Genomic DNA, 115,343 nt, shown 5'->3' with positions numbered 1-115,343 from the left:
TGCTCCACAGAGTGTCCACGCGCATCGTGACCATGCCGATCCAGTCTCAGGGGATCATCACCCGGGACAACGTGAGCGTGGATGTTTCGGCGGTGGCGTATTTCCGGGTCGTTGAACCGGTCAAATCCGTGATCGCCATTGAGAACATCGGTGCGGCCATCAATCAGATTGCCCAAACCACGCTGCGCAAGGTGGTTGGCCAGCATTCATTGGATGACATCTTGTCCGAAACCGATCAGATCAATTTGGACATCAAGATCATCCTCGATCGCGCAACCGTCGAGTGGGGAGTCGAAGTAGTGCTGGTCGAACTCAAGGACATCCAACTGCCCGAGAGCATGAAGCGCGCGATGGCCCGGCAGGCAGAGGCGGAACGGGAGAAGAGGTCCAAGATCATCAACGCCGAAGGCGAGGCAAGGGCCGCGGCCGCGTTGGGTGAGGCCTCGGACGTCATGATGGCACACCCGCTGGCCCTGCAACTGCGCAACCTGCAGACCTTGGTGGAACTTGGCGTCGACAAGAACTCAACGGTGGTGTTCCCCGCACCACTCATGAGCACGATCAACGAGTTGACCGAGTTCCTGGAGCGTGAGGGGCACGCGGCGGAGCGGTATCCGACACAGCCTCCGCTACCGGGGCCCAGCCACGACGGAGCCGGGCCGAAGTTGGTGTTGTCCTAGGCAGAGGCCGTCCACCACCAGGGCAAGTACCGGTGAGTCGACTCAGTCGATGACCCGGAACCCGATATCCGGCAGGCTGTTCACCGAATTACCCCGAGCGAATTCCGCCCACTGGGTTCGCAGCAGCCGCCCGCGTTCCTGCATGTCGTTGAGGCTCAGCCCCAGCGCACTGGGCGCGCCCTCCCACGCGCTTGACGGAAAGAGCAACGGCAGTTCGGCAATGTGGGCCGCATTCAACGGATGCTCCTCGTTGCCGTACGACAACACGTAGCCCGTCACTTTGCCCCCGGCTGCCGCGTGCCTCGAGGCGAAGGCCTTCGCTCCGGTTCCGTAGATCCGCTTGGTCAGCGGCTTGACCACCAACTGCTCCAGGGCGGGGTCACGCTTCGGTTTCTCGAGCCGCTTGAGGAGCATCGGGACGGCGGCTGCAAACAGGGCGACCTCGCGGGTCGTGTATCCCACGAGCACGTCCACCTGTGGAGCCACCTCGCGCCAGGCCGCATCCAGAACTTTCTCGGCAGGCAGTGGCGCGTGGCCGTACTGCACGCCGAAGGGCATCTGCCCCTTCAGACCGAAGCGCGACGCCGCTTTCTCGACCGTCGACTGCGCGGCCGTCACGTCTTCCCAATGCGCGTCGGGCGCCAGACCACTCGCGGTGCGGGACATCACCTTGTTCATTTTGCTGCGGCTCTTCATGAGACCGAACGGTGCGCTCTGCACGATCGCACGGCGGAACAGGCCCCGGGTGCCCTCGGCGATCATGAGATGGGCGGCGGCGTCGCCCCCGGCGGATTGACCGAAAATCGTGACATTGGCCGTGTCGCCGCCGAAGGCCGCAATATTGCAATGCACCCAGCGCAGCGCCTCGATCTGATCGAGCAGACCCAGGTTGGCGGGGCTGGTTCGACCGTCACCCAGGTACCCGAACAGGCCCAGGCGGTAGGTCACGTTGACGACCACCACGTTCTGCTCAGCCACCAGCGTGCTCGGGTCGTAGAACGGTGCGTCACCTGCGCCGGACACGTACGATCCCCCGTGGATCCACACCATCACGGGTAGGTTCGCGTCGGGTTCGGTGCCCGCAGGAACGGTGATCGAGAGCCGCATGCAGTCCTCGTCCACGGGAAGCTTGCCGATGCTGCTGCCCACCGCGTCGTCCAGCAGCGGCACGGGTGCCTGAGGGCAGGCCGGGGACCACGACGTCGCCTGGATCGGTTCGGTCGCATCGCCCACCGGGGTGGGGGCCTCCAGCCTGTCCGCGCGCGCATAGCGGATGCCGGTAGCGCGATCCACGGGGCCGTCGTGCCAGCCGGCCACGGTTCCCACGGGGGCGTGCCAGATCGGCTGGTTGTGCATTGCGGCCTCAGTCATCGTCCACCTGTCGTTCGAGCAGTCGGCTCATTCCCACGTTGCGCGGTGAACGGTCCTTGAATCCGTGTCGTTCGTAGAGGCTGCGCCCGGGTGGGTCCGCCATGAGACTGACGAACGCGTCCGGGGGAGCATCCTGGCGAATTCGGTCCAGCAACCACGTGAGGATCGTGTCCCCGAGCCCTTGGCGTTGATGTTCCGGAAGTACGGCCATGTCAATGATGTGGAAGTACCAGCCGCCGTCCCCGATCACACGACCCATGGCCACCGTCTCCCCGGTGGGCGCGTGAATCACGTGCACGGCGGCCCACGCGCCGTCGATACCGGCGAGGGCTTGCTGATGCGTTTTAGGGCTCATGCCCGTGGCCTCACGCAAGTACAGGTACGCAGAAACGCTGGGCGGACCCACTCTCAACAAATAACCGGTCGGCAAACTCACCATGGTCACCATTGTGAACCGCTCACCTGGAGAATTGCACACCCACGACGCCGCCGCGGTGACCTTGGGCACCCAAGGTCACCGCGGCGGCGTCGTGCCTGGTTGGATCAGCGTTCAGGGGTGAGCGTGCGCTGGTACACAGCCTTGCCGTTGGCGTTGATCAGCTTGACGGTGAATTCGCTGCCGTCCTCGGGGATGGCCACGTGACCGAAGTACTGGTGGTCACCGTTGCGCGGAGAAGCCATGGGCGGGCCGGCCTGTTCGAAGTCCACGCGGGGCCCGAAGGTACGATCCAATGTGTTGGGGCCGAAGGCGCCGGCGTTGATGGGTCCGGCCACGAACTCCCAGAACGGCTTGAAGTCCTTGAACGCGGCGCGCTCGGGGGAGTAGTGGTGGGCGGCGCAATAGTGGACGTCGCCGGTCAGGAACACGACGTTCTTGATGTCGTAATCCTTGATGGCCTTCAGGATCCGCGCCAACTGCAGCTCGCGACCCAGCGGCGCACCGTGATCGGCGTTGGAGATGGACTCCTGGTCCTTACCGTCCGGCACAACCAGTCCCAGGGGCAAGTCGTTGCCGATCACTTTCCACGTGGCCCGGGAACGGCGCAGTCCGCGGATGAGCCAGTGGGTCTGTTCTTCGCCCAGGATGTCGGTCTCGTGCCGCTCCTTGCCCGGCGTGTTCTCGCTCTTGAAGGTGCGCATGTCCAGGGCGAACACGTCCAAGTGGTCACCGCGCTCGACCTTGCGGTAGATGCGGGCCGGCTCGAAACCGGTGCCTCGGGACAGCGCCCGTGAATCAGCGATGGGCATGTATTCCTGCCAGGCCTGACGGCCGCGAGCGGCCAGGGTGTCGACGTCGCGCACTTGCGTGTAGCGCTCATCCTCGAGGATCTCGCCCGGCCACCAATTGTTGGTGGTCTCGTGATCGTCCCACTGAGCGATCACGGGAACCTCCGCGTACATGGCCCGCAGATTCTTGTCCATCATGTTGTAACGGTGGCGCCCGCGGAACTCGTTGAGCGTCTCGGCCACCTTGGACACCTCCTCCGTGACCACATTGCGCCACAGGGGTTCGTTCGGAACTTCCAGGGTCTTTTCGATGGGATTATCCGCGTAGACGGTGTCTCCGGAGTGCAAGAAGAAGTCCGGCTTGGTGGCGTGCATGGCCGCGTAGCCCCGCATCCCGCCGATGTCCTCGTTGATGCCGTAGCCCTGGCCCGCGGTGTCTGCGGTCCACACGAAGGACTGTGCTGCGGAAGTCTTCGGCCCGAAACGCTTGCCCGGAGCGGTGGTGAAAGTGCCGATGGCACGCTCGCCCATCCGACCCCGATCGTCCTCGAACGCGTACGTGACCTTGAACCGGGTCCCGGAGGGCAGCTTGCCCGCGAAAATCTTGGCCGTGTGATCTGACGTGGGGTTCGCCCAGCCGGAGGTTAGGCGAAGACCGCGGGCAAAGCGCCCGCGCAACGGAGCGCCGTCGGCGGAAATTGCCTGAAGCGTGGCGTGCAGGCGACCCGGACCCGAGGAACGCGCCCACAGCACTGCCGAATTGGAGGAGACGTCACCGGAGGCAACGCCGCTGGGAAGAGTCAGGCGCTTGCTGATCAGCCCCGGTACGGGGCGCTCGCCGCGATGGGCGATCGCGGTGCCGGGGAGGGCAATGAGTGCCGCGCCGGCAAGGCTGCCGGAGACGAGTTGACGACGATTGATGGGCGCATTGTTGGTAGGCATGGGTTCATAGTGCGGGCCCCGAATGACATCCAACTTGCGGGTATCTGAACAATAATCGCGCTGGTCACACGCATATTTCCATGATCACGCTTTAGGGGACATGTGATGTTGACTTTCCCCGGGAACGGGCGTAATCCGAGAACTACACAACTACGTCGTGAAGCGGCCGAACGAGCTGGGCATTCGTGCGAGTGACCTGCGGGTTTTTATCTGATCTGAGATCGCCGGGCCGGGGCCCCGTCGAGACACTTTTCGCCGCTGAGTAGTTGGGCCTGTGGGTCGTCAACGCAGTGGGCTTTCACCGTTTTTCCGTGGGAGACACCTGAGGCTCTGGCTCGTTCTGCATGATCAAGCATGATCGGAACCTGCAATGAGTTCTACAGCTAAAACCAAAGTACTGAGTGTGGCCGCCACCCTCGCGCTCGCGAGTTCAGCGGTGGTCTTGACGGGGGCACCCGCCCAAGCGGCGTCGCAACCCTATTTCACCTACGCCAATGGATGGCGTGTTCAGCAGCATCCGCGTTTGCTGGCGGATGTCAACGGCGATGGTCGGGATGACATCGTCGGTTTCGGCGACCAAGGTACCTACGTGGCTCTCGGCCGCGTGAACAGGACCTTTGCACCGCCTCAGTTGAGATTGCGTGATTTCGGATATGACCAAGGTTGGCGTGAGGGCGAGCACCCTCGTCAGCTGGCCGATGTCAATGACGACGGCAGGGCGGACGTGGTCGGTTTCGGTATTGCCGGAACCACTGTTGCCTATGGCCGAACGGACGGCGGTTTCACCGCGCCCACTCTTGCACTGCGTGATTACGGAACCAGCCAAGGCTGGCTCAAGAGTGAGCACGTGAGGGAATTGGGCGACGTCAACAATGACGGCCGGGCGGACATCGTCGGCTTCGGATATTCCAAAACCTACGTGTCGTACGCGCGAGTCGGCGGTGGCTTCACCGCTCCCACGGTTGCAGTGAACGACCTGACAGCGGCCCAGGGATGGAAGATCGGCGAACACCTTCGGGAGCTGGCGGACGTCAACGGTGACAATCGTGATGACATCGTGGCATTCGGTGCCAAGGGAGTCACGGTTGCCTACGCGCGCTCGACCGGAGGATTCACGGCACCAACCGTGAGGGTCGGCGACTTCGGAACCAACCAAGGGTGGAGCGAGCAACACACTCCGCGTGTCACGGGTGACCTCAACGGCGACCTGATCGAAGACCTCGTGGGATTCGGAAATGCGGGTACCTACGTGTCCTACGGCCGATTCGGTGGTGGCTTCAGCGCACCCACACTGAAGGTGGCCGACTTCGGCAGTTACGACGGCTGGAAGATCGGACACCATGTTCGCACGTTGGCCGATGCCAACGGTGACGGGACCGCAGACATCGTGGGGTTCGGATATTCGGGTACCTACGTGGCCCTGACCCAGCGTGACGGGTCCGTGAGCGCAGCCAGCTTGTGGCTCCGAGAGTTCGGCAATAACGACGGGTGGACCGTGGACCTGTATCCGCGTGTCTTGGCCGACGTGAACGGTGACAATCGAGCCGACGTGGTGGGGTTCGGTTACCGCATATCGTGGTTGCAACGCCCGTTCACGTAAGCTTGGTTGCATGGTCGAACTGGTAGCGCTGAGGAAGACGAACGAGGTGGCCGCGTACGTCCGCGCCTCCATGGACCGCAAGGGCGACCGCTGGACGGTCGATACGCAGCTGAGGAAGATCAGGGCGCTGGCCGAGGCCAAGGACTGGAACGTCGTCGAGGTCTACGAGGACAACGCGGTGTCGGCGACGAAGAAGCGCCGCGCTGGCACCCGGTGGGCCGAGATGCTGGACGACGCCCGCGCGGGCCGGTTCTCGATGGTGGTCGCCGTGGACATGGACCGGCTCCTGCGCAGCACGAAGGACCTGAACACGCTGATCGACCTCGGTCTGCGCGTCGTCACCGTGGACGGCGAGATCGATCTCTCGACGGCGGACGGCGAGTTCCGGGCGACGATGCTCGCCGCTCTCGCCCGGTTCGAGGCGCGTCGCAAGGCCGAGCGACAGATCAGGTCGAACGAGCGCCGACGTGCCGAGGGCATCCCCACGTCCGCCTGGAAGGCGTTCGGATGGTCGAGGGAGGGTGAGCTGATCGAGGAAGAGGCCGACGCGGTTCGGCGGGCCTTCGACGCGTTCCTCGGCGAGCCGTCGCTGTCGATCCGGCGCATCCGCGAGGACCTGAACAGCGCTGGTCACCTCACCGCCCGCGGCTCGGAATTCTCCGTCGATGCCGTGCGCTACCTGCTCGCGAACCCGCTTTACTGTGGCTACATCAAGCACTACGCATCCGGCGAGCTGTACCCGGTGCAGGGCGAGGCGTTCCCGCCCATCGTCAGCGAGCAGACGTGGCGGACCGCGGTGGCGAAGCTGGAGGACAACGTGCGGAGGTCGGCCAGTCAGGGCAACCAGCCGAAATACCTCCTGTCGACGATCGGGCTGTGCGGGAAGTGCGGTGCGACGCTCGTCTCGGGGACGAACAGCCGCAAGCAGCCGACGTATCGCTGCGGCGAGCAGTTCCACCTCACCCGCCAACGCGAGCCCGTCGATGCGATGGTCACCGAGGCAGTGCTCACCCGCCTGTCGTCGGTGGACGTGCACGACCTCGTGATGCCGCAGGAGGACGACGGGCCGGACCGCGAGGAGCTGCTGACCGAGCGGAACGCCCTGGTCGAGCGCGTAAAGGAGCTGAGCCCGCTGCTGCGCGACATCCATCAGCCGGTCCTGGAGATCACCGCGGCGATCAACGACGTGAAGGTCCGCATCGACGAGATCGACGCGGAGCTGCTCGACCGCTCGGTATCCGTGGCGGCGAAGCTGCTGGCAGACGTGGAGGAGGCGGTCGGCACCGCGGAGCGTCGCGAGGTTGTCGAGTCGAAGTGGAAGGCGTTGGACATAGACCGCCGCCGGATGCTCGTGGACGAGCTGGTGACTGTGACCATCGAGCCCATCGCGCCCGGTCACGTGAAGTTCGACCCCGACCTCATTCGCATAGAGCCGCGTCGCGACTGACTCATGAGTCAACTCGTCATTGCAATGGTGAGTCGACTCGTGGGAGAGTGGTTGCAGACAAGAAGATCCCACCGGGGCCGCGACTTAGAAGCGCGGGGTTCTGCTCCCGGATGAGTAGCCGGTCAAACAGCCCAACTACCGTGGCGGGGAACCGGAAGATACTCATATCTGAGGACTTCCGATGTCTGTCGTTATCGACGTTCCCCGCGCATCCGCGCTTGACTGCCCTGCTCTCGATCAGGACTCGTCTCCCGTTCCGCATGCTGATGGGCTCGATCCCGTCATCGCCGCCGCCCGCGCCGCCGGTCGCCGAGCCGGTGAGCGCCTGGCACTCACTCCGCTGACGCCGCGACAGCGCGCCGCCGTCGCCGCCGTGATGGGCGGTGGTCGCTGATGAGCGCGAACTCCGCCGCCTTCGATCACCTGACCAGCTTCCGCTGGCGACAGGGCGACCCGTCCCTCGCCGATGGCGAGGCCCAGCTCTACGACCTCGGCGTGCTCCGCTCCGTGCTGGAGGAGGCCGTCGAGATCGCCGTCGCCGACGCCCGCGCCGACGGGGTGACCTGGGCCAGGATCGGCGACGCCCTCGGCGTCACGCATCAGGCTGTCATCAAGCGCTACGGCCGGGGCGGTGGTCGCTGATGCACGCCGACGCACGCAACCTCAGCACCGCACCCGCCGACCTGACCCCGCCCGGAGGGCCTGGCCTGGCACCCGCCGAAGGCGGGCTGCCCATCGCCGTGATGACGGTCCGCAGCCGTGCTTCGCACTCCAAGAGTTTCGGGGGCCTCATTCGTTCCTACGGGCGCGGCAAGGGCTTGTCGATTGCCGCGCCATGCAACAACATGCCTGGTCAGCTGCCGGTTTCGCCTTCGCTCCACCGCGTGACCCCGCAGGATCATTTGGGGGTCAATAGGGGGTCATTTAAGGCGCCGCACGCTCCTTCCGACGTCCTGGGCGGTGGTCGCCGTGGCTAAGCAGGAGAACAACCCGACGAGCATCGGGCTCACGCAGTACCTCGATCCGTCGTACTGGACCTGGGCCGCCGAGGACGCGAACGGGGCCGCGCTGCTCCAGCAGGGAGCCGGGGCGATCCTCGCCTACGTGGTGCAGCGGCTCGAGGCGATCGGCTGTGAGGTCGTCGAGGCCTACGGCATCGTGCACGACAAGGACGAGCGCGAGGTCTGGAGCGACACCGAGAAGACCCTCGTGGTCGAGCCGAAGCCGGATCACCTGCACGCGGTGATCAAGTTCGCCAGCCGCGCGAAGAGCGCGCCTCTGGATCGGCTCGCGTTTGGCATCGGCGTCGAACCGCAGTACGTCGAGAAGCCCGGTCGCGGGCGGTACGCCTTCGACAACATGCTCTCGTACCTGACGCACGTGAAGTACGCGGACAAGCACCAGTACGCGCCTTCGGAGGTCGCCACGGTGCGCGGGCCGGACTACCTCGGCATCGACGCCCAGCGCCGGGAGACGTGGCTCAAGGGTCGCGCCCACGTGAAGAAGAAGGTCGTCGCCGAGAACTTCGAGGACATGCGGGAGCGGGTGCTGCAGGGCGAGATCACGCGCGATCAGATCATGCTTACCGATGAACTGTTCGACATCTACTCGCGGCATCAGCGGGAGATCGACGATGCCCTGTCCGCCTACGGTCAACGCCGTGCGTACCGGGCGGCGGCGAAGCTCCGCGCCGGTGAGTTCTCGACGCACGTGGTATTCGTGCACGGGGATGCCGGTATCGGCAAGACCCGGTTCGCCACGGACTTCATCACCGAGGCGATCAACGCGGCGAACGCCCACGGCGAGCGGTGGCAGGTCTACCGGGCCGCCACGGGGAACCCCCTCGATGACTGGCGCGGGGAGGAAGTGCTGCTGCTCGACGATCTGCGCGCCTCGGCGATGGACGCGAACGACTGGCTGCTGCTGCTCGATCCGTACAACGCCTCCCCGGCGAAGGCCCGCTATAAGAACAAGGGCGAGGTGGCCCCGCGTCTCATCGTCATCACGGCGACGATCGAGCCCGTCGAGTTCTTCTACTACGCCCGTCAGAAGGGCAACGTGGACGAGGCGCTGGACCAGTTCATCCGTCGCCTCGCATCGGTGGTGAAGGTCTTCCGCGCCGATGACATCAATCGCTATCTCGTGCAGCACATCGGAAAGATCGAGCCTTATTACCGGGGTATCACGCAGAAGCTTCCTGCCGGGCCTCGCTTCGGCTATCGCGGCGCGACGTCGACCGAGTGGCACGAGCTGAGCTACGGGCCGCAGTCGAGGAGTGAACACGACTCGGATGGTGCGGTCGTCGAGCTGCTGAGTGGGCTCGCGATGCGCAGTCCGGACGTGCCTCTGGCGCTGATCGGAGGTGCGGCATGAGCACCGAACTGGACGCGCTCTTCCAGGGGGTCGAGGGGGCCGGAGGCCCCTCGCAAGCAGGGATGGAGGACACGAGCGTCAGCGATGTGTCCGACAGGCCTACTGCTTGCCATCCTGCCGTACCCCCGGAGCAGCAGACCGACTCGCAGGTGAACACCGGTCGGGCTGATGTGGAGGGGGTACGGCAGGATCACGGCGGTGCGAAGCGTCGTCGTGGCAGCGGCGGGAGGCTCGACACTCGTTTCGACGACGCCACGCTCGCGGCGCTTCGCACTCGTGCGAAGCGGCTCGGGCTGGCTCCGAGCACGTGGGTGCGGACCGTCGTCCGGGATGCCCTCCACGCCTCTCGGAGCGAGGAGCTCGACGCCGCCATGGCTGCGCAGCTGCTCGGGATCGAGTCGCGGGTGCAGGCGTCCGCGGATGCTCGCGAACTGGCCGCTCAGGTGCGCCCGCTGGCGATCAACGTGAACGACCTGGACCGCCGAGCGAGAGCCGGTGACCCGGTGGCGCTGTCAGCGGAGGTGCCCGAGCTGATCGAGCTGCTGCGCGAGGTCCGCGCGCTGCTCGGTGATCGGACGGCCTCATGAGCACGACGCACTACAGCCCGAGCACGAGCGCCGGAGCCACGGAGCGCTACGTCCGAGGCGTGGAGGACGAACGCGGGGTCGCGATCACGTGCGATGTGCCGGGAGGCTCCGGCGCGTTCTCGGCCCGCGCTCGTGCGCTCACGCAGAACACGAAGCGCGACGTCGAGGCGCTGCACTATCGCCAGTCGTTCAGCGACGAGGAGTTCGACCCGAACAGCCCTGAGGACGTGCAGCGGGTGAACGATCTGGGCTACCTGCTGGCGAAGAGGATGCACCCGGACTCGGACTGCCTCGTGGTCAGCCACGTGGATGGGCGCGGGTGCAAGCCGCACAATCACATCTTGGTCGTCAATCACAACAACCGCACCGGAAAGGCGCTCTCGGACTACCGCACGTTCCACGACCGCAAAGCCGGAAACCAGCGGGGCGTCCAGTCGGCCAACGACGAACTGATGCGCGATCACGGTCTCTCGGTCGTGAAGCGGCTGGAGCACGTGCCGAAGGATTGGGAGCTGCGCCGCGAGGACTTCGCCGAAGGCGGCCTCGACCGCGAGATGGGCGACCGGATGAGCGTCGCCCTGGCGGATCCCCGCGCGGTGGACAAGGCCGGTCTCGAAGCGGTGATCGCGGAGCAGAACCAGCAGCTCGACGACGCCGGGGAACGTGTGCCGAGGATGCGGCTGCACAGCCCCGTCAGCAAGAAGGGCAAGCGCGCCGGGCAAGAGACCTGGACGCTCTACATCGAGGACCGCCGCGGCGAGTCCGGGCGTGCCGAGCGCCGCAAACGCACGAGCGCACTCTCGGCGGACTTCACCCCGGAGGGCGCGCAGGCGTTCTTCGACTACCACCAGCAGCAGAAGGAGCAGGAACATGAGCGCAGCGCTCGACAGGCTGAAGCAGCAGAACGGGCCCGTGCAGTCGCCGCAGCCGCTCGGCAGTCCGGAGACGATGGAGCTGTTGACCTCGATCCTCGCCGCCGTCGAGGCGCAGAATACGAGGATTGCCACGCTGACCGAGCAGCAGAAGAAGCTCGCGGGGTTCGTGAAGGTCATGGACGAGGAGACGACGAGGCGGCTGGAGCGGATCACGACCCCGGCGTCGACCTCCTCGCCCTCCAGCGACGTGTCCGCGAGGATCGCGAGTATCGAGAGCAGGCAGAACGAGATCGCGAGCACGCTCGGCGAGTTCGCGCAGAGTCTCAACGGCGAGAGCTTGAACGCCGCGTCGCGAACCTTGGTCGCGGAGGCGCAGAAGAATCGCGCGGCTACGGCCTCGGCGATTGAGGGTCTGAAGGTGCAGGCCACAACGAACCAGAAGCTTGTGAGCCAGGTCGGCGGCGCGGTGCAGCGGATCGAGAAGCGTACTGAGGAGCGGGTCGAGAAGGCCGTCGAGCAGGTCGCCGGGGAGGCCTCGGCCACGATGACCGCGAACCTCGACGCCTCGAACGAGCGCGCCGAGCGGATGATGGCGGCGACGGCGAAGCTCGAAGCGCGTCAGCTCTGGTCGGCCGCCGCTGCGATGTGCCTCGCCCTGCTGCCGGTGGTCGTGGTCGTCGCCGGGCTCTGGATGGGCATCGCCGGTCTCATCACGGGCGCTCAGTGGGCGCTCGACGTGGACGGGCGCATCTGGCTCGGCATCGGGCGCTGGCTCGTGGTCTCCGTGGGTCTCGCCGGGGCCGGCTACGGGCTCTTCGCGTCCGTCCGCTCGGCCGCCGGTCTCGTGGAGACGTGGAAGGGTCGCGGGGTGCCGAAGTGGCCGAGGTGGCGATGATGGCTGGATCCGCTCGAGCTACCGGTTCCGATCAGCGGTCGAAGGATTTTCGCAGCAGCCGGTCCTGCGGCCTCGGTGCCGCCGCCCTAACCTGACGAGCATCCCCGCCGTGACGGCCATCACGACGGCGATCCCGGCACCGATGATCCAGGGGTTACCGAGGAGCCCACCGACGCCCGCGAGTGCTCCGCCCGCCGCGATGAGCGGCAGGCCGCAACAGAGCAGCAACGGAAGCGCGCAGCATGCCAGCAAGAGCAGTCCGGTCCCTGCAGCGACGACGGGACCGGCGCGCCGTTCGTCGCGGTCCTGATCGGCGCTCGTCGTCTGCACCTCTTCAGGATGAGATCTCCCCGATTGCCTGCGCTGCCGGTCATGCGCAGCACGACAGCAGCGACGGGTCGGTGGTGAAGGCCTTCGCGGCGATCCGGATGCCCTCGGCCATCGTCAGGTAGGGAGCCCAGGCGTCGGCGATCTCGGCGACGGTCTTGCCGAGCACGTGGACACCGGCGGCGGCGAGCTCTCCGGCGTCCTTGGCGACGGCGGTCAGGCCGAGGATCTCGTTCGTGTCGGCGTTCACGACGATCTTGATGAACCCGCGGGTGTCGCGGTTGACCAGCGCGCGGGGCACGTGGTGCAGCGGCAGGACGCGGCAATCGCAGCGGATCCCCGCAGCAAGCACTTCCTTCTCGGTCATCCCGACCGCTCCGATCGCGGGCCCGGTGAACGTCACCCGCGGCAGGCGGGAATAGTCGACGGCACGATCGGCGTCGGCGAACGCGTTCTCGGCGACGAGGGTGCCGTGGTGGGCGGCGACGTAGACGAACTCGGGGTGCCCGGTCACGTCGCCCGCGGCCCAGATCCGCGGGTTCGAGGACCGCAGCCGGTCGGAGACGACCACCTCGCCGGAGTCCCCGGTCTTCACCCCGACCGCATCGAGGTTCAGGCCATCGGTGACGGGACGGCGTCCGAGGGCGACGAGCACCTGCTCGGCGCGGAACTCCTGCGAGTCGCCGGACACGTCGGCGGTCACGACGGCCTCGCCTCCCGTGCCGCGGGAGACCCGGGTGGGCACCACGCGGCGGACGACGCGGATGCCTTCGTCGGCGAACGCCTCCTGAAGCGCCTTGGACACCTCCGGCTCCTCCTTCGAGGCGAGCCGGGACCGCACCAGCAGCGTGACCTGCGAGCCGAGGCGAGCGAACAGCTGCGCCTGCTCCAGGGCGACGTAGCCGCCGCCGAGCACCAGCAACGACTCAGGAACCTCAGCGAGTTCCATTGCCGTGGTCGAGGTCAGGTACCCGGTCTCCTCCAGGCCGTCGATCGGCGGAGCCCACGGGCGAGAACCAGTCGCGACCAGGAAGTGGTCGGCCTCGATGGTCTCGACCGTCCCGTCGCCGGCGATGATCTCCAGTACCGGGGCGTCTGGGCCGCCGGCGAACGATGCATCGCCGCGGCGGACCTGCCAGCCGTAGGAGTCGGCGACGTCGGCGTACTTCTCGCCGCGCAGCGACTCGACCAGCGCCTGCTTCCCGGCGATCAGCGCAGGCATGTCCACTGTCTCAGCCGTCGCCGCGATCCCCGGGAACCGGCCTGAAGCGTCGGCGGCGACGTGACGGGTGTCGGCAGCGGCGATGAGGGCCTTCGACGGCACGCAGCCGGTGTTCACGCAGGTGCCGCCGAGCGTCCCGCGCTCGATCATCACCACCGACTTGCCGAGCGTGGTCGCACGGATGGCGGCGGCGAATGCTCCGCCTCCGGATCCGATGATGGCGAGGTCGTACTTGGTAGGCATCGCTGCTCCTGTCAGTCCTTGGCTTTCTGCTCTGTCTCAGCCATACTGGACCTTCCAGTGCAGGGGAAGGTCAAGCCTGCTCCTGCCGAACGATCGGAGGCCGCGATGCGCATCGGAGAACTCGCCGAACGCGCGGGCACCACGGCGAAGACGCTCCGCTTCTACGAGGGGCAGGGGCTGCTTCCGCCGGCCGAGCGCACGCAGTCCGGCTATCGCGACTACGCACCCGAGACGGTCGCCCGGATCGACTTCGTCCACCGCGGCCAGGCCGCGGGCCTCACCCTCGCCCAGATCCGCCAGATCCTCGACATCCGCGACGGCGGCCATGCGCCCTGCGAGCACGTGCGCGACCTGCTTGACGTGCGCCTCGCTGAGATCGAGCAGCAGATCGCGCAGCTCTCCGTGCTGCGCGACACTATCGCGGACCTCAGACAGGACGCCGCGCACCCGGACCCTGAAACGTGCAGCACCGATCAAGTGTGTAGGTACTTGTAGACGACGGTAGCCAATGACTCCAACGCTACAACCCCGATATGCGCTACGAAAATCCGCTGTACTTCGCGGAAGAGGCCGCTCAGCTGGACCTCATTGCGGACGGCCGCGTTGCACTGGGCGTGAGCCGGGGATCCCCCGAACCGGCGCTGCGCGGGTGGGAGTCGTTCGGCTACACCGGCTCGGAGGACCCCCGCGGCGCGGACACTGCCCGTGAGCACTTCGAGAAGTTCATGCGCGCCATCAAGGGTGAACCCATGACCTACGCGGATCCCGCTCAGTACGGCGCCGGAGCCAAGCTGGCCATAGAACCGCAGTCGCCCGGTCTGGCCGAGCGCATCTGGTGGGGTGCAGGATCGGCCAAGACCGCCGAGTGGGCGGGGGAGCAGGGCGTGAACCTCATGAGTTCCACGCTGCTCACCGAGGCCAACGAGGGTTCCTTCGCGGAGCAGCAGGCCGAACAGTTGCGCCGCTATCGCGAAGCCTTCCGCGCTGCTGATCACACTCGCACGCCGCGCACCTCCGTCAGCCGCAGCGTGTTCCCGATCGTGGGTCCCGAGGACGAGATCTTCTCTTACATGGGTGCCCGGGAATCGCGTGACCAGGTGGGAGTGATCGACGGGTTTACCTCCGTCTTTGGGCGCACCTATGCGGGTTCGCCGGACACCTTGGTGGAGCAGCTGAAGCAGGATCAGGCCGTGATGGAGTCCGACACCCTGACGCTCACGATTCCCAGCCAGCTGGGCCCCGAGCTGAACCTGCGGATCCTGGAGAACTTCGCTAAGTACGTCGCCCCCGAGCTCGGTTGGCAGCCGAATACTGAAGGCCCCGTGACGGGGTACGAGATTTCCTAAGCCGAGCTGGCGGCGTCGTCCCGTGGTCGGCATCGACGACGTCGCCAAGCTCACCTCCCCGGGGCCGCCCACCGCGCGTGGGCGGCCCCGGATTCACTTAAACTGGTGGGTATGTCCCTGCCGAAAATTGTGCTGTTCTATGTCTTCACCCCGCTGGCCGATCCTGATGCCATCAAGCTGTGGCAACAGAACCTCGCCGAACGCAGCAACGTGAAGGGGCGCATCATCGTCTCCGAGCAGGGGATCAACGCGACCGTGGGCGGGGACATCCATGACGTCAAGCGCTACGTGAAGGGCCTCAAGGAGTACGCACCGTTCAAGGACGCGGACATCAAATGGTCTGACGGGGTGGGGGACGACTTTCCACGGTTGAGCGTCAAGGTGCGGCCGGAATTGGTGACCTTCCACGCTCCCGATCCGATCACCGTGACTGAGGATGGCGTGCAGGGTGGCGGCACCCATCTGAAGCCGCACCAGTTGCACGAACTCATGGACCAGCACGGTGACGAGGTCGTGTTTTTCGACGGCCGCAACGCCTTGGAAGCCCAGATCGGCAAGTTCAGGGACGCGCTGGTCCCGGAGACGGATACCACCCGTGATTTCATCGACGAGATCGAATCGGGCAAGTACGACTCTTTCAAGGACAAGCCCGTGGTCACCTACTGCACCGGCGGGATCCGCTGCGAAGTGCTCAGCGTGCTCATGAAGAACCGCGGTTTCCAGGACGTCTACCAATTGGACGGCGGGATTGTGCGTTACGGCGAGGCCTACGGGAACAAGGGCCTGTGGGACGGTTCGCTCTACGTGTTCGACAAGCGGATGCACATGGAATTCGAGCCCGGCGCGCAGTCCCTGGGCACGTGCGCCGAATGCGGTGAGCCCACGCCCCGCTATGTCAACTGCGCCGAACAGACGTGCCGTCAGTTGTTCCTGTGCTGCGAGTCCTGCACCGAATCGGGGGCGCGCGATCACTGCCCGGACTGCGTGCCGGTCGCGGCCTAACACGTATCGGTTCTCACGAGGATCCGTGCGTTCGGGAGCTTTGCCCCCGGGCGCCTCCAGCCTTCGGAGACTCCCCGCACGGAGCCTCGTACCCTGGAGGGCATGGCTCAGCCCACGACCCTCATGACCTTCGGCCACGGCACCGCGGACCGCGACGAGTTGGCCCGCTTGCTGCAGGGCGCGCACATCGAACGAATCGTGGACGTGCGCCGGTTCCCGGGCAGTCGCCGCAACGACGCCGCCGCGCGCGGGCAGATTGAAGAGCTCGCCCACGAGCTGGGTATCGAATATGTGTGGGATGAACGCCTGGGCGGTCGCCGCTCGCTCTCCAAAGCCGAGGACCAGCAATCACCGGACCAATGGTGGCGCGTCAAGGCCTTCCGCGCCTATGCCGCGTGAACCCGCAGCGAGGAATTCCGAGCCGGGATGGCCGACCTTCTGGGAGGGCTGGACGATAAACGTACGGCCGTGATGTGTTCGGAGTCCGTGTGGTGGCGTTGTCACAGGCGCATCATCTCGGATGTGGCCACCGCGAAGCACAGCGTGCGCGTGGTACATCTGATGCACAACGGAAAATTCACGGTGCACGAACCCAGCGAGGGATTGCGCCTGGACGAGCACGGAAACCCGGTGTGGGATGGAGCCAAAGCATGAGTCAGGACCAAGCGACCGTGGACGAGCCGAAGGTGACGGACGCCTCGATTACCCTGCTTCGCACTGGCGAGGTGAAGTCTCACAACTGGGGGTCATCGCGCGCGCTCAGGACGGCCGCAGTCAAGACGCCGCACGCTGGCCCGGTTCACTTGACCGCCACGGGTTTCGTGGGGGATGAGCAGGGGAACCTAAAACATCACGGTGGAACCGAGAAGGCCGTGTGTTGCTACCCGGCCGAGCATTACGACGCGTGGCGGGCTGAAGGGCTCGAGCTGCCCGATGGCGCGTTCTTCGAGAACCTCACCATCCGCGGCGCCACCGAGGACAAGGTGTTCCTGGGCGACGTGTACCGGGTGGGCAGTGCGGTCGTTCAAGTCACCCAACCGCGCCAACCCTGCGGCACGATCTCCAAGAAATGGTCCAACCCGGACCTACCCAAGCTCATGATGAGCACCAACCGCTGCGGTTACTACCTGCGCGTGCTCGAAGTAGGCGATGTCCAGGTCGGGGACCGCTTTGAGTTCGTGTCCCGGCTGCCGGACGCGGTGTCCTCGGCGTTCGTAAGCCGCATCATGAACGTGGAGCGCGGAGACCTGGCGGCCATGCGCGAGCTGCTCGAGGCCCCCGAATTTCCGGATCGCTGGCGCAAGCAGCTGCGACGTCGTTTGGGCGAAAGCGTCTGAGTAACCGCGAGCCTCGCGCTTGGTGCTGACCGGACCTCAGACCGGTACTACTTGGCCATCCACTCAGCAGCCCGGTCCTGTTCGGATCAGATCAGCTCCAGCGGTCCGGTCTTGTTCAGATCGGATCAGATCAGCTCCAGCGGTCCCGGCTGATCCGGAGCGGGGAAAGCCACATCGATGGCGCGGAGGTCCTCCGTGCTCAGTTGCAGCTCGAGCGCACGGGCATTGTCCTCCACATGCTCCACCGTGGACGCCTTGGGAATCGCGATTGTGTTGCCGTCCCGGATGGCCCACGCCAGAAGCAGCTGCGCGACGGTCGAATCGTGCTTCTCGGCAATGTCTTGAAGCGAAGAATCGCCGAGCAGCTCACCCTGTCCCACCGGGGAGTACGCCATGGCTACGATCTCCCGCTGCTTCATGGCGGGGAACAGGTCGAGTTCCGGACCCCGGCTCGAGGGATTGTAGAGCACCTGGTTGACCAGCGGGTTCTCCGGGTAGCTCTCCAACTCCGCCAGATCAACGTTGGACACGCCCCAGTCGCCGATCAACCCGCGGTCCACGAGCCGTTCGAAGGCCATGAGCGTTTCCTCCACCGGATATGAGCCCGGCCAGTGCAGCAAATACAGGTCGATGTGGTCGAGTCCCAGGTGTCGTAGGCTGCGCTCGCAGGCCTCCTCGGTTCCCTTGGCCGATGCATTGGACGGCAGCACCTTGTCCACCAGGTACACGTCATCGCGGATCGGCGCGATTGCCTCACCCACGAGTTTTTCGGAGCGCCCGCTGCCGTACATCTCCGCCGTGTCGATCAGCGTGAGGCCCAGCTCCACACCCCGGCGTAGCGTGCTGATTTCGGCCTCGCGGGTAGCGGTAGAGTCGCCAATGTTCCACGCTCCCTGTCCGATCGCGGTCAGTTGAGTGCCGTCGGACAGTTCTACGATGCGATTCACGATTTCTCCTGAGCCAGGGGACGGGGTGGACACCACGCTAGGGTCTCGGGTGAACCTCCGCAATCACTGTTCGGTTCAACACGCGAAGAGGACTCAGTCATGGCAACCCCCGAATCGGACACACCGCTCCTGCCGCACCCCCTCACGGGCCAGTCGTTCCCGTCGCCCGTTCCTCCGGGCGCGGGCTGGCCCGAGGACCCCGCCTCGCCGGACACACCCGTCGGGCACGACGCCGCTGCGGTGCGGGCGCTCGCGGACGGCACGAGCGGCGTCGGCGAACTCAACGCTCTGTGCAGCGTGTGCCGGGCGTGCGAGCGGTTGGTCGAGTGGCGGGAGAGCGTGGCCGAGCACAAGCGTGCTTCGTTCGCGGGTGAGCCGTACTGGGGCCGACCGGTGCCGTCCTATGGGGACCCGAACGCAAGGCTGGTCATCGTGGGCCTGGCGCCCGCGGCCAACGGTGGAAACCGGACCGGGCGCATGTTCACGGGCGACCGTGCGGGCGATTGGCTCTATGCGGCGCTGTATCGGGCCGGTTTTGCGGCTCACGAAACGGTGACCACCGCGGGAGATGGACAACGTCTGCGTGGCGTTCGCATGATCGCACCCGTCCGCTGCGCTCCACCGGCCAATAAACCGCTACCCGCGGAGAAAGCGGCGTGCAGCGGATGGTTCGACCGCGAATTTACCCTCTTGCCCGATGTTGAGGGGATCATGGCGCTGGGTGGCATTGCATGGCAGACCACGTTGGCCGCTGCCGTGCGGATGGGCTGGGAGGTGCCCAAACCGCGACCCAAGTTCGGCCACGGGGCCGTCGCTGAGCTGCTGCGACCGGACGGTCAGCCCGTTCGGCTCGTCGGTTGCTATCACGTGAGCCAGCAGAACACGTTCACCGGGCGGCTGACCGAGCCCATGCTCGATCAAGCCCTCGCACTCGCGGCGGGGGAGACGTACGGATCAGGGTTGTCCGACAACGCTGCGGAGTCCGATGAGCCGGACCATCCGTAACGCTGGTGGTGGTCGGCCAGGGTCGACCGGGGTGCCCGGTGCTGACGGTAAACTCCGAGGAATGAGTGTGTGCCCCTGCGGCGGAATTCCCGCCGGTGCGTCCTATGAACAGTGCTGCGAACCGGCACTGAGCAATCAGCGCTGGCCCGAGACGGCCGAGGCTTTGATGCGCTCGCGGTACACGGCCTTCGCGCTGGGCAACCAGGACCACCTGTTCCGGACCTGGCACCCGTCGACCCGCCCGTCGGAGGTCTCCGCGGATCCGAGCACGGAGTGGTTGGGCCTGACCATCCACGAGACGGAGGCGGGGCAAGCGAAGGATGAGAGCGGCGTCGTCGAATTCACGGCGCGCTATATCGCGGCGGGACGAGGGGACAGCCAGCACGAGGTGTCCCTGTTCCGCAAGCGTGCCGGCCGGTGGATGTACGTGGCGGCCATGACCGACGAAGAGCCGTGACCTCGAGGGTCCCGACTGCCGGACCGGGGATCAGCGCATTTTGTACAGCTTGATGCCCAGGGCGTGATCCACACCGGCGGACTGACCGGCTTCCGAGGTCATGCCCGTGATCATCTCCTGGGGATCCGGGTGGCTGCCCAGCGCCGAGGGGTAATGCTTGTGGCAGCGCAGTGATTCCACCGCGGCGTTGATATTGGCCTCGGAAAGCTCGATCGCGTAATCGGGCTCCACGCCGCTGACGATCAGACGGGTGACGCCCCAGGGTTCCAGGTTTTCTTCGTCCATGAGCTCACGGAAGACCCACGGATCGTCCGCGTCACGGATGGCGTCCAGCGTAGCTAGCCCGGCCACCCTGTGGTCCGCCTGATTGAGGCCCCACGCGGCCATCACGTCCCAATTGATGGTGACCACGGTATCCGGCTTGATCTTCCGGATCTCCCGGGCAATGCGTTTGCGGATGTCCAATCCGGATTCGAGCATGCCGTCCGGTAGATCCAGGATCGTGAGGTTTTCGACACCCACGGCTGCACAGGCGTCCCGCTGTTCCTGAGCTCTCAAAGGGCCGACATCGCTCGGATCCTGGTCTCGGATACCCGCCTCACCCGCGGTCAGCAACAGATAGGAGACGCTCGCTCCGCGCTCCACCCAGCGGGCCGCTGCGGCGGAACCGCCGTACTCCATGTCATCCGGGTGCGCGACCACGCACAGCACGTTCTGGACCTGGGAATCGTCGAAAATCGGAAGATCAGCCATGCTCTCAGCCTAGGCACGTGGACGCTCCGCGGCCAGGGATTCAGCCCCTGACGTTTACTATTCTGCGGCGTAGGGTGAAGTCATGGACGTTCAGATTGTCAAAGGTGACATCACCAAGGTTCAAGCAGACGCCATCGTCAACGCCGCCAACTCATCGCTACTCGGTGGCGGAGGAGTGGACGGTGCCATCCACCGAGCGGCCGGCAAGCAGCTGTTGGAAGAGTGCAAACGGTTGCGCGAAACCACTCTCAAGGACGGCCTCCCGTCGGGCCAGGCCGTGGCCACGGAGGGCTATAACCTTCCTGCGAAGTGGGTCATCCACACCGTAGGACCCGTCTTCGCCAAGAAAACCGACCGGAGCGACACCCTGGCCTCGTGCTACCGGGAGTCATTGCGCGTGGCGGACGAGATTGGTGCGAAGTCCGTGGCGTTCCCCGCCATCTCGGCCGGGATCTACGGGTGGCCGATGGACAACGCCACGGAGATCGCCGTGCGAACGGTGCAAGAAGCGGACACGTCGGTGGAAACCGTCATCTTCGTGCCCTTCTCCAACGACGCCGAAGAAATGTTCCACGAAGCGCTCGGCCGCTGAGCAGACGGACCGGGGCCAAGCGTGAGGGGAGGATTGTGCAGAAAATCGCCACGATTTCTGCACAATCCTCCCCTCAGACTGCGTGCCTGCGGTTTCCTCACATCAGGCCGCTCACGTAGGGCCGGAAGCTTAGATCAGTCCCAGTTCCTTGACCGCAGTACGTTCCGACTCGAGCTCGGCCACGGACGCGTCGATGCGCGAGCGAGAGAACGCCGAAACATCCAGGTCTTCCACGATCGACCAGTCACCGTTGGACGTGGTCACCGGGAATGAGCTGACGAGCCCCTCCGGAACGCCATAGGAACCATCCGACACGACCGCCATCGACGTCCAATCACCCTCGGGGGTGCCGCGGAACAGATCGCGGGCGTGGTCCACCGTGGCCCCGGCGGCAGAGGCTGCGGATGAGGTGCCGCGCGCCGCCAGGATTTCCGCACCGCGCTTGGCAACCCGTGGAATGTACTCTTCCTCGACCCACGAGTGATCCACCAGATCCAGTGCGGGCTTGCCGGCCACCGTGGTGTGGCTCAGGTCCGGGTACTGCGTGGCGGAGTGGTTGCCCCAAATGGTCATGCGCTTGATGTCGGTCACGGGCGCCCCGGTCTGCTTGGACAACAGGGACTTAGCTCGGTTGTGGTCCAGCCGGGTGAGCGCACTGAAGCGGTCGGCGGGGATGTCCGGGGCGTTCTGCTGAGCAATCAAGGCGTTGGTGTTGGCGGGGTTTCCCGTGATCACCACCCGGATGTCGTCTGCGGCCACTTTGTTCAACGCAGCCCCCTGAGCGGTGAAGATGGCACCGTTGGCCTCCAGCAGGTCGCCGCGCTCCATTCCCTTGGTGCGCGGACGGGCACCCACGAGCAACGCGAGGTTGGCGCCGTCGAAGACCTTCTCGGGATCGTCACCGGTCTGCACATCGGCCAGCAAGGGGAACGCGCAGTCCATGAGCTCCATGACCACGCCGTCCAGGGCACCCAGTGCCTGGGGAATCTCCAGCAACTGCAATCGAACGGGCTGATCCGGTCCGAACAGGTCACCTTGAGAGATTCGGAACAACAAGCTGTAGCAGATCTGACCTGCGGCTCCGGTGACGGCAACGTTGACGGGTGCTGGACTCATGGATCCTCCTGAGGCGCGGGGTGACGCCGGTTTCGCGGGTGTTCAGTGACCTATGACACTAGCAGCGGGAAGTTCAGCGCACGGCTAAAGATGGCGACAGATGCTGACATGACGCGTGGCGCACAGCACAATGAAGACATGGCAACTACCGCATTTCAGGGAAACACCGTCCACACCTCCGGCGAACTGCCCGACGTGGGCACCACCGCACCCACCTTTGACCTGGTGGGTTCCGATCTCAGCCCCGTGACTTCCCAGGATTTCTCTGGCAAGCGCGTGGTCCTCAACATCTTCCCGTCGTTGGACACCGGCGTGTGCGCCCAGTCCGTGCGTGAGTTCAACAAGCGCGCGGCAGCACTCGACAACACCGCAGTGGTGTGCGTGTCCAAGGACCTTCCATTCGCTCACGATCGCTTCTGCAGCGCCGAGGGCATTGAGAACGTCACCACCGGTTCCGCATTCCGTTCCAGCTTCGGCGAGGACTACGGCCTGGTTCAGACCGACGGCCCGCTCGAAGGCCTGCTGGCTCGCGCCGTCGTGGTTCTCAACGAAAACGGTGAGGTGGTCTACACCCAGCTCGTTGACGAAATCACCGATGAGCCCGATTACGACGCCGCTGAGGACGTCTTGTCCTAAGCAGCCACCTCTAAGGGGCGGGGCCTTTCGGTCCCGCCCTTTTTTCGTGCCCGGTTCCTCGACGTGGTGAACCACGGCGAGAATGACGCCGCCGCACCGCCCCCGAAGAGGCGACGCGGCGGCGTCGTCGATCTGGAAATGCGCTACGCGATCAGGCGCTGAGCGAATCCACGATCTTGTTGAGCGTGGCCGAGGGGCGCATCACGTTGGAGGCCTTCTCGTCGCTGGGCCAGTAGTAGCCGCCGATGTCGGCCGGGGAACCCTGAACCTCGAGCAGCTCCTTCACGATGGTGTCCTCGTTGGAGCGCAGCTCCGAGGCGACCTTCTCGAAAGCCTTGGCCAACTCGGCGTCCTCGGTCTGCTTGGCCAGTTCCTCGGCCCAGAAGAGCGCGAGGTAGAAGTGCGAGCCGCGGTTGTCGAGCTCGCCGGCCTTACGGGACGGGGACTTGTTCTCGTTGAGGAACGTGCCCGTGGCGCGGTCCAGCGTGTCCGCCAGGACCTGAGCCTTGGGGTTGTCGTAACGAGTGGCCAAGTGCTCGAAGGATGCGGCCAGGGCCAGGAACTCACCCAGAGAATCCCAGCGCAAGTGGTTTTCCTCCACGAGCTGCTGCACGTGCTTGGGAGCGGAACCACCGGCACCGGTCTCGAACAGGCCACCGCCGTTCATCAACGGAACGATGGACAGCATCTTGGCGGAGGTGCCCAGTTCCAGGATCGGGAACAGATCGGTGAGGTAGTCACGCAGCACGTTGCCGGTCACGGAGATGGTGTCCTCGCCGCGTCGGATGCGCTCGATCGTGAACGTGGTGGCGTCCACGGGGGAGAGGATGCGGATGTCCAGACCGTCGGTGTCCTCGTCGGCCAGGTACTGGTTGACCTTTTCGATGAGGTTGCGGTCGTGGGCGCGGGACTCGTCCAACCAGAACACGGCCGGCATGCCGGACTCGCGCGAACGGCGAACGGCCAACTGGACCCAGTCCTTGATGGGAGCATCCTTGGCCTGGCACGCGCGCCAGATGTCACCGGGCTGAACCTCGTGGGACATCAGGACCTTGCCGGCCTGGTTGACGACCTGCACGGTGCCGGCCTTCTCGATCTCGAAGGTCTTGTCGTGCGAGCCGTACTCCTCGGCCTTCTGCGCCATGAGGCCCACGTTGGGAACGGTGCCCATGGTGGTGGGGTCGTAGGCGCCGTTGGCGCGGCAGTCCTCGATCACGGCCTGGTACACACCGGCGTAGGAGGAGTCCGGCAGCACTGCCAGGGTGTCCTCCTGCTGGCCTTCACGGCCCCACATCTTGCCGGAGGTGCGGATCATGGCGGGCATGGAAGCGTCCACGATCACGTCAGAAGGCACGTGCAGGTTGGTGATGCCCTTGTCCGAGTTCACGTACGCCAGCTCGGGGCCGTTGTTGATGCCCTCTTCGATGGCGGCCTTGATCTTGTCGCCGTCAGCCACGTTGGCCAGACCGGACAGGATGCCGCCCAGGCCGTCGTTGGGGGACAGCCCGGCCTGAGCCAGCTGATCGCCGTACTGGGCGAAGACCTCGGGGAAGAACGCCTTGACCACGTGGCCGAAGATGATGGGGTCAGAGACCTTCATCATGGTGGCCTTGAGGTGGGTCGAGAACAGCACGTCCTCTTCCTTGGCGCGGGCCACCTGGGCCTTGAGGAACTCGTCCAGAGCAGCGGCGCTCATGAAGGTGGAGTCGACCACTTCACCCTTGAGCACGGGCACGGATTCCTTGAGCACCTCGGTGCCCTGATCGGTGACCAGCTGAATCTTGAGGGTGTCATCGGCGGGCATGACCACGGACTGCTCGTTGGCGCGGAAGTCGTTCTGACCCATAGTCGCCACGTTGGTCTTGGAATCAGCGGACCATTCGCCCATGGAATGGGGGTGCTTCTTGGCGTAGTTCTTCACGGCCTTGGGAGCACGGCGGTCCGAGTTGCCCTCGCGCAGCACGGGGTTCACTGCGGAGCCCTTGACCTTGTCGTAGCGGGCGCGGGTGTCCTTGTCCTCATCCGTCACGGCCTCTTCCGGGTAATCCGGAATGTCGTAGCCGGCGGCCTGGAGCTCGGCGATGGCTGCCTTGAGCTGCGGGATGGACGCGGAAATGTTGGGAAGCTTCACGATGTTGGCTTCCGGGGTCTTGGCCAGCTCGCCCAGTTCGGTGAGGGCATCGGCCACGCGCTGCTCTTCGGTCAGGCGATCCGGGAACTGAGCGGCAATGCGGCCGGCCAGGGAAATGTCCCGGGTCTCCACCTCAACACCAGCGGTGGACGCGAAGGCCTCGACCACGGGCTTGAAGGAATAGGTGGCGAGCAGGGGCGCCTCATCCGTCTTGGTGTAGATGATCTTGGGCATGGGGCAATGACTCCTTGGTTTGACGGTCACTGGACTGCCCACCAGCCTACCCCGTGGTGGGGGCCACACCCGTTGAGTTTCATTCGTGGACCAGCACCGGATTGGAGCCGAATATCAGGCTTCCGGGTGCTCCAGATCCTCCTGTGCCTCCACGGCCAGAGCCAGTCCGGCACCGGAGTACAGGTTGATCACCGTGTTCACGCCCAGCTTCTCCAACTCGGCGACCTGATCCTCGTACTGTGCCACCGCGGCTACGCGGCCGGAGAAATCGGATTTGTGGAGTTCGTGCAGCGCGGACAGGTTGGCATCGTGGAACGGCATGGCGAGCACCGCGACTTTCACGTGGCCCGTTGCGGAGATCCGGTCCCACACGTCCGCGTCCGTGGCGTCCGCATTTTCGACATCGTAGCCACGCTCCCACAGGTGGTGCGCCCTCACGGGGTCGATCTCGAGCCCGACGACCTTGTGCGAGGTCGTTACCGTGAACTCGTCATAGGTGGCGGTACCCACCCGCCCCATGCCCAGGACCAGGACGTCCGCGCGAGTCAGATCCAGGGGACGGTCCTCGGGGTGCAGCTGATCCTCGGGTGCTTCCGGGACAGAGCGAAGCAGGGCGGTGGTGATCAGGCTGCCGCGACGGTTGAGCACCGTGGACACCACGAAGCTCAGGGCCACCGCACACGCGAGCATGACCAGCCAGTCGTCGTCGAGCTGCCCGGAGGCCACCGCCGTGGCGCCCACGATGAGAGCGAACTCGGAATAATTGGCCAGGGCGAGCGCCCCGCGGACTGCCGTGCGCCGTCGTAGCCCGCACAACGTGAGCACGGCGGCCATGATGGCGGACTGCAAGGGGATCAACAGGCACAGGATGACGGCCATGATGACCATTTCCAGGCTGGGCAACCCGTAGAAGCCGATGCTCACGAAGAACCCCACGAGCAACAGGTCTTTGACCGTGAGAATCGACTTGGCCAGGTCCCGGGCCAGGGGATGGGAGGCCAAGAGCACGCCCACCAGGAGAGCACCGAGATCACCCTTGAGTCCCGTGACGGTGAAGGCCCACCATCCCGGAACGAGCGCCATGACCACGCCGAACAAGGCCAGCAACTCGCCGTGACCCAACCGGGACCACAGCTTTCGTGCGAGCCGGGTCACGGGCCATAACAGTGCAAGCACCAGCAGTGCCCAAGGAGAGGGGAGGTGGCCGCTGGAAATGGTCAGATACAGCACCGCCGCGATGTCTTGAAGCACCAGGATGCCCACGGCGACTCGCCCATACAGCGAGTTCGACTCGCCGCGCTCGTCCAGGATCTTGACCACCAGAACGGTCGAGGAGAACGACAGTGCAAAGGCCACCAGCAGCACGGTGCCGAGAGTTTCGCCAGCCAGTTCCAGGCCCGCGAGCATCATGAGCCACAGGACCCCCGCGCTGGCCAGGGCACTGATGACCATGTGAATGCCACCGGCGGCCCACACCTCTTTACCCAAAAGAGTCCGGACGTCGAGTTTCAGCCCGATCCCGAACAAGAGCAGCGTGACACCGAGTTCGGACAGCAGCTCCAGTTCGTCCAGGCGCTCGACGCCCAGCCCGTTGAGCAGAAACCCTGCGGCCAAGAACCCGAGCAGGGGTGGCAGCCGAATCAGATGTGCGAACGCCCCCAGCCCCATGACCACCACCAGATAGACGGCCACGGTGGTCATGGCTCAGTCGACCTTGGTCAAGGGGCGGGCCGGGGGCGTCATGTCCGGTTACCGGCTGAGGGTGTCCTGGATTCGCGCGCGTTCCTTCTCGAGTTTGCGCACGCGGTGGCCCAGCGTGAACATGCGCACCGATCCCACGAGCGCCATGACCAGCGCACCCGCCACGGCGGAGAGCAGCATGGCCACACCGAGCGGCAAGCTGAACTGCCACGCCATGTATTCGAATCGTGTGGACACGTTGTTCTGGATGATGAAGATCAAAAGCAGGATCAGGATGATCACGCCCAGGATCAGCGCGGCCCACACGATGCCGGACACGCCGCGCTTCTTGGGCCCGTCCAGAGTGGGATCGGTCGCGCGCGCGGTGCGATTGTCGTGTTGGTCGCCGCGGGTCGTTTCCACCGACGACGACGCCGCGCGGTCGCGTTCCGCGCTGCGGTCTCCTGCGTTTTGTGGGCTCGAGTCGAAGGGTTCACCGGTCTCCGACGGATCACGCCGAGGCTGTACGGGGTCCTGCGGGTGCTGAGTCATGTCGATTCCTCCCGGTAGCAGTACTTGTTGTGACCAGCGTAGTCACAGGATGAGTCAAGAGAGACAGGAGCCGTGGTCAGAACGGATTTCGTCTCAATCAAGCCCCTCGTGTTTCGAGATTGTGACTAATGAGTAACGAATGAGGCGGATTTGTCGGACACGGACAACTAGTAGGCGTGTTCATGGTGAACGACCGGTAACCTAGATCTCACTTGTGAGGTGAAACACACTTCACGCTCAACTCATCCAATTCGCGGGTGGAAGCACACCGTGGTGCCCCACCGATCGTGACACCACACCAGGAGAGATACCGTCATGGGAAATTACACCTTTAAAGGCAAGGCAGCTGTCTCAGTCGCTGCCATTGCCGCACTGGCACTGTCAGGCTGCGCCAACGTTGGCGGCGGCGGAGAAGAAAACGGCGGGGGTGAAGGAGAAGGTCAAGAAGGCGGCGTGGTCACCGTTGCCGAGACCAACGCATTCACTGCAGTCAACAACGCCACGGCGGCGACCAACCTGGACATCAACGGCAAGATTGCGAACGCTACGCGCGAAGGCTTCATCTATGTGAACCCCGCGCAGGAAATTGTGCCCAATGAGGGCTTTGGCAGCTACGAGAAGACTTCCGACGATCCCTTGACCGTCGAGTACACACTGAACGATCCGGAGTGGTCCGACGGCAACGCCATCGACAAGGCCGACATCATCCTCTGGTGGTCGATCCTGTCCGGCTACCACAACGATGAGGACGCCGAGGCCGAAACGGGTACCAAGTACTTCAATATCGCAGGTTCCACGGACATCATGGGCAAAACCGACAAGCCCGAGTTCTCCGAGGACGGCAAGTCCTTCACCATTACCTACGAGGAACCTCAGTCCGACTGGGAAATCGCCTTTGACAACGATTACCTGCAGCCGGCCCACGTGGTTGCTGAGCAGGCGGGCATGACCGAGGACGAACTCCTCAAGACCCTGGAGGACTCGCCCGAAGGTAATCCTGAGGATCCGCAGGAACGTCCCGAACTCGAAGAGATCGGCAAGACCTGGGCCGAGGCCTTCCAGTTCTCGGACAAGCCGGAGGACGAGAGCCTGTTGGTCTCCAACGGCCCGTACAAGATCAACGACATCGTCGAGAACAACTCCGTGACCCTGGTCAAGAACGATAGCTACACCGGTGACAACGCTGGCAAGCTCGATGAAATCACGGTGCGCACCATTGGTGACGCAACCGCTCAGATCCAGGCGCTGCGCAACGGCGAAGTCGACATCATGGCCCCGGGCAACGTCAACAAGGACACCATCGATCAGGTGAACGAGTTGGACAACGTGGAAGTCATCCAGGGCGGCCAGCTTGCCTACGACCACCTGGACCTGAACTTCGGCGCGGACACCTTTGAGGATCAAGCAGTCCGAGAGGCATTCCTGAAGACCGTTCCGCGTCAGCAGATCGTCGATCAGCTCATCAAGCCGGTCAACGACGAGGCCTCCGTGCTGAACTCCCAGATGTGGGTCACCAGCCAGAAAGAGTACGGGAAGACCACCGAGGAGAACCAGGCAGAAGACCTCTACGGTGACGTCGATATCGACGGCGCCAAGGAACTGCTCGATGGCAAGACCCCGACCGTGCGAATTCTCTACAACAACGAGAACCCGCTGCGCGTGGATACTTTCCAGCTGATCAAGGAATCCGCAGAGCAGGCCGGCTTCAAGGTTGAGGACTTGGGTGACCCCAACTGGTCGGAGAAGCTCGCGGACGGTGACTACGATGCATCGCTGTTCGGCTGGGTCTCCCCGGGTGTGGGCACCGAAATGTTGTCCCAGATCTTCAAGACCGGCGGTGGCGGTAACTACACCAAGTACTCCAACCCCGAGGTGGACAAGCTCACCGACGAGGCTCGTTCCAACCTGGACAAGGACGCTCGAGATGAGCAGATTGTCCAGATCGACAAGCACACCTTCGAGGACGGCTACGGTCTGCCGCTGTTCCAGTCCCCGGGCTTCTTCGGAGTGTCCGACCAGATCGACGGTGTGACCGAATACCAGCCCAACCAGGACGGCGTGTTCTGGAACGTGTGGGAGTGGTCGCGTAAGTAAGGCGCACGAGCTCACTTGAAGGAGCTAACCGTCTAGCGTGCATGGCGTGTTGCGAGTCCGTGGGAAGTTGACGCGGTCTCGCAACACGCTGTCACCCTTACACCCTCACAAGGCAGCGACATGATTTCTTACATTCTTCGACGGCTCGTCACGGCCGTTTTCATTCTGCTGGGTGCCTCATTCATCGTTTACATGATGACGGCGGCATCGGGCGACCCGCTCTGGGATTTGTACGGACACCCCAACGCGGCCCAATTGATTCCTGCGCGAACCGAAGCCTTGAATCTCGATCAGCCACCCATTCTTCGCTACTTCACGTGGCTGGGTGGCGCACTGGGATGCCTCGCACCATTTACGGACACTTGCACTTTGGGCTTGAGCCGTGAGGGTATGGAAGTGACCCAGATGCTGGCCTTCGCCATGGGCCAGACCATCATGCTGGTGACCGCAGGAACCATCCTGGCCATCGTCATCGGTATCACGCTGGGCATCGTTTCAGCCCTTCGCCAGTACTCCGGACTGGACTACGGCATCACGTTCTTCACGTTCTTGTGCTTCTCACTGCCGAGCTTCTGGTTGGCGGTGCTACTCAAAGAAATTGTGGCGATTTCCTTCAACGACTTCTTACAAGACCCGGTCATGTCCCTAGCCAGCATCCTGGCTATCGGCGTGGTGGCCGGGTTGATCTGGTACCTCGTGTCCTTCGGGAAGCTGAAGACTCGCATCCTCATGGGGGTGCTGGGATTCCTGGTGACCTCGGGCATCGTGTACTTCGTGTTGGCGACCAACTGGTTGACGGCGCCGTTCCTGGGCATTCCCTTGATCGGTCTCACCGGTGTTCTCGTGGCCGTGATCACGACCATCCTTATTTCGGGGCTGCGTAATAAGCGCGCTCTCTATGCGGGTCTAGCAACCGTACTGGTGGGGCTCGCCCTTTATTTCCCGGTCCAGAGCTTCTTCCGAGGTGCAGGCCTGCTGACCGTGATCATCCTGTGCCTGGTCATGATCGCCATCGGTGCGGCCATCGGATTCTTTGCCGGTGGTTACGATCGAGGTCAGGGCATGCGCGTGGCCGGTATCACCGGGTTCTTCGTGGCGCTGCTCATCATCCTTGACCGCTTCATGCAGTCCTGGCCGAACTACTTGGACTCCGGCCACATCCGAGGGCGTCCGATCGCCACGGCCAGCGCTGCAACACCAGGTCTGACCGGTGATTTCTGGATCATGGGCATCGACCGGTTCACCCACCTGTTGCTGCCGACCATTGCCCTGACCTTGCTCGCACTGGCGTCTTACTCCCGTTACTCGCGGGCCTCCATGCTCGAGATTATGGGCCAGGACTACATCCGTACGGCCCGCGCGAAGGGCTTGTCCGAGCGCACCGTGGTCATGCGTCATGCCTTCCGTAACGCGCTGATCCCGTTGGCCACCCTGGTGGCCTACGACATCGGCGCTCTCATCGGTGGTGCGATCATCACTGAATCCGTCTTCGCGTTCACTGGTATGGGCCAGTTGTTCGTGCAATCTGTACGCAACGTGGACCCCAACCCCGTGATGGGTGTCTTCTTGGTCACGGGAATCGTGGCAATGGTCTTCAACCTCATTGCTGACCTCGTGTACTCCGTTCTCGACCCGCGTGTGAGGGTGAAAGCATGAGCCAGCCGCAGCAAATTGAAGTTCAAGAGGCCGAGAACCTTGGTCCCATGGGCGAGCCTCGCAACGACGTCCAGGGAAAGAGCCAGGGGCAGCTAGTCCGCCAGCGGTTCTTCGGCAACACAGGTGCGGTCGTTTCGCTGATCGTTCTCCTTTTCATCGTCCTGCTGGCGATCACATCCATTGGCATTGGACCCGTCCCGGGCTGGTGGAAGTGGGATCCTGACGCGACGGGAACCGTTGTCAATGGCGGCCGTCCCACACTGTCACTTCTGCCGCCGGGCCTGGGCGATCATCCCTTCGGCCAGGACAACCTGGGCCGTGACCTGTTCGCCATGACCATGCAGGGAACGCAATACTCCTTGATCGTGATGGTCGTGGTGGGTGTGATCGCTGGCATTCTGGGCACCGTGGTCGGTGGCCTCTCCGGTTACTTCCGCGGCTGGACCGAAGCTATCCTGATGCGCCTGACCGACGTGATCATCATCATCCCGCTGGTGATTCTGGCGGCGTTGCTGGGGCGAATGGCCATCTCCTTTGTGCGTTCCACCGGGTTACCCACGGTCGCCACGGTCATCGCCCTGGGCCTACTGATTGGTGCGGCATCATGGCCGCCGCTGGCCCGCCTGGTGCGCGGTGAGTTCCTGTCGCTGCGCGAGCGCGAGTTCGTCGACGCCGCCCGGCTCGCCGGCGCGTCCAGCGGCCGGATCATTTTCAAGCACATCCTGCCCAACACCGTGGGTGTGATCACCGTGAACATCACGCTGTTGATGTCCTCGGCGATTCTGCTGGAAACTGCGCTGTCCTATTTGGGGCTCGGTATTCAGGCCCCGGACTGGTCACTGGGCCGTCTCATCAGCGAGAACCAGACCGCATTCGCGACCCGCCCGTGGTTGTTCTGGTGGCCCGGCGTATTCATCGTGACCATCGCGTTGACCATCAACTTCATTGGTGACGGTCTGCGGGACGCGTTCGATCCTCGCCAGCGCAAGTTCAACCCCAAGAAGGCTCGTGAACGCGGCGAGCATCGCAACGAGCGCGGCGACGTGGATGCCGGCACCAACGCCAACATGCGCGGTGCCGTCAACCGGGCCACCCGATGAGTCAGACTTCGGCGGTCGCGTCGTGGGTGTCAGGCTGTGACGAACAGGGTGATACCCACGGCGGCCAGTGCCAAGGTCGCGGCGAGCGGCGCCGGAACGTAACGGACGCGCACGGGTTCCAGAGCGGCGTCGTCGCGAGTGAAGACGTCCAACTCACCCGTGTCGATCTTGCGCTGCCACAGCGTGCGGATGTCATTAGCTGCGGTACCCGAACGGGTACCGGCCAGGTCGCCGGTGCGCACGGCGCCTTCGGTGCGGGCCAGGGGATGGGCTCGCGTCACGCCCTGGGTGCCGGAGCGCAGTGCGGATCCGGGACCCGCAGCGGGCAGCGCGAAGCACGAGTGGGAACCGCCTTCGGTGACCACCGTGACCGTGAAGCGTGTGCGCACGTCGATGATCTGCGCCCACGGAATATCCACGCTGCGCAGCGGATTGATGATCCGCACGCCGAATCCGTGAATTTCCATGCGGGGGCGCCAGTACAGCGCGTATCCCAGCCCAGCCAGGGCGGCACCGCAGCACACGCTCGCCACGGTGAGCAGCGCGTTCTGGCCCCAACCCGTCACCGCCGCCACCACGCCCAGGATCACCAGAAAACCGGTGAGCCACGGGGCGGACGCGGCGCGATACACACGCGGGGGAGCAGCGGGGGAGTTCTGGTCGTGGGGCATGGCCCCCATGCTAAGCATCCCCACCTCGCAACCCACGCACACCACGTTTCAGACACGATGGAGCACACACGATGAGCACCTCGCACTCCGCCCCCGGCCATCCCGAGGGCACCCCCGACAACAACGGATCGGGTCAGCACGCAGCCTCCGGTGGCTCGCCCTGGCGGGACGACGCCGCTCGCCAACCCGGTCGCCACAGCGCACCTCGGGGCGGCAACGAGCGCCCGGGAGTCAGCGAACCCCGAGGCGCCGAATCAGCCCTCGGCAGCAAGGAAGCCATGGGACGTGACGACAACCAGGCTCGGCGTGATCGTCGTTCCCTGCGGAGCGGTTTCGGCAAGCGCAGGGACCGGTTAGCTGCGGGCTCCGGTGCTCAGGACGCCACCACCGAACGCTCGTCCCGCGGCTCGCGGAGCCAACGCCGCGTGGTGCGCGGTGAACCGGTCCTGGTGGTGGACGGGCTCTCCGTGGACTTTGGCGTGGATAAGGAATGGGTCCCGGCCGCAATCGACATGAACTACCAGGTGGCCGCCGGTGAGGTGCTGGCCATCGTGGGCGAATCGGGTTCGGGCAAGTCTGCGAGTTCCATGTCGATCCTGGGACTGCTGCCCTCCAACGCACGGGTCAACGGTTCGGCCAAGCTGGCCGGTGAGGAACTCATCGGACTGCAGGGGGCCGCTCTGCGCCGCGTGCGCGGTGAAGAAATCGCCGTGATCTTCCAGGAACCCATGACGGCCCTCAACCCGGTCTACACCGTGGGCCAGCAGATCGTGGAAACGATCCGGCTCCACCGGGACATGTCGCCAGCCCAGGCCGCCGAACGCGCCAAGGAAATGCTGACCATGGTGGAACTTCCGGATCCAGAAAAGGCGTTCCGTTCCTACCCGCACCAGTTGTCCGGTGGTCAGCGTCAGCGCGCCATGATTGCGCAGTCGCTGTCGTGTGATCCCAAGCTGTTGATCGCCGATGAGCCCACCACCGCTCTGGACGTCACGGTGCAGGCAGAAATCCTGGACCTGATCCGCAACCTCAAGGACAAACTGGATTCTGCCGTCATCCTGATCACCCACGACATGGGCGTGGTGGCCGACCTGGCGGATCGGATTGCGGTGATGAAGAAGGGCCGGATCGTCGAACAGGGGCCCGCCGAGCAGATCTTTTCCAGCCCCGAACACCCCTACACCAAGACCCTGCTGGAGTCGGTCCCTCACCTGGGTGAAGGCAGCGAGACCGGTGAGTCTGTTGACATGGTGGCCGTGCTGGAATGTGAGGTTGAGGCGGAGGAACGCGAGGCGGCGTCGTCGTCGACCGACCGGGACGCTGCGACGGCCAACGACGTCGCGGCAGGAACCGCAGGATCGACCGCGGCGACTGCCTCCGACCGTCCCACGCTGCCCACGGATGCGGCGCGCACCCCGCGGCACATGGAACCCAGTGACGACACCGCTGCGCTGCGTGTGACCGAGCCCGTGCTGCAGCTCAAGGACGTGGCGATCGAGTACCCCAAGCAAGGCCGTAACCCGGCGTTCCGCGCAGTGGAGGACGTGAGTCTGACCGTGGCCGCGGGTGAAGTGCTGGGCCTGGTAGGTGAGTCCGGTTCGGGTAAGACGACCATCGGTCGTGCGGCCGTGGGACTGTTGCCCGTGGTGGAGGGATCGTTGATCGTGGACGGCCGTGAACTCAGCGGCGCCTCGCGCAGGGAACTTAACGGAGTGCGCAAGGACGTGGGCATGGTGTTCCAGGACCCGTCGTCATCGCTGAACCCGCGACTGCCGATCGGCGAATCCATTGGTGAGCCCATGTTCCTGGCGGGAATGGCCAAGGGGCAGGAGCTGCAGAACCGGATCGAGCAGCTGCTGGACCAGGTGCGATTGCCGCGCAACTACCGCAACCGTTACCCGCACGAACTCTCGGGTGGTCAGAAGCAGCGCGTGGGTATTGCCCGTGCACTGTCGCTGAAGCCCAAGCTGCTGGTTGCGGACGAACCGACCTCGGCGTTGGACGTGTCCGTGCAGGCCACGGTGCTGGACCTGTTCGAGGAATTGCAGGCAGAGATGGGTTTCGCGTGCTTGTTCGTGACGCACGACCTCGCGGTGATCGACCGGCTCGCGGACCGGATCGTGGTCATGCAGCATGGCCGGATCGTGGAGCAGGGCCAGCGCGAAGTGGTGTTGCGCAGCCCCGAGCAGGATTACACCAAGCGGCTGCTCGCGGCCGTGCCGGTGCCCGATCCGGATACCCAACGCGCACGCCGCGAGCTGCGTCAGCAGATGAAACTGGGCGCGTCCTAAGGGGTATCACTGGCAGCGGCTCAGGGACGTATTTGGACGAAATCGGTATGTGTCACTCACGGTCATGTGTGCCGGGTGTCACAGCAAACTTACTAGGGTGGAGACATGATTAATCCCGCACGCCTGACCTCAGACCTTTCCCGCTTGCGTCGTGAAACCGACATGTTCCTGGCGACCATTGAGTCCCTGGCCGACCGCGAGATGACCGAACCCACCCTGTGCGAGGGCTGGGATCGTGCGCATGTGATCGCTCACATTGCGTCGAACGGTAACGCGCTGGTCAAGCTCATCGACTGGGCCGTGACCGGCGAACCCGCCGAGCTCTACGCGTCTCCGGAAGCTCGTGAGCAGGAGATCGACGAACTGGCAGCTCTTCCCAAGGAAGAGCTCATCCAAAAAGTTCGTGACAGCGCGGACTACTTCGAAGAGCAGTGCGAACGCCTCAAGGGTGAGATCAAGACCGAGGAACTGGACCTGCACGGCAAGCCCGTTCCTGCCACATCCATCCCAGCCGTTCGCGTGGCGGAGGTCGTTGTGCACCACCACGACCTGGACACCACCTGGACCATCGAGGAAGCGGACCCGGATTCGCTGCTCAACGCCGTGGAGGCCGCTGTTCGCACCATGCGCGCCAAGAACGCACCGGGCATGACCCTGCGCACCGAGGAGCGCGACGAATGGGTCATCGGTGACGGCGGCCAGGAGATCACCTCTGACCGCGAAGGCATGCTGGCCTGGTTGGCTCGCGGCGACGACGAGCACATCGAGTCTCAGGGCGAACTGCCCGAGCTGCCCAAGTGGTAAGCCTTTGAGTCGCTGTTGACTCACAGAAAACCGCCGCCGTGCACTGTTGCACGGCGGCGGTTTTTCGTGGGGCGCTACCTCAGTCGCGCACGTCGAACAGCCACGGATCCCAGCGGCGATCGGTGTGCGGATCACCGAAGTTCACGAACGTCTTGCCCTTGGATTCCACGACCTTGTACTCCTGGACCACTTCAAGGCTCAAGCGCTCGCGGTGTTCCACCTCGACGATCACGGCTCGGGCACCGGAGCGGTCGGGCAGGGTCGCGGGGTAGGCCAGCGCGGCCACCAGCAGATTGGAGGCCTTGGCGGAGGTCATGGCGCGCAGTTCTTCCAGAACGTCATCAGGGTGCCGCTCTGCGGTCTCGGCCGGATCCAGGGAGTTCAACTCGAACTCGCCGTCCTTGGCCCCGGTCACCACGAACACGGGGAAGGCGCCGAACTGCAGCACCTGATCCTCCACGACCGTCTGAACGTGAGTCAGCGCAGTGTCCACGGCCTCAACGGCGCTGTCGGAAACCCACTGACGCCATGCGTTGTCGTGGTCCACCTGGGCCTTGGCGGCTTCCGACCGGGACAGGCGAGGCTTCTTGGAGGGGCCACCGGAGTGACGTTTGGGCGGGCGGGCGGAGGACTGAGCCACGAGTGGGGACCCCTTAGTGAGATAGGTGAAAGTCGAGCGTTCTGAGTCAAGCCTAGGCGCTCGCTAGACTGGATCGGAATCACTAGCGAATACCAGGAGCATGCATGTCTGCGATTAATCGCGAGCAGGTGGCCCACCTGGCCGAGCTCGCGCACATCGAGATGACCGAGGAAGAGCTCGCGCGCGTTGCGGGCGAACTCGATCTCATCGTCTCGTCCGTGGCCTCGGTCAGCCAAGCCGCCGGACCTGACGTTCCTGCAACCAGCCACCCGCTGCCGTTGCAGAACGTTTTCCGTGAGGACGTGGTGGGGGAGACCCTCACCCAGGAAGAGGCCCTCTCCAACGCACCGGACAGCCAGGACGGCAAGTTCCGCGTGCCCGCAATTCTGGATGGGGAGTGAGCATGAGCGAACGCATCGTAGAACTGTCCGCCGCCGATCTTGCGGCCAAGCTGGCCTCCGGGGACGTCTCGTCCGTTGACGCGGTCAACGCTCACTTCGAGCAGATCGACGCCACCGAGGGCCAGGCTGTGGACTCGGCCGACCCCCACAAGGGCACCGACGGTCTCAACGCTTTCCTGCACCGCAACCGCGAGGAAGCACTGCAGGTTGCGCAGGACGTCGACCAGGCCCGCGCCAACGGTGAGCAGCTGCACGAGCTGGCCGGCGTGCCGATCGCGGTCAAGGACCTGATCGTCACCAAGGGTCAGCCCACCACCGCGGCATCCCGGATGCTCGAGGGCTGGATGAGCCCGTATGACGGCACCGTGACCAAAAAGCTGCGCGCCGCCAAGATGCCCATTCTGGGCAAGACCAACCTGGACGAGTTCGCCATGGGCTCATCCACGGAGCACTCTGCGTACGGCCCCACGCGTAACCCGTGGGATCTCAACCGCATCCCGGGTGGTTCCGGTGGCGGTTCCGCCGCTGCGGTCTCCGCGTTCCAGGCGCCCCTGGCCCTCGGCACGGACACCGGCGGTTCCATCCGCCAGCCCGCCGCGGTCACCGGCACCGTGGGCGTCAAGCCCACCTACGGTTCGGTTTCCCGTTACGGTGTGATCGCCATGGCATCCTCGCTGGATCAGGTGGGCCCGTGCTCGCGTACCGTGCTGGACTCGGCCCTGTTGCACGAGGTCGTTGCGGGTCACGATCCGCAGGACTCCACCTCCCTGAACGACCCCGTGGGTTCGTTCGCCGCGGCCGCCCGTCAGGGCGCCGAGGACGGTGGGCTCAAGGGCCTGCGCGTGGGCGTGGTCAAGCAGCTCACCGGCGACGGATTCCAGACCGGCGTGCAGCAGCGCTTCAACGAGGCGGTAGAGCTGTTGCAGTCCGCCGGTGCCGAGGTCGTGGAGGTCGAGACCCCCAACTTCGAGTACGCGTTGGGTGCCTACTACCTGATCATGTCCTCCGAGGTCTCATCCAACCTCGCCAAGTACGACGGCGTTCGGTTCGGGCTGCGCGTGGTCCCGGAGGGTAACCCCACGATCGAGCGCGTCATGGGTGCTTCCCGTGCGGCCGGTTTCGGTGACGAGGTCAAGCGCCGCATCATCCTGGGTACCTACGCCTTGTCCGCCGGCTACTACGATGCCTACTACGGTTCGGCCCAGCAGGTGCGCACCCTGGTGCAGCGCGACTTCAACGCGGCATTCGAGAAGGTGGACGTGCTGATTTCGCCCACCGCTCCCACCACCGCCTTCAAGATCGGCGGCGTGGACGAGTCCGCGGACCCCATGCAGATGTATCTCAACGACATCGCCACCATCCCCACCAACCTGGCGGGTATTCCGGCCATCTCGCTTCCGGGCGGATTGGCTCCGGAGGACGGCCTGCCCGTGGGCATCCAGTTCATGGCTCCGGCTCGCGAGGACGCGCGCGTCTACCGCGCCGGCGCGGGCCTGGAGCGGCTGCTCAACGAGAAGTGGGGCGGTCCCGTGTGGTCGTCTCGCGGCGACGTCGCCACTACCGTTCGTGACTTTGCGGCCGGTGCCGCGCTGGGAGGCAAATAATGAGCGAGGACGTCCTGTCCTTCGAAGAGGCCATGGAGCGCTTCGATCCCGTGCTGGGTTTCGAGGTGCACGTGGAGTTGAACACCAACACCAAGATGTTCGACGCCGCCCCCAACACCTTTGGCGATGAGCCCAACACCAACATCACCCCGGTGTCCCTGGGGCTGCCCGGTGTGCTGCCCGTGGTCAACGGCAAGGCCGTGGAATCCGCGATCAAGTTGGGTCTGGCGCTGAACTGCTCCATCGCGGAGAAGTGCCACTTCGCGCGGAAGAACTACTTCTACCCGGATACGCCCAAGAACTTCCAGACCTCGCAGTACGACGAGCCGATCGCCTTTGACGGTCAGCTGGAACTCGAGCTCGAGGACGGCACGCCGTTCACCATCGAGATCGAGCGGGCGCACATGGAGGAGGACGCCGGCAAGCTCACCCACGTGGGTGGCGCGACCGGCCGCATTCAGGGTGCTGCGTACTCGTTGGTGGACTACAACCGTTCCGGCGTGCCGCTCATCGAGATCGTGACCAAGCCCATCGTGGGCGCCGGTTCGCGCGCTCCCGAGCTGGCTCGTGTGTACGTGGCGGCCATTCGCGAGATCGTGAAGAACCTGGGTATCTCCGACGCCCGCATGGAGCGCGGCAACGTGCGTTGCGACGCCAACGTCTCCCTGATGCCCAAGGGCACCACCGAGTTCGGGACGCGCTCGGAGACCAAGAACGTGAACTCGCTGCGCGCCGTCGAACGCGCCGTGCGTTTCGAGATCCAGCGCCACGCCGCCGTGCTGTCTGCGGGCGAGAAGATCGTTCAGGAAACCCGTCACTGGCACGAGGACACCCGGTCCACCACGTCCGGTCGCCCCAAGTCGGACGCCGACGACTACCGCTACTTCCCCGAGCCGGACTTGGTTCCCGTGGTCACCACGGAAGCGTGGATCGAGGAACTGCGGGCTCAGCTGCCCGAGCCGCCGGCCCAGCGCCGTAAGCGTCTCAAGGCCGAGTGGGGTTACTCGGACGAAGAGTTCCGGGACGTCGTCAACGCCGGCGTCATGGACGAGATCGAGCAGACCATCGCGACAGGCGCTTCTCCGGCCGTGGCTCGTAAGTGGTGGATGGGCGAGATCGCCCGTCTGGCCAAGCAGGCTGAGGTCGAGATCGTTGATCTGCCCGTGACCCCGGCCCACGTGGTCGAGGTCAACGCTCTCATCGACGAAGGCAAGATCAACGACAAGCTGGCCAAGAAGGTCATTGGTTTCGTGGTCGAGGGCGAGGGTTCCCCGTCCGAGATCGTCGAAGCCCGGGGTCTTGCGGTCGTCTCCGACGACGGCGCTCTCACGGCTGCCGTCGACGACGCCATGGCCCAAATGCCGGACGTGGTCGAGAAGATCAAGGGCGGCAAGGTTCAGGCCGTTGGTGCGCTCATCGGTCCGGTCATGAAGGCCACCCGCGGCCAGGCAGACGCCGGCCGCGTCCGCCAGATCATCCTGGAGAAGCTGGGCGTGCAGGGCTAGCTTCCGCTGCCGCCGGTGTGGTTACGCCGGGCGAATCTGAAGTGAGGGTCGTGCAGATTCCGAGTCAGGAATCTGCACGACCCTCACTTCACGTCTGAGTCCTAATTCTCCGCGGGGACGTCCTCGCTGACGAGCCACTCGCGCAGGCCGTTGTCGATTGCCGAGGGGGTGTTGACGATCCGGGCGATGCGCTCGCGGTTCTGCGCGTCTTGTGCTTGCGAGCGGCAGATTCCGTTCGGCGAGTCCGACGCCGCCGAGCACCACGCGTACTGACCACCCTGGGTGTTCGAGCTGGGCGCCCAGGACAGGTCGCTGACATCCCAGCTGCCGTCCGCCGCCTTGGCGAACTGGAACCGCGCGATCAACCCATCATTGTTGACGGGCATCATGGGCGCGGTCTCGGTGACGGTGTTGCCCACGCCGTACACGATCCAGGTGCCGTTGTGGTTCTCAATGGGCTGCACACTGTGAGAGCCGTGCCCGTAGATGGCGTCGAATGCGCCGGAGTCCGCCAGCGCATGGCCGGTCCGGACCTGGAAGTCGTCGGCCGTGTCCGTGTATTCCTCGGCGGAATGGATGGCGGCCACTACGACATCTGCACCTAGCTCGCGGGCCTTTTCGGCCTGACTCGCGGCGCGGTCGATGTCCGCCTGGGCAACCTCCGGATCGACGGTGGGGTCTTTGCCGTCCCGGAAGCGGTCAACCTGCCACTCGTGTTCGGCTTCTTTCTTATTGACGCTGTTGGTGCCGGTCACGATGGCCACGGTGCCGGCTTCGGTGTGAATGCGAAGGGGTTCTTCGGAGGCAGCCTCGGAATCGTAGGAGCCGGTGTGCTGCAGACCAGCTTCGTCCAGGGCGGCCAATGTGCGGTTGATCCCTTCAGCGCCATGGTCCAGTGTGTGATTGCTCGCGGTGGTGCACGCGTCATACCCCACCGACTTCACCGCGGTGAGGATCTCGGGCGGTACCTGGAAGTCCGGATAGTCCGCGTACGGCCCGCCTTTCTCCGCCACGGGAGTCTCGGCATGGCAGACTCCGATGTCCGAGTTCTCCAGGTAGGGGCGTTGCCCGGCGAGCAGTGGTTCGAAATTGAAATTCTGACCGTCATGGGCGGCTGGGTCTGTGGCAAAGTTGCTCCACAAACCCTCGTGAAGCAGCAGATCTCCGGTCACGGCCATGGTCATGCAACTGTCCTTGGGGCACTCAGGCCTGGCTGCAGCGGGGGAGAGCACGGGGGAGGCTGCCGCACCCTCAGCGGATTCAGAGGGCGCCGGTGTGGGACCAGAAGGTTCGGGGTTATCTGCACATCCAGCGAGGCTCCCTACCGTGAGCACGGCCGCGGCAGCTACGGTCAGAATCCGGTGGCGGTGAGAGTTCGGCAAGCCCATGGGTTCGATGATTTCACAGTCAAAACATGAGGCGGATCACATTGAGAACGTGTTCGGACTCAATCGGCCAGATTTAAGTCATTAAATCCTGACTTAATTCATGAGATGCTCTTCACACGAAGCAAGCCAAAGGTTAGGCTTTCCTAAGTTTCGGAAGTCACACAGAGAGCGAGGAAGCCATGGTCGAGCAGACGATTGGTGGCCAGTCTCAAGGTTTGAGCACCCATGATCGAGCAGTGTCCCTGGCACATCGGATGCTTGCGGGGGCGGGACGTGCGGCACTGGTCGCCTACGCGCTCGAAGGCCAGCCCACGCTTGACTCTCTGGCTCACGGCATGACCGCCAGCGGGGACCTCATGGTGGCGACCACCGTGTTCTCCGGCTCCGATGATGCGGTCCTTCTCAATCCCGGCACGCGCATGGATGTCCGGATGGACATCACCAAGCTCTCACCCGAACCCCGCGTGGAAATCCTCACGGCCAGCGCACACATGCTCGGTCAGTTGGAATGGTTGGATCCCGAGCGAGCCACTGATGTCCTCGAGTATGAAGAAGTTCCGGAGATGGTCAAGGCCGTGGCTCAGTCTCCCTTCGGCATGCTCGGCATTGTCCGGGTCTCGCGCGTTCTGCTGCACGACGGCGTGGGTGCCACGGCCATTCCGTTCGCGCACCTGGTCGAGCGGCATGACGACGTCGCTCTGGCCGGCTTGGGTGACATCGAGACCGTTGGTCTGGATGTTGCGTCCAGCCTGGATTCCGTTGATCTTGCCTCGCTGTGCGATGCCGTCAGCAACGGCTGGGTCGAAGCGCGTGTCTTGAGTGAGAAGCCCTCTGCCGGAGGTTGCTCCCACACCAAGAACCGCGAGTTCGTGGTGGATGTCGATGTGACAGGATTGACGGTCATACGCAACGGTGCCGAGCGCACTCATGTGTTCTTCGTGCCCTTCGACCGCGAGTCCGTGGTGGAGTGTGGTGGTCTCCTGGCCCGAGTGGAGTCCCTGTTCGGGGCTCGGGTGGGCGCCGCCGAATAATCGACCCGGAGTCACCCTCAATCTGGGGAGTAATCGCCCAGGCAAGCTGGCCCGTCAGAACCTAAAAACCGTGCCCGTGCGTTCATGAAGAACGCACGGGCACGGTTGTGTCCGGAAGCGAGTGATTACTCGGCTTCGTAGGACGCGCAGTTAGCGGTGTCGCCGGTCATCTCGATGGAGGACGCGGTGCACAGCAGGTCGGTGTTGTGCTTGCACTCGAGGCGCTGGCACGCGCCAACCTGGCCGTTGGCGGTGGGCAAGCCTCCGCGAGCGTCCAGGGAAATGAAAGTGGTGCAGGATGCGGTGGAGCCGCTGCCGCCCACGGTGATGGCGGGCGCGGAGCAGCCGTTGTCGTTGTATGCGCACGCGGTGGCGGCGCAAGCGGAGACGGCGGTCAAAGTAGCCATGATCTGTTCCTCTCAGGCGGTTCGTATTTATAAAGATACGAGCGAAAATCCCGCCTTACAAGTAAGTTGAACCTTAGGTCAAACCACTCTGACTTAATTAAACTTGATTAAATTAGCGAAGTCCAATGTTCTCTAATTGCCTACCAAGGGGAGCCTTGCCTTGCTGTGACGGGCATCTCGCGGGTCTGCGGTCCGTGAAGAGTGTTTCGTAATTGGGTAGACGATAAATCACCCATGCATTAGCTAGTGCGATTCAGGGCATCCGCTTGAAATGCACATTAATCACACATGACACCAATTGAAATGAATAACTACTAACGCGAGTGAACCCGGTTTCTACCTGCGGTACTCGCTGCCGTCCGGGGCTCGCGTGATGTACCCGGTGTCCACGCAGTGCCGGCGAATCAGGGCCGGATCATCGCTGAACCTCTCAATCCGGTCATTGAGCTCTCGCTCTTCGACGCGCTCGTCAGTTGCCAAACACCGATCCATGATCCAGCGGATCAGTCCGTCTTTGTCGGCGGCCTTGGACGGCCAGCGGGCCACTCGGCCATGTTCGAGGAACCGCTCGTAACCCTTCGGGGTGCCGCTGGCACCCTCGGCGAGAAGTTCACGGAACGCCTCGGTGGGGGACCAGGCGCCGTCGGCGTCGTCGATCAAACCCACCCGTTGCAGGTTCTGGAGTGCCCGCGATTGCTTAGCGGTGGATGTCCCGGGAATTTGATCGAGAACGACCCGGGCGTACATGGCACGGGTGTCCGGGTTCGCCAGGGCTGCGAAGATTTGACGGGTGTCCATGGAGTCATAGTCGCACGTTGATCCGATCAACACGCGACGGTCTCCAGTTGTCCAGTCCTCAGGGTCTAGCTGCTGTTTCTCGGATGAAACCAAGCAGCACTGCCGCGAGTGTGGCGGGCTGGTCCTCCGGGATAAGCGTTCCGCTGTCGAAAATGGTCACCAGTCGACCCCGGGGTAGGAGGTCGGCAAGCTGCTGTCCATGACCTAAGGGCATCATGGCGTCTTTCCCCGCCCAAACTACGAGTGCCGGCTTGTCGAAGGTACGCAAGGCGTGACCCCAGGACAGGAGGGTGGCTGATGATGGGGTGCCAGCCGCAAACTTACGCAAGTCTCGCCGGATCTTTCGATTCTGTAAGGCCGGAGTGAACCACTCGTCCAATACACGGTCGGGGATTCGAGTGTGAGATACGGCCCCCCATGCGTGAGATCCGCTCGTCGCGTCCGAGCGCGACGACGAATTGAGGGCCACCCCAGTCGTTCATCACCAATGTGACATCTTGCAGCTCAAGGGCCTCGAGGAAATCGGCAAGGATATTCGCCTGCCCCAATTGCGAAAGATCGGCGTCAAGGTTCATAGCGTTTTTGTGGGCACCCAGTGGGAGAGCCGGCATGATGCAGCGAACACCCCCGAGGAGCGGCACCACTTTGCGCCATTGCAGGTGATCCATGGGGAACCCGTGCGTCAGGACCATTACCGGGCCAGGGCCACCGGTGTCCACGTAGTTGATGGTGCCCGCGGGTAACACAACGGAACGGTGCCGTCCGGTTGAGGCTGTCTGGGGCTGCGTGTCCGCACCTTCGTCAGCGGAGTGTTCACTCGGGACGTCGCGAATCAATTCGATGACGGCGGTCACCGTCGGCTCCGGACCGCTGGTGAGGACTGCTCCGGCGCGTCGGAGCGCCGCGATCGCGGGTTCGTTTCCCGCTGTGGTGTGAGCGATGATTCTTTGCGCGCCCGTGCCGATCGCTCGCTCGATAATGAGCGAGAAGACGCCATGGCTCAGGTCGCGGCCACGGGCGGATCTCGCGAGCCAGATGCCACACTCCACTTCTACGGGAGACAGCGACTCCAGTCGGATCGCACCGCTTACACGTCCGTTGACACGCACGGCCTCCGTGAGTTGGTGACCATTCACCAGACCCGGTCGGTTCCTCCGATGGAAATCACGGAGCCAAGTGACACGTGCCTCTCCCCAACCCGGTTCGAGTGGCGGGGTCACATCATTAGGATCGGTGTCCGCAACGGCAACAGCCACCAGCTCTTCCAGGACGGATTCGTCAACTGGTACCAGTTCAAGTTCGGGAAGCATGAGGACCTTCGGGTAGCTCAACCGAGGCCGGTGCTCGACGTGTTCCGGCCAGGATCAGGCCGGAACCAGCCAGCAAGAGGAGGTCTTGGCCCACGCCAGGGCCCGCAACCACGGTCCCGACCACAACCCAGGCTCCGAGGGCCCAGGGGATGAATCGTGGAGGTGGGATACCACGGCGGTTCAACCACAACACGGTAAGGCCGAGGAGCACCATTGGGGGCCCAAAACTGTTGATGGACAGCCAGTAGGCACTCATCGCTGGGCTCATGCTGGCGAGTTCTTCATTCCACAGTTGACCACTGAACCATGTTCCGGCGTGACGCGCGGCACCCTCGGCGGTGAGCGCGCCCACCGTATGAGCGGTACCGTACAGCACAATCAGACGGCCGCCCCAGGTGACCAACCGGTTTCTCGAAGTGTGTGGCGCGCCCATTGGGCGCTTCTTATCGGCGCGTGAAGTAGGGCGGGTTAAGACTGAGCTGGCAGTGATTCCACCTCTGATCTGATGGCCGACCGAAGAACTCTTAGTGGAACTGGTGTGCTGATCTCGGAGCAGCCATGCGCGTTCCCATTTCCGGGTCAGCGCAGGATATATGACGGCGTACCTGAAGGGTTTGATTGCGGCCATGTAGACCCGCCCCAGCAGGCCGTGCGGTTTCACCAGTGCGGCCATCCGCAATTCGTAGTCACCTGAGCCAGCCTGCACCCAACCCAAATGACAGAGGTGGTGGACGGTTCGATTGGCCATTTCGAGAACGCACTCGTTACTCGTCTCGTACACCATGGTGAATGGGGTGTCGGGCCAGGGGGAATCGATAGGGTCCTGGCGCAGGTCAGGGGGAAGCCGGTCGCGCAATGAATCCACGCGCCGCCCGACCCCCTGCTCGGGGTTGTCCCAACCAAAGAGACCCCCCAACTTCCAGCGCACGGCGAACAGCAGCCGAACTACCCGGGGGTCGACATTGCGGTCGCTCTCGTTTTGCAACGCTTCCAACATGGCGGGGAAATCATCCGGCCTAGCTCCCGGTGTCCGGTAGGACCACACGTCTTCTACACGGAAGTCAGGCGCTATTTCATGGATCCGCCAAGGACGAACGGAGTGGTCGGATTTGGAGAGTTTCATCGGTCTCACATCTTTCCCGGTGCGGGGAACGCCTCTTGCGCAACAGAATACCATACCGTATGGTATGGAACCATACTCCAGCTATTCCGAATCAGCCGGATCTGAGCACGAGGATGAAGGGTGCGTCACATGAAATCTCGACAGGACTGGTTGGAAGCCGGACTGGACATTCTGGGCGGTCAGGGTCTTCCGGGGCTGAGGATCGAAGCGTTGTGCTCTGCTGTCGGCGCCACGCGGGGTTCCTTCTACCACCACTTCGTAGACATGCCCGGATACCGAGTGGCCTTGTTGGAGGAGTTCGAACTGAGGTGGACCTCGCGGTTGATTGACCACGCGGAATCTATCGCAAGTCAAGGCCCAGCGAGTCAATTACAAGTGTTGTCGGATGATGTGGTCGACAGTCTCTCTCCCCGCGAGGCGATTATCGAAAGAAATGTGCGTGCCTGGGCGACGCAAGACGCTGATGCCGCCACAATCTGGGCGCGCATCGACGCGCGCAGGTTGGCCTACCTCACTGACCTGTTGCGCGGTCTTGGATACGACCAAACAGAATCCGAACGGGGCGCGCGACACCTAGCCCTGTTGGTGATCGGCGCCAATCTCATGAGTCCACCGAGTAGCCCATCGGAGTTGCGTGAAGTTTTCCAGCCTCTGATCGAGAATTTGTTAGCAGGTGCATCACAATGACCAATTGTCCGAAACGCATTTCGCCGCTGCGCAGTGCGGGGGTATGGACCATGGTGCTGGGGTCGGTTCATATCGCCACGACAGGGATGTTCTACCCTGCCTCTGTGCGCAGCATCATCAAAGCCGGGGTCGTTTCTTCGGTCGATGCAGACCCTGCACTGGCTGAACGTCGTGGAGTCGGTTTCTGGTACTTCACGTCTGGCCTACTGCTGATCGGCCTGGGAGCTACGGTTAGGGAGCGAGAAAGGGCTCATGGCCGCCCACCGCGTAGCACCGCAGCCATTCTGGGGTTGACCGGTCTCTGGGGCATTACGCTCTCGCCCGCCTCTGGTTTCTGGCTGTTCTTGCCGATTGCCTGGCTTGCACACACGGCCCGACGTCGCGCTTCACAATGATTGATCGCGAACAAAGGACACGTGATGAAAAACCTCATGGCCGATCAAGTGCGCCGGGTACGGGTAACCGAACCGATCGCTACAGATGGCCGCCCCTTCGACTACGCCGATGCCTTTGAAGTTAGTGTTCCCCATCCGGATATGAGCGCTCCACGGGAGTGGCTGCATGAAGGGTTGGCAACGACCTCGGGTGTGGTGACGCGGCTCGTTGGTGTTCTTGGGCTTGGTGAATCACCAACTGAGGTTGGCCAGCTGGGACCTTTCCGGATCATCGAATCCAGCGCGGAAGTGATCCACCTCGAAGCGGCCATTCCACTGATGCACATCACTATGGTGGGTCGACGAACTGTGCCTTCGCAGCGGCGGCTAACGACCGTCCTCCACTTCAGGCGACCACTTCTGGGCCGAATTGCCTGGACGATTATCGGTCCGGTGCATCGCCGAGCGGCAAAGTCGCTCATCACCGCCGCGACGACTCTTCGTCCGGATCAGGAGCTTGACTCGGCGGCGGGCTCGACCCAGGTTGACCGTGGGTCTCGCGTTTCCGGTCTGGCTTTCGTGGACGAACATGCCGTGGTGATCAATGCACCTGCGAACAACGTCTGGTTGAACCTGAGTGCCGCGCTTGACCAGACGTTCTCAGGATCAGTCGCAACAACCTATGCCCGGGTTGCAGGTTGTGCAGAACGATCTCCATCTGGACCGAGGCCCCTTGCTATTGATTCGACACTCGTCGGGTTCCGAGTCGCCAGTGCGAGGCCCGGAGCGGAACTTGAGCTCACAGGGAGGCACCGGTTTTCCGTGTATGCCCTGTCGTTCCACATGGAGCAGGCAAATAGCGGACAGACGCGTCTTCGGGCAAGAACCCATGCCAATTTTCCGGGCGGGGGCGGTCGCTTGTATCGCTTGCTCGTGGTGCGGACCGGTTTCCATGCTCGATCCGTGAGGCATTTGCTCAAGGACATCCAGCGTCAAACTGAATCCTCCCGGGGCACCGGCTGAGACGACCGCAACGAAAGGACCGGGATCGGGAAAATGAGAGTCATCATGGCGCTGAATGATTGGCGCTAGTGTGACTCACATGACATTTCGCTTTGACACCCCCGAGCATCTGGTCGCCTCACCTCGACTCTCCGGATTCAGTACCCATCCCTCCGGAGGTGTGATTGCCCTGCGTAAAGAACTCTCCGCTGACGGCAAGAAATACGTGGCCCAGGCGTGGTCCGTAGAACACATTGATGATCGTGCGGTCGGTAGGCAACTGACCCACGATCAGCACGGGGTCTCGGAAGTGTGTCCGGCGCCCGATGGCAATGTGTTCTTCACTTCGGGTCGGCCGTACGGGGATGACGACAAAGAACGCACGCGACTATGGTTGCTGCCGCCGCACGGTGAGGCGCGGATGATTCTGGAACGGCCCGGCGACGTCGAAGACCTCAAGCTGGGTGGCGAACGCTTGTTCTTCGTGAGCGGTACGCTCCCGTCTGCCCGCCATGCGAAAGACATGAAGGCGGAGAACGAGCGGTTGGACAAGCTCCGTGAGGATTCGGGGGTGAGTGCGATCCTGTACGAGAAAGCGCCCACTCGAGACTGGGATCACGACCTGGGACCGGATGAACCGACCTTGTGGTTCGTGAACGCGTCGGAAGCGATCGGCGGCGCTGCGGTCCAGGACAGCATGCGACCTGTTCGGCTTCCGGAAGGCCGTCTGCTTGGCTATGAGCCTTCACCCGATGGAAGCTTTGTGGTGGTCACAGTGAACGCCTGGATCGACGGCGGCTGGGAGCGATCGGAGGTCTGGCGCATCCCGGCAGCGGAGGATGGTTCCGGCGAACCCCAGCTTATCCGCGCCGCTGACTCGAACATCTGGTGGGAAACGGGCCCGGTCAGCCCCGATGGAAGCCGGGTCATTCTGCTCAAGGAACAGCTGTGGAGGAGTACGCAAAACCTCTCGGTGTCACTGTGGGCGTACGACTTCGACTCGGGTGATGCGCAAGAAATCCTGCACGGAGACGAATACTGGGGAGAAGGCCCCCGGTGGATCGATGACAACACCGTGGTGTGCAGTGCGGATTACCGGGGCCGCGGGATTGTGTTGCGCGTGACCTGCGCCCCGGGGCAGGAACCCAGTGTCGAAATATCTGCCGGTGGTGATGGCCAAGGGTGGACGTACGGTTCTGTTCAGGTTGCAGGGGACGGGCTCTGGGCCCTGCGATCGCGGGTGGATCGTCCCGAGGAACTTGTCCGCTGGCCCGTCGACGAATTCTCAGCTGATCCCGCGCCTGTCGAGGGCATCCTTCCCGACGACGTTCCGGCCGGTCGGCTCGAAGAGGTCACCACGCTTGCGGAAGACGGCACGGAGATCCGAGCCTGGCTCGCACTACCGGACACCCCCGCCGCGGCGGAACTTCCCCTGCTGGTGTTCGTACATGGCGGTCCGTGGGCATCCAACAACGCGTGGTTGTGGCGGTGGAACCCCTGGCCGTTCGTGACCCGCGGCTACGCGGTATTACTTCCGGACCCTGCCATCTCGACCGGCTACGGCCAGCACATGATCGACCGGGGTCAACAGGAACTAGGTGGTGCACCGTTCACTGATGTCATGGCCCTGGTGGAAGCTGCGACGCAACGCCAGGACATCGACGCCGACCGGCAGGCACTACTGGGCGGTTCCTACGGCGGGTACATGGCCAACTGGGTGGCCGGGCACACGGGGGAGCGGTTCAAATGCATCGTGACCCACGCGTCCTTGTGGGATCTGCACACCATGGGCTCGACCACCGACAACACCGAATGGGAGGAAGCAATGGCGCCGTCGCAGGCGGATCACTATTCACCCCATCGGTTCGTGGATGACATCCAGGTGCCCATGTTGGTGATCCACGGCGACAAGGACTACCGCGTGCCCATCTCCCAGGGTCTGCAACTGTGGTCTGATCTACAGCGGCATACCGCGGTTACGGGACACAAGTTCTTGTACTTCCCGGATGAGAACCACTGGATCCTCAAGCCCGCGAACGCGCGTACCTGGTACGAGACGGTTCTGGCCTTCGTGGATGAGCACGTGCAGGATAAGCCGTGGCGCAGGCCGGAGTTGTTGGGGTGAGAAGCGGAACTGTGAGGGGAATACTGCGGCTCCCTTTACAGTGTCAGACCTTGGAACGCGTGAGAAATGAGTGATAGGTCACGTGTGGACGAGCAGCTCACTCAGGAAGAGTAGAATCGCTGAGATTCCCCTCTACCTCGATTCATGAAGAGAGACTTGCGTATGTCTGAAACCACCGCCCAGCGCGCCGATCTGCGCAACGTGGCAATTGTTGCCCACGTTGACCACGGCAAGACCACCATCGTCGATGCCATGCTCCAGCAGACGCACGCTTTCTCCTCACACGGAGAGGTCGAAGAACGAGTCATGGACTCGGGCGACCTGGAGCGGGAGAAGGGCATCACCATCCTCGCGAAGAACACCACGGTGTTCTACGACGGCCCCTCGGCCGACGGCGAAACCATCACGATCAACGTGATCGACACCCCGGGCCACGCTGACTTCGGTGGCGAGGTGGAGCGCGGCCTGTCCATGGTGGACGGCGTGGTGCTCCTGGTCGATGCTTCCGAGGGTCCCCTGCCCCAGACCCGTTTCGTGCTGCGTAAGGCCCTCGAGGCCAAGTTGCCCGTGATCCTCGTGGTCAACAAGGTGGACCGCCCGGACGCCCGCATTGAGGAAGTGGTCTCCGAGACCATGGACCTGCTGCTCGGCCTGGCTTCCGATATCTCCGAGGACTACCCGGAGATGGATCTGGACGCCGTTCTGGACGTCCCCGTGGTCTACGCCTCCGGTAAGGCCGGTCGTGCGTCCACCGACCAGCCCGGCAACGGCGAGCTCCCCGACAACGAGGACCTCGAGCCGCTGTTCAAGACCATCATCGAGCACATCCCGGCACCTTCTTACGAAGAGGGCGGCGTGCTGCAGGCCCACGTGACCAACCTGGACGCCTCCCCGTTCCTGGGTCGTCTGGCCCTGCTGCGTATCTTCAACGGCACCCTGAAGAAGGGCCAGACCGTTGCGTGGGCCCGCCAGGACGGCCAGCTGAAGAACGTCCGCATCTCCGAGCTGTTGGCCACCAAGGGCCTCGATCGCGTTCCCGCCGAGCAGGCCGGTCCCGGTGAGATCGTGGCCGTCGCCGGTATCGAGGACATCACCATCGGTGAGACTCTGACCGACCCGGAGAACCCGCAGCCGCTCCCGCTGATCACCGTGGACGATCCCGCGATCTCCATGACCATCGGTATCAACACCTCCCCGCTGGCCGGTCGCGTCAAGGGCGCCAAGGTGACCGCCCGTCAGGTGAAGGATCGCCTGGACAAGGAGCTCATCGGTAACGTCTCGCTCAAGGTTCTGCCCACCCAGCGCCCGGACGCCTGGGAAGTTCAGGGTCGTGGCGAGCTGGCACTGGCCATCCTCGTGGAACAGATGCGCCGCGAAGGCTTCGAAATCACCGCCGGTAAGCCGCAGGTGGTCACCAAGACCGTCGAGGGTAAGGTGCACGAGCCCTACGAGCACATGACCATCGACGCCCCGGACGAGTTCCTCGGTGCCATCACTCAGCTCATGGCGGCACGTAAGGGCCGCATGGAGGGCATGGTCAACCACGGCACCGGTTGGGTGCGCATGGAGTTCAAGGTTCCTTCGCGCGGTTTGATCGGCTTCCGTACCAAGTTCCTGACCGAAACCCGCGGCGCCGGCATCGCCTCCTCGTACGCGGACGGATACGAGCCGTGGGCCGGCGACATCGAGTACCGCACCAACGGCTCGCTCATTGCTGACCGTTCCGGTGTGGTCACCCCGTTCGCCATGATCAACCTGCAGGAGCGCGGTTCCTTCTTCGTGGAACCCACCTCTGAGGTGTACGAGGGCATGATCGTGGGTGAGAACTCTCGCGCGGACGACATGGACGTGAACATCACCAAGGAGAAGAAGCTCACCAACATGCGCTCTTCCACCTCGGACAGCTTCGAGCACCTCACTCCGCCGCGCAAGCTCACGCTCGAGGAGTGCCTCGAGTTCGCTCGCGAGGACGAGTGCGTCGAGGTCACCCCGGAGGCCATCCGCATCCGCAAGGTCGTCCTTGACGCCAACGAGCGCGTGAAGGCTGCTCGTCAGCGGGCTCGCGTCTGATCATGAGCACACCGCAATACCCCCAAGCGGGCACGGTCACCAAGGGCGCAGTGGATTCACTGCTGCCCGCGGGCCGTGCCCCGGGGGACGCGCGGATCCTGTGGGTTCACGCCCACCCGGACGACGAGTCGATCGCTACCGGTGGCTCGATCGCCCACTACGCGCGCACCGGTGCCAGCAACGTGCTGCTCACCATGACGCGCGGTGAACGCGGCGAGGTCATTCCCGCGCCATTGGGCCACCTCGAGGTCGGCCAGCCCGGCTGCCCCGACACCGACGGCACGGCCCTGGGCCTGTATCGCGTGGGCGAGCTCGACGACGCCGCCGCGGCACTCGGTCTCTCCGATCGCTTTTTCGCGGGGGAGACCCCCGCCTTTGATGAGTCCGTAGGTTTCGCCAACGGGTTGGGCCGTTACCTGGATTCCGGGATGAGCTGGGGCGACAACGGTAGGGCACAGCCCGCTGAGGACGTCTCGTCGGCAGCCCTCACGTCGGCCACCGAGGACGAAGCCGCCGCCCACGTGGCCGCGGCGATTCGAGAAGTCCGTCCGCACGTGGTGGTCACCTACTGCGACGACGGCGGTTACGGCCACCCGGACCACGTGCGCACCCATCACGTCACGATGCTCGGCATCGACAAGGCCAAGAGACCGGCCGACGGCGCGGAAGCCTGGGACGTCCCACTCGTCTGGGGCACCGAGGGCGACGTGGATCCCGAGGACCAGCGGCAACAGGCCGTGATCTCCGGGGACCTCGACGCCAAACGCGCGGCCATGGCGGCCCACGCCACTCAAATCGTTCTACCGGAAGACGCATCCGAGACGTTCGAGCTGTCCAACGGCGTTCCGCAGAGGTTGACGGCCACCGAGCACTATCGCTTGCTCAGTGGGGACCTGAACAGCGGAGACCTAGACAGCGGAGACCGCTCATGAGCCGTGCCGAACGGACTCCCGTGAATCCTGCCCCGTGGCAGAACAGCGCAGGGAACGGGAACCGCGGCGACCAGATCTCCACTGGATACGACTCCGCTACTCGACTCTCCGCAGACGGCACTAAGCCTGCCGCGGCGGATCCCGCGGTTGCGAACCCGGCCGACGAAACGGGGGAGACGGACGAGACCACCGCGACCGGGGCGGCGTCGGCGCGCCCGACCACCCTGTCCGCCGTGCTGACCACCGTGATCACCGGCCTGCTGATCGGCTCCGTGGCCACCGTGATGCACGCGAACATCTGGTACGTCAACGAATCCTTGTGGCTACCGTGGGGACTGTTGTTCTCCGGAGCCCTCGTGTGGTTCGCGAGCGTGTGGTGCGGTACCGCGACCCGTCGGGTGTGGGCCGCTGCGGTCCCCGGCCTGCTGACCTACGTGCTCTCGTGGGGGTTCGCCTATCTCAAGAACGGCTCAGCCCTGGTGGTCACCTCGTGGGAAGCGCCCATCGGCATGGTGGGTTACGGATGGTTCGCCGTGATTTTCGTGGCAGTCATGGCGGCCGTGATTGTTACGGGCCGCTACATCGTCAGACTCCGCCGACAAGCACGTGACTGACCACGCGGTTAGACTGTTGGCTGATCCCCTCGAACCAGGAAAGGTACGTTTACCGTGACATACGTGATCGCTCAGCCTTGTGTGGACGTCAAGGACAAGGCATGCGTCGAAGAATGTCCCGTGGACTGCATCTACGAGGGAGAACGCTCCCTGTACATCCACCCGGACGAGTGCGTGGACTGCGGCGCGTGCGAACCGGTGTGCCCCGTGGAAGCCATCTACTACGAGGACGACACCCCGGAGGAATGGGCCGAGTACTACAAGGCCAACGTGGAGTTCTTCGATGACCTGGGTTCCCCGGGCGGTGCCGCCAAGCTGGGCAACACCGGTAAGGATCACCCGATCATCGCCGTGCTGCCCCCGCAGAACCAGGACTGACCGTGACGCAGCAGCGCGCCTTCGGTCTGGATCTGCCGGATTACCCGTGGAACTCGCTCGCGCCCTATCGCCAGCGCGCGGCTGAGCACCCGGGCGGCACCGTGGACCTGTCCATCGGCACGCCCGTGGATCCCACGCCGCTCGTGGTCCAGGATGCGCTCGCGGCCGCCTCGGACGCGCCCGGCTATCCCACTACGCACGGAACGCCCGCGCTGCGCGAGGCGATCGTGGACTGGTACTCCCGACGCCGCGGCGTCGCCCATCTGGACCCGGCCGCCGTGATGCCCACCGTGGGTTCCAAGGAATTGGTCGCGTGGCTGCCGCTGTTGCTGGGACTGGGCCCGGGCGACGTCGTCGCGCGTCCGACCGTCGCGTACCCCACCTATGACATCGGGGCGCAGCTGGCCGGCGCCGAGGCCGTGGCCGCCGATGACCTGGACGACCTGGAGCCGGAGATTCGCTCTCGTGTGCGCATGGTGTGGGTCAATTCGCCGGGTAACCCCACCGGAATCGTGCGTGACGCTGCGAGCCTGAAGAAGATCGTGGACCAGGCGCGTGCGCAGGGTGCCTTGGTCGTTTCGGACGAGTGCTACGCCGAACTGGGCTGGGGCGATTGGGACGTGGCCGAAGGCGGCGAACCCGTACCGTCCGTGCTGGACGAGCGCGTGACCGGGGGAGACCTGTCGCTCGTGCTGAGCGCGTACTCGCTGTCCAAGCAGTCGAACCTCGCGGGCTACCGTGCAGCGTTCTTGGCCGGTGACCCCGAACTGATGCCGTCGCTGATCAATTCGCGCAAGCACGCGGGCATGATCGTGCCGTATCCCGTGCAGGAGGCCATGCGAGTGGCTCTCGCCGACGACGCCCACGTGGCGTCCCAGAAGGCGCTCTACCGTGACCGTCGCGCCAAGTTGTTGCCCGCCGTGGAGGCTTTCGGGCTGCGCATCGACCATTCCGAGGCCGGTCTGTACCTGTGGGGAACCGCGGGGGAGGACACCTGGGACACTGTGGGTCGCTTTGCCGAACTGGGCATCGTGGTGGGCCCCGGAACGTTCTACGGGGACGCCGGAAACGGCTACGTGCGACTGTCCATGACCGCCAGTGACGAGCGGATCGATGCCGCTGTAGCACGACTGCGCGAGGCCGTGTAACCACACTCATCGCATGTCGAATGAGTGGAACCTACGCCACACCACGGGGTAGGTTAGATGATGATCAAACTGTGCCCCATTATGTGCGTGACAGTCACGGAAACGAAGTTGTTGCCGTGAACGGGACCGCGAACAGCTCGCGGGGCACCCAAGCAAACCGTGGAGGACAACACCATGGCAGAGGCCAAGAAGAACGCCCAGAAGGTTGAACTGAACTATCAGGACGGCAAGGCATTGGAGCTGCCCGTCCTGGAAGTCACCGAAGGCAACCAGGGCTACGGTCTGGGTTCGTTGCTCAAGGAAACCGGCAACGTGACCTACGACCCGGGCTTCATGAATACGGCCAACACCAGGTCCCAGGTCACCTACATCGACGGCAACAACGGGATTCTTCGTTACCGCGGTTACCCGATCGAGGAACTGGCGGAGCACTCCAACTTTGTGGAGACCGCCTACCTCCTGATCTACGGTGAGCTGCCCACGCGCGAAGAGTACGAGGACTTCGAGCACCGCATCACCACACACACCATGGTCCACGAAGACATCAAGATGTTCTTCAACGGTTTCCCGCGTTCCGCGCACCCCATGCCCGTGCTGTCCTCGGCCGTGTCCGCGCTGTCCACGTTCTACTCGGACTCCCTGGATCCGTTCGACAAGGAACAGGTGGAGATCTCCACCATCCGCTTGCTCGCCAAGGTCCCCACCCTGGCCGCATACGCGTTCAAGAAGTCCATGGGTGAGCCGCAGCTCTACCCCCAGAACAAGCTCAACTACGCGGAGAACTTCCTGCGCATGTGCTTCGGCGTGCCCGCCGAGGACTACGAGGTGGACCCGGTGGTCGCCAAGACCCTGGACATTCTGCTCATGTTGCACGCGGACCACGAGCAGAACTGCTCCACCTCCACCGTGCGCCTGGTGGGCTCCTCGCACGCCAACATGTTCGCTTCCGTCTCCGCGGGCATCAACGCCCTCTACGGCCCGCTGCACGGCGGCGCCAACGAGTCGGTGCTGCACATGCTTGACCAGATCCAGAACCGCGGCCTGTCCGCAGACGAGTTCATGGAGAAGGTCAAGAACAAGGAAGACGGCGTCCGCCTCATGGGCTTCGGACACCGCGTGTACAAGAACTACGACCCGCGCGCCAAGATCATCAAGGGCTACGCCCACGACGTCCTGGCCAAGCTGGGTGGCAACAACGAGATGCTTGACCTTGCCATGAGCATGGAAGAGAAGGCCCTTGCGGACGACTACTTCGTGGAGCGCAAGCTGTACCCGAACGTCGACTTCTACACCGGCCTGATCTACAAGGCCATGGGCTTCCCCGAGAAGATGTTCACCGTGCTCTTCGCCATCGGCCGCCTGCCGGGCTGGATCGCCCAGTGGCGCGAGATGATCGAGGATCCGGAGACCAAGATCGGCCGCCCGCGCCAGCTCTACGTGGGCGAGGGCGAGCGCCACTACCCGACCTCCAACTAAGCGCCACGCTTCAGTAGAACACCCCGTCACCGACTCAGGTCGGAGGCGGGGTGTTCTGCTGTGCGGCGGTGCGCTGCGGCCTGCGTGTGAGGGGACGTTAGGGCCGTGCGCCGCACCTGAGGTGTCGTTGGAACCCTTGGAGGGGCGGAGAAGGGTTCTTGGGGCGCAGGAGGTGTCCGTGAGGGTTCCAGCGGCGCACAGTGCGGCATGCATTCCAGGGGACACGGCGAGCAGCGCGACGAGACTAATCGTTCAGATCAGCGAGCTTCTTCTCAAGTTTCACCTGTTTACGATGCAGGCGGCTCCAGCTGAACATCCGCAGGCTGACCATCTTTGCCAGTTCCTTGCGAGAGGGGAGCTCGTGAGCGGCGAGATCGCGATCGATGGCGGCTTCGTCGTCGCCGTCGTGCCGGTCCATGAGGTCGTTCGCGGCCTTGGCGCGCTCGGAACTCAACGGATGCTCCTGGATTTCGGCATTGACCGCATCGAGTTCAGCCTGTAGCTCCTGGCGTTTGTCCAAAGACAAGTTTGTTCTCCCTGATAGCCCTATGCGTACGAATAGAAACTAACAAGGTTCGTAGCGCATCGCGACAGCGCCGGACTTGTACTCGACGCGGTCAACGAGTCGGAGGTCCAGGGGTTTGGACAACCCTGCGAACAGCGTGGGGCCGTGGCCGATCACCCGTGGGTGGACGACCAACTCGTATTCGTCGATCAATCCCAGATCAGCCAGCGCCAGCGGTAATGTCACGCCACCGACGAACAGCCCTTCGCCGGGTTCCTCCTTGAGAGCGCGGACGGCTTCGCCCGGATCACCCCGCAGGAATTCGGAGTTCCAGTCGAGGCTGTCCAGAGTGCTTGAGACCACGTACTTCTTGGCCGAGTCGATGGTCTTCGCGAACGGCTCCATCCACGGCACGATCCACTCGCCCCACGTACCCGTGACCGGGTCGCGGCGCCATGCTTCTTCCATCATCTGATAGGTCACCCTGCCGAAAATGAGGGCGTCCGCTCGTGCAAGGGTCTCCGCCGCACGGCGGTGAAGTTCTTCGTCAGGAACGGCCGCCATATGATCTACGCAGCCGTCCAACGTGACGTTGACGGAGTACCTGAGCGGTCTCATGGCCCCAGGGTACGCCCGGGGCGAGCACTCGGGAAGGGTCAGCCGTCGTAACCGTTGGGGTTGTTCTTCTGCCAGTTCCAGTGATCGCGGCACATGGTGTCCATGTCGCGGTCCGCGGACCAGCCCAGTTCGGCCAGAGCGGAGGAGGGGTCGGCGTAGGACACGGCGGCGTCACCGGCGCGGCGGGGTGCGATCTCGTAGGCGATGTCGCGCCCCGATGCCTTCTGGAATGCGTCGCGGACCTCGAGCACGGAGTAACCGCGGCCGGTGCCCAGGTTCCAGACGTGCACTCCGGGGTCCTGGCTAATGCGGTCCAGCGCCTTGAGGTGACCGTCCGCGAGGTCCACCACGTGGATGTAATCGCGCACGCCGGTGCCGTCCGGAGTGGGGTAGTCATCGCCGAAGACCATGAGCTTCTCGCGGCGGCCCACGGCAACCTGCGCCACGAACGGCATCAGGTTGTTGGGAATACCCGAGGGATCCTCGCCGATCCGGCCGGATTCGTGCGCACCCACCGGGTTGAAGTAGCGCAGCAGCGCCACGGCCCAGCGGTCGTCGGACGCGGCGAGGTCCGCGAGCATGTCCTCGATGTGCTCTTTGGTGCGCCCGTACGGGTTCTGCGCGTCCATGTTCTGCTTCTCGGTGAGCGGCATGGTCTCGGGCGCGCCGTACACGGTGGCCGAGGACGAGAACACGATGGAGCGGCAATCGTTCTCATCCATGGCCCACAGCAGGTTCACGGTGCCGGACACATTGTTCGTGTAGTACCACAACGGCTTCTCGTTGGATTCGCCCACGGCCTTGAGGCCCGCAAAGTGGATGACGGCCTGGGGGCGATGACGAGCGAACACGCGGTCGAGCCCGGCGCGGTCCAGTAAGTCGACCTCTTCGAACGCAGTGATCTCGCGGCCGGCCAGTTCCTGGACCCGTTCCAGGGACGTCTTGGACGAGTTGGAGAGATTGTCCAACACCACCACGTCGTGGCCTGCCTCAAGCAGTGCCAGAACAGTGTGCGAGCCGATATAGCCGGTTCCCCCGGTCACGAGAATCTTCATGGGCACCAGCTTAATCAGTTCAGGCTGGATCCTGGCTTGTTGCAGTACTGATCACCACTTGTGTGGACGGCGGCGCAGCTTGGCCCTCGTCGGTCAACTCAGCCGCGGACTCCCACCCGGGCACCGGGGAGAAGCGCGTGGAGGTCTGGTGCTCACGGTCCCAGGTCTGCCCCTCGTAACTCACGCGCGTGATGCCCAAGCGTTCGGCATTGGCCACGGCCCAGTGAGCGGCGGCCCAGCCGGCCTCGGGATCCTCGGGTTCGACGACGGCGCTCTCACCCTCTGCGCGCACCTCACCCAAGGTGTCGCCGTAGTCCCGTTGCAATCCGACGGTCGTCGAATCCGCGCGCTGCTCTGCGGAAGCGGCACCATTCGAGGTCGAGGGGGACTTCTCCACCGGGTCCAGCACGCAGTTGAGCAGCGCGGGCTGTGTCCCGTGGAAGGCGTCCGTGAGGGCGGTGGAGCTGCCCTCGTGTTTGGCGTAACCGTCCGGCACACCGGATTGCTGCACGGCCTGGGCCGCCTGCGTCACGGACATCGAGTGGTAGTCCACGTGCACCAGGTGGTTGTAGAAGGCCACCGTGGAGTAATGGGGATCCATGATTTCTTCGACGGTCCCCCAACCCTGGGAGGGCCGCTGCTGGAAAAGTCCCACGGAATCGCGGTCGCCGTAGTCGATGTTGACCAGTTCCGACTCTTGCTGTGCGGTGGCCAGTGCAATCACGGAGGCCCGGTCGTCCAGGTCCCGCGCGAGCGCCTCGGCGGAGACGATCGAGGCATTGAGGGTTTGTTCCGGGGTGAACGTGTGTTTGGTGCCGTCCGCAGCGACCACCGTGCACCGGGGATCGCCGACCGTGGGTTTACCGGCGATCAGGTTGAACCCCACGTACAGGGCGGCCGCGATTAAGGCGCAGATCAGCACGATGATCAGGATCAGGTGAAGCGCGGCATGGCGGCGACGACCGGACGAAGTGGATGACATGATTCCCCGGAGTAGGCAGCTGAAGAGTCGAGTGTATCGCCGAGCCCGCGGCACCTTGCTCGGAGGTGCCGCGGGCTCACCGGCTTCAGTGGGTGTTCCTAGTTGGCGTGCAGGGCGGGGTTGAGCTCAATGGCTCCACCCTCGCGCGGCAGCGCTTCGACCGCGCCGTTGGTCGAATTACGGCGGAAGAGCAGGTTGGAGATCCCGGACAGCTCGGAGGCCTTGACCACGCGGGAATCGGCGCGGGCTTCCAGCAGGGTTACGCGGGTACCGGCGGTGACGTACAGGCCGGCCTCGACCACGCAGTCGTCGCCGAGGGAGATGCCCACACCCGCATTCGCACCCAGGAGGCAGCGCTGGCCCAGGGTGATGCGCTGCTTGCCGCCACCGGACAGGGTGCCCATGATGGAGGCGCCGCCGCCGATGTCGGTGTGGTCGTTGACCACGACACCTGCGGAAATGCGGCCCTCGACCATTGCGGATCCCAGGGTGCCCGCGTTGAAGTTCACGAAGCCCTCGTGCATTACGGTGGTGCCCTCGCCCAGGTAGGCACCCAGGCGCACACGGTCCGCGTCACCGATGCGCACACCGGTGGGAACCACGTAGTCCACCATGCGGGGGAACTTGTCCACACCGAACACGGTCACGTGCCCACCGGCGCGCAGTCGCACGAGCGCGGTGGTCAGTTCCTCGGCGAGCACGGGGCCGCGGCTGGTCCAGGCCACGTTGGCCAACTGGCCGAACACGCCGTCCATGTTGATGGTGTTGGGCTTGGCCAAGCGGTGGGACAGGACGTGCAGGCGAAGGTAGGCGTCCGCGGCGTCGGCGGGGGCGGCGTCGAGATCGATCACGGTGGTGACGATCTCGGAACGTACGTTGCGATCGGGATCGGTGGTCGCGGCCACGCGCAGGTCGGCCTCGAAGGATGTGTCAGCGTTGGGGCTCAGCGCGGGAGCCGGGTAGAAGACATCCAGGACGGTGCCGGCCTTGGGACCGGAATCGACCACGGTGGCCAGGCCTACGCCGGATGCGGTGCGGGAAGTTTCGGTGCTCTCGCTCGTTGAAGTCATGAGCACCATCCTAGGATGTCCGCCACGGTGTGACGCGAAGGTGACTAGGCTGGCTCGCATGGACTCCACCACCACACCCATCGAACTCGACCTCACTATGGACCCGGCCGATCTCACCGCGGCACTCGTGGACGTGGAATCGGTGTCCGATCATGAGGGTCCCCTCGCGGACGCCGTGGAAACCGCCCTGCGTCAGCTGCCGCACCTCGAGGTGCACCGCGACGGGGACTCCATCGTGGCCCGGACCAATCTCGGCCGTGACGAGCGCGTGGTCCTGGCCGGCCACCTGGACACCGTGCCCCTGCCCACCGTGGAAGGCTCGCTGGGCACGGTGCCGTCTGTGCGGCGTCGGGAATCCGAGCGAGACGTGATCTACGGACGAGGCACCACCGACATGAAGGGTGGGGTGGCGGTCCAGCTCGCGCTCGCGAACGCGTTGACCGACCCCAACCGGGACATCACCTTTGTCTTTTACGACCATGAAGAAGTCGCCAGCGACGCCAGCGGACTGGGCCGACTCATGCGCAACAGTCCCGAGTTACTGGAGGCCGATTTCGCGGTGCTGCTCGAACCGACCAATGGCACGGTGGAGGGCGGCTGCAACGGCACCATGCGTTTCCGCATCACCACGGCCGGTAAGGCCGCGCACTCGGGCCGCGCGTGGATCGGAGAGAATGCGATCCACAAGCAGGCCGACGTCCTTGCGCGGTTGGCCGCCTACGAGCCCCGAACCATCACCGTGGAAGGTTTGGACTACCGCGAGGGCCTCAACGCGATCCGGGTCGGCGGGGGAGTGGCCGGCAACGTGATCCCGGACAGCGCGTGGGTCGACATCAACTTCCGTTTTGCCCCGGACAAGACTCTGCAGCAGGCGCAGGACCACGTGCGCGAAGTTTTCAAGGGTTATGAGCTGGACTTCCAGGATCTGTCTCCGGCCGCCCGGCCCGGGCTCGATCGGCCCGCCGCGGCGCAGTTCGTCGCGGCCGTGGGTCAGGAACCGATGCCCAAGTACGGCTGGACGGATGTTGCTCGGTTCTCGGAGGCGGGGGTGCCGGCCGTGAATTTCGGTCCCGGGGACGCGCTTCTGGCTCACACGGATGACGAGCACGTCTTCGACGACGCAGTGCGCGAGTGCTACCGGGCGCTCGCGGAGTGGCTGGCCTAGTCACTTTTCCGCATGAGTGACGAAAGGGCCTCGGAAGCTCTCGGCTTCCGAGGCCCTTTCGCTGCGTTGATTTCCTGGTGTTCTCGTTTGATTCGACGACGACGACGCTCGGCCGGCTCAGCCGGTCTCGTCACCCGCCGCGGCCTCGTGGAGGGGCCGGGTCTTGCCGGAGGTGCGGTAGCTGAGCAAGCGTGAGAGCCTCCCCGCGAGGAACGTCAGAGCCGAGTTGATGATCATGAACACCACTGCGGCCAGCAGCAGAGTCTGCAGAATGTTGCCGTCACCGGAACCCAGTCGGCGCGCGGAAGCGAGCAGCTCGGGGTAGGTGATGATGTAACCCAGGGCGGTGTCCTTGAGGATCACCACGAACTGAGAGACGAGTGAGGGCAACATGGCCGTGAGTGCCTGGGGCAGCAGGATGCTCCGCAGCGCTTGGGATGGTGTGAGTCCCACGGCCAAACCGGCTTCCCTCTGGCCCTTGGGCAATTGGTAGACACCCGAGCGCACGAGCTCCGCGATGACCGAGCCGTTGTAGAGGATCAACGCGATGACCACGGCCCAGAACGGTGTGTTCGACGGCTGAATCAGCCCGGTGCGTGCCAGCCCCAGGTAGAAGAAAATCATCATGACCAGCACGGGTACCGCGCGGAAGAACTCAACCACCACGGTGGACACCGCACGCAGGATCCACACACTGGAGAGGCGTCCCAGGCCGAAGATCAAACCGAAAATGACGGATCCCACGACGGCCAGGGTCGCAGCTCTGAGGGTGTCGAGCAGGCCGGGAATGAAAAAGTTGCTCCAGGTGCGTTCGGTGAACAACGCAGTCCACTTCTCCGCATCCAGCTGACCCTGTTCTCCCAGTTTCTGAACCACCAGCCACACCAGGACTGCGACCACGAGCACGGCCACCACATTGAGGATCATGGTGACGCGCTTGGCCCGTGGACCTTGAACATCGAAGAGTACGGACGTGCTCATCGCTTCACCGCCAATTTCTGCGACAGCCACGTGGTCAACAGACCCACGGGTATCACGATGATCACGAATCCCAACGCCACGGTGAGGAACACCGCAATGATCACGTCCGGGCGGAACTCGATCATGGTTTTCATGAGCGCGGAAATCTCCGTGACGGACGCCGCCGCGGCCACCGTGGTGTTTTTGGTCAGCGCGATCAGGGTGTTACCCAGCGGTGTGATGGCCCCGCGCAGAGCCTGCGGGAAGATGATCAACCGGGCCGCCGGTAGGAAGCTCAGGCCGATCGCCCGAGCCGCTTCCGCCTGCCCCGCGGGAACGGTGTTGACCCCGGATCGAATGGCCTCGCACACGAACGCCGCGTGATAGATGCTCAGGCCGATCACGGCGTAGATGAAGAAGTTCTGGTTGAAGTCGTCGGTGAAACTGATGGTCAGTTGCGACCACACGCCCAGAACCAGGAACACCAGGATGATGGTCAGCGGAGTATTGCGGATCAGGGTCACGTAGGCGGCGCCCACGGCACGCATGGAGGCCGGCGGGCTGATGCGCATGAGCGCCAGGACACTGCCGAGCACCATGGAGCCGATCGCGGCCCAGAAGGTCAGTTGGATATTGACCCAAAAAGCACCCAGCACGTCGTACTGGGATAACAGTGAAGCGTAGTCACTGAGGTATTCGGACACGTTTTCCTCCCGTTGTACCCGGTGGGGTTCCGTAGGAATCTGTTGGGATCCCCACCGGGTGCGGGTCAGTCAATCGATCAGGCGCAAGCATCGGGAGTGGGCGGGTTCAAATCCTCGTTGTACTTGTAGTCAGCGCCCTCGGTGTTCTTGGTGACGGCTTCTTCCCACGCGCCGTCCTCAACCATCTTGGTGATCGCATCATTGATGGCCTGGCACTTGTCCGAGTCCTTGGGCAGGCCCACGCCGTACTTCTCTTCCGTGAACGGGTTGCCCACCACCTTGAACTTGCCGGAGTTGGCGTCCGTGGCGGCTAGGCCTGCCAGGATGATGTCATCGGTGGTGACGGCGTCCACGCCCCCGGAGCCCAGAATGGTCACGCAGTCCGCGTAGCCACCCTGTTCCACGAGGTTCACGGTGCCGGCGTACTGGTCCTTGATCTTCTGCGCGGAGGTCGAGCCGGTGACCGAGCAGAGGTTCTTACCCTCGAGGTCCTCGGGGCCCTTGATGTCCGTGTTGTCCTGGCTGACCAAAAGGTCCTGACCGGCCACGAAGTACGGCCCCGCGAACGCCACGGATTCCTTGCGCTTGTCGGTGATGGAATAGGTCGCGAAAATCATGTCGACCTGGTCGTTGGAGAGCATGTTCTCGCGATTGGCCGACGGTGATTCAACCCATTCGATCTGGTCCTCGGAGTAGCCCAGTTCCTTGGCGACGTACTTGGCTACGTCCACGTCGAAACCGGTGTATTCCTCGCCGTCCTTGAAACCCAGGCCGGGCTGGTCGTACTTGATGCCGATGCGGACCGACTCGCCGTCGCCGCCAGATGATTCCCCACCGCCGCCGTCGTCATTGCCACCGCACGCGGTCAGGGTCAGGGCTGTGGTTGCGGCCAGGGCCGCAAGGGTCATTGATTTTCCGTACTTCACGGGGTGCTCCTTTAATAGAGTGTGAGGTGCGCTGTGATCAGTGGTGCTGAGGCATCAGTGACCCAGAACCTTGCCGAGGAAGTCCTTGGCACGGTCACTGCGCGGATTGGTGAAAAACTCTTCCGGGGTGCTTTCTTCGACGATTGCGCCGTCCGCCATGAACACCACGCGGTCCGCCGCACGGCGGGCGAAGCCCATCTCGTGGGTGACCACGACCATGGTCATGCCGGCCTTGGCCAGAGAAACCATGGTGTCCAGGACCTCGTTGATCATCTCGGGGTCCAGCGCTGAGGTTGGTTCATCGAACAGCATGACCTTGGGGTCCATGGCCAGCGCCCGGGCAATGGCCACGCGCTGTTGCTGACCACCGGAGAGCTGGGCGGGCAGCTTGTGCGCCTGATTTCCCACTCCCACCCGGTTGAGCAGTTCCATGGCCCGTTCTTCGGCCTTTTTCTTGCTAGCTCCGCGCACGCGCATGGGGCCAAGGGTGACGTTCTGCAACACGGACTTGTGTGCGAACAGGTTGAAGGACTGGAAGACCATGCCCACGTCGGCGCGGAGTTTCGCGAGCGCGCGGCCTTCCTTGGGTAGAACCTTGCCATCCACGGTGATCTCACCGCTGTCAATGGCTTCCAAACGGTTGATGGCCCGGCACAGGGTGGACTTCCCGGAACCGGAGGGACCGATGACGATGACCACCTCGCCGGCGGAGACTTCCAGATTGATGTCCTTGAGTACGTGAAGGTCTCCGAAGTGCTTGTCCACGTGTGACAGTCGGACCAGGGGCTCTCCGGTGCGCGTTCCGGCCCCGGCGCCTGGATCGGTGTCGGTGGAGGCGGTTGAGTGTGACATGCAAGTAAAAGTAGTGCACGGATTGACCAAATGTGGTCTACAACACAAGACCGAATGTTAAAGTTCGGTTTCATTTTGATGGCGCGGTGCACGCCTGTGCGTGTCCCAGGCACCCCGTAGCCTGGAGCCATGACCATTCCCTCTGACTCCAGTCCAGATCAGGTTCCACCCGAGCGGTTCAAAGGTCCCGTGGTGCTGCGCCGTTCGGAAATGGCACGACGCACCTCTGATCAGCGGTTCTTGGATCAGCGCCCGGAAGTTCCGGGCGATTTCACGCGTACTGATCCGTGGCGGGTGCTGCGCATCCAAGCGGAGTTCGTGGAGGGGTTCGACGCCCTGGCAACACTGGGTCCCGCGGTCTCCGTCTTCGGTTCGGCGCGCACACCGCAGGAGCACCCGGAATACCGAACTGCTCGTGAGATCGGCCAGGCCCTCGGGCGCGCCGGTTACGCGGTCGTGACCGGCGGAGGCCCGGGAGTCATGGAGGCGGCCAACCGTGGTGCGGTGGACGTGGGCGCTCAATCGGTCGGGCTCGGGATCGAGCTGCCCCACGAGCAGCGGCTCAATGACTGGGTCGATCTGGGCATCAACTTCCGCTACTTCTTCGCCCGGAAGACCATGTTCGTGAAGTACACGCAGGGGTTCGTGGTGCTCCCGGGTGGTTTCGGCACCATGGACGAGCTCTTCGAAGCGCTCACGCTGGTGCAGACCGGTAAGGTCACGCGTTTCCCGGTGATCCTCATGGGCACGGCATTCTGGTCGCCGTTGGTTGCCTGGTTGGAGCAGATCGTGGCCCGGGACCTCAAGATCGCTCCCAATGATCTGGAACTTTTCCACGTCACGGACAGCGTGGAGCAGGCGGTGAACATCTTGATCGAGGCGCATGCGGCGTCCAACGGTTCCGGCGCATGAGCACTAAGTCCGTGGCCACAGCGCAACGATCTCGGGTAGGAACTTCGCTGCAACGCGCCTGGGAGATCACACCATGGTGGCTCGCGGTGGTACTCGTCTATGGACTGTCCAGGGTGTGGGGCTGGATCGTCTTCACGGTCGTGGGGCGTCAGCAGGGGCCCGGGCCCTGGGGCCAGGGTGCCATGGGCTATCTGCAGTTCGTGGACATCTGGGATTCGGACTGGTACCGCCGGATCTTCTCGGAGGGATACCCTGCCCAGATTCCCCGCGATGTCTTCGGTCACGCTGAGCAGAATCAGTGGGCCTTTTATCCAGTGCAGCCCTTCCTGGCCCGCGGCATCGATGCCGTCACGGGAACCGGGTGGGCACTCACGGCCGCCACGATCTCGCTGCTCGCGGGCTTCGGGGCGGCCCTGGTGCTCTACAAAATTTTCGACGGCGTTCCGGCTCTCCGCGAATCGCGCTGGGCCAACAACGTGGGCAAGGCGCCGCTGTGGGCGGTAGGAGTCTTCGCCTTCAACCCCGTGGCGCCGGTGCTTCAGACGCCGTACTCGGAGGCGTTGCACCTGCTGTTCTTGAGCCTGGCCATCCTGTCGGTGCTGCGAGACAAGGCCCTACCGGCCGGAGTGTTCACCGTACTCATGGCACTCACCCGGCCCACGGGAGTGGCCTTCGCCGCAGCCCTGGGCGTGTGGTGGCTGTGGCGCAGCGTGGTGAGTGTGCGGCGTCGTGAACGGAAGTGGTACCGATGCGCGGACCGCTGGCTCGTGGTGACCCTCATCGCGTGCGCCGCGGCCCTGAGCTGGCCCGCCATCGCGTGGGCCGTCACGGGGGAGCTCACCGCGTACACCGACACGGAAACGGCTTGGCGCGGTGACGACCGGGTGATCCCGATCCTGCCGTGGGTGGACCGGGGTGTGAATCTCTTCGGTCCGGTCGCCGGGGTTCTGGCCCCCGTAGTGCTGGTCGCCGCGGTAGTTCTGATGCTGCGATCCCGCGTGGTGAAGGAGGCCCTGCCGTTCTTCGCCCGGGTGTGGATCGCGGCGTACGGCGTATACCTCCTTTTGGTCCTTCATCCGCAGTCCTCCACGTTCCGACTGTTGCTCCCGTGGGCCCTGCTGGCCGGGCCGCTGGTCCATGTGTCCGATTCCAAGGCGTATCGAACGCTGCTCATCATTACCGGAGCCATCCTGCAGTTCGTGTGGGTGGGGTGGCTGTGGCACTGGAAACAGCTGCCCGGCGGCGGCGATTTCCCGCCGTAACGGCCCTGGTCGGCGGCTCCGAAGGTGGGGCTGGTCACGGCGGCCGGTCAGTGTTCGATAAGATGGAATCCGTAGGTACACACGAAGAGGAGTTCATATATGGCGGCCATGAAGCCTAGAACCGGTGACGGACCGATGGAAGTCACCAAGGAGGGGCGCAGCCTCATCATGCGAGTCCCCCTGGAAGGTGGCGGGCGCCTGGTGGTGGAGCTGAAGGCCAACGAAGCCACGGAGCTTCGCGAGTGCCTCGCCAAGGTGACCGAGTAACGGACGGTTCAACACCGCATCACATACCTCGAGGGTCCACACACGCATCGTGTGTGGACCCTCGAGGTATGTGGTGTTCGCTGCGGGTCAACTGAGTCCAGCCGAAGCCCGTTTCAACGGTGGCGCGGTGCAGATGCCGGCCCGTTGAGGGGTTAGGCCCGGGACCGACGATCAGCGGCGCACGGCCAGCAGCACGCCGGTACCGGTGGGAAGCAGGGTGCTCGCCAGACGGTCCTCGCCGCGCAGGGTACGTACCACGTCGCGCATGATCACAGTGTCCTCGTCGCGGTGGGCCGGTTGCGACACCCGGTCTTGGTGCAGAGCATCGTTGACGATCAACATGCCGCCGCGGCGCAGCAGCCGTGCACCCTCGATCACGTACTCGGCGGTGTTGGCGAGGTCCGCGTCCAGGAACACCATGTCGTAGGAGTTCTCGGTCAATCGCGGGAGCACCAGCGAGGCCGCACCGGAAATGGTGCGGGTCCGTTTGGTTTCGAAACCGGCCTCGCGGAAGGTATCACGCGCGGCACGCAAGGCACGGATGTCCGTGTCGATCGTGGTCAGCACGGAATTTGACGGCATACCGCGCAACAGCGACAGGCCGGAGACACCGGCACCCGTTCCTACCTCGACCACGGTGGCCGGGCGGGACGACGCCGCCAGGACCGTGAGCAGCGCCGCGGTCGCGGGGGTGACCGGGTCGAGTCGGAGGGCGAGGGAGCGCTCGCGGGCACGGTACGCGCTTTCGTCGTCCGTGGCGTAAGCCTCGCAATAGGCCCAGCTAGTGGTCTTATCCGTACTCATGGACGTTAGTGTGCCCTTCGCTGCTTCCCTGTGGTCTCGATCCGCGACAATCCTGCCCGTGCGGGTGATGATGGTTCAGCTTATCGCGGTCCCCGAGCCACGCGCGTACCCGGGACTCGACGGGTGGACCGGGCTGAAGAGCGCCGGGCCCATGGTGCGTAGGTCACCCAAGTGAGTCCAGGGTGCCGGGAGATTTTCCCGCGACCACCCAGAACCCTGTCAGCTTCACGGCACACAATAACAACGTCAAATCAACGATCCACCATGATGGTCCGGGAGGGGGAGACCTCACTGAGCACGCTGTATCGAAACCTCACTCGGACCCGTCGCATCCCCCAGCGCCGTACCGTGATGTTCGCGACCACCGTGGCCCTGTGCGTCACCGCAGCGTTGCTCATAGGCGTCGGGTGGTCGGTGGGTAACAAGCTGAACGGATCCGGTGCCGAAGACGCACCCCCGGCCGCGGCCGCCTGGAACGGTAGTCACGGCATGATCAAGACCACCACCGAAACGGACGCGCAGTCCCTGCGTGCCGAAGGGTGGACCCTGCCGTCCCTGGGATCGGAGGGCTACCAGGTCGAGTCCATGGTGCAAGGCGAAGTGGCCGGACAACCCATGGTGGCCATCACCCTGGTGAACGATCACCACCGAGTCCAGGTCATCGAACAACGCGGTGACGTGAACCCGGACAACCCCGTGGACGGTGCGACCGGCCTGCCCGTGAGCGCAGAGGGCCTGCATGAATCCGCCGTGGAAGGCACACAGCTGTGGGTCGTTCGTTCGGAACCGTGGCGCGCCGTGATGGCCCGAGACGATGTCGTGTACACGGTCATGACTGACGCATCCCCGTCCACGCTGTCGCGTACTCTTACCCTTGTAGCTGCGGAGGAACGAGGCCGCGTCGCGCTGCCGGGTTCCGAACCGGATGGTTTCGGCACCACGGTGCTGGACGGGCTGCGGGAAATTGTTGGGTAAACGCGGCGTTCACGTTCGCGTCATATGGCGTTGGTAGGTTCAGTAAGTGTTCGGCATTTCTGGCGGAGAAGCCATCCTCATCCTGGTGGTGGCCCTGGTGGTCATCGGGCCCGAGCGGCTGCCCGAATACGCCGAGAAACTCAAGGACCTGATCAAGTCCTTGAAGCGCTATGCGACCGGCGCCAAGGACGACCTCAGGGAAACTCTCGGCCCCGAATTCTCGGACGTGGACTGGCGCAAACTCGATCCACGGCAGTACGACCCCCGCGTCATCGTGCGCGAGGCCCTCATGGAGGACGACGAGCCCCAGATCCCCGGCTATCAAGCGGCATCGGTCGCGGCGCCCACGGTTCGCAGACTCGAACCGGGGGAGCGTGCCCCCTTCGACACGGAAGCCACGTGATCCGCACTCGCGCGTAAGTTTTCAGGACGAAAAGTCATGACAGAGACCCGGGGTCCGGCACAGCAGCCGGACCCCGGGTCTCTGTCTCGTTGTTCTCGGACGTCAGCCCCGCGGGGTGATCCCCAGACTGCGGCCGGCCAGATTACGACCCTGCTCGTCCAGTGCCTTGGCCACGGTCCAAAGGTGTTTGGCGGCCGGAGAATCCGGGTTCGCCCACACTGCGGGTTCGCCGCGATCGGCGGCCTCGCGCACGGTCACGTCCAGCGGAATCTCCCCGAGCAATGGCACGTCATAACCCAGGCGTTCGGTCAACGACGCCGCAATGGTCGCCCCGCCGCCCGCGCCGAACACTTCCATGCGCGTTCCGTCCGGTAGAACCATGGCGGACATGTTCTCGACCACGCCCGTGACCTTCTGATCGGTCTGCTGCGCCAGCGCGCCCGAGCGCTCGGCCACGGTCACCGCGGCGTGCTGCGGTGTGGACACCACCAGAACTCCCGAATTCGGCAGCAACTGACCCACCGAGATCGCAATGTCACCGGTGCCCGGGGGCAGATCCAGCAGCAAGTGATCGAGATCCCCGAAGTGTACGTCCGTGAGGAACTGCTCCACCGCACGGTGCAGCATGGGTCCGCGCCACGCAACGGGCTGGGAAGGGTCCACGAACATCCCGATCGAAATCACTTTGATCACGCCGCGGTTGGCCCGGCGCTGGGAGGCGCCCGGAGCGGCGTCGTCGAAGGGGATGGTGAGATCGGTGGGGACCTCCACCACGGGTGGCAGGATCATATCGCCCACGCGCGTGGGCGGCTGGGTGATGCCGAGCAGTCCCGGGACCGAGAAACCGTGGATGTCCGCGTCCACAATGCCCACCGTGCGGCCCATCGCAGCCAGCGCGGCGGCTATGTTCACGGTCACGCTCGATTTGCCCACACCACCCTTGCCGCTGGTCACGGCGTGAACGCGCGTGAGGTTGCGGGGGTCGGCGAACGGGTTGGACTTGCGGTGCCCGAGCTTCACCTGGAGTTCCTCGCGCTGGGCCGGGGTCATCACGCCCACCTCGACGGACACGTCCGTGACGCCGTCGACGGCGCTCAGGGCCTCGGTCACGTCCGTCTCGATCGTGCCCCGCATGGGGCACCCCGAGATCGTGAGGAGAATGGTGACCCGTGCAGTGGTGCCATCCAGGTGGGCGGACTGGACCATGCCCAGTTCGGTGATGGGCCGGCGAAGCTCCGGGTCGATGACCTTGTCGAGAGCCTTGCGCAGCAGGGGATCGAGTGATTGTGGATCGATGGGGGAGTTGGTCATGAATCCTTACCGTCCGCAGCGTTGGGCACCACGGGGATGGCCGTGGTCGGCGGCTGGTTCTTTTTCTTCTTCTTGCCCTGACCGGGTTCCTTCTTGGCCGACTTGGCCTCCTCCGGTTGCTCGCCCTGGTTATTGCCCTGGGCCTCCAAAATCTCCTCGAGCAGGGAACGCAATTCGGAACGAACGTAGTCTCGGGTGGCCACCTCACGTAGCGCGATGCGCAGAGAGGCGATCTCCCGGGTCAGGTACTCGGTGTCCGCCAGGTTCTGCTGGCCGCGCTTGCGATCCTCCTCTGCCACGACGCGGTCGCGGTCGTCCTGGCGGTTCTGGGCCAGCAGCAACAGCGGGGCGGCGTAGGAAGCCTGGAGGGAGAGCATCAACGTTAACAGGGTGTAGTTGAGCGCGCGCGGGTCGAACTGCATGCTCTCGGGTGCCAGGGTGTTCCACCCGAGCCACACGAACACGAAGATGGACATCCACAGCAGGAACTGCGGGGTGCCCATCCACCGGGCGAACGTCTCGGTCAGCTGACCGAAGGAATCCGGGTTCGGGCGGAATCGCTGGAAGAAGTTGGGGCGGTGCTCCCGGGGCTGGTCCAGTGGGACCGGGGCGTACTGGGAGGACAGATTGCGTTTGGGTTCACTCATACCGCTTACCCACCTTCCGGATCGGGGTGCCGTCGTCATAGGTGCGCCAGTCATCGGGCAGCAGCGCGTCGAGCACGTCGTCAATGGTCACAGCTCCCACGAGTCGATCGGCGTCGTTGACGATCGGCAGGATGGTGAGGTCGTAGGAGGCGAGTTCGCGAGCAACCTCTTCCAAGGAGGCCATGTCGGACACGGGCTCGATGGATCGGTCGATCAGGTTCCCGATGGCCTCGGGCGGGGGATAGCGCAGGAGTCGCTGGGTGTGCACGAAGCCCAGGTACTTACCCGTGGGGGTTTCCAGGGGCGGACGGCACACGAGCACCGCCGAGGCCGCGGCCGGGATGATTTCCTCCTGGCGGATGTGCGCCAGAGCCTCGGCCACCGTGGCTTCCGGTGACAGCACGATGGGCACCGGGGTCATGAGCGAACCGGCGGTGCCTTCTTCGTAGGTCCGCAGACGGCGCACGTCCTCGGCGTCCTCCGGTTCCATCATGGTGATGAACTTCTCGGCGTCCTCGGGTGGCAATTCGTTGAGGAGGTCGGCGGCGTCGTCCGGGTCCATTTCCTCAAGCAGCGTGACGGCACGCTCGTTCCCGAGGTTGGTCAGGATGAAAACCTGGTGCTCCTCGGGAAGCTCCTCCAGGACGTCCGCGAGGCGTTCGTCCTGCAGCTCGGCAGCGATCTCGAGCATGCGCTTCTCGGGCATGCCGCGCAGTTCGTCCGCGATGTCCGCCGCCTGGTCCTCTTCGTGCTGGGAAATCCACTGCGTAGCCGGTTGATGACCCGCGTTGGACGGATCGTCCGTGTCCTCCCAGTCCACGATCAACGTTTCACCCCGGCGGCGGATCAGGCCTCCGGCGCTGCTTGAGCGCCGGACGAACAGCTGGGTGATCTGCCAATCGCCGCGGTTACCCACCTGTTGCATGGCCATGTCCTCGACGGTCGCGGTGCCGGAACCGTCCAGCAGCACCACGGTGCGGTCGAAGAGCTCGCCCACAGCCAGCGTCTCCGCTCCGCGCTGCTCGAACCGGCGGAGATTCACCAGGCCGGTGCAGATGATCTGATCGGCGTCGATGCTGGTCACTCGCGTCATGGGTACGAACACGCGTTTCTTGCCGAGTACCTCCACCACAAGGCCCACCACAATGGGGCGGGCCATGGACTGACCGCGACCACCGGGGCGCAGGAGCACCACGAGGTCGCGCAATCGCCCCAGTCGGTCACCGAGCGGGTCGAAGACGTCCAGGCCGATCAATCGGGCCACGAAAATTTTGGAGAGGTTTGTGCTCACTGTCCCAGCCTAATGAACGGGGGCAGCTGAGCAGCATTCGCGCCGCTGAGATTCCGATGACAGGCCCCGGATGTTCACCGGTCGCGATGTTCCAGGGGTTTCCCTGCGGCCTCCTGGGAAACTACGCGAGAATGGGACGCATGAGTTATTCGTCCAGGGGCCCCATGACACTGTCCACCACCGCAGAGATCCCGCGCGGTGAAGCCATCGGCCGGTACACGAGCTATGCCGATGCGCAGAAGGCCGTGGATCACCTGGCCGACCAGCAGTTCGAGGTTGCCAAGATCTCGATCATCGGCAGCGATCTGAAGTCCGTCGAGCAGGTGACCGGTCGCCTGTCCTATCCCAAGGTGGCGCTCCAGGGTGCGCTCAACGGCGTGGTGTTCGGTGCGTTCTTCGGTCTGTTGATGTCGCTGTTGGGCGGCATGGATCTGGCCCAAGCGCTCTTGCTGCCCATCATCATGGGTGGTGCCTTCTGGATGCTCCTGGCCACCATCACCTACGCGATGCAGCGCGGTAAGCGTGACTTCACCTCGACCAACCGCATCGTGGCCGGAAGCTACGAAGTGATCGCGGCCCCGGAGGTCGCGGGAGAAGCCCGACATGTTCTGGGTGGACTCAATTTGCGACAGGCTCCGGGTTCCCGTCCGCAGCAGGGTAGCTGGAACCAACCCCCGCAGGGTCCCAACGGTCAGCGCGGCCAGTGGGGGCCGCAGGGTCAGTGGGGACCGCAGGGTCAGAACGGGGCACAGGGACGACCCGGACCGCAGGGCCCCAATATTCCGCAGGGATACTCCGGCCCGTACGGCGGTCAGCCGGGTCCTCACCAGCCGGGAACGCAGCAGGGTCAGCAGGGCTGGAATGCCGGGCCGGGCCAGCAGGGTGGCGCGCCGCAGCAGCAGGGCAGTCCGAATGCTCCCGCACCCCAGGCTCAGCAGGGACAACCCGCCTACGGTCAGCGCGTGCAGGGCCAGCCCCCGCAGCAGCCGGATTCCAATCGCTCCGCCAAGTTCCCCGACCTGCCGGACGGCCGTCCGCAGTACGGCATCCGCCTGGAACCGGAAACACCGGTGCAACCCCAGGGTGCGCCGCAGCATCCGGCCCAGAGCCAGAGCCAGAGCCAGAGCCAGAGCCAGAGCCCGAGCCAGAGCCAGAGCCAGAGCCAGAACCAAGCAGCGGCCCCCGGCCAGCCGGAGAACCGCCATCAGCCGCAGGATCCGAACCGGCCACAGCAGGGGTCATCGCCCGCCGGTGCCCCGTGGTCCAAGGGAGACCCAGGGGCCCGGGGTTCCAAGGACGCGGACGGGGATTCCGACCGCAGCTAGCTCCACGGCGATCGATGTCGAGGGGAGGGAGCCGGAAACGTCGACTCCTCGAAACACCCCTCCACCGAAGAACCGCGGTGGGTTACTCCTCGTGAGTGACCCACCGCGGTTCGTGTATGTCGGGTCCTCGGACCGCGTGACAGATCCGAGGAGTTCCGCTTATGCGTTGGCCGAGCGGTTCCAGATCCCCTGGATCCAGGTCTCCACGTCCTCGGGGGAACGCGGGAGGGCCTCGGAAAGGTTTTCGTTGCCGTTCTCGGTGATCAACACGTCGTCCTCGATGCGCACGCCCATGCCCCGGTACTCCTCTGGGATGGAAAGGTCCTCGGTCTTGAAGTACAGGCCGGGTTCGATCGTGAACACCATGCCGGGTTCGATGACCGCGTCCAGGTAGAGCTCACGCTTGGCCTGGGCGCAGTCATGCACGTCCAGACCCAGGTGGTGGCTCGTGCCGTGCGGCATCCAGCGACGGTGGTGCTGGCCGGCCTCGGACAGGGACACATCCGCCGATACCGGCAGCAGGCCCCATTCCTCGAGCCGCTGGGCCAGGACCTTCATGGCGGCCGCGTGCACGTCGCGGAACTTGTTGCCGGGCACGGCGATCTCGAAGGCGGCGTCGGCGGCGTCGAGCACGGCCTGATAGACCTTGCGCTGGATGTCCGTGTAGCTGCCGTCGACCGGCAGGGTGCGAGTGAGGTCCGCCGTGTAGAGCGACTCGGCCTCGACACCCGCGTCCACCAGGATCATCTCGCCGGGCTTGACCGACCCGTTGTTGCGGATCCAGTGCAGCACCGTGGCGTTGTTTCCCGACGCCGCGATGGTGTCGTAGCCCAGGTCGTTGCCTTCCAGCCGGGCGCGGGAGAAGAACGCGCCCTCGACCACGCGTTCGCCGCGCTCGCCACCGATCGCGCGGGGCAGGACCGCCACGATGTCCTCGAAGCCGCGAATCGTGGCGTCGACCGCGTGGCGCAGCTGACCGATCTCATAGTCGTCCTTGATGAGGCGCAGCTCGCTCAGCGCCTCCGTGAGGTTGGCGTCCTTGGCATCGGACTGTTCCAGGTCCACACCGGTGTTCAGGCGGGAGGTGTCCACCAGAGCGTCCATGTTCAGGTCCACGTCGCGCACCAAGCGGATGGTCATGCCGCCCAGGGCCGCGTTGCCGGCGTTGACCGTCACGGCGTCCTCAAGGCCCGAGAGGTCCTCGGTGGGCAGATCGAACTCATCGGAGAGCTGTTGCAGGGTGGGGCGCGGACCCACCCAGAACTCACCGTTCTTGGCGTCAGCGTAGAACTCGTCCGAGTCGCGGCCGGCCATCGGGTGGAAGTACAGGGTGGCGGTGTGGCCGCTGCCGTTATCGCCCTGGCCGTCCTCGGTGGGCTCCATGACCAGAACAGCTTCCGGCTCGTGGTCCACACCCATGCCGGTCACGTGCGCGAACGCAGAGTGCGGCCGGAAACGGTAATCGGTGTCGTTGGAACGCACCTTGGGAGCACCGGCCGGAATCACCAGACGCTCGCCGGGGAACAAACGAGACAGCTTGGCGCGGCGCGCGGCGGCGTATTCGGCGACCTCGGAACGGGCGGTGTTCGTGGTTTCGGGAGCGGCCCACCCGGACGCCATGAATTCACGGAAGGCATCCGTGTTAGGGCGCTGCGAGCGGTTGTCCACGCGCTGCTCGAGCGGCTGTTCCTCGCTGTCCTGGGACGCTGCGGACGGGGTGACGTGCTGGGAGCTTTCGCTCATGTACGTATTCATCTCCTTGGTGCGCTGTATCGCTGGAATCGTTGCTTCCATGGTGCCACGCGGGTCAAATGAGACGCTGCGGGTATCGTTGCCAGTGATGCGCATCGACCTCCACACCCACTCCATCGCGTCGGACGGGACCGAAACACCCGCCGACGTCGCTCGCTCGGCCAAGGCCGCCGGTCTGGACGTTTTCGCGTTGACCGATCACGACACCACCGCGGGCTGGCAAGAGGCCGGCGACACCGCCGTCGAACTGGGGCTGGCTTTCGTTCCTGGCATGGAAATCACGTGCACCACGTCCAATGGTGTGTCGGTGCACATGCTCAGTTACCTGCACGACCCCACCTACGAACCCTTGTGGAATGCGGTGGAGTCCTCTCGCTCCGGGCGGCTCAGCAGGGCCAAGCGCATGGTGGAGCTGCTCTCCGCCGACTACGACATCTCATGGGACGATGTCCTGCGCCACGTGGGGACGGACGCGACCGTGGGTCGCCCGCACATTGCGGACGCACTCGTGGAACTGGGCATCATCTCCAACCGTTCCGCGGCATTCTCCGACATCCTGTCGGGTCGTTCGCCGTACTACGTGCGGCACACGACCATGGACCCGGTGGAGGCCATCAAGCTCGTGCGCGCCGCCGGCGGTGTTCCGGTGTGTGCACACCCCATGGCTCCCACACGGGGCCGGATCCCCACGACCGCGGACTTCAACGCCATGATCGACGCCGGGTTGGCCGGCCTGGAAGTCGCCCACCGGGACAACCCGGACGAGACCCGGGCGATCCTCATGCAGATGGCGGCGGACCATGATCTGATAGTGACCGGTTCCAGCGACTACCACGGCAAGGGCAAACCGAATCTGCTGGGGGAGAACTCCACGTCCGTGCAGTCGCTGACCCGCATCAGTGAAGAGGCCACCTCGAGCGTCGAGGTGCGCTGGCCGTAAGTGCGACTCGGTACGGCGAACCGCTGGGGCGGAATACAGTGGCGTCTCAGCAGCGAGTGCGCAGCATCTAGCGGTCAGCGGCACGAGACGCGCCAGACGCGCCAGAGCGGCGTACGCCGGTCAAGCGGTTCAGGCCCAGGGCTACTCTGCCAGTCCGTGACGCCCACCGTACCGCGGTGACTCGGGTTCACTCCAACCACGCGTGAGTTCCGGATCCAGCGAGTAGACCGTGACCGCCAAGGGATGACAGTTGCCGACCGGGTCCTCGCTGTCCTCCCCGAACATCGGCGCGGAGAGATCGCCGCCGGGGCACGCGGACAGGGCCACCAGAAGATCCTGCTCGGCGAAGAACTCGGAGTAGTCGCCGGGTCGAGCGGGGCAGGTCTTCATGAAGTACTCGTCGCGCTCATTGAGTCCGGTGCACTGGAAGACGTTGAGCACGTCGTGCACGTCGAACTCGGTGAGCCCGAACGGCAGCACGGCGCGGGTCAGATTCGAGTGACAGTGGTAGTCGAAATCCGCGTTGTTGAGCATGCGTGAAACGTACGGATCGCAGCGTGTGCCCAGGGTGTCGTGGACGCGCCCGCCCTCACCGTCCACCCCGTAATCGGACAGTGTGTCGCCCACGATGGTGGCCATGGGTCGCAGGAACGGCAGTGTGGACCACAAACGATCGAACGTGCTGACATGGGCTGCCTGCAGCTGACGGGTGCGTGAGGCCCAGAACCGCTCGCGAGGATCATGCCGGTTCCACAGATTGAGGTCTCCCACCTGCGGGCCGTCCACCGTGGAGATCCGGCACACGTGACCCGCGGGGACTTCCCACGCGCGGCCCGAGCGAATCGGGACGGTCAGTTCGTTCACGACCGTGCGCCGACCGGTGTCCTGGCCGATCCGGCCGTAGAAGTCCCGGTCGACCTGCAATGCAGGTCCCTGATAGGCGGCTTCGGTCAGTCGGTGGTCCGGAGTAGCTGGCACGATGGCTGGCTCGCTTCGCTGCGTCGTGGGTGGAACGGCTCAAAGCCGGAACGGTACGTGCGCGACCGTAGCATCAGACCGTGTGCACGGGAGTATCGGGCAGGCGCTCCGACATGATCTCGACGGCCTCCGGGTTCACATCCACGCACACGAATTTGCGACCGAGGAGCTGGGCTGCCGCGCCGGTGGTTCCGGAACCGGCAAAGAAGTCCAGCACCCAGTCACCGGGTCGCGAGGACGCCGCGATGATGCGACGCAGAATTCCCACCGGTTTCTGCGTGGGGTAACCGGTCTTCTCCTTGCCGGTGGGGGAGACGATCGTGTGCCACCACACGTCGGTGGGAAGTTTGCCGCGGGCAGCCTTCTCCGGTCCGACCAGGCCCGGTGCCATGTACGGTTCCCGATCCACCTCGGCGGAATCGAAGTGGTACTTCTTGGGGTCCTTGACGTAGACCAGGATCGTGTCGTGTTTGGACGGCCACTTCCGAGTGGATTTACCACCGAAGTCGTAGGCCCAGATGATCTCGTTCAGGAAACTGTCCCGTCCGAACAGCGCATCCAACATGATCTTGGCATAGTGCACCTCGCGGTAGTCCAGGTGCAGATACAGCGTGCCGTCGTGGGTGAGCAATCGCCGCGCCTCGACCAGCCGCGGTTCCAGAAACGCGAGGTAGTCGGCGAACGAGTCGTCGTAGCGGCGCAACTGCCCCATGACGGTCTCGTAGGACCGGCCGGAGAACCCCACGCGATCGCCCTCGCCGTCCGCCACGGGGATGGACTTGGTGGTTCGGCGCACCTGCGCCCGGCCCGTGTTGAACGGCGGGTCCAGGTAGATCACGGTGAAGGACTCGTCCGGGAGCGTGCTCAGCACAGCCAAGTTGTCACCTTGAATGATGCAACTGTCCCCGTGGGGATCGAACCGGAACGAGTCCTTCTCCGTCAATTCGCGTTACTCCGCGCCGGGGTTGACCTGCTGGGCGCCACCCTGCTGCCCGTTGCCCTGGTTCTGGCCCTGATTCTGGCCGGAGGGACGACGGCGACGACGACGCCGCTTGCGGCCACCGTCCGTGGCCTCCACGGTCTTTTCGCGCTCGACCTTCTCACGCTGGGCGCGAGGCTGATCGTTCTCATCCTTGCGGGGCGCATCGGAGGAGTTTTCGCTGCGACCGCGACCACCGCGACCCCGACCACCCTGGCGGGTGCCCGACGAGCGGGAGTCGCCGCTGCGGCGTCGTGAATCCGAGCCCTCACGCGGGGAACGGGACTTCTTGCCGGGCTCGCCCAGGTCCTCGAGCGTCTCCGCGTCCAGACCCTCGTGGGTGCGCTGAGCCTTGGGCAGCCGACCCTTGGTGCCCTTGGGGATGTTGAGTTCGGTGAACAAGTGCTCGGAAGACGAATAGGTCTCCACGGGCTCCGGAACACCCAGCTCGAGGGCCTTGTCGATCAGACGCCAGCGGGGCACATCGTCCCAGTCGACGAAAGTGACGGCCGTACCCTTATTTCCCGCGCGGCCGGTGCGACCGGTGCGGTGCAGGTAGGTTTTCTCGTCCTCGGGGCACTGGAAGTTGATCACGTGCGTGACGTCTTCCACGTCGATACCGCGCGCGGCGACATCCGTGGCGACCAGGACGTCCACCTTGTTGTTACGGAACGCGCGCAGGGCCTGCTCACGAGCGCCCTGACCCAGGTCGCCGTGTAGCGGGGCTGCGGCGAAACCGCGGTGGATCAGCTCGTCGGCCAGCTTGGCGGCGGCGCGCTTGGTGCGCGTGAAGATGATCGAGCGACCGCGACCCTCGGCCTGCAGAATGCGCGCCACGACCTCGTCCTTGTCCAGGTGGTGGGCGCGGTAGATGACCTGGCGGATGTCCTTCTTGGTGCTTCCCTCATCCGGTGCGGCGGCACGGATGTGCATGGGGCGGGACATGTAACGGCGGGCCATGGCAACCACGGGGCCGGGCATGGTGGCCGAGAACAGCATGGTCTGGCGGACCTCGGGAACGGCGCTGAGCAGCTTCTCCACATCCGGGAGGAAGCCCAGGTCCAGCATCTCATCGGCCTCGTCCAGCACAACCAGGCCCACGTGGCTCAGATCCAGGTAGCGCTGACGGTTGAGGTCGATCAGACGACCCGGGGTGCCCACGACGACCTCTACGCCGCGCTTGAGCTCCTCGATCTGGGACTCGTAGGCGCGGCCACCGTAAATGGTGGCCACGCGGGCGTTGCGGGTCTTGGCGGCCACGGCCAGGTCGTTACCGACCTGAACGGCGAGTTCGCGAGTGGGGACCACGATCAGGGCCTGCGGGGCCCCGGGGTTCTTGAGCTTGTCCCAGCCGGCGTCATCGCGGCCGATCACGCGCTGCAGGGCGGGAATGCCGAAGCCCAGGGTCTTGCCGGTGCCGGTCTTGGCCTGTCCGATGATGTCCTGACCGGACAGTGCCACGGGCAGCGTCATGGACTGGATGGGGAACGGCGAGGTGATGCCGTGATTGGCCAGTGCATCCACGATGTCCTGGCGTACGCCGAAGTCCGCGAACGTCTGTGTTACTTCGGGTTCAGCGGTTTCGATGGCCTGGGTTCCGGCCTCGTCGGTGTCCGGGCCGTTGGGCTCGGTGGTTACGGTAATTTCGGTCACGATGGTCCTTTGTTTCGGGTACATCGCGGGGCCCGTCACCGGCGCACTCGTGACCGTCCCGTGAGGGGATGGGGGGCGAGAACGCCGGGGGCCGCCGCGCGGCGAAGTGGAAGCCGATCGTGAAACAAATGCAGATCCGGGGCTCACGGAGCGTTGCGGTCAGCAACCCTGCCGGGCCGACTCGGACTAGCGAAAAGTGAACGTTACGGTCTCAACCGACGACCGGTCATCCTGTCAACGTTTCCCAGTGTAACCGCCAGAAGCGGAAAGCACCGCCTCGTGAGTATGAGGCGGTGCTTTCACACGTTCGGCGGCCAGAGACTCTGCAGACCCGAAATCAGCTCTGCGGGAGCGGAGTGAAACCCACGTGACGTTTGGTCTCGGTGCCGGTTTCCACGTAACCGATCTTCTCGGAAGGAATGACCGTGGTTGTTCCCTTGGAGTCCTTCAAGACCAGGGGAGTGCCGGAGCTGAGGGCTTCGGTCACCTTGGCCTTGACCTCTTCGGCGGTCAGGTCTGCGTTGACCGTCAGTTCACGACCCACGTTCTGGATACCGATCTTGATGTCCACGTCGGTTTACCTCCTGCTTGGTTGAGGGGTGCAGCTCGCCCGGCGAGACTGACACCTGTGATTGAGAGCCAGTCTAGGAGTGGCCTACTTCCAATCCTCATCGAGGATGCTGATTCCGCCCCAGGCTAAACGGAACACTTGTTGTTGAGCTTCCTGCCGGGTGGCACTTTCCGGGTGCTGTGCCCAGTACACCGCCGCCGTCTGCACCATTTGCACCAGGCCTCGGCCGAGCATCGCGGCTTGGGTGTGGGGAATACCCACGTTCGGGCCGAGCACGGACGCGATGATGCCGGCAATGCCGTCGTAGAAGTTGTTGAGCCTGTCCGCGACCTCGGGGAACGCCAACAGGTCCGCGCTGAAGACCAAGCGGTGGGCCTGCGGTTGATGTTCCACGAACTCGAAATGGGTGTCGATCATGGACTCCACGCGGATTCGATTCACATCACTGGCCGCCAGTGAATGATCCAACTTGGCGGACAGGTCCACCAATGTGTACTCCACGAGCGCCAGATACAGCTCCCGCTTGCCCGGGAAGTGCTGGTACAGAACCGGCTTCGAGACGCCCGCGGCGGCTGCAATGTCGTCCATGGACGTGGTGTGGTATCCACCGTCCGCGAAGGCGTTCAGCGCGGTTGTGAGCAATTGATCGCGGCGGTCTTCCTTGGCCATCCGCGGCGCGCGAGAGTAGTTGGAGGTACCGGCGACTGTTTGTTCCGGTTGGCTATTAGGTTGCAGATTCATTGTGGTCCTCCTCGCGGCGGGAGCCCCCGCCTTGTGATTAGCCGACCGCGCGATTCTGCGCAGTAGTCGAGGGGGATTGATCCGCGGGGGGATTCTGCTGGGATTCGCGATGGGCGGGGGCACCCACCTCGATTCCGTACAGCGCTTCCAATCCGGTGAAGTATTCGTCAGCACGGCCCTGTGAGGCCAGTTGCTTTGCTCGAACGGTGGGAGTGTGCAACAGCGAGCGGACCATCCGGCGCAGGGCCATTTCGATCTGGTCCTCGGCGCCGGTGCAGCCGTGGTGGGAACGAACCTTTTCCATTTCGGCGTCCAGGACGGCCATGGTGTGCTTGCGCAGCGCGACGATCGCGTCGTCCATGGCGCGGGCGTTCTGGGCAGCCTCGAACTTCTGGGCGGCCTGGTTCACGATGTCGCTGGCGGCGGCCACGGACTCTCCGGTTTCATCGGGGGCGGCCACGCGGACGGACTCGAGGGTGATGAGTTCCACGTGCGGCAGGTCTGCAATGGCGGGGTCGAAGTCGCGGGTCAGGGCCAGGTCCACCACGGTGCGGGGGCCTCCCGGGAACGACGACGCGGACATGGGGGAAGATCCTCCCGAGCAGCCGATGATCACGTCCGCGCGGCGCAGGGCCGCGGGCAGCTCGGCGTCCGAGACGGGGCTTCCACCGCGCTGGTCAGTGAATTGTTCGGCGCGGCCGGATCCGGAATACACCTCGATGTCCGCGCAACCACGATCGCGCAGGGCCGCCATAGTGGCTCCCGCGTACGCACCGGTTCCGAAGACCAGGGCGCGGCGCTCGGGCCACGAGCGGGCGGTGATGTCATCGGCGAGATCCAGGGCCACGGAGACTATGGAGCGGCCCCGTTCACCGAGCTCGGTGCGCGAACCCACTTCGCGGGCCGTGCGGGCGGCGGACTCGAACAACTGCACGAGATGACCGGAAACGGTCCCGGACTGCTGGGCCTGGTTCAACGCACGCCGGACCTGACCGGTGATTTCGCGTTCGCCCACAACGGCCGATTCCAGTCCTGAGACCACAGTGAACAGGTGCTGGGGGACCTCAACCCCGGTGAACGCGTCCATGGTTTCCAGAACGAACCGTTCGTCCAAGCCTGCTCGTTGGGCAATGCGCTCCACGATTTCCTGCTGGGCGCGGGCCACCTGACCCGCGGGGTCTCCGTGCTGGTCGGTCTTGAGCTCACCGTAGAGCTCCAGCCGGTTGCACGTGGACAACGTCACGGCGCCGTTCAAGGCGCCTTCGGAGACCGCTTCTTCAGCCACGCCCAGGGCACCGGTACTGAGCCGTGCGACCGTGTTGAGGTCGACGGAGCGGTGCGAGGCGACAAGACAGAAAAGGACCACAATCCAGCCATTCTAGACGAATTCTTCTGGTGCTCTCAGCATAACCATGCCGTAGGCGACTTGCCCGGACGTGGACAGGTCGTCAATAAAACTCCCATGTTTCCTTGGCACAATGGGAGGCACTATGGCTTCCCAGGACTTCAGCGCCGCCGCGCCCAGCGACCCCGCACACCGTACCGACTCCACCGAGCAGCAGTCTTGGGATCAACGCATCGCAGCATTGAGCTCGGATCACCCGCTCAAGCGTGACGAGGTCGCCAACTCCGCGTTGATCCGCACGCTGCGTGGCTTGGGCGCGCCCCACACCCCGGTGTGGTTCATGCGTCAGGCGGGGCGCTCGCTGCCCGAGTACCGCGAGGCTCGTGAAGGCACCGGCATGTTGGAAGCGTGCCTCACCCCCGAGCTCGCTGCCGAGATCACCGTGCAGCCGGTGCGTCGCCACAAGGTGGACGCGGGCATCTTCTTCTCGGACATCGTGGTCCCCATGAAGCTGGCTGGCGTGGGCGTGGATATCGTGGCCGGTCGCGGTCCCGTCCTGGACCAGCCCGTACGCACCGCCGCCGACGTCGCGGCCTTGCCCGAACTTCCCGACGCCGCTCTCGACCCCATTCGCGAGGCCGTCTCCCGCACCGTGGACCTGTTGGGTGACACCCCTTTGATTGGTTTCGCCGGCGCACCGTTCACGATCGCTGCCTACGCCGTAGAGGGTGGCCCGTCCCGGGATCACCTGCGTCCGCGCACCATGATGCACGCGGACCCCCAGGCCTGGGATGCCCTGGCCCAGTGGGCGGCCCGGACCTCCGGTGCATTCCTGCGAGCTCAGGTCCAGGCCGGTGCCTCAGCGGTGCAGCTCTTCGACTCGTGGGCCGGTTCGCTCTCGCTCGCCGATTACCTCGAACACGTGCAGCGTCACTCGGCGGATGCACTGGCCGCCGTGGCCGATCTGGGAGTGCCGCGCATCCACTTCGGCACCGGTACGGGTGAGTTGTTGGCCGCCATGCGTGACGCAGGAGCGGACGCCGTGGGTGTCGACTACCGCATCCCCTTGGACACCGCCGTGGAACGGGTCGGAAAGCGTACGGTGGTACAAGGCAATATCGACCCCGCGTTACTGGCTGCCCCTCGATCGGTGTTGCACGAACACGCTCGCGACGTTCTGCGCCGCGGCCAGAGCGCGCTCGCACACGTGGTGAACCTGGGTCACGGCGTTCCTCCGGAAACCGACCCCGAGGTACTGACCGACCTGGTGGCCTTCATTCACAAGGAGACGCAGTGACAACTTCGCCAGGTGCAACGGCCGCTACCGGTACTCGGCGTAAGGCCCGCACGGCCCTGGTCGTGGGTGGTGGCGTTGCCGGTTTGACGGCGGCCAGAGATTTGGCCGCCGCGGGCTTGCGCGTCACGCTGGTCGAAGCCGACGATCACTTCGGCGGTGCCGTGGGCGCCCACGAGGTCGCCGGGCTGGTCCTGGACTCGGGAGCGGAGTCGTTTGCGACCCGTTCGAACGCCGTCCCGCAGCTGCTCGAAGACTTGAACCTCAGTGACCGCGTGGTCAGCCCCAATCCGGCAGGCTCGTGGTTGTACCTTCCCGAAGGTGCGATGCCCGCGCCCAACACCGGCGTGCTGGGCATTCCCGCCGACCCCGCGGCGTCGTCGTTGCGACCCGCCCTGGGACGCTCCGGAATCGCCCGCGCGCGGATGGACCGGATGCTGCCCGCTTCGGTGGGGGCGGGGGAAAAATCGCTGGGCTCGTTGGTGCGCGCCCGTCTGGGTGCCCGTGTGCTCGAGCGGCTGGTCACCCCGTTCGTGTCCGGCGTGTACTCGACCCACCCAGATGAACTCGACGTCGACGCCGTCGCCCCCGGTCTGCGCGCCGGTCTCCGCGAGCACGGCAGCCTGTGCGCAGCCGCCGGAGCGCTGCGTGCCAAGAGTCCGGCCGGTGCGAATGTGGCCAGTCTGGACGGCGGCATGAACCAGCTCAGCGAGCGGTTGGTGCGCGACGTGGAATCCCGCGGCGTCAAGATCGTCACCGACTACGACGTGATCGCGCTCGACCGCGATCCCCGCCGCCCCGGCTGGATGGTCATTCAGCGTCAGCCACAGAACGGCGATAAGACTGCCGTGGCGCGCGGTGAGCTCCTGGTCATGGCCGCGGACGGCCCCACCACGGTGCGACTCATGGGCGGTCACCTGCCCGATTCGCAGCGTTACTCTCCGAAGCCCGGGCCGCGCGTTGCCCTGGCCACGCTGGTGTTGGACTGCCCCGATCTCGACGGCGCCCCGCGCGGCACCGGGCTGCTGGTCAGCTCGGACGTGGAAGAGGTGCGCGCCAAGGCGCTGACGCACTCGAGCGCCAAGTGGGCGTGGGTTCAGCGCGAGGCCGGAGAACACCGGCACGTTTTGCGGCTGTCCTACGGGCGTGCTGACGCCGGTTCCGACACGGTCCCACCCGAGGTCGCGTTGCCCGACGGGCACCTGATTTCACTGGCCATCAGCGACGCGCGCACCCTCATGGGAGTGCACATCGGGCCCGAACAACTGGTCGGAGCGGACGTGGTGCGTTGGCACACGGCCCTTCCACGCACGGACGTGGGCCACAGCAAGCGCGTCAACGATTTCCGCCGAGCCATCAAGGACGTCCCGAACGTGATTGCCGTGGGCGCGTGGCTGTCCGGTACCGGACTGGCCGCGGTGGTGGCCGACACACGCCAGCAGGTTGCGAAACTGCTGCGCAACCACGGGTACGAAACACCCGCACAGCGGGACTGAAACTTCAGCCATGACACGAGCATCGAAAGGACACACACGATGAGTGAGCACGTACACGCAGCACAGCAATCCGCCGTCGAGACGGAGGAAACGACCGAGGAGAAGCTGTACTGGGCTGTTTACACCGTGCTGGAGCGAACCGGGGACCGCACCCCGGACGCCGATTCCGAGGTCAACCAGGCCGAATTCGATCGTCTGGTCCAGGAACTGTCCGGTGACAACGTGACCGTGCGCGGCGTGTACGACGTCTCCGGCATGCGTGACAACGCCGACCTCATGGTGTGGTTGACCGGTGATCAACCCGACGTGCTGCAGGAGGCCGTGCGCAAGATCCGCCGCCAGCCGCTGCTGGGTGGCACCCGCCAGGTCTGGAACGCGATGGGTGTGCACCGCGACGCAGAATTCACCCGCAACCACGCGCCGTCGTACGCGCGCGGCATTGCCCCCGAGAAATGGGTGTGCGTGTACCCGTTCGTGCGCTCCTACGAGTGGTACTACATGAACTCCGAGCGCCGCGCCGAAATGCTCAAGAACCACGGCATGAAGGCTCGCGACTACCCGCAGGTACTCGCCAACACCATTGCGTGCTTCGGGCTCAATGACTTCGAATGGCTGCTGGCCCTGGAAGCGCCCGAGCTCGTGGACCTGGTCGACGTCATGCGCGAGTTCCGCAACACCGAAGCGCGCCTGCACGTGCGCGAGGAGATCCCGTTCTACACGGGCCGCCGGATCGAAACCAGTGAGATCGCCGAGGTGCTGCGCTAAGCATGGCACCCGTCGAACAACAGGTCAGCAATCCTCTCAGTACCGCCCGCGCCGCGGAACCCCGGCACTTCGACGCCGTGATCCTCTCGTCCTTCGGTGGTCCCGAGGGCCAGGACGACGTGATTCCGTTCCTGCGCAACGTCACTCGTGGGCGCGGCATCCCGGATGAGCGCCTCGAGGAAGTCGCCACCCACTATCGCGCCAACGGGGGAGTGAGCCCCATCAACGCCCAGAACCGTGCGCTGCGCGATGCCTTGGAAACGGAACTGCGCGATCGCGGCGTGGACGTGCCCCTGCTGTGGGCCAACCGCAACTGGGACCCCTATGTGGCCGATGTGCTCACGGAGTGCAACGACCGCGGTTACCGGGACCTGTTGGTCCTGGCCACCAGCGCGTTCTCCGGATACTCGAGCTGCCGCCAGTACCGTGAGGACTACGGCATGGGGCTGGAAGAACTCGGTCTGGCGGACACGTTGCACGTGGAGAAGGTGCGCCCGTACTTCGACGAGGTGGGGTTCCTGACCCCCTCGGTGGAAGGTCTGCGGGACGCCCTGGCCAAGCTGCGCGAACGCACGGCGGAGGGCCCTTTGGAGGTGCTCTTCACGACCCACTCGGTTCCGGACACCGATGCCTATGCTTCAGGTTCTGAACGCATCGAGTTCGAGGAGAACTCCGCGTACGTGGCCCAGCACCTGGCCGCTTCACGTTGGATCGTGGATCAACTCGGCGGCGCCATGGACGGCGTGAACTGGCAACTCGTTTATCAGTCCCGCTCCGGCCCGCCGCAGATCCCGTGGCTCGAACCGGACATCTGCGACGTGATCGAGACTCTTCCCGAATCCGGTGTGCAGGGCGTGGCCGTGGTGCCCGTGGGCTTCGTGTCCGATCACATGGAGGTCATCTGGGACCTCGACACCGAGGCCAAGGACGCCGCGGCAGAGGCCGGTATCGAATTCGAACGCGTGGCCACCGCTGGAACGCACCCTGCCTTCGTGGGGGCGCTCGCGGACGCCATCGAACAGCGGCTCGGGACCGAGACGGCTCCGCCGCGTGTCTCGGCGTGCGGGCAGGGAACGTGGTTCGACAACTGCCCCGCGGACTGCTGCACCAAGATCCTGCGCGGCCAGACCGAACCCCGGCCGACCGTGGCACAGACCCCGCTGGACCAGCCCATTGCCGTGGCCATGGACGAGCAGGGCGAGGTGATCTACCGGTGAGCGAAAAAACCTTCAGGGTCGGAACGCGTGGTTCCCAGCTGGCGATGACGCAGACCGGTTACGCGGCGGATGCCGTGGGTGCTGCTGCCGACCTAACGCCCGAGCTGATCACCGTGCGCACCGAGGGTGATGTGCTCACGGGGCCGCTGTCCCAGATGGGCGGCACCGGGGTCTTCGCGACCGCCCTGCGTGCGCGATTGCTGGACCGTGACGTGGACCTGGCGGTGCACTCGCTCAAGGATCTGCCGACCGCACCGGTCCAAGGCCTGGTCATTGCCGCCCTGCCGGAACGTGAGGATCCCCGGGATGCCCTGTGCGCCCGCGACGGTCTCACGCTGGACGAACTTCCGCAGGGTGCGGCCGTGGGTACGGGTTCACCGCGCCGCGTGGCCCAGCTGCGTGCACTGCGCCCCGATCTGAAGATCGTGGACATTCGCGGCAACGTGGGAACCCGCCTCAACCGGGTGGCCCCGGGCGACCTGGATGCGGTGGTGCTGGCGGCGTCGGGCCTGAAGCGTTTGGGCCTGGAAGGTCGGATCACCGAGTACCTGGACCCCGAGCGAATGCTGCCGGCACCGGGGCAAGGCGCGCTCGCGCTCGAGGTCTCGAGTGAACTCCCCGAGGATTCACCGCTGGGCCGCGGTCTGGCCGCCGTGGATGACCTGCCTACGCGCCTGGCGGTCACCGCCGAACGTTCCGTGCTGGCCCGGCTCGAGGCCGGTTGCGCCGCGCCCGTGGGAACTTTCGGCCGCATGGTCGACGGCGATCTGCACCTTGACGTGGTGGTCGCCAACCCTGACGGCACCGAGGTCATGCGTCGCTCGGAAGCTACCGATGAACTCTCCGTGGAGGCCGCCGCAGCCCTGGGCGTGCGGATCGCCGACGAACTTCTGGCCGACGGCGCCGATCGATTGGCGCGGTTGACCCTGTGATATCCCGCGTGTTGGTCACTCGCGGTCCCGCCGTGTCCCGTGAACTCACGGGGCTGCTGCGGGACCGCGGGTACGACGTACGCGTGGCACCTTTGCTCGAGGCGCAGTTGCCCGAGGACACCGCTGCCCTGCGGGCCGTGTTGGATCTCGCCGCTGGCCCTGAGGTTCCCACATGGCTCACCGTCACCTCCGCGAACACGGTGTGGGCGCTCGCGGCCATCGCCGACAATTCCGACTGGGGTGCCGCTCTGGACCGAGCGCGCGCGAGCACACCGAAACTCTCCGTTGCAGCGGTTGGCCGCGCCACGGCGTCGGCGTTACGACAGGTTGGAATCGGCGTGGACTTCACCCCGTCGCACGAACAGAGCGCGGCCGGAATGCTGGCCGAATGGCCCACCGCACGCGCCTCCGCGGGGGAAGTCGCGCTGGTGCCCGCGTCCGAACTGGCGTCGTCGGCCCTTGCGGATGCACTGGCCGAGCGCGGCTATGACGTAACGACCGCCGTCGCCTATCGCATGGTGCCCGCACCGGCCGCCGAGCCTTTACAGCCAGACGCTCCGCTCGGTGACGATCCGGCCGTGCTCGACGCCGACGCCGCTCGCGACCAGTGTGCGCGCGGCGAGTTCCGCGCCGTGGTGGCCACGGCGCCGTCGCGCGTTGCTGCCCTGTTGGACGGCCTGGCGCCTCCGCCCGGGGGGACGAGGTGGGTGGCGATCGGCGAACCCACCGCCGCCGCGCTGCGACAGCGCGGCCTCACGCCCGTTGTGGCCGAGGATCCGAGTCCGGCGGCCCTGGCTGTGGCCGTGGATCGCGCCCTGGAAGATTTGTTCAAGACCACTAGTTCGACCGAGGAGAAATCATCGTGAGCTCACACGCACCGTTGTACGACCTGGTGTCACGCCCGCGCAGGCTCCGCACCAATCCGGCCATGCGCCGCTTTGCCGCGGAGAACCGCGTGCACCCTGAGGAACTGATCCTGCCTGCGTTCGTCAAGGAAGGCATTTCCAAACCCGTGGAGATCCAGTCCATGTCCGGCGTGGTTCAGCACACCGTGGACTCGCTCAAGCAGGCTGCGGCCGAGGCCGTGGAGCTGGGGTTGGGCGGCATCATGCTGTTCGGCATCCCCGAGACCCGCGACGCCGTGGGATCCGCCTCACTCGAGGAGGACGGGATCCTGAACCACGCGATCGCCCAGGTCCGCGCCGAGGTGGGCGATGACATCGTGGTCATGTCCGACCTGTGCCTGGACGAGTTCACCGACCACGGTCACTGCGGTGTGCTGGACGATGACGGCGTGGTCGACAATGACGAAACGCTGCGGATCTACGCCGAAATGGGCGTGGCCCAGGCGCAGGCCGGAGCCCACATGGTGGGCCCGTCCGGCATGATGGACGGCCAGGTGGGCGTGATCCGCGCGGCACTGGATTCCGCCGGCTACCAGGATGTCTCGGTGCTGGCGTACTCCGCCAAGTACAACTCGGCGTTCTACGGTCCGTTCCGCGAGGCCGTGGATTCGGCGCTCACGGGTGATCGTAAGACCTATCAGATGGACCCGTCGAACCGTCGCGAGGCGCTGCACGAGCTGCAACTGGACCTGGACGAGGGCGCGGACATGGTCATGGTCAAGCCGGCCATGAGCTACCTGGACATCCTGCGGGATGTGGCCGAGGTGTCCCCGGTGCCCGTGTCCGCGTACCAGATCTCCGGTGAGTACGCGATGATCGAGGCCGCAGCGGGTAACGGCTGGATCGACCGCGACGCAGCGGTCAAGGAGTCCGTGCTGTCCATCAAGCGCGCGGGAGCCAATTCAATTTTGACGTACTACGCCGCCGAACTGGCGCGCTGGTACCGCCAGGACAACGGGAACTAAATCAGACTGCCGCCGCGCGTGCCCCCAACCGGCCGCGGCACACACGACCGGGAAGATCCCCGGTGGAAGGAACCAAGTGATCTCATGAGTGTCTCCCAAGAACTGTTCGACCGTGCTCAACGCGTGATGCCCGGCGGCGTGAACTCCCCGGTGCGCGCCTTCAACTCCGTGGGCGGTACCCCTCCGTTCATCTCCGCAGCCAAGGGTCCGTACCTGACCGATGTGGACGGTCGCGAATACGTGGACCTCGTGGGTTCGTGGGGTCCGGCACTGCTGGGCCACGCGCACCCCGTGGTGTTGGAATCGGTGCACGAGGCTGTGGAGCGCGGCCTGTCCTTCGGTGCCACGACTCGCGGCGAGACCGAACTGGCCGAGCTGCTGGTCGATCGTGTGGGCCCGGTGGAGGAGATCCGCATGGTCTCCACGGGCACCGAGGCCACCATGACCGCTTTGCGCCTGGCCCGCGGTTTCACCGGCCGCGACCTGGTCATCAAGTTCGCCGGTTGCTACCACGGTCACGTGGACTCGCTGCTGGCCGAGGCCGGTTCCGGCGTGGCCACCCTGGCCCTGCCGGGCTCGGCGGGCGTGACCGAAGCGACGTCATCCCAGACGCTGGTGCTGCCGTACAACGATGTCACCGCCTTGGAACAGGCCTTCGCGGATCACCCGGGCGAGATCGCCGCGGTGATCACGGAGGCAGCGCCCTGCAACATGGGCGTGGTGACCCCGGAGAACAACTTCAACGCCGAGATCCGCCGCGTGACCCAGGAACACGGCGCGCTCATGATCCTGGACGAGGTGCTCACCGGGTTCCGCGTGCACGAGGCCGGTTACTGGGGTCTCACTAACGAGGCAGAGGGCGGCTGGACCCCCGACCTGTTCACGTTCGGCAAGGTGATTGGCGGCGGCCTGCCCACCGCGGCACTCGGTGGCCGCGCGGACGTCATGAACTACCTGGCTCCGACCGGTCCGGTGTACCAGGCGGGCACACTGTCCGGTAACCCGATCGCCATGGCGGCCGGCCTGGCCACGCTCAAGTGTGCCGATCGCATTGCCTACCAGACGATCGATCGCCGCTCCGAGCAGCTGCGTGACGCCGTGCGCTCGGCACTGGACACCGCTGGCGTGAACTACTCGATCCAGGAGGCGGGCAACCTCTTCTCGATCGCGTTCGGCACTCGCGACACCGGCGTGCACAATTACGCGGACGCCAAGGCACAGGAAACCTTCCGCTACACCCCGTTCTTCCACGCGATGCTGGACGCGGGCGTGTACCTGCCGCCCTCGGTCTTCGAGGCGTGGTTCCTGTCCGCAGCCCACGATGACTCGGCCATGGACCGGATCATCTCCGCACTGCCCGCCGCCGCTCAGGCCGCTGCGGAGGCCCAGCCCGAGCGGGGCTGATTCCGTTTCTGCGGGATGCGGGCCATTTGGTGCGGGTTTACTCCACGGTAGACCGGTTTACCGTGCAGTAAGACCGCATCAAAAGGTGGTTGGCTCCCACGACGGCGACGGCGCCGCGTCCCTTGCCGGGGCGCGGCGCCGTCGTTCTTTCTGGACACTGGGCGGGTTTGGCTTCAACATTCGGTCAAACTCGGTGGTGGACCGGCCAGGTGCCTTCCACCACGGCGTCCGGGTCGCGGCGTCGGAAATACTCCTGCAGTGACGCCGCCTGCTCAGCGGCCCATCCGATTTGGGCCCTGTGGAGTTCGCTCGCCGTGGCCTGCAGTTCGGCGAATTTCTCAGCCATGGCCGCGGCTAATCGTTCGGTGGCCAGGGCATCTGCGGCGGAGGTGTGAGCGGCGTCGAGCACCACGCCGTACTCCTCGCACAAGGCCCCCAGCGTGCGCTTGCCCTTTCGGAATTTGTGCACCTGCTTGTTCAGGATGAACGGGTCGAGCACGGGAAACGGCTCCACCCAGGGCACGCCGTGTCGCTCGCCCTCGCGAGCCAGGACCGTCAGGTCGTAGGCGGCATTGAAGGCGAGTACCGGGGTGCCTTGCCCCCACAGTTCGGCCAGAACGGCGGTCAATTCGGTGACGACGGCGCTCGCGGCCTGTCCCTCGGCCCGCGCCTTCTCGGTGCTGATCCCGTGGACCGCGGCGGCGGCCTCCGGGATCTCGACGCCGGGATCGGCGAGCCATTCCCACTCGCTGACGACGGCGCCGTCGGGAGCCACTAGGACGACCGACGCTGTGACGATGCGGGCGGTCTGTGGATCGCGGCCGGTAGTTTCCAGGTCGAAGCACGCCCTGGGGAGTGCGGTCCAGGGCGTCGTGGGATCGACCGGTGCGGGCTCAGCACCTGTGCCCTCCGGCACTGCAAAAGCTTTGGTTCCGGGCTCACTGTCTGCCGGAATGTGGACCGTCGGTCGGGCGGGTGCGGCGGGAGGTGCCTGGGGCGTCGAAAGTGCGGGACCTTCCGCGACGTCGAACAGCGTGTCCTGTGTGGGATCTTCGGCGGATTTCTGGGAATCGGTGGCTTGCGCGGTGTCGGGGACGTCGAAGAGAGCCGGCTGATCGTGCGGCGAGTGCTGCTGCGGGGAAGGCATGGTGTTTACGCTACCGGCTCCGTCCGTCGGTGTCGTTATGCGTGTCCGCCGGGCGTGATGTGATGGGACCATGCAGACGCAGCATGAGACCCCCTGGCGGATCCTTCCGCCGCGCTCCGTCACGGGGAGTGGCCGGACGTTCACTCCGGATGCCCATCAGCGGGCCGTGACCGAGCTGGAACCGGGACACGGCCCGGTGCTGGTGTTGGGGGCGCCGGGTACGGGTCGTTCGAGCACGCTCGTGGAGTTCGTGGTGCGGCGTTTGGCCGCGGCCGCGGATCCGCAATCGATGCTGGTGCTTGCACCCACGCGAACTCAGGCCGCCGAGCTGCGCGATGCGATCAGCCAGCGCGCGGCAGCCACCATCAGCACGCCGCTCGTGCGGGCCTGGCAGGCTTACGCCTTCGACCTGTTGCGCCGAGCCCACGCGCAAGGTCTGCTCCCCGGTGTCATGGAGCCCCCCGTCTTGCTGTCGGGTCCGGAACAGGATGCGTTCATCGCGGACATGATGCGCGGACACACCGCGGGGCACGGGACAGGAATGGTGTGGCCAGCGGACCTGGACCGCGCGTTGCAGACGCGGGGTTTCAGGGGACAACTGCGCGAACTGTTCGACCGCATGAACGAATACCGCATGCCGCCGGAGCGGCTCTCATCATGGGCCGAGCCGCTGGGCCACCCGGAATGGCGCACGGCAGCGGCGTTTCGTGCCGAGTACCAGCAAGTGCGTGCGCTGCGCATGCCCAACGCCTTCGACCCGTCCGAGCTCGTGGACCGTGCCGCCAGGGTGTTGGAGGAGAACTCCGAGTTCCTCGCGGAGGAACGAGCGCGCCTCGGTGTCGTTCTGGTGGACGATCTGCAGGAGGCAACGCCCTCGGTCTACCGCTTGATCGGAGTACTGACCCGCGGGGCGGATGCCATCTATACGGCTAACCCGGATACGACCGTCCAAGGATTCCGTGGCGCGCGCCCGGACCTGCTGCGTACTCTGCAGGACCGCGTGGGTACGGAGCGGTACCCGCTACGTCGGATGTCATTGGACCTCACTCATCGACTCCCATCGGACGTCAATCAAGCCTGGCAACGCGTTGCCCGAGCGATTTCAGTCGTGGCCGGAGCCCGGATCAACCGAGCGCCGGAGTCCTCCGTAGAGAACACGGGCTCGATGCGCGCGGTGGTCTTCGACTCGCCCACGGCTCAGGCCCGATGGTGTGCCGATCACTTCCTGCGGCTCCACGTGCTGGAAGGGGTGCCGTACCGGGAGATGGCAGTGATCGTGCGCAGCGGTTCGCAGTTGTCGTCGTTGACCCGGCAGCTGTCTTCGCTCGGGGTCCCCACCACCTCTTCCGCGGCCGAAACGCCCTTGCGCGAGGAACCGGCCGTGATTCCGCTGCTCAACGCACTACGGCTCTTGCTGGACTCCCAAGGGAAGCCCTCCGGCCCCGATGGAGCTGAGACCCGCGAAACCGCCATCAATGACGAAGAACCGCGGTTGTTGACCGCGGAGGCCGCGGTCGCTCTGTTGACGTCCCGGTTGGGAGGGGCTTCGCCCATGGATGTGCGTCGCATCCGGCAGCGACTGCGTGTCTACGAACTCAGCACCGGCGGCGGACGCACCAGTGACACACTGCTGGTTGAAGCCTTGACTGACGGTGTGCTGCTGGAGGCCGCCGGGGTCCGGTCGGGCCCGGCTCACCGCATCGCGGACATGTTGCACGCGGGGCAGGAGGCTTTGGCCACCCCCGGTGCCACCGCCGAATCGGTCTTGTGGGCGCTCTGGAATGCGTCGGGGGTTGCCGAGCTGTGGCGGCGTCGAGCGATCTCGGGTGGCGCGGAGTCCGTGCGGGCCGATCGTGACCTGGATGCCGTGGTCGGGCTCTTCGAATCCGCCGAGCGTTTCGTGGATCAGGTACCCGGGGCCACGGCGCAGGCCTTCATGGATTACATGGAGCACCAGGAATTGCCCATGGACACGCTGGCCGCTCGTGCTCCCGCGGAGGACAACGTGTCGATCTTGACCCCGGCGGGGTCCGCCGGGCGCCAGTGGGCCCACGTGGTCGTGGCCGGAGTCCAGCAGGGCGTGTGGCCCAACACGACTCTGCGCGGTCAGCTGCTCGGAACAGATGTCCTCACCGATGCCTTGGATTTCGGGGTGGAGCAGGCGGCCCGGTTGGGGCCCTTGGACCGGTTGCGTCAGGTGCGATTCGACGAGCTGCGTCAGTTCGCCACGGCGGTCTCGCGTGCGAGCTCTTCGCTGGTGGTTTCGGCGGTGTCCAATCAGGATGAGCAGCCCTCAGAGTTGTTGGACCTGGTCGCCTCGGGATGGGGCGGGGAGGACTCCGGGCATGAGCTGGAGTATCTGGAGGCGCCGGTGCCACTGACCTTGCGCCAGCTGACGGGGTCACTGCGTCGAACGGTTTTCGATGCCGAGGAGGCCCCCGAACTGGGCGAAGCGGCAGCGCGGTTGCTGCACGAGTTCACCTCTCTTACCGAGCCCGTGCGTGGCGCAGATCCGCAGGAATGGTGGGGGTGGGCCCCGCTCAGTAGCGACGAGCCGCTGTTCGCTGCGGATGATCCGATTCCGGTGTCCCCGTCGAAGATCGAAACCATTCACCGGTCACCCCTGGACTGGTTCGTGAGTGAGGCCAAGGCCGAGGAGGTCACCGACTTCAGCCGGAGCCTAGGAACCCTCGTTCACGACATTGCCGAAACCATGCCGGATGCTCCGAGCACCGAACTGATCGCGGAGCTGCGACGCCGGTGGCCGAGCCTGGGTATGCCTCCCGGGTGGATCACCGACACGGAACAGGAACGCGCGGAGATCATGCTGCGCAAGTTCGCGGAATATGTGATCAATGCGCGCAAGGATGACGGACGCGAGCTGGTGGGAGTCGAAGGGAGTTTCCACGTGCTCGTGCGCGGGGAAGCCCGAGATGCTCTGCTGCGCGGTCGCGTGGACCGATTAGAGGTTGATGCTCAGGGCCATCACATGGTGGTCGACCTCAAGACGGGCAAGCACCAGCCGGCAAGCAAGAAGATCGAGAACCACCCGCAATTGGGGGCCTACCAAGTGGCCCTGCAGGCCGGGGCGGGTGAGCAGATGCGTCGCGAAGTCGAGATCAGGGAACGAGCCGTGGCTGCCGGCGAGGATCCGGATGCCGCCGTGCGGCAGGCCGGTTCCGAACCCATCGAACTGCCCCAGGGAACCGTGATCGCCCAGCCAGGCGGAGCGCTGCTGGTTCAACTGGGCACGAGTAACAAGAAAGTGGGAACCCAAAACCAGCAGCCCCTGGATCCGGAGCATCTGTGGGCCAGGGACCTCATTACCCGTGCCGCGGACCTGGTCTCGGGAACGCGGTTCGAAGCCCGGCACGATTCGGAACACGGGTCCAATTTCGGTTTGCGATGCACCCTGCCCTGGGTGTGTCCGTTGTGCGCAGAAGGTCGACAGGTGAGCGAACGATGACCACCCCCCAGTACTCTCCCTTCGACATTGCCGAGGCACTGGGGGATTTCCCTCCCACACAGCAGCAAGCCGAAGTCATTTCAGCTCCGCTGACGCCACGGCTCGTGGTGGCCGGTGCGGGGTCCGGAAAGACCACCACCATGTCCGATCGGATGGCGTGGTTGGTGGCCAATCGGCTCGTGGAACCGGAACAAATACTGGGTGTGACCTTCACCCGCAAAGCCGCCGGCGAACTGGCCGAGCGCATTCAGGGCAAGCTGCGCGGACTGCGTCGTGCGGGACTGCTGGGGCCGGAAGCACAACTGGTCGCGGCACCCCACGAGTCGCCGTTTGCACCCGAGCCCGGTGATTCCGATGAACCGGTTGTGCCGCAAGAACCCACCGTGAGCACCTACCACTCCTACGCCAACTCGCTGGTGCGCAGCTACGGACTCAGGTTGGGGGTCGAGGCGGATACTGTGCTCATGGGTCAGGCGCAGGCGTGGCAATTGGCGCACCGACTCGTGGAGAGCTGGGACGGACCATTGCCGGAAAGCATGCCGGCGGTCTCCACGCTCACGACCGGATTGATGAGTCTGGCCTCGGAGTCCTCCGAGCATTTGGTCTCGCCGCACCACGTGGGGCAGTGGGCCCACCAGTTCCGGATGAGCTGTGTGGATGTTCCGCCGGTCGGTAGGAAAAAGGCGATTGCCAAGCCCATCCAAGATGCGCTCAAAAGATTGGAAACCACGGAACTACTCGCTCAACTGGTCGAGCGATTCCAACGAGTGAAGACGATTGAATCTGCCCTGGACTACGGCGATTTGCTGGCGCTCGCGGCGGAGATCGTGCATGTAGACCCTCGAGCCTGTGCCACCGAACGTGACCGCTTCAAAGTGGTCTTGTTGGACGAATTCCAGGACACTTCCCACGCTCAGCTCAAGCTGTTCTCCGGACTCTTTGGGGACGGGCACTGCGTGATGGCCGTGGGTGATCCGCAGCAGTCCATTTACGGGTTCCGTGGCGCGTCTGCGGGGCAGCTGTTCAGCTTTGTGGAGAACTTTCCGCGCAGCAACGGGGATTCCGAAGAGCCGGCTGCGTTTGCGGATTCGAGTTTCCTCACGGTGGCCTGGCGGAACTGCCAGTCCGTCCTGGACGCGGCCAACCGGATTGCCGCGCCCCTGCGTACCCCACCACCGTGGAATCGTTCCGCGTCTACCGTGCAGGTGCCCCCGCTCGATCCCTCGCCCCATGCCACGGTCGGGACTGTGCGGGTGAGTCGGTACGTCACAGACTCGGAGGAGGCTCAGGCCACGGCTCGGGCTATCGCGGAACAGCGGCGCGCCCACGAAGGACAGCCGCTGGACGAGATGCCCACCATGGCTGTTCTGTGCAGGAAGCGGGCTCAGTTCGAACCGATCCGCTTGGAACTCGAGGCGCTGGATGTGCCGTACGAGGTGGTCGGGCTCGGCGGGCTCCTCAGCACCCCCGAAGTCGCAGATATTGTGGCCACGCTGTACGTCTTGACCGACCCTGGACGTTCCGATGCACTGGCGCGGTTGTTGGCCGGTTCCCGTTGGCGGATCGGACCCAAGGATCTCGCGGCGCTGGGGGATTGGGCGGGTCACCTAGAGCAAACTCGGTCCCGCGCGGCTGCGGCGCAGCGAACCGAACTCTCCGCGGAAGAACTCGCAGAATCACCCGCTGAAGAACCCGCAGTTGCCGTGGTTGAAGGCGACATCGTGGACCGGGCGAGTCTGATTGAGGCCATTGAGACGCTGCCCTCGGAAACGTGGGTGTCCTACCGTGGTCGCTCCATCAGCCCCCAGGCGTTGGGCAGGATGCAGATACTTCGATCCGAACTCAACCATTTGCGGTCGGTGCTCGGTGACGAACTCACCTCTGTGATCCATGAGGTGGAGACCACTCTCGGTTTGGACGTGGAACTGGCCGCGAGCCCCGGCATGACGCCCGCTCAGGCACGAAAGAACGTGGACAGTTTCTACGACCAGGCCGTCCAATTCAGCGCGACTACCCGCACGCACGACGTTGCGACCTTCCTTGCGTGGCTCGAGGCCGCCGCCCACGAGGAAAACGGGTTGGAACTCCCGCCGGAGGAGACCCGTCACGACGCCGTTCAGTTGCTGACGGTGCACGCGGCCAAGGGCCTGGAATGGGATCACGTCTACGTGCCGGGGATGAACCAGGGAGATTTTCCCTCGAAACGGAAATCAGCCTGGACCGGAGACTCTTCAAAATTGCCGTGGCCCCTGCGTGGTGATGCCCAACAGCTGCCGCAGTGGAACGCTGACCCCACGGACGTGGAAACGCTCAAGGAATCGTTCGAACTCTTCCTGGCAGACGCCGGCACGCATGATGAAGCCGAGGAACGCCGCCTGGCCTACGTTGCCTGCACACGAGCCAAAACACTGCTTGAACTGTCGTGTTCGGTGTTCCGAGGCACCGCGAAAACCGCGCATGACCCGTCGGTCTTCCTGGAGGAAGTACGGGCCATGACGGAGGAGTCCCATCCCGGTCTCGAGCTGGGGGAGTGGGCCGAGGTTGAGCCGGGCACCGACAATCCCCAGGCGGACACCGTGTTGAGTGCGCTGTGGCCTTACGATCCCCTCGAGGGGCCGGAGATCGTTCGCAAGGAGCGGTCCGTTGACGGCCAGGAAAAGCTCACGGTCTCGACGCCCGTGCACAGCGGTCGGCGCGAACGCATGGACCGTGCGGCCCACGCGGTCCAGACAGGTGGCTTCGATACCACCCGGGAGTTCACGGCGGAGCAACTTGAAACCGGTGAGCACGGGGAAACCGTCAAACGCTGGCGGCGGGAGGCGGAACTGCTCATCGCCAAGCGGGACGCGGTGGAACAGCGCAACACCGTGCACATGCCCTCTCACGTCTCCGCGTCCGCCCTGGTCGCCATGGACTCCAACCCTGAAGCCTTCATCATGGGGTTGCGCCGTCCTATGCCCGCACGACCCGGCTCTGCGGCTCGCGCTGGTACGACGTTCCACACGTGGGTCGAGAATTTCTTCGGTGACTCGGCGATCTTCGACATGGATGAATTGCCGGGTGCCGACGACTACGTGGATGAAGAGCTCGACCTGCCCGCGCTCGCCGAGACCTTCCGCGCGAGCCAGTGGGCGAATCGTCAACCGTACGCGATCGAGCTGCCGGTGGAGACGCCAGTGGGCTCGGTGACCGTGCGCGGCCGGATCGACGCCGTCTTCCGAACGGACTCCGGTGGTTGGGACCTCATCGATTGGAAGACGGGACGAGTGCCTCACGGCCAGGATTTGCGCAGGAAGTCAGGACAGCTGGCGCTTTACCGGTTGGCATTCGCCCGGTTGCACGGACTGGACCTGAGCGATGTCTCTGCCGCCTTCTACTACGTGACCGAGGACAGGGAAGTCCGCCCGCACGACCTCGCCACGGAACAGGAACTGGAGGCGATCGTCGAGTCGATGTATCAAGTGCATGGCTGACAAGATCCCTTGGTGTCAACGTGGCTGCAATGCAGTTATTACGGCGTAGGAATTAATCCTGGGGGCGCGCAGCGGACGATCCTATGGAGCCAGAGCCAGAGCCAGAGCCAGAGCGGTAGCCGGATCCGACGGCTGGCGTAGCCTCTGGACGCAATCCCTTCTCCGGCTCCACCTCTGACGGCTCCGGAATCACTCCTGGTGCTGGAGAACCGGTGCGTTCCACGTCCAGCGTCAGGGTGTTGAGCATCCGCTCGGCGTCCTTGACCATGGACTCGATGCCGCGGTCCACACCGCGCACAAGCCACTCGGCCAGAGCGAACTCCGCGGCCAGATGGGCCCGGCGCAACAGGTGCCGGTCGGGTGGTTGCACGGCCGCGACCGAGTACGCCTCAAGTACCGTGTCCGCGAACTCCGAATTCGCCATGCCCACGAGCCACGCGAAATCTACGGCGGGGTCACCCACGTGCAGGTCGCTCCAGCCGGTCAGGGCTCCCAGGGCACCTTCGTGCACGATCACGTTGTCTTCATGGAGGTCACCGTGAACCACGCGGGTCGAGAACCGCCACAGTGTGGTGTCCTCGAGCGCATGTTCCCAACGGCGCAACAGCTGACCGGGAATCCGTCCGGTAGTCGCAGCCCGGTCCAGGTCGTGCAGCATGCGGCTGCGGCACTGCTCGGCACTGTAGGCGGGCAGGTCGGCGTCCATGACCAGCGCCCGGGGCAGGGAATGAATGGCGGCCAGTGACCTGCCGACCTGAACCGCCAGGGGGGCGCGCGGTTCAGCACTGGGAGCGGGAGCCCGTGACGGCGCTACAGGATTCTCGTTCTGCCGGGACATCTCAGCCAGTGTGAGCGTGGTCCCGGGCAGGTGTGAGTACACGAATGTGCGCAGCCCGGATTGCTCGACCGAACCCACCACGCTGGGCAAATGGAACGGCAGGTGGGCACGCACCGACGGCGTGAAGGCCCCCAGAACCAGGTGCTCGGTTTCGAGCCGCATACTGGCCTCGGCATTGAGCGGGCTGCGAACACGCCACCGCTTGTTCTGCGTGTCTTTGACCACGCACGATCGGAAATCAGAGTTGTCATCGGGAGAAGGACCGGTCGCCACCGGGGCGATACTTGGCACGGCGGCGGCGGCGATGGCTGCGAGCAATTCGGGGGTCGTTCTCACCACATCCACACTACCGGGAGTGCGCTGAGCACGGGCCCAACGGTTACCCACAGCCCCCTGCGACCTACCGGGGGACGCGGACTACAGTGGACGGGTGACTTCTTCCGACCCCATCACCTGGACGCATGACCGCTCCGTGCCCGGACTGAACCCTGCGGACCTGCCGTTCGCGGCGTCGTCGTTCGACCGCGACGCCGTGGACCGCGAGCAACACGACCTGCGGGCCGCAGCGGCCACGGACCCGGCTGCGCGCGTGCTCGTCATGGTGGGCGGCGACGCGCCCGTGCGTGACGGGCGTCTGGTACTCGAGGACTACGACGCCGCCCCGGCCGCGAGCGATGACCCGGCCCACCCGGACGTGTACCTGGGCAGACTGCGCGGGGACGGGGCACCCGTGGTGCTGCGCAGCTTCCCGGCGGGCACAGACCTTCCCGGCCAGGACGATGTTGTGCGGGCCGGTTTGCGCGTGCTCGGCACCGAACTTGAGCCGGAAGAAACGTCGCTCCTGGTCACCGCGCAGTCGGTGGCGCTGTGGCACCGTGACCACCCGCGGTGCCCGCGCTGCGGCACGGTGACCGAGGTGATCCGGTCCGGCTGGGCGCGCGAATGCCCCGAGGACCAGTCCCTGCATTTTCCTCGCACGGACCCCGCGGTGATTGTGGCGATCACGGATGGCAACGAGGATCCGGAGCAGGAACGTATTCTGCTGGGTCGATCGTCGCTGTGGGCCAGCAACCGGTTCTCCACGCTGGCCGGATTCGTGGAACCTGGTGAATCCGCCGAACAAGCGGTGGTGCGCGAGATCTTCGAGGAGGCGGGCATTGTGGTGGGCTCGGTGCACTACCAGGGCTCGCAGCCATGGCCGTTCCCGCGCTCCCTCATGTTGGGGTTCCGCGCCGTTGCCCAAACTATCGACTTCACCCCGGACGGTCAGGAGATTTTGGACCTGCGCTGGTTCACCCGGGCGGAGTTGAAGGCTGCGGCGATCGAGCAGTCCATCGTGTTGCCCGGCCGAATTTCCATTGCTCACGCCCTGATCGTGAGCTGGCTGGGCGAACCGCTACCGGAAGGCAACTGAGCCATTGGCGAGTGACGCATCGGCCGAAGAACGAATCCTGGGCGGGTTGGATCCCGAACAGCGCGTGGTGGCGACCACTCTGCAGGGTCCGGTGTGCGTGCGGGCCGGAGCAGGGACGGGTAAGACCCGCGCCATCACCCACCGCATTGCGTGGGGCATCGCCTCAGGCGTGTACACGCCGCAGAAAACCCTGGCGCTCACGTTCACTGCGCGGGCGGCCAACGAGATGCGGCAGCGGTTGCGGCAACTGGGCGCCCCCGGAGTTCAGGCACGGACCTTCCACTCCGCCGCACTGCGGCAACTGCAGTACTTCTGGCCGCAGGCCGTGGGCGGGCCCCCGCCCGGCCTGGTTAATCACAAGGCCCGGTTGTTGACCGAGGCCGCCCAATCCATGCGTCTCACCACCGACCGGGCGACGGTGCGCGACGTGGCAGGGGAGATCGAGTGGGCCAAGGTCTCCATGCTCACCCCTGACACTTATGCCGCCGCGGCCGAGAAGCGCAGCATGCCCATGGGCTACGACGTGCGCACCATGCAGCGTCTCTACCAGTCCTACGAGGACCTCAAGGCGGACCGCCACCTGATCGACTTCGAGGACGTCCTGCTCATCACAGTGGGCATCCTGGAGGAGGACGAGCGGATTGCCGCGGCCGTCCACGCGCAGTACCGCCAGTTCGTGGTGGATGAGTACCAGGACGTTTCGCCCTTGCAACAGCGATTGCTCGACGCGTGGCTCGGACAGCGCGACGACGTGTGCGTGGTGGGGGACGCCTCCCAGACGATCTATTCGTTCACCGGCGCCACCTCCCGGCACTTGCTGGAGTTCCCGTCCCGTCATCCGAATGCTCGCGTGGTCGAACTGATCCGCGACTACCGATCGACTCCGCAGGTGGTCAACACCGCCAACCAGTTGCTCGCCGCTCGCCGCCCCGCTGCCGGTTCAACCCCCGGAACCTGGGCGACGCCGCTGCAGCTCATCTCCCAGCGCCCGGCCGGCCCAGAACCGTCCTGGAACGAATACCCGGACGACGAGGCCGAGGCCGCCGGAGTGGCCACGCGCATCCAGGACCTTATCGACGACGGCGTTCCCGCCCGAGAGATTGCCGTCCTGTTCCGCACCAACGGACAATCCCAAGCCTTCGAGGCCGCTCTCGCAGACGCCAACATCGGTTTCCAACTGCGCGGCACCGAGCGGTTCTTCAACCGCCCCGAGATCCGGCAGGCACTCGTGCAGATCCGTTCTGCGGCCAAGACCTTGGGGGATGAGCCCGTGCGGGTTCCGCAGCAGGTCAGGGACATGCTCAGTTCCCTGGGATACTCGGCGCGGGCGCCCCGTTCAGACAGTGCCACCCGTGCCCGGTGGGAGTCGCTGTCCGCGTTGGTGTCCCTGGCTGATTCCATGGCTCACCGGGCCGCCGAGGAGGACGAGGAATTCACCCTCCAGGAGTTCTCGGACGAACTGGAACGGCGGGCCAAGGCCCAGGAGGCACCCGTGATGGACGGCGTGACGCTGGCCTCGATGCACTCGGCCAAGGGCCTGGAATGGGACGCCGTGTTCCTGGCAGGACTGTCCGAGGGGCTCATGCCCATCTCCTTCGCAGACACCGCGGACGGTGTGGACGAAGAACGGCGGCTGCTCTACGTGGGCATTACCCGCGCCCGTGAGCATCTGGTGTTGTCCTGGTCACTGTCGCGCACTCCGGGAGGACGACCCACCCGGTCGCGCTCGCGATTCCTGGACGCGATCCTGCCGGCGGCGGCATCGAACGTGGCTCAGCGGCACGTTCGCACGCGCCGCTGAGGCGGAGTTTCAGCCATCCAACGCACACAGGCAGTCCGCTCGCGGTGTCAACGTCGACCGATGCAGACCGTAGCGAAGCGTGATCGTTCCCGGAGATTCGGCATCCCAAGTGTTCTGCACATTAGTGTTCTGCGGATTGAGTGACTGTCCCAGCAAGTCGACGGCGATCCCGGACGCGGTGATGACGCGAGTCAACGTGGTCAGTGCGAGGGAATGCGCGGTGGCCACGGCGTCAGGATCCAGCGGCGGTTGATCCCGCAACACCTTTCGAGCATCTCGCACGGCATTGACTATGCACTCCCTGCACGGGCGCCGGTACCAGGGCACCAGTGGCCAGGTCAGTGACACGGATCCGTCCGTGACCACCGTGATCGTGGGGAGATGAGCGTCCGGGGAAGCGGCCAAGTCCACAACGGTGAGGTCCTGGGGAAGCGGTCCCGTCACAGAGGCGCTGCGCAGCATCGCGGCCGAGGGAATGACCGAGGAGCAGAACAGCTCCGGTGCGCTCAACGGAACGCAACGTGGCCACCGGTTACGCAGTAGCTTGCGCAGCGCATACTCCCGCGGGGACCCTTCCAGGGCGGGTGGATACGGTCCCGTGGCAGTGTCCTGCGAGGTCACTGGGCCCGGATCCGTGACGTTGATCAAGCACACCCCCGCATCCGCCAGGAGCAGGGCGGCGGTCGCGGTCACTGGATCCAGACCCGCGATCAGCACGTGCACCTCATCCGGGTGCATCTGAGGGCTGGCAGACCATTGATCGTTCGATTCGGGGGCTTCCCCCGAATTAGTTGATGAAGTGGCGGGTGTAGGCGTCATGAACTGCTCCGAGGTCGGGAACCGGGTGGGTCTCTCAGGCTGTCAACTTACGGTCCGCTACGCAGCAGAAATCCCGTCATCCACAGTTCGAGTGGATACTGCACGGGGTACGCAGTCTTGGCTGGGGCACACGTCGCCCGGGCATCCTGCCGCCAGGCCTGGTCAAGTGGGGAACGGTGCACCGAAACTTGTGCCCGCGATTGGTCACCGACCGCCCCGGAGTGGTGAACTACAGACCATGTCCCCGTTCCGCTCGCCCCGCAACACGCAGCCCCGCAACACGCAGCCGCGCCACACCGAGCCGCAGTTACCGTCCGAGATGCCTGAAGTAATCGTGCAGCGCAGCGCGCGCCGGAAGAAGACGGTGAGCGCCCACTTCAGTGGTGAGTCGGTGATCTTGGCCGTTCCCCAGTCGGCCACTCGCCGGGAGGTGGAGCAGTGGAAAACCACGTTGGTTCCCAAGATCGTTGCCAAGCGGGAGCGGGCTCAGCGGAACGCACGGCGGCGCAGCACGGACGACGGGCTCTGGCGCATGGCCCAGGAATTGTCGGCCACCTACCTGGACGGCAAGGCGCGACCCACCGAGGTGAAGTGGTCCTCCCGACAGAACACCCGCTGGGGCTCGGCGACACCCAGCACCGGTGTCATCAGGATCTCCACGCGATTGGCCACCGTGCCGGATTGGGTGTTGGAGACCGTTGTGCTCCACGAACTGGTGCACCTGTTGGAGGCCCACCACAACGATCGCTTCTGGTCGCTGGCGCGCAGGCACCCCAAAGCAAACGACGCCGCCCAGTTCCTGGACGGCGTCGCATGGGCGGATGCCAACCCCCGAGGGGGACCGGCAGCCACGGTTTAGGCCTTGGGCGAGTCCCCGGGTCCCTCCCGCGAGTCATCGCCGGAGTCCGTGGAGTCACCGGAGCCGGTCGAATCTCCCGACTCGTTTGCTTCACCCGAGCCGTCCGACGCGCCGGAATCCGAAGAAGTGGAACCCGAGTCCTTGGAACCAGCAGTGTCGCCGCCCTCAGGGCCCTCGTACCCACCAGACAGCAGCTTGGCCAGTGCGGCGTCCATCTCGTCGTCGCTTGCGGTCAGCAGACCCCGGCGCTGTTCGAAGCCTTCGGGATCGTCAAGGTCTTCATTGGTTGGCAGAAGCTCGGCGGACTCCCAGAGCCCGTCGCGCTCATCGATGCCGCGCTTGCTCTCCACATACTCCCAGAATGCCGCGGCCTCGCGCATGCGGCGCGGGCGCAGTTCAAGACCCACGAGCGAACCGAAGGTGCGCTCGGCGGGACCGCCCTCGGCGCGGCGTCGGGACATCATTTCGGTGAGTGCAGCGGCGGACGGGATATTGCCCGTGGACGCAACCGTCACCCGGGTGACCCAACCCTCGATGAGAGCCAGTACCGTCTCGAGCCGAGCCAGCGTGGCCTCTTGTTCGGGGGTCATCTGCGGGCTGAACACACCGGAAGCCAGGGCGTCCTGAATGCCCGAGGGATCCATGGGATCAAGATCCTGCGCAATGGTCTCGATGCGGTCCATATCGATGTGAATGCCCGCGGCAAAACTGGTGATCAGACCCAGCACGTGATCTCGCAGCCACGGAGCGCCGTGGAAGAGGCGGATGTGCGCGGCCTCGCGGATGGCCAGGTATAGCATCACGTCCGATGCGGGCAGCTCGAGCCCCTCGCTGAACTCGGCAACGTTGGACGGAACAAGGGCCGAGTGGTCCTTGGACAGGGGGAGACCAACGTCCGTGGAGGACACGACCTCGCACGACAAAGCACCCACGGCCTGTCCCAGCTGCATGCCGAACAGCATGGAACCCGCGCCGGAGAGCATTCCGGACAAGTCCGCGCCGCCCATGGCCTGGGACAGCTCCGGTGGCAACTGCTTGGTCATGGCCTCGCTCATCGCTTTGGTCACGGAGGCTGCCACAGGGGTGGTCATTTCCTTCCACGTCTCCGCGGTCGCCTCGATCCATTCGGCACGCGACCACGCCGCGGGCAGGGTATTGGGCTCGGCGAACGCGGTGTTGGGCGTGAGCCACAGCTCCGCAAGCTTCATGGCGTCGTCCACGGCGCCCTTCTGCTTGCTGGTCACCGAGGGATCGCCCTTCTGCGAGGCGACCTGCCGCGCGTGATTGCGCGCCAGCTCCCAGTTGACGGGCTCGTCGGTTCCGCCGGAGCTCATCATCGACTGGATCTGCTGGAACATCATGGACATCGCCTGCGGATTCACGGGCATCCCGCCGGGCATGTTCTCACCCGACATTCCCTGGGATCCGAGCAGGCGTTCGAACATCTCCTGGAACGGATCCTTCGGGTTGTCGCCGTTCTCGTCACGAGGAGGGTTCGAACTCATGGGTACCGCCAATCTGGTGGGGAAAAATGGATTCGGTTAAGCCTATCGGCAGGCCCCCGGGAGTACCACCGGCAGGGCCCTACAGTTCGCTGCCAGCTCATGGACCCGCCCCGGTCCCCAACGATTGCCGACAACATCCGTTGCCGACGCCGCCCACCCGGCCGAGCGGCGTCGGCACCCTGCGTGGTGGTCGCGTCGCGGCGGCGGCGGTTCCCAGGGGAGGCAAGTAGGCTGGGACGGTCCTGACAATGGGTGAGAGGAGCGCGCGTGCCCGCTAGTGGTGGCACCTCGCGGTGGTCGCGATGGCGCAAGAAGCAATCCTTGGAATCGGTCGGTCTGCTGGGCACCGCGGCCCTGCTGATCGCCGGTGTGGTGTTGCCCGCGCCGTTCGTCATTGAATCCTCCGGCCCCACCTTCAACACCGTGGGTCAGTTCGAGGACCACCAACTCGTCAGTATCGAGGGTGCCCAGACCTATCCCAGCGACGGAAAACTGGACCTGACCACGGTGTACGTCAAGGGTGGTCCGGCCGGCCAGGTGAATGCCGTCAACGTGCTCTTGGGGTGGTTCAACCCGACGGACACCGTGCTGCCGCAGGATGCCGTGTACGACCCCACCTTGACCGGTCAGGAAGTCGACGACTCCAACGCCGCTGCGATGCAGACCTCGCAAGAGGACTCGGTTGCGGCCGCCCTGGACTACTTGGACGAGCCGTACAAGACCACGCTCCAGGTGCACGCGAGCATTCCGGACACTCCCGCTGACGGGGTCCTGGAGCCGGGGGACACTCTGCTGGCCATGGACTCGGAGCCCATCACCGAGCTGGACCAGTTGCGGGACGGCTTGGACGAGGCGGGGGACAAAGGTATCGACTTGACCCTTCAACGCGGTGACGAGACGGTGACCCGCCACTTGGACCTCACCCGCAGTGAGGACACGGGGCGGTGGCAACTGGGTGTGTACCTCACCCCCGAGTACGACTTCCCATTCACCGTTGATTTCGAACTCGAGCAGGTGGGCGGCCCGAGTGCCGGCATGATGTTCGCACTCGGTGTGATCGAAGAACTGACCCCGGGATCCATGGTCGGCTCCGAGCACGTGGCCGGCACCGGAACCATTACACCGCAGGGGGAGGTGGGGCCGATCGGGGGAATCCGCCAAAAACTGGAAGGCTCCGCGGATGCCGGCGCCCGATACTTCCTGGCACCCAGCGGCAACTGCAACGAGGTCAAGGGGTATGTCCCGGACGGTCTGGACGTGATCGAGGTGGAAACCCTCGGCGAGGCCGTCAACGCGGTGGAACAAGCGGCCGTGGGCAACATTTCGAACCTCCCGAGTTGCGGCACTCGATGACACCCCCCGGGGAGTGTAATTGCACGTCCCGAGACCACCCCGCAGAATAGTCTTGACCTTTAACAATTGACAGATCACTTTCATCAGCGCAGGAAGCTCAGAGGTAATCAGTGACCGCCGGATCTGCTGCCCCACGTCCATCCAGAACCTCCTCGGGAGGCCGCCAAAAACGCGGAGCACTGATCCCCACGGTGATTGCGGTGGTCGTTCTGATCGCCGCCTTCGTGGGTTTCACGCAGGTCTACACCAACATCCTCTGGTACGACCAGCTGGGATACCTGCGCGTGTTCGTCACGCAGAACATCACCGTGATCAGCTTGTTCATCATCTCCGCGCTGATCGTGGCCGGTCTCATGTTCCTGAGCCTGTGGCTGGCCTACCGGTCACGGCCCAAGACAGGCGCCGCCCAGACCACGGACACCATGCGCAAGTACCAGCAGGCGCTGGATCCCGTGCGCAAGATCGTCATGATCGCGGTCCCGCTGATCTTCGGTCTCTTCGCCGCCTCCACGATCGCCACCCAGTGGCAGACCGTGGCACTGTTCTTCAACCAGGAACCGTTCGGCCAGACCGATCCCCAGTTCAACCTGGACCTGAGTTTCTACGTGTTCACCCTGCCTTTCCTGCGGTTGGCACTGGGCTTCCTGGTGACCGCTTTGCTGCTGGCCGGTGTGGCCGGTCTGCTCATGCACTACGTGTACGGCGGTATCCGTCTCCACGAACGCGGTATCGATTCCACCCGTGCCGCTCGTGTTCAGCTGGGGTCCATTGCTGCAGCCTTCCTGGCGCTGCAGGCCGTGAACTTCTGGCTGGACCGTTACTCGACCCTGACCTCCAATTCGGGTAAGTGGACCGGTGCGCTCTACACGGACGTGGAAGCAGTCATCCCCACCAAGGGCATCTTGGCCATCGCAGCGTTGCTGGTGGCCATTCTCTTTGTGGTGGCCGGTTTCATCGGTCGCTGGAAGCTCCCGCTGATCGGTGCGGCCATGCTGGTGGTCGTGGCCGTTGTGGCCGGTGGCTTGTACCCCTGGGCCATCCAGCGCTTCCAGGTGACCCCGACCGAGCAGGCACTGGAGAACGAATACATCCAGCGCAACATCAACATGACCCGGCAGGCCTACGGCCTGGACGACACCGAGGTCATGCCCTACGACGCCACCACCCAGACCGAGCAGGGTGCGTTGCGCGAGGACACCGAGACAACCTCGAACATCCGTCTGCTGGACCCCAACGTGGTGTCCTCCGCGTTCGCGCAGTTGCAGCAGTTCCGCCCGTACTACCAGTTCCCGGACATGCTCAACGTGGACCGCTACGAGATCGACGGCGAGATTCAGGACACCGTGATCTCCACCCGCGAGCTCAACCCGGATCAGATCGACGGTTGGTACAACCAGGCCGTGGTCTACACCCACGGTTACGGTGTGGTCGCCGCGTACGGTTCCCAGGTTCAGGCGGACGGTAAACCCGAGTTCATGCAGGCCGGCATCCCGTCCACGGGTGAGCTCTCGGACAGCTACGAACCGCGCATCTACTTCGGTGAGAACTCTCCCCAGTACTCGATCGTGGGTGGTTCCGAGGACGACGCGCCACTCGAGCTCGACCGTCCCCAGACCAACGACGACGACGCCGGCGACGCCAAGACCACCTTCGCCGGTAACGGCGGCCCCGGCGTGGGTAACTGGTTCAACCGTTTGTCCTACTCGATCAAGTTCCAGTCCACGGACATGCTGCTTTCGGATGCAGTGCGACCCGAGTCCCAGATCCTCTACGATCGCAACCCGCGTGAGCGCGTGGAGAAGGTAGCCCCGTACCTCACGGTGGATGGCAACCCGTATCCCGCAATCGTGGACGACAAGGTCGTATGGATCGTGGATGCCTACACCACTGCTACCTCGTACCCCTACTCCACGCCGTCCGTGCTGCAGGATGCCACGCAGGACACCCAGACGGCCCAGGGTGCGGCAGCCACGTTGCCCCCGGAGCGCGTGAACTACATCCGCAACTCGGTCAAGGCCACCGTGAATGCGTACGACGGTTCCGTGGAGCTGTACGCGTGGGACGATCAGGACCCCGTCCTGAAGTCCTGGCAGAAGGTGTTCCCGGAAACCATCAAGCCGTACTCGGAGATGTCTGCGGACCTCATGGCCCACGTGCGTTACCCGGAGGACATGTTCAAGGTTCAGCGTGAGCTGCTCAACCGCTACCACGTGACCGAGGCGAACAGCTTCTACGCGTCCGACGACGTGTGGTCGGTCCCCAACGACCCGACCCAGCAGAACCGCGACGTCGCTCAGCCGCCGTACTACCTGTCCATGCGCATGCCGGGCGAGGACAAGGCCAACTTCTCGTTGACCACCTCGTTCATTCCGCAGCAGAACGAATCGGGTAACACTCGAAACGTGATGTACGGCTACCTCTCGGCCAACGCGGATGCGGGTACCGGTGAAGCCGGTGTGAAGTCCGAGGACTACGGCAAGCTGCGTCTGCTCGAGCTGCCGCGTTCCTCCGTGGTGCCCGGACCGGGCCAGGCGCAGAACGTGTTCAACTCTGACACCGACGTGTCCACGGAGCTGAACCTGCTGCGTCAGGGTGCCTCGGAGGTCATCAACGGCAACTTGCTGACGCTGCCCGCCGGTGGCGGCATGCTCTACGTGCAGCCGGTCTACGTGCAGTCCTCCGGCGACGCCGCTTACCCGACGCTGCGTCGTGTACTGGTCGGTTTCGGTGAGAACGTGGGCTTCGCACCCACCCTGGACGAAGCTCTCGATGAGGTCTTCGGCGGCGACTCCGGTGCCACGACCGCCAACGGTGCGGGCGTGAGCGAAGCCGAGGCCCGCGAGGCCCAGGGCGATGGCGCCGAGGGTGGTGCAACGGGCAACGAGCAGGACGGCGCGTCCGCCAGCCCGTCGCCGTCGCCGTCGGGTTCCGCACCCGCCCCGGCACCTCGATCGACGTCTCTGCAGCAGGCCCTGGACAACGCGAACCAGGCCATGCAGGATGCCGATCAGGCTCGCCGCGATGGCAACTGGGCCGAATACGGTGAGGCTCAGGAACGCCTGCAGCAGTCGCTCAACGAGGCGATGGAGCAGGATGGCGCCACGGAGTAATCTCGCTCACGTGAGCACCTGACTCCGCAACGATCGAGGGCGGTTAACCACACGGTTGGCCGCCCTCGGTTATTGCCGGAACCCGGCTTCACCTGGGCCGATACTCGTGTCGGTGCGGGACTTCGATAGTCAGGCGAGGGCGGAACCCCGCGTTCACCCCGTGGACACCGTCGATTTGCACGGGGTGGACGAGGCACGTATAGTTTTATTCATCGCCGCGGGGTGGAGCAGTTCGGTAGCTCGCTGGGCTCATAACCCAGAGGTCGCAAGTTCAAATCTTGCCCCCGCAACTCGATAGAGATCCCCGGTCAGTACAGCTGGCCGGGGATTTTTCCATGCCCGGGATGGCGGTCCACGTTTCTCCTTGGAACTCTCACCTCATTCCTGCGCGCTTGGGGCGGTTGGAACCTTGGATCACACCTCAGGTGTCGCAGGCACCCTTTCGCCGCTGCAAAAAGGTTCTACCGGCACACCAGCCGTATCGGAGGGTTCTAGCAACCCATGGCGTGAGCACAACCGAGCAGCCACGGGGGGCGCATGCAACCACCAGGGTCATGACGCACCCTCGAGAGCGCGTCACCCGGGCACCTCCACTCGAGCGCCTTTACGGGAGCATGAGAACGGCCCCGCACCGAAGTGCGGGGCCGTTGCAGGTGACGGTGCGCTAGCGGCGGCGTCGTCGGCGGGAGGTGCCGAAGATGGAGCGGGTAATTTCCCGCCCCAGTGCCGTGCCGGCCGAGCGCATCATGGAGCGCACCGCGGGGTTGTCCATGACGGAACCCAGGAAGCCACCGTCGTTCTTGTCGGAGCCGCGGGACTCGCTCGGGGCCTCACGGGGAGCGTCCTGACGGGGGAGCGCATCGGGCAGGCCTTGTGGCCGGCCTTCGGAACCGGTCTGATCAGCCGGTGCCTGCTCCACCGCAGGTTCCATGCGGGCCCGCAACAGCTCATAGGCGGACTCGCGATCCACCGCCTCTGCGTACTTGGCGTTGAGCGGTGACGCCGAGATGACCCCGTCCACCGTGGCCGCGGAAGCCGGGGACATCAACGACTGCGGTGCCCGCATGCGGGTCCACGCAACCGGAGTGGGTGCACCGTTCTCGGACAGCACCGTGACCACGGCCTCGCCGGTGCCGAGCCGGGTCAGCAACTCTTCCAGGTCGTACGAGCCCTTGGGGTAGGTGCGGGCCGCGGCCTTGAGAGCCTTGGCATCGTCCGGGGTGAATGCGCGCAGAGCGTGCTGCACTCGGTTGCCCAGCTGAGCCAGCACACCGGCCGGAACGTCCTTGGGGGACTGGGTCACGAAGAAAATGCCCACACCCTTGGAACGAATCAACCGCACGGTCTGCTCGATCGAATCCAAGAACTCTTTGGAGGCGTCGTTGAAGAGCAGGTGTGCCTCATCGAAGAAGAACACCAGCTTGGGCTTGTCCGCGTCACCGACCTCGGGCAAGTCCTGGAACAGATCCGCGAGCAACCACATGAGAAAAGTGGAGAACAGCTGCGGCCGGTCCTGGACGTCCGCCAGTTCCAGGCACGAGATGATGCCCCGACCGTCCTGGGCGGTGCGCAACAGCTCCGCGGTGTCGAACTCCGGCTCACCGAAGAAGACGTCCGCACCCTGATTGGCGAACGTGGTCAGCTCGCGCAGAATCACGCCCGCGGTTTGCTTGGACAGCCCACCAATGGCCTTCAGCTCGTCCTTGCCCTCGTCCGAGGTCAGGAACATGATGACTTCGCGCAGATCCTTGAGGTCCAGCAGTGCTAAACCGTGCGCATCCGCGTAGTGGAAGACCAGTCCCAGTGAGGATTCCTGGGTCGCGTTGAGACCCAGCACCTTGGACAGCAGCGTGGGACCGAAGGACGTAACCGTGGCACGAATCGGGACGCCCTTGCCCTGACCACCCAGGGACAGGAACTCCACGGGGTTGGCCGTGGGAGTCCACTCCTGACCCACGGAAGCTGCACGCTCGGCGACCTTGGGGTTGTCCGCGCCGGGTTCGGCCAAACCGCTCAGGTCGCCCTTGATGTCCGCGAGGAACACGGGAACTCCCTGAGCCGAGAGCTGTTCGGCCATGGCCTGCAGCGTTTTGGTCTTGCCGGTACCCGTGGCACCAGCGACCAAGCCGTGCCTGTTGAGCGTGGACAGCGGCACCCGCACGGGGGCATCGGCGTGCGCCGACTCCCCGTCCAAGGCCGCGCCCAACTCGAGCGCGGCGGCGTCAAACGTATAACCGGAACGAATGGCGTCAAGCTGTTCCACTGCGCCGGGAAGTGCCTGTCCTGCCACTTAGATCTCCTCGGACGAGACGATCTTCTCGCCGTCCCTGTTGCCCTGACCGGCCTTCAGCGCGGCAAGGCGAGCCTCGATCTCGGTCTGC

Annotated in this window: 103 protein-coding genes, 1 tRNA gene and 2 pseudogenes (2 of these 106 cut by a window edge); 62 read left to right on the top strand and 44 right to left on the bottom strand. The window is 64.8% G+C overall.

The window, feature by feature from the left end:
* On the top strand, positions 1-680 hold the 3' portion of the coding sequence (locus tag EWV37_RS04345) for a slipin family protein (protein ID WP_129700029.1). Its footprint begins 169 nt before the window's first position; only the last 680 of its 849 coding nucleotides appear in the window; its start codon lies beyond the left edge, outside the window; its stop codon occupies positions 678-680.
* A 42-nt stretch (positions 681-722) separates the two neighbouring features.
* On the opposite strand, the gene EWV37_RS04340 is transcribed toward EWV37_RS04345, so the two are convergent.
* The 3 genes from EWV37_RS04340 to EWV37_RS04330 form a co-directional block, all read right to left on the bottom strand.
* Entirely contained in the window at positions 723-2,051 is a 1,329-nt protein-coding gene (locus EWV37_RS04340; RefSeq protein WP_129700027.1) for a carboxylesterase family protein, read from the bottom strand.
* Complete coding sequence (locus tag EWV37_RS04335; protein ID WP_095797582.1) at positions 2,044-2,490, bottom strand: GNAT family N-acetyltransferase; 447 nt, start codon at positions 2,488-2,490, stop codon at positions 2,044-2,046. Before EWV37_RS04335 ends, EWV37_RS04340 begins: the two co-directional genes overlap by 8 nt.
* Before the next feature lie 104 nt (positions 2,491-2,594).
* The gene (locus tag EWV37_RS04330; RefSeq protein ID WP_165189230.1) at positions 2,595-4,220 is read right to left on the bottom strand and encodes an alkaline phosphatase D family protein; all 1,626 of its coding nucleotides are present in this window, start codon (positions 4,218-4,220) and stop codon (positions 2,595-2,597) included.
* 370 nt (positions 4,221-4,590) lie between these two features.
* Here EWV37_RS04330 and EWV37_RS04325 point away from each other — a divergent pair, with 370 nt between their 5' ends.
* The 9 genes and pseudogenes from EWV37_RS04325 (at position 4,591) to EWV37_RS15780 (ending at position 11,997) form a co-directional block, all read left to right on the top strand.
* Entirely contained in the window at positions 4,591-5,820 is a 1,230-nt protein-coding gene (locus tag EWV37_RS04325) for an FG-GAP repeat domain-containing protein (protein WP_129700025.1), read from the top strand.
* 10 nt (positions 5,821-5,830) lie between these two features.
* On the top strand, positions 5,831-7,267 hold the full coding sequence (locus EWV37_RS04320; RefSeq protein ID WP_129700023.1) for a recombinase family protein: 1,437 nt from the start codon (positions 5,831-5,833) through the stop codon (positions 7,265-7,267).
* Between the two features lie 181 nt (positions 7,268-7,448).
* On the top strand, positions 7,449-7,661 hold the full coding sequence (locus EWV37_RS04315; protein ID WP_006215449.1) for a hypothetical protein: 213 nt from the start codon (positions 7,449-7,451) through the stop codon (positions 7,659-7,661).
* Positions 7,661-7,909, top strand: a complete 249-nt coding sequence (locus tag EWV37_RS04310; RefSeq protein WP_006215448.1) for a hypothetical protein — start codon at positions 7,661-7,663, stop codon at positions 7,907-7,909. The genes EWV37_RS04315 and EWV37_RS04310 overlap by 1 nt, the downstream gene beginning before the upstream one ends.
* The gene (locus EWV37_RS04305) at positions 7,909-8,244 is read left to right on the top strand and encodes a hypothetical protein (RefSeq protein ID WP_129700021.1); all 336 of its coding nucleotides are present in this window, start codon (positions 7,909-7,911) and stop codon (positions 8,242-8,244) included. Before EWV37_RS04310 ends, EWV37_RS04305 begins: the two co-directional genes overlap by 1 nt.
* Complete coding sequence (locus tag EWV37_RS04300; RefSeq protein WP_129700019.1) at positions 8,228-9,640, top strand: Rep family protein; 1,413 nt, start codon at positions 8,228-8,230, stop codon at positions 9,638-9,640. Before EWV37_RS04305 ends, EWV37_RS04300 begins: the two co-directional genes overlap by 17 nt.
* Positions 9,637-10,227 carry a hypothetical protein gene (locus EWV37_RS04295; protein WP_129700017.1) on the top strand — a complete coding sequence of 197 codons (591 nt, stop codon included), beginning with the start codon at positions 9,637-9,639 and terminating at the stop codon, positions 10,225-10,227. The genes EWV37_RS04300 and EWV37_RS04295 overlap by 4 nt, the downstream gene beginning before the upstream one ends.
* Positions 10,224-10,685 (top strand): annotated as a pseudogene (locus EWV37_RS15785) (relaxase/mobilization nuclease domain-containing protein); the annotation flags it as partial. The gene EWV37_RS04295 and the pseudogene EWV37_RS15785, both read left to right, overlap by 4 nt.
* A gap of 412 nt (positions 10,686-11,097) precedes the next feature.
* On the top strand, positions 11,098-11,997 hold the full coding sequence (locus EWV37_RS15780) for a hypothetical protein (protein WP_040004151.1): 900 nt from the start codon (positions 11,098-11,100) through the stop codon (positions 11,995-11,997).
* A gap of 370 nt (positions 11,998-12,367) precedes the next feature.
* Here EWV37_RS15780 and merA read toward each other — a convergent pair whose 3' ends face one another.
* Positions 12,368-13,789, bottom strand: coding sequence for a mercury(II) reductase (gene merA / locus EWV37_RS04275; RefSeq protein WP_006215442.1), 1,422 nt, complete (start codon positions 13,787-13,789; stop codon positions 12,368-12,370).
* A gap of 105 nt (positions 13,790-13,894) precedes the next feature.
* On the opposite strand from merA, the gene EWV37_RS04270 reads away from it, so the two are divergent.
* From EWV37_RS04270 to EWV37_RS04250, 5 genes and pseudogenes are all read left to right on the top strand, one after another.
* Positions 13,895-14,284 (top strand): heavy metal-responsive transcriptional regulator, encoded by a 390-nt coding sequence (locus tag EWV37_RS04270; protein ID WP_006215441.1) that lies wholly within the window; start codon positions 13,895-13,897, stop codon positions 14,282-14,284.
* A 38-nt stretch (positions 14,285-14,322) separates the two neighbouring features.
* The gene (locus EWV37_RS04265) at positions 14,323-15,135 is read left to right on the top strand and encodes an LLM class flavin-dependent oxidoreductase (protein ID WP_129700013.1); all 813 of its coding nucleotides are present in this window, start codon (positions 14,323-14,325) and stop codon (positions 15,133-15,135) included.
* 111 nt (positions 15,136-15,246) lie between these two features.
* Positions 15,247-16,137, top strand: coding sequence for an oxygen-dependent tRNA uridine(34) hydroxylase TrhO (trhO, locus tag EWV37_RS04260; RefSeq protein ID WP_095797490.1), 891 nt, complete (start codon positions 15,247-15,249; stop codon positions 16,135-16,137).
* Between the two features lie 102 nt (positions 16,138-16,239).
* Positions 16,240-16,791, top strand: a pseudogene (locus EWV37_RS04255) (DUF488 domain-containing protein).
* Positions 16,788-17,474 (top strand): MOSC domain-containing protein, encoded by a 687-nt coding sequence (locus EWV37_RS04250; protein ID WP_129700011.1) that lies wholly within the window; start codon positions 16,788-16,790, stop codon positions 17,472-17,474. The pseudogene EWV37_RS04255 and the gene EWV37_RS04250 overlap by 4 nt, the downstream one beginning before the upstream one ends.
* A 125-nt stretch (positions 17,475-17,599) precedes the next feature.
* On the opposite strand, the gene EWV37_RS04245 is transcribed toward EWV37_RS04250, so the two are convergent.
* The gene (locus EWV37_RS04245) at positions 17,600-18,421 is read right to left on the bottom strand and encodes an aldo/keto reductase (protein WP_095797487.1); all 822 of its coding nucleotides are present in this window, start codon (positions 18,419-18,421) and stop codon (positions 17,600-17,602) included.
* Between the two features lie 99 nt (positions 18,422-18,520).
* Between EWV37_RS04245 and EWV37_RS04240 the strand changes: the two genes are divergently transcribed.
* On the top strand, positions 18,521-19,426 hold the full coding sequence (locus EWV37_RS04240; protein WP_095797486.1) for a uracil-DNA glycosylase: 906 nt from the start codon (positions 18,521-18,523) through the stop codon (positions 19,424-19,426).
* A 61-nt stretch (positions 19,427-19,487) separates the two neighbouring features.
* Positions 19,488-19,883 carry a YchJ family protein gene (locus EWV37_RS04235; protein ID WP_095797485.1) on the top strand — a complete coding sequence of 132 codons (396 nt, stop codon included), beginning with the start codon at positions 19,488-19,490 and terminating at the stop codon, positions 19,881-19,883.
* 30 nt (positions 19,884-19,913) lie between these two features.
* Here the strand turns inward: EWV37_RS04235 and EWV37_RS04230 are convergent, their stop codons facing one another.
* A complete protein-coding gene (locus EWV37_RS04230; RefSeq protein WP_129700009.1) occupies positions 19,914-20,636 on the bottom strand; it encodes a PIG-L deacetylase family protein in 723 nt (240 codons plus the stop codon).
* 82 nt (positions 20,637-20,718) lie between these two features.
* Here EWV37_RS04230 and EWV37_RS04225 point away from each other — a divergent pair, with 82 nt between their 5' ends.
* Positions 20,719-21,228, top strand: coding sequence for an O-acetyl-ADP-ribose deacetylase (locus tag EWV37_RS04225; protein ID WP_129700007.1), 510 nt, complete (start codon positions 20,719-20,721; stop codon positions 21,226-21,228).
* Between the two features lie 129 nt (positions 21,229-21,357).
* Here EWV37_RS04225 and EWV37_RS04220 read toward each other — a convergent pair whose 3' ends face one another.
* Positions 21,358-22,344: a malate dehydrogenase gene (locus EWV37_RS04220; RefSeq protein ID WP_129700005.1), complete on the bottom strand. Its 987-nt coding sequence runs from the start codon at positions 22,342-22,344 to the stop codon at positions 21,358-21,360.
* A gap of 138 nt (positions 22,345-22,482) precedes the next feature.
* On the opposite strand from EWV37_RS04220, the gene tpx reads away from it, so the two are divergent.
* Entirely contained in the window at positions 22,483-22,980 is a 498-nt protein-coding gene (tpx, locus tag EWV37_RS04215; protein ID WP_095797481.1) for a thiol peroxidase, read from the top strand.
* 151 nt (positions 22,981-23,131) lie between these two features.
* Here tpx and EWV37_RS04210 read toward each other — a convergent pair whose 3' ends face one another.
* The 3 genes from EWV37_RS04210 to EWV37_RS04200 form a co-directional block, all read right to left on the bottom strand.
* Positions 23,132-25,345, bottom strand: coding sequence for an NADP-dependent isocitrate dehydrogenase (locus EWV37_RS04210; RefSeq protein ID WP_129700003.1), 2,214 nt, complete (start codon positions 25,343-25,345; stop codon positions 23,132-23,134).
* A 114-nt stretch (positions 25,346-25,459) separates the two neighbouring features.
* The gene (locus EWV37_RS04205; RefSeq protein WP_129700001.1) at positions 25,460-27,046 is read right to left on the bottom strand and encodes a cation:proton antiporter family protein; all 1,587 of its coding nucleotides are present in this window, start codon (positions 27,044-27,046) and stop codon (positions 25,460-25,462) included.
* A 48-nt stretch (positions 27,047-27,094) separates the two neighbouring features.
* Complete coding sequence (locus tag EWV37_RS04200) at positions 27,095-27,577, bottom strand: LapA family protein (RefSeq protein WP_129699999.1); 483 nt, start codon at positions 27,575-27,577, stop codon at positions 27,095-27,097.
* 315 nt (positions 27,578-27,892) lie between these two features.
* On the opposite strand from EWV37_RS04200, the gene EWV37_RS04195 reads away from it, so the two are divergent.
* The 3 genes from EWV37_RS04195 to EWV37_RS04185 all read left to right on the top strand — a co-directional run bounded on the left by EWV37_RS04195 (position 27,893) and on the right by EWV37_RS04185 (position 32,427).
* Complete coding sequence (locus EWV37_RS04195) at positions 27,893-29,671, top strand: ABC transporter family substrate-binding protein (RefSeq protein WP_129699997.1); 1,779 nt, start codon at positions 27,893-27,895, stop codon at positions 29,669-29,671.
* Between the two features lie 120 nt (positions 29,672-29,791).
* Positions 29,792-31,327 (top strand): ABC transporter permease subunit, encoded by a 1,536-nt coding sequence (locus tag EWV37_RS04190; RefSeq protein WP_016997107.1) that lies wholly within the window; start codon positions 29,792-29,794, stop codon positions 31,325-31,327.
* Positions 31,324-32,427, top strand: coding sequence for an ABC transporter permease (locus EWV37_RS04185; protein WP_129699995.1), 1,104 nt, complete (start codon positions 31,324-31,326; stop codon positions 32,425-32,427). Before EWV37_RS04190 ends, EWV37_RS04185 begins: the two co-directional genes overlap by 4 nt.
* Positions 32,428-32,456: 29 nt before the next feature.
* Here the strand turns inward: EWV37_RS04185 and EWV37_RS04180 are convergent, their stop codons facing one another.
* Positions 32,457-33,098: a PH domain-containing protein gene (locus EWV37_RS04180; protein WP_095797579.1), complete on the bottom strand. Its 642-nt coding sequence runs from the start codon at positions 33,096-33,098 to the stop codon at positions 32,457-32,459.
* A gap of 71 nt (positions 33,099-33,169) precedes the next feature.
* Here EWV37_RS04180 and EWV37_RS04175 point away from each other — a divergent pair, with 71 nt between their 5' ends.
* Complete coding sequence (locus tag EWV37_RS04175) at positions 33,170-35,389, top strand: ABC transporter ATP-binding protein (protein WP_238663057.1); 2,220 nt, start codon at positions 33,170-33,172, stop codon at positions 35,387-35,389.
* A 105-nt stretch (positions 35,390-35,494) separates the two neighbouring features.
* The gene (locus tag EWV37_RS04170) at positions 35,495-36,193 is read left to right on the top strand and encodes a maleylpyruvate isomerase family mycothiol-dependent enzyme (protein ID WP_095797475.1); all 699 of its coding nucleotides are present in this window, start codon (positions 35,495-35,497) and stop codon (positions 36,191-36,193) included.
* 79 nt (positions 36,194-36,272) lie between these two features.
* On the opposite strand, the gene EWV37_RS04165 is transcribed toward EWV37_RS04170, so the two are convergent.
* A complete protein-coding gene (locus tag EWV37_RS04165) occupies positions 36,273-36,833 on the bottom strand; it encodes a hypothetical protein (protein ID WP_238663056.1) in 561 nt (186 codons plus the stop codon).
* A 104-nt stretch (positions 36,834-36,937) separates the two neighbouring features.
* Between EWV37_RS04165 and gatC the strand changes: the two genes are divergently transcribed.
* From gatC to gatB, 3 genes are read left to right on the top strand one after another with little or no spacing between them, the layout of a single operon-like run.
* A complete protein-coding gene (gene gatC, locus EWV37_RS04160) occupies positions 36,938-37,234 on the top strand; it encodes an Asp-tRNA(Asn)/Glu-tRNA(Gln) amidotransferase subunit GatC (protein ID WP_095797474.1) in 297 nt (98 codons plus the stop codon).
* Positions 37,235-37,236: 2 nt separating this feature from the next.
* Positions 37,237-38,838, top strand: a complete 1,602-nt coding sequence (gene gatA / locus EWV37_RS04155) for an Asp-tRNA(Asn)/Glu-tRNA(Gln) amidotransferase subunit GatA (RefSeq protein WP_165189228.1) — start codon at positions 37,237-37,239, stop codon at positions 38,836-38,838.
* A complete protein-coding gene (gene gatB / locus EWV37_RS04150; RefSeq protein ID WP_095797472.1) occupies positions 38,838-40,343 on the top strand; it encodes an Asp-tRNA(Asn)/Glu-tRNA(Gln) amidotransferase subunit GatB in 1,506 nt (501 codons plus the stop codon). The genes gatA and gatB overlap by 1 nt, the downstream gene beginning before the upstream one ends.
* A 101-nt stretch (positions 40,344-40,444) precedes the next feature.
* Here the strand turns inward: gatB and EWV37_RS04145 are convergent, their stop codons facing one another.
* Positions 40,445-41,527: a CapA family protein gene (locus tag EWV37_RS04145; RefSeq protein ID WP_238663055.1), complete on the bottom strand. Its 1,083-nt coding sequence runs from the start codon at positions 41,525-41,527 to the stop codon at positions 40,445-40,447.
* A gap of 383 nt (positions 41,528-41,910) precedes the next feature.
* Between EWV37_RS04145 and EWV37_RS04140 the strand changes: the two genes are divergently transcribed.
* The gene (locus EWV37_RS04140; protein WP_129699991.1) at positions 41,911-42,762 is read left to right on the top strand and encodes a hypothetical protein; all 852 of its coding nucleotides are present in this window, start codon (positions 41,911-41,913) and stop codon (positions 42,760-42,762) included.
* Positions 42,763-42,887: 125 nt separating this feature from the next.
* On the opposite strand, the gene EWV37_RS04135 is transcribed toward EWV37_RS04140, so the two are convergent.
* The 5 genes from EWV37_RS04135 to EWV37_RS15545 form a co-directional block, all read right to left on the bottom strand.
* Positions 42,888-43,169, bottom strand: a complete 282-nt coding sequence (locus EWV37_RS04135) for a DUF1540 domain-containing protein (RefSeq protein ID WP_016997581.1) — start codon at positions 43,167-43,169, stop codon at positions 42,888-42,890.
* A gap of 336 nt (positions 43,170-43,505) precedes the next feature.
* Entirely contained in the window at positions 43,506-43,967 is a 462-nt protein-coding gene (locus tag EWV37_RS04130) for a DUF2087 domain-containing protein (protein WP_129699989.1), read from the bottom strand.
* Positions 43,968-44,025: 58 nt separating this feature from the next.
* Positions 44,026-44,295: an alpha/beta fold hydrolase gene (locus tag EWV37_RS15840; RefSeq protein WP_380098496.1), complete on the bottom strand. Its 270-nt coding sequence runs from the start codon at positions 44,293-44,295 to the stop codon at positions 44,026-44,028.
* The gene (locus tag EWV37_RS15550) at positions 44,288-45,277 is read right to left on the bottom strand and encodes a GNAT family N-acetyltransferase (RefSeq protein ID WP_202976181.1); all 990 of its coding nucleotides are present in this window, start codon (positions 45,275-45,277) and stop codon (positions 44,288-44,290) included. Before EWV37_RS15550 ends, EWV37_RS15840 begins: the two co-directional genes overlap by 8 nt.
* Positions 45,261-46,400, bottom strand: coding sequence for a DUF2867 domain-containing protein (locus EWV37_RS15545; protein WP_202976180.1), 1,140 nt, complete (start codon positions 46,398-46,400; stop codon positions 45,261-45,263). Before EWV37_RS15545 ends, EWV37_RS15550 begins: the two co-directional genes overlap by 17 nt.
* Positions 46,401-46,529: 129 nt before the next feature.
* On the opposite strand from EWV37_RS15545, the gene EWV37_RS04110 reads away from it, so the two are divergent.
* The 10 genes from EWV37_RS04110 (at position 46,530) to EWV37_RS04070 (ending at position 57,206) form a co-directional block, all read left to right on the top strand.
* A complete protein-coding gene (locus tag EWV37_RS04110) occupies positions 46,530-47,087 on the top strand; it encodes a TetR/AcrR family transcriptional regulator (protein WP_129699987.1) in 558 nt (185 codons plus the stop codon).
* Entirely contained in the window at positions 47,084-47,482 is a 399-nt protein-coding gene (locus tag EWV37_RS15835; protein WP_368629068.1) for a DUF6463 family protein, read from the top strand. Before EWV37_RS04110 ends, EWV37_RS15835 begins: the two co-directional genes overlap by 4 nt.
* Before the next feature lie 24 nt (positions 47,483-47,506).
* Positions 47,507-48,484 carry a DUF2867 domain-containing protein gene (locus EWV37_RS15540; RefSeq protein ID WP_202976179.1) on the top strand — a complete coding sequence of 326 codons (978 nt, stop codon included), beginning with the start codon at positions 47,507-47,509 and terminating at the stop codon, positions 48,482-48,484.
* A gap of 79 nt (positions 48,485-48,563) precedes the next feature.
* On the top strand, positions 48,564-50,588 hold the full coding sequence (locus EWV37_RS15630; RefSeq protein ID WP_238663054.1) for a S9 family peptidase: 2,025 nt from the start codon (positions 48,564-48,566) through the stop codon (positions 50,586-50,588).
* Between the two features lie 162 nt (positions 50,589-50,750).
* The gene (gene typA, locus EWV37_RS04095) at positions 50,751-52,658 is read left to right on the top strand and encodes a translational GTPase TypA (protein WP_095797466.1); all 1,908 of its coding nucleotides are present in this window, start codon (positions 50,751-50,753) and stop codon (positions 52,656-52,658) included.
* 2 nt (positions 52,659-52,660) lie between these two features.
* Positions 52,661-53,590 carry a PIG-L family deacetylase gene (locus EWV37_RS04090; RefSeq protein ID WP_129699985.1) on the top strand — a complete coding sequence of 310 codons (930 nt, stop codon included), beginning with the start codon at positions 52,661-52,663 and terminating at the stop codon, positions 53,588-53,590.
* The gene (locus EWV37_RS04085; protein WP_095797464.1) at positions 53,587-54,204 is read left to right on the top strand and encodes a hypothetical protein; all 618 of its coding nucleotides are present in this window, start codon (positions 53,587-53,589) and stop codon (positions 54,202-54,204) included. The genes EWV37_RS04090 and EWV37_RS04085 overlap by 4 nt, the downstream gene beginning before the upstream one ends.
* Positions 54,205-54,258: 54 nt before the next feature.
* Positions 54,259-54,582: a ferredoxin gene (fdxA, locus tag EWV37_RS04080; RefSeq protein WP_095797463.1), complete on the top strand. Its 324-nt coding sequence runs from the start codon at positions 54,259-54,261 to the stop codon at positions 54,580-54,582.
* 2 nt (positions 54,583-54,584) lie between these two features.
* A complete protein-coding gene (gene dapC, locus EWV37_RS04075) occupies positions 54,585-55,730 on the top strand; it encodes a succinyldiaminopimelate transaminase (RefSeq protein WP_129699983.1) in 1,146 nt (381 codons plus the stop codon).
* Between the two features lie 174 nt (positions 55,731-55,904).
* The gene (locus EWV37_RS04070; protein ID WP_095797461.1) at positions 55,905-57,206 is read left to right on the top strand and encodes a citrate synthase; all 1,302 of its coding nucleotides are present in this window, start codon (positions 55,905-55,907) and stop codon (positions 57,204-57,206) included.
* Positions 57,207-57,450: 244 nt separating this feature from the next.
* On the opposite strand, the gene EWV37_RS04065 is transcribed toward EWV37_RS04070, so the two are convergent.
* From EWV37_RS04065 to dapD, 5 genes are all read right to left on the bottom strand, one after another.
* A complete protein-coding gene (locus EWV37_RS04065; protein WP_129699981.1) occupies positions 57,451-57,732 on the bottom strand; it encodes a hypothetical protein in 282 nt (93 codons plus the stop codon).
* A gap of 39 nt (positions 57,733-57,771) precedes the next feature.
* Positions 57,772-58,329: a dihydrofolate reductase family protein gene (locus EWV37_RS04060; RefSeq protein ID WP_129699979.1), complete on the bottom strand. Its 558-nt coding sequence runs from the start codon at positions 58,327-58,329 to the stop codon at positions 57,772-57,774.
* A 38-nt stretch (positions 58,330-58,367) separates the two neighbouring features.
* Positions 58,368-59,384 carry a UDP-glucose 4-epimerase GalE gene (gene galE, locus EWV37_RS04055; protein ID WP_095797458.1) on the bottom strand — a complete coding sequence of 339 codons (1,017 nt, stop codon included), beginning with the start codon at positions 59,382-59,384 and terminating at the stop codon, positions 58,368-58,370.
* 19 nt (positions 59,385-59,403) lie between these two features.
* Entirely contained in the window at positions 59,404-60,366 is a 963-nt protein-coding gene (locus EWV37_RS04050) for a heavy metal transporter (protein ID WP_129699977.1), read from the bottom strand.
* A 98-nt stretch (positions 60,367-60,464) separates the two neighbouring features.
* Positions 60,465-61,436, bottom strand: a complete 972-nt coding sequence (gene dapD, locus EWV37_RS04045; protein ID WP_095797456.1) for a 2,3,4,5-tetrahydropyridine-2,6-dicarboxylate N-succinyltransferase — start codon at positions 61,434-61,436, stop codon at positions 60,465-60,467.
* Between the two features lie 58 nt (positions 61,437-61,494).
* Here dapD and dapE point away from each other — a divergent pair, with 58 nt between their 5' ends.
* Positions 61,495-62,601 (top strand): succinyl-diaminopimelate desuccinylase, encoded by a 1,107-nt coding sequence (gene dapE / locus EWV37_RS04040; RefSeq protein ID WP_129699975.1) that lies wholly within the window; start codon positions 61,495-61,497, stop codon positions 62,599-62,601.
* Between the two features lie 117 nt (positions 62,602-62,718).
* Here the strand turns inward: dapE and EWV37_RS04035 are convergent, their stop codons facing one another.
* The 4 genes from EWV37_RS04035 to EWV37_RS04020 form a co-directional block, all read right to left on the bottom strand.
* A complete protein-coding gene (locus EWV37_RS04035) occupies positions 62,719-63,582 on the bottom strand; it encodes an amino acid ABC transporter permease (RefSeq protein ID WP_238663053.1) in 864 nt (287 codons plus the stop codon).
* Entirely contained in the window at positions 63,579-64,265 is a 687-nt protein-coding gene (locus tag EWV37_RS04030; RefSeq protein WP_095797454.1) for an amino acid ABC transporter permease, read from the bottom strand. The genes EWV37_RS04035 and EWV37_RS04030 overlap by 4 nt, the downstream gene beginning before the upstream one ends.
* Before the next feature lie 77 nt (positions 64,266-64,342).
* Positions 64,343-65,173, bottom strand: a complete 831-nt coding sequence (locus tag EWV37_RS04025) for a glutamate ABC transporter substrate-binding protein (RefSeq protein ID WP_095797453.1) — start codon at positions 65,171-65,173, stop codon at positions 64,343-64,345.
* A gap of 72 nt (positions 65,174-65,245) precedes the next feature.
* Positions 65,246-66,043 carry an amino acid ABC transporter ATP-binding protein gene (locus EWV37_RS04020; protein WP_129699974.1) on the bottom strand — a complete coding sequence of 266 codons (798 nt, stop codon included), beginning with the start codon at positions 66,041-66,043 and terminating at the stop codon, positions 65,246-65,248.
* A gap of 129 nt (positions 66,044-66,172) precedes the next feature.
* Between EWV37_RS04020 and EWV37_RS04015 the strand changes: the two genes are divergently transcribed.
* From EWV37_RS04015 to EWV37_RS04005, 3 genes are all read left to right on the top strand, one after another.
* Positions 66,173-66,955 carry an LOG family protein gene (locus EWV37_RS04015; protein ID WP_129699972.1) on the top strand — a complete coding sequence of 261 codons (783 nt, stop codon included), beginning with the start codon at positions 66,173-66,175 and terminating at the stop codon, positions 66,953-66,955.
* A complete protein-coding gene (locus tag EWV37_RS04010; protein WP_238663052.1) occupies positions 66,952-68,217 on the top strand; it encodes a hypothetical protein in 1,266 nt (421 codons plus the stop codon). The genes EWV37_RS04015 and EWV37_RS04010 overlap by 4 nt, the downstream gene beginning before the upstream one ends.
* 99 nt (positions 68,218-68,316) lie before the next feature.
* A complete protein-coding gene (locus EWV37_RS04005) occupies positions 68,317-68,484 on the top strand; it encodes a DUF3117 domain-containing protein (protein ID WP_016997557.1) in 168 nt (55 codons plus the stop codon).
* Between the two features lie 171 nt (positions 68,485-68,655).
* Here the strand turns inward: EWV37_RS04005 and EWV37_RS04000 are convergent, their stop codons facing one another.
* Complete coding sequence (locus EWV37_RS04000; RefSeq protein WP_095797449.1) at positions 68,656-69,288, bottom strand: O-methyltransferase; 633 nt, start codon at positions 69,286-69,288, stop codon at positions 68,656-68,658.
* A 264-nt stretch (positions 69,289-69,552) separates the two neighbouring features.
* Here EWV37_RS04000 and EWV37_RS03995 point away from each other — a divergent pair, with 264 nt between their 5' ends.
* Positions 69,553-70,263 carry a hypothetical protein gene (locus EWV37_RS03995; RefSeq protein WP_238663051.1) on the top strand — a complete coding sequence of 237 codons (711 nt, stop codon included), beginning with the start codon at positions 69,553-69,555 and terminating at the stop codon, positions 70,261-70,263.
* 46 nt (positions 70,264-70,309) lie between these two features.
* Positions 70,310-70,666: a twin-arginine translocase TatA/TatE family subunit gene (locus tag EWV37_RS03990; protein WP_129699970.1), complete on the top strand. Its 357-nt coding sequence runs from the start codon at positions 70,310-70,312 to the stop codon at positions 70,664-70,666.
* Positions 70,667-70,768: 102 nt separating this feature from the next.
* On the opposite strand, the gene EWV37_RS03985 is transcribed toward EWV37_RS03990, so the two are convergent.
* From EWV37_RS03985 to EWV37_RS03975, 3 genes are read right to left on the bottom strand one after another with little or no spacing between them, the layout of a single operon-like run.
* Complete coding sequence (locus tag EWV37_RS03985; RefSeq protein ID WP_129699968.1) at positions 70,769-71,977, bottom strand: P-loop NTPase; 1,209 nt, start codon at positions 71,975-71,977, stop codon at positions 70,769-70,771.
* Positions 71,974-72,624, bottom strand: coding sequence for a DUF1003 domain-containing protein (locus EWV37_RS03980; RefSeq protein ID WP_095797446.1), 651 nt, complete (start codon positions 72,622-72,624; stop codon positions 71,974-71,976). The genes EWV37_RS03985 and EWV37_RS03980 overlap by 4 nt, the downstream gene beginning before the upstream one ends.
* On the bottom strand, positions 72,617-73,915 hold the full coding sequence (locus EWV37_RS03975) for a magnesium transporter MgtE N-terminal domain-containing protein (RefSeq protein ID WP_095797445.1): 1,299 nt from the start codon (positions 73,913-73,915) through the stop codon (positions 72,617-72,619). Before EWV37_RS03975 ends, EWV37_RS03980 begins: the two co-directional genes overlap by 8 nt.
* Positions 73,916-74,055: 140 nt before the next feature.
* Here EWV37_RS03975 and EWV37_RS03970 point away from each other — a divergent pair, with 140 nt between their 5' ends.
* Entirely contained in the window at positions 74,056-75,240 is a 1,185-nt protein-coding gene (locus EWV37_RS03970) for a general stress protein (RefSeq protein ID WP_193554298.1), read from the top strand.
* Positions 75,241-75,399: 159 nt separating this feature from the next.
* Here the strand turns inward: EWV37_RS03970 and EWV37_RS03965 are convergent, their stop codons facing one another.
* Positions 75,400-76,983 (bottom strand): aminopeptidase P family protein, encoded by a 1,584-nt coding sequence (locus EWV37_RS03965; protein ID WP_129699967.1) that lies wholly within the window; start codon positions 76,981-76,983, stop codon positions 75,400-75,402.
* Between the two features lie 97 nt (positions 76,984-77,080).
* Between EWV37_RS03965 and EWV37_RS03960 the strand changes: the two genes are divergently transcribed.
* Positions 77,081-77,932, top strand: coding sequence for a PHP domain-containing protein (locus EWV37_RS03960; RefSeq protein WP_095797443.1), 852 nt, complete (start codon positions 77,081-77,083; stop codon positions 77,930-77,932).
* A 141-nt stretch (positions 77,933-78,073) separates the two neighbouring features.
* Here the strand turns inward: EWV37_RS03960 and EWV37_RS03955 are convergent, their stop codons facing one another.
* The 6 genes from EWV37_RS03955 to EWV37_RS03930 form a co-directional block, all read right to left on the bottom strand.
* The gene (locus tag EWV37_RS03955) at positions 78,074-78,910 is read right to left on the bottom strand and encodes an urea carboxylase-associated family protein (RefSeq protein WP_202976178.1); all 837 of its coding nucleotides are present in this window, start codon (positions 78,908-78,910) and stop codon (positions 78,074-78,076) included.
* A gap of 73 nt (positions 78,911-78,983) precedes the next feature.
* Complete coding sequence (locus EWV37_RS03950) at positions 78,984-79,781, bottom strand: DNA-methyltransferase (protein WP_371514662.1); 798 nt, start codon at positions 79,779-79,781, stop codon at positions 78,984-78,986.
* Positions 79,782-79,859: 78 nt separating this feature from the next.
* Complete coding sequence (locus tag EWV37_RS03945) at positions 79,860-81,542, bottom strand: DEAD/DEAH box helicase (protein ID WP_371514628.1); 1,683 nt, start codon at positions 81,540-81,542, stop codon at positions 79,860-79,862.
* A 337-nt stretch (positions 81,543-81,879) separates the two neighbouring features.
* Positions 81,880-82,113 carry a DUF3107 domain-containing protein gene (locus EWV37_RS03940; RefSeq protein WP_129699965.1) on the bottom strand — a complete coding sequence of 78 codons (234 nt, stop codon included), beginning with the start codon at positions 82,111-82,113 and terminating at the stop codon, positions 81,880-81,882.
* Between the two features lie 84 nt (positions 82,114-82,197).
* Complete coding sequence (locus EWV37_RS03935; protein WP_129699963.1) at positions 82,198-82,854, bottom strand: TetR/AcrR family transcriptional regulator; 657 nt, start codon at positions 82,852-82,854, stop codon at positions 82,198-82,200.
* A 37-nt stretch (positions 82,855-82,891) separates the two neighbouring features.
* Entirely contained in the window at positions 82,892-84,220 is a 1,329-nt protein-coding gene (locus EWV37_RS03930; RefSeq protein ID WP_129699961.1) for a glutamyl-tRNA reductase, read from the bottom strand.
* Positions 84,221-84,344: 124 nt separating this feature from the next.
* Here EWV37_RS03930 and hemE point away from each other — a divergent pair, with 124 nt between their 5' ends.
* The 8 genes from hemE to hemL all read left to right on the top strand — a co-directional run bounded on the left by hemE (position 84,345) and on the right by hemL (position 93,177).
* Positions 84,345-85,496, top strand: coding sequence for a uroporphyrinogen decarboxylase (gene hemE, locus EWV37_RS03925; protein ID WP_238663050.1), 1,152 nt, complete (start codon positions 84,345-84,347; stop codon positions 85,494-85,496).
* Complete coding sequence (gene hemG, locus EWV37_RS03920) at positions 85,493-86,989, top strand: protoporphyrinogen oxidase (protein ID WP_129699959.1); 1,497 nt, start codon at positions 85,493-85,495, stop codon at positions 86,987-86,989. The genes hemE and hemG overlap by 4 nt, the downstream gene beginning before the upstream one ends.
* A 39-nt stretch (positions 86,990-87,028) precedes the next feature.
* On the top strand, positions 87,029-87,754 hold the full coding sequence (hemQ, locus tag EWV37_RS03915) for a hydrogen peroxide-dependent heme synthase (protein ID WP_129699957.1): 726 nt from the start codon (positions 87,029-87,031) through the stop codon (positions 87,752-87,754).
* A 2-nt stretch (positions 87,755-87,756) separates the two neighbouring features.
* Positions 87,757-88,971: a ferrochelatase gene (locus EWV37_RS03910; protein WP_129699955.1), complete on the top strand. Its 1,215-nt coding sequence runs from the start codon at positions 87,757-87,759 to the stop codon at positions 88,969-88,971.
* On the top strand, positions 88,968-89,903 hold the full coding sequence (hemC, locus tag EWV37_RS03905) for a hydroxymethylbilane synthase (protein WP_129699953.1): 936 nt from the start codon (positions 88,968-88,970) through the stop codon (positions 89,901-89,903). The genes EWV37_RS03910 and hemC overlap by 4 nt, the downstream gene beginning before the upstream one ends.
* 8 nt (positions 89,904-89,911) lie before the next feature.
* Entirely contained in the window at positions 89,912-90,769 is an 858-nt protein-coding gene (locus tag EWV37_RS03900; protein ID WP_238663049.1) for a uroporphyrinogen-III synthase, read from the top strand.
* Positions 90,766-91,773, top strand: coding sequence for a porphobilinogen synthase (gene hemB / locus EWV37_RS03895; RefSeq protein WP_129699949.1), 1,008 nt, complete (start codon positions 90,766-90,768; stop codon positions 91,771-91,773). Before EWV37_RS03900 ends, hemB begins: the two co-directional genes overlap by 4 nt.
* 84 nt (positions 91,774-91,857) lie before the next feature.
* Positions 91,858-93,177, top strand: a complete 1,320-nt coding sequence (gene hemL / locus EWV37_RS03890) for a glutamate-1-semialdehyde 2,1-aminomutase (protein ID WP_129699947.1) — start codon at positions 91,858-91,860, stop codon at positions 93,175-93,177.
* Positions 93,178-93,361: 184 nt separating this feature from the next.
* Here hemL and EWV37_RS03885 read toward each other — a convergent pair whose 3' ends face one another.
* A complete protein-coding gene (locus tag EWV37_RS03885) occupies positions 93,362-94,093 on the bottom strand; it encodes a 3'-5' exonuclease (protein WP_274542999.1) in 732 nt (243 codons plus the stop codon).
* A gap of 301 nt (positions 94,094-94,394) precedes the next feature.
* Between EWV37_RS03885 and EWV37_RS03880 the strand changes: the two genes are divergently transcribed.
* Both EWV37_RS03880 and EWV37_RS03875 read left to right on the top strand, forming a co-directional pair.
* On the top strand, positions 94,395-97,790 hold the full coding sequence (locus EWV37_RS03880; protein ID WP_095797430.1) for an ATP-dependent DNA helicase: 3,396 nt from the start codon (positions 94,395-94,397) through the stop codon (positions 97,788-97,790).
* Positions 97,787-101,263, top strand: a complete 3,477-nt coding sequence (locus EWV37_RS03875; protein ID WP_129699943.1) for an ATP-dependent helicase — start codon at positions 97,787-97,789, stop codon at positions 101,261-101,263. Before EWV37_RS03880 ends, EWV37_RS03875 begins: the two co-directional genes overlap by 4 nt.
* Before the next feature lie 52 nt (positions 101,264-101,315).
* Here EWV37_RS03875 and EWV37_RS03870 read toward each other — a convergent pair whose 3' ends face one another.
* The gene (locus EWV37_RS03870; protein ID WP_238663048.1) at positions 101,316-102,437 is read right to left on the bottom strand and encodes a macrolide 2'-phosphotransferase; all 1,122 of its coding nucleotides are present in this window, start codon (positions 102,435-102,437) and stop codon (positions 101,316-101,318) included.
* Positions 102,438-102,531: 94 nt separating this feature from the next.
* Here EWV37_RS03870 and nudC point away from each other — a divergent pair, with 94 nt between their 5' ends.
* Positions 102,532-103,515: an NAD(+) diphosphatase gene (gene nudC / locus EWV37_RS03865; RefSeq protein WP_095797428.1), complete on the top strand. Its 984-nt coding sequence runs from the start codon at positions 102,532-102,534 to the stop codon at positions 103,513-103,515.
* Positions 103,516-103,519: 4 nt separating this feature from the next.
* Complete coding sequence (locus EWV37_RS03860; protein WP_095797427.1) at positions 103,520-105,316, top strand: ATP-dependent helicase; 1,797 nt, start codon at positions 103,520-103,522, stop codon at positions 105,314-105,316.
* A gap of 9 nt (positions 105,317-105,325) precedes the next feature.
* Here the strand turns inward: EWV37_RS03860 and EWV37_RS03855 are convergent, their stop codons facing one another.
* Positions 105,326-106,135, bottom strand: a complete 810-nt coding sequence (locus EWV37_RS03855) for a hypothetical protein (RefSeq protein ID WP_129699941.1) — start codon at positions 106,133-106,135, stop codon at positions 105,326-105,328.
* Between the two features lie 238 nt (positions 106,136-106,373).
* Here EWV37_RS03855 and EWV37_RS03850 point away from each other — a divergent pair, with 238 nt between their 5' ends.
* Entirely contained in the window at positions 106,374-106,994 is a 621-nt protein-coding gene (locus EWV37_RS03850) for a M48 metallopeptidase family protein (RefSeq protein WP_238663047.1), read from the top strand.
* On the opposite strand, the gene EWV37_RS03845 is transcribed toward EWV37_RS03850, so the two are convergent.
* Complete coding sequence (locus tag EWV37_RS03845; protein WP_129699938.1) at positions 106,991-108,499, bottom strand: zinc-dependent metalloprotease; 1,509 nt, start codon at positions 108,497-108,499, stop codon at positions 106,991-106,993. The genes EWV37_RS03850 and EWV37_RS03845 overlap by 4 nt on opposite strands.
* Positions 108,500-108,766: 267 nt before the next feature.
* On the opposite strand from EWV37_RS03845, the gene EWV37_RS03840 reads away from it, so the two are divergent.
* The 3 genes from EWV37_RS03840 to EWV37_RS03830 all read left to right on the top strand — a co-directional run bounded on the left by EWV37_RS03840 (position 108,767) and on the right by EWV37_RS03830 (position 113,252).
* The gene (locus tag EWV37_RS03840; RefSeq protein WP_095797423.1) at positions 108,767-109,852 is read left to right on the top strand and encodes a YlbL family protein; all 1,086 of its coding nucleotides are present in this window, start codon (positions 108,767-108,769) and stop codon (positions 109,850-109,852) included.
* A 110-nt stretch (positions 109,853-109,962) separates the two neighbouring features.
* Positions 109,963-112,962 (top strand): UPF0182 family membrane protein, encoded by a 3,000-nt coding sequence (locus EWV37_RS03835; protein WP_129699936.1) that lies wholly within the window; start codon positions 109,963-109,965, stop codon positions 112,960-112,962.
* A gap of 216 nt (positions 112,963-113,178) precedes the next feature.
* Positions 113,179-113,252, top strand: a tRNA-Met gene (locus tag EWV37_RS03830).
* Positions 113,253-113,626: 374 nt separating this feature from the next.
* Here the strand turns inward: EWV37_RS03830 and EWV37_RS03825 are convergent.
* Both EWV37_RS03825 and EWV37_RS03820 read right to left on the bottom strand, forming a co-directional pair.
* Positions 113,627-115,252, bottom strand: a complete 1,626-nt coding sequence (locus EWV37_RS03825) for a helicase HerA-like domain-containing protein (RefSeq protein ID WP_129699934.1) — start codon at positions 115,250-115,252, stop codon at positions 113,627-113,629.
* Positions 115,253-115,343 carry the 3' end of a PspA/IM30 family protein gene (locus EWV37_RS03820; protein WP_129699932.1) on the bottom strand. The gene runs 665 nt beyond the window's last position, so the window shows 91 of its 756 coding nt (coding positions 666-756); its start codon lies beyond the right edge, outside the window; its stop codon occupies positions 115,253-115,255. It abuts the gene before it with no gap.

It is taken from the genome of Kocuria carniphila (assembly GCF_004136555.1).
In the GTDB taxonomy this organism is placed as follows: Bacteria; Actinomycetota; Actinomycetes; order Actinomycetales; family Micrococcaceae; genus Kocuria; species Kocuria carniphila.
Note: the sequence above shows the minus strand (reverse complement) of the source record. Positions and strands in the feature narration are given on the sequence as shown.

Coding starts and splice junctions, on each gene's coding strand:
- EWV37_RS04340 (WP_129700027.1), bottom strand. CDS start 2,051: ATGACTGAGGCCGCAATGCACAACCAGCCGATCTGGCACGCCCCCGTG.
- EWV37_RS04335 (WP_095797582.1), bottom strand. CDS start 2,490: ATGGTGAGTTTGCCGACCGGTTATTTGTTGAGAGTGGGTCCGCCCAGC.
- EWV37_RS04330 (WP_165189230.1), bottom strand. CDS start 4,220: ATGCCTACCAACAATGCGCCCATCAATCGTCGTCAACTCGTCTCCGGC.
- EWV37_RS04325 (WP_129700025.1), top strand. CDS start 4,591: ATGAGTTCTACAGCTAAAACCAAAGTACTGAGTGTGGCCGCCACCCTC.
- EWV37_RS04320 (WP_129700023.1), top strand. CDS start 5,831: ATGGTCGAACTGGTAGCGCTGAGGAAGACGAACGAGGTGGCCGCGTAC.
- EWV37_RS04315 (WP_006215449.1), top strand. CDS start 7,449: ATGTCTGTCGTTATCGACGTTCCCCGCGCATCCGCGCTTGACTGCCCT.
- EWV37_RS04310 (WP_006215448.1), top strand. CDS start 7,661: ATGAGCGCGAACTCCGCCGCCTTCGATCACCTGACCAGCTTCCGCTGG.
- EWV37_RS04305 (WP_129700021.1), top strand. CDS start 7,909: ATGCACGCCGACGCACGCAACCTCAGCACCGCACCCGCCGACCTGACC.
- EWV37_RS04295 (WP_129700017.1), top strand. CDS start 9,637: ATGAGCACCGAACTGGACGCGCTCTTCCAGGGGGTCGAGGGGGCCGGA.
- EWV37_RS15780 (WP_040004151.1), top strand. CDS start 11,098: ATGAGCGCAGCGCTCGACAGGCTGAAGCAGCAGAACGGGCCCGTGCAG.
- merA (WP_006215442.1), bottom strand. CDS start 13,789: ATGCCTACCAAGTACGACCTCGCCATCATCGGATCCGGAGGCGGAGCA.
- EWV37_RS04270 (WP_006215441.1), top strand. CDS start 13,895: ATGCGCATCGGAGAACTCGCCGAACGCGCGGGCACCACGGCGAAGACG.
- EWV37_RS04265 (WP_129700013.1), top strand. CDS start 14,323: ATGCGCTACGAAAATCCGCTGTACTTCGCGGAAGAGGCCGCTCAGCTG.
- trhO (WP_095797490.1), top strand. CDS start 15,247: ATGTCCCTGCCGAAAATTGTGCTGTTCTATGTCTTCACCCCGCTGGCC.
- EWV37_RS04250 (WP_129700011.1), top strand. CDS start 16,788: ATGAGTCAGGACCAAGCGACCGTGGACGAGCCGAAGGTGACGGACGCC.
- EWV37_RS04240 (WP_095797486.1), top strand. CDS start 18,521: ATGGCAACCCCCGAATCGGACACACCGCTCCTGCCGCACCCCCTCACG.
- EWV37_RS04235 (WP_095797485.1), top strand. CDS start 19,488: ATGAGTGTGTGCCCCTGCGGCGGAATTCCCGCCGGTGCGTCCTATGAA.
- EWV37_RS04230 (WP_129700009.1), bottom strand. CDS start 20,636: ATGGCTGATCTTCCGATTTTCGACGATTCCCAGGTCCAGAACGTGCTG.
- EWV37_RS04225 (WP_129700007.1), top strand. CDS start 20,719: ATGGACGTTCAGATTGTCAAAGGTGACATCACCAAGGTTCAAGCAGAC.
- EWV37_RS04220 (WP_129700005.1), bottom strand. CDS start 22,344: ATGAGTCCAGCACCCGTCAACGTTGCCGTCACCGGAGCCGCAGGTCAG.
- tpx (WP_095797481.1), top strand. CDS start 22,483: ATGGCAACTACCGCATTTCAGGGAAACACCGTCCACACCTCCGGCGAA.
- EWV37_RS04210 (WP_129700003.1), bottom strand. CDS start 25,345: ATGCCCAAGATCATCTACACCAAGACGGATGAGGCGCCCCTGCTCGCC.
- EWV37_RS04205 (WP_129700001.1), bottom strand. CDS start 27,046: ATGACCACCGTGGCCGTCTATCTGGTGGTGGTCATGGGGCTGGGGGCG.
- EWV37_RS04200 (WP_129699999.1), bottom strand. CDS start 27,577: ATGACTCAGCACCCGCAGGACCCCGTACAGCCTCGGCGTGATCCGTCG.
- EWV37_RS04195 (WP_129699997.1), top strand. CDS start 27,893: ATGGGAAATTACACCTTTAAAGGCAAGGCAGCTGTCTCAGTCGCTGCC.
- EWV37_RS04190 (WP_016997107.1), top strand. CDS start 29,792: ATGATTTCTTACATTCTTCGACGGCTCGTCACGGCCGTTTTCATTCTG.
- EWV37_RS04185 (WP_129699995.1), top strand. CDS start 31,324: ATGAGCCAGCCGCAGCAAATTGAAGTTCAAGAGGCCGAGAACCTTGGT.
- EWV37_RS04180 (WP_095797579.1), bottom strand. CDS start 33,098: ATGCCCCACGACCAGAACTCCCCCGCTGCTCCCCCGCGTGTGTATCGC.
- EWV37_RS04175 (WP_238663057.1), top strand. CDS start 33,170: ATGAGCACCTCGCACTCCGCCCCCGGCCATCCCGAGGGCACCCCCGAC.
- EWV37_RS04170 (WP_095797475.1), top strand. CDS start 35,495: ATGATTAATCCCGCACGCCTGACCTCAGACCTTTCCCGCTTGCGTCGT.
- gatC (WP_095797474.1), top strand. CDS start 36,938: ATGTCTGCGATTAATCGCGAGCAGGTGGCCCACCTGGCCGAGCTCGCG.
- gatA (WP_165189228.1), top strand. CDS start 37,237: ATGAGCGAACGCATCGTAGAACTGTCCGCCGCCGATCTTGCGGCCAAG.
- gatB (WP_095797472.1), top strand. CDS start 38,838: ATGAGCGAGGACGTCCTGTCCTTCGAAGAGGCCATGGAGCGCTTCGAT.
- EWV37_RS04145 (WP_238663055.1), bottom strand. CDS start 41,527: ATGACCATGGCCGTGACCGGAGATCTGCTGCTTCACGAGGGTTTGTGG.
- EWV37_RS04140 (WP_129699991.1), top strand. CDS start 41,911: ATGGTCGAGCAGACGATTGGTGGCCAGTCTCAAGGTTTGAGCACCCAT.
- EWV37_RS04135 (WP_016997581.1), bottom strand. CDS start 43,169: ATGGCTACTTTGACCGCCGTCTCCGCTTGCGCCGCCACCGCGTGCGCA.
- EWV37_RS04130 (WP_129699989.1), bottom strand. CDS start 43,967: ATGGACACCCGTCAAATCTTCGCAGCCCTGGCGAACCCGGACACCCGT.
- EWV37_RS15550 (WP_202976181.1), bottom strand. CDS start 45,277: ATGCTTCCCGAACTTGAACTGGTACCAGTTGACGAATCCGTCCTGGAA.
- EWV37_RS15545 (WP_202976180.1), bottom strand. CDS start 46,400: ATGAAACTCTCCAAATCCGACCACTCCGTTCGTCCTTGGCGGATCCAT.
- EWV37_RS04110 (WP_129699987.1), top strand. CDS start 46,530: ATGAAATCTCGACAGGACTGGTTGGAAGCCGGACTGGACATTCTGGGC.
- EWV37_RS15835 (WP_368629068.1), top strand. CDS start 47,084: ATGACCAATTGTCCGAAACGCATTTCGCCGCTGCGCAGTGCGGGGGTA.
- EWV37_RS15540 (WP_202976179.1), top strand. CDS start 47,507: ATGAAAAACCTCATGGCCGATCAAGTGCGCCGGGTACGGGTAACCGAA.
- EWV37_RS15630 (WP_238663054.1), top strand. CDS start 48,564: ATGACATTTCGCTTTGACACCCCCGAGCATCTGGTCGCCTCACCTCGA.
- typA (WP_095797466.1), top strand. CDS start 50,751: ATGTCTGAAACCACCGCCCAGCGCGCCGATCTGCGCAACGTGGCAATT.
- EWV37_RS04090 (WP_129699985.1), top strand. CDS start 52,661: ATGAGCACACCGCAATACCCCCAAGCGGGCACGGTCACCAAGGGCGCA.
- EWV37_RS04085 (WP_095797464.1), top strand. CDS start 53,587: ATGAGCCGTGCCGAACGGACTCCCGTGAATCCTGCCCCGTGGCAGAAC.
- EWV37_RS04070 (WP_095797461.1), top strand. CDS start 55,905: ATGGCAGAGGCCAAGAAGAACGCCCAGAAGGTTGAACTGAACTATCAG.
- EWV37_RS04060 (WP_129699979.1), bottom strand. CDS start 58,329: ATGAGACCGCTCAGGTACTCCGTCAACGTCACGTTGGACGGCTGCGTA.
- galE (WP_095797458.1), bottom strand. CDS start 59,384: ATGAAGATTCTCGTGACCGGGGGAACCGGCTATATCGGCTCGCACACT.
- EWV37_RS04050 (WP_129699977.1), bottom strand. CDS start 60,366: ATGTCATCCACTTCGTCCGGTCGTCGCCGCCATGCCGCGCTTCACCTG.
- dapD (WP_095797456.1), bottom strand. CDS start 61,436: ATGACTTCAACGAGCGAGAGCACCGAAACTTCCCGCACCGCATCCGGC.
- dapE (WP_129699975.1), top strand. CDS start 61,495: ATGGACTCCACCACCACACCCATCGAACTCGACCTCACTATGGACCCG.
- EWV37_RS04035 (WP_238663053.1), bottom strand. CDS start 63,582: ATGAGCACGTCCGTACTCTTCGATGTTCAAGGTCCACGGGCCAAGCGC.
- EWV37_RS04025 (WP_095797453.1), bottom strand. CDS start 65,173: ATGACCCTTGCGGCCCTGGCCGCAACCACAGCCCTGACCCTGACCGCG.
- EWV37_RS04020 (WP_129699974.1), bottom strand. CDS start 66,043: ATGTCACACTCAACCGCCTCCACCGACACCGATCCAGGCGCCGGGGCC.
- EWV37_RS04015 (WP_129699972.1), top strand. CDS start 66,173: ATGACCATTCCCTCTGACTCCAGTCCAGATCAGGTTCCACCCGAGCGG.
- EWV37_RS04010 (WP_238663052.1), top strand. CDS start 66,952: ATGAGCACTAAGTCCGTGGCCACAGCGCAACGATCTCGGGTAGGAACT.
- EWV37_RS04005 (WP_016997557.1), top strand. CDS start 68,317: ATGGCGGCCATGAAGCCTAGAACCGGTGACGGACCGATGGAAGTCACC.
- EWV37_RS04000 (WP_095797449.1), bottom strand. CDS start 69,288: ATGAGTACGGATAAGACCACTAGCTGGGCCTATTGCGAGGCTTACGCC.
- EWV37_RS03995 (WP_238663051.1), top strand. CDS start 69,553: ATGATGGTCCGGGAGGGGGAGACCTCACTGAGCACGCTGTATCGAAAC.
- EWV37_RS03985 (WP_129699968.1), bottom strand. CDS start 71,977: ATGACCAACTCCCCCATCGATCCACAATCACTCGATCCCCTGCTGCGC.
- EWV37_RS03980 (WP_095797446.1), bottom strand. CDS start 72,624: ATGAGTGAACCCAAACGCAATCTGTCCTCCCAGTACGCCCCGGTCCCA.
- EWV37_RS03970 (WP_193554298.1), top strand. CDS start 74,056: ATGAGTTATTCGTCCAGGGGCCCCATGACACTGTCCACCACCGCAGAG.
- EWV37_RS03965 (WP_129699967.1), bottom strand. CDS start 76,983: ATGAGCGAAAGCTCCCAGCACGTCACCCCGTCCGCAGCGTCCCAGGAC.
- EWV37_RS03960 (WP_095797443.1), top strand. CDS start 77,081: ATGCGCATCGACCTCCACACCCACTCCATCGCGTCGGACGGGACCGAA.
- EWV37_RS03935 (WP_129699963.1), bottom strand. CDS start 82,854: ATGAATCTGCAACCTAATAGCCAACCGGAACAAACAGTCGCCGGTACC.
- hemE (WP_238663050.1), top strand. CDS start 84,345: ATGGCTTCCCAGGACTTCAGCGCCGCCGCGCCCAGCGACCCCGCACAC.
- hemQ (WP_129699957.1), top strand. CDS start 87,029: ATGAGTGAGCACGTACACGCAGCACAGCAATCCGCCGTCGAGACGGAG.
- EWV37_RS03910 (WP_129699955.1), top strand. CDS start 87,757: ATGGCACCCGTCGAACAACAGGTCAGCAATCCTCTCAGTACCGCCCGC.
- hemL (WP_129699947.1), top strand. CDS start 91,858: ATGAGTGTCTCCCAAGAACTGTTCGACCGTGCTCAACGCGTGATGCCC.
- EWV37_RS03880 (WP_095797430.1), top strand. CDS start 94,395: ATGCAGACGCAGCATGAGACCCCCTGGCGGATCCTTCCGCCGCGCTCC.
- EWV37_RS03875 (WP_129699943.1), top strand. CDS start 97,787: ATGACCACCCCCCAGTACTCTCCCTTCGACATTGCCGAGGCACTGGGG.
- EWV37_RS03855 (WP_129699941.1), bottom strand. CDS start 106,135: ATGACGCCTACACCCGCCACTTCATCAACTAATTCGGGGGAAGCCCCC.
- EWV37_RS03850 (WP_238663047.1), top strand. CDS start 106,374: ATGTCCCCGTTCCGCTCGCCCCGCAACACGCAGCCCCGCAACACGCAG.
- EWV37_RS03845 (WP_129699938.1), bottom strand. CDS start 108,499: ATGAGTTCGAACCCTCCTCGTGACGAGAACGGCGACAACCCGAAGGAT.